The sequence below is a fragment of the Paraburkholderia sp. BL27I4N3 genome, from assembly GCF_003386115.1.
Taxonomy (GTDB): Bacteria; Pseudomonadota; Gammaproteobacteria; order Burkholderiales; family Burkholderiaceae; genus Paraburkholderia.
This window is the reverse complement of sequence record NZ_QREJ01000001.1, coordinates 6,148,300-6,263,642: the sequence shown is the minus strand read 5'-3', so window position 1 is coordinate 6,263,642 and position 115,343 is coordinate 6,148,300. Positions and strand designations below refer to the sequence as shown.

Below are 115,343 nucleotides of genomic sequence, written 5' to 3'. Positions count from 1 at the left end.
TTAGCTCAATAATCTCGTGCTTGGATAGTGCGACTCTTCGCCCCGACCGGCCGACGCCAACAACAAACCGCCATGTCACGCAGCGAGAACCTATGATTAAGGGGAATTCCCTGCCTTGACAACCTGCACGATGGACTACCATAATCGCCTCAGCGTTCGCTAAACGAATCCATGTTCATACAACGAACAAATTTGAAGCGAGCAAACCAACGGCGCCAGCTTCGCATCGCACTTGGCGAGCCGCCGCCAGCATTGGCCGGAGACCGTCCCGCTCACGCCCTGCCCGCATGGCAGCAAGTCTGACGGCACGCAGCGCCTTCAAAGGAAATTCGACATGATCAACAAGATTTTCGAGTCACTTCAGTCGGCGGTCGCCGATGTCAACGACGGCGCAACCGTCATGATCGGCGGCTTCGGCACGGCCGGCATGCCGTCGGAGCTGATCGACGCGCTGATCGAACAGGGCGCGCGCGAACTCACCATCGTCAACAACAATGCCGGTAACGGCGATATCGGCCTCGCCGCGCTGCTCAAAGCCAAACGCGTGCGCAAGATCATCTGCTCGTTCCCGCGCCAAAGCGATTCGTATGTGTTCGACGCGTTGTATCGCGCCGGCGAACTCGAACTCGAACTGGTGCCGCAGGGCAATCTGGCGGAGCGCATTCGTGCGGCGGGTGCGGGCATTGGCGGCTTTTTCACGCCGACCGGCTATGGCACCAAGCTCGCCGAAGGCAAGGAAACCCGTCTGATCGACGGCCGGCATTACGTGCTGGAGGCGCCGCTGCATGCGGACTTCGCGCTGATCAAGGCGTACAAGGCCGATCGCTGGGGCAATCTCACGTATCGAAAGACGGCTCGGAACTTTGGACCGATCATGGTCAGTGCGGCGAAAACCGCGATCGTGCAGGTGTCGCAAGTCGTGCCGCTCGGCGATCTCGATCCGGAAAACATCGTGACGCCAGGCATTTTCGTGCAGCGCGTGATCGAAGTGCCGCAAGCGGCCCACGCCCCGATGCCCAATCCTCACGACGCTGCCGCCTGATTCGGAGACCGACATGAAAAAACTGACCCGCGATGAAATGGCCAAGCGCGTTGCGCTGGATATCCCCGAAGGCGCCTACGTGAACCTCGGCATCGGCGTGCCGACGCTGGTGGCCAACCACCTCGCCGCCGACAAGGAAATCTTCCTGCACAGCGAAAACGGCCTGCTCGGCATGGGCCCGGCGCCCGCCAAAGGCGAGGAAGACGACGAACTGATCAACGCCGGGAAGCAGCACGTCACGCTGCTCAAGGGCGGCGCATACTTCCACCACGCGGATTCGTTCGCGATGATGCGCGGCGGCCATCTGGATTTCTGCGTGCTCGGCGCCTTCCAGGTGTCGGCCAAGGGCGATCTGGCAAACTGGCACACTGGCGCGCCCGATGCGATTCCGGCAGTCGGCGGCGCGATGGATCTGGCGATCGGCGCAAAGCAGGTGTATGTGATGATGGAGCACCTGACCAAGCAGGGCGAGAGCAAGATCGCCGCTGAATGCTCATACCCGGTGACGGGCGTGGGTTGCGTCAACCGTATCTATACGGATCTGGCGATGATCGATGTGACCGACAAGGGCCTCGTGGTGCGCGAGATTTTCTCGGACATCGATTTCGACGCATTGCACAAGCTGACCGGTGTGCCGCTGATCGACGGCACGCAAGCGGCTTAACGGGCCCGCAACGCGCCGCGCGACGCTGGCCCAGAAGCCGACATCGCCGCGGCGCGAACTTCACTTCCGACACCCTCGATCATCGACGTCATCATGCTCGACTCCAGCGCCCGTCTCACCGGACTTCTTTGCGGCACGCAGCCGATGGACGACATCTGGGCGCCGCGCGCCACGCTGCAACGGATGCTCGACGTGGAAGCGGCGCTCGCGCGCGCTTCGGCCGCGCACCAAGTGATTCCGCAAACGGCGGTAGCCGCGATCGAAGCCGCGTGCCAGGCCGACCAACTCGACGCCGACGCACTCGCACGCGACGCCGCGCTCGGTGGCAATCTCGCGATTCCGCTCGTCAAGCAACTCACCGCGTGCGTCAAGGCCGCCGACGCCGAAGCATCGAAATACGTGCATTGGGGCGCCACGAGCCAGGACATCATCGACACGGCGACGGTGCTGCAACTGCGCGACACCTTCGATCTGCTCGACAACAGTTTGCAAGCCACTTGCGACGCTATGGCGAAACTCGCGGCCACGCATCGCGCCACGCCGATGATCGGCCGCACCTGGTTGCAGCAGGCGCTGCCCATCACGCTCGGCCTGAAATTCGCGCAATGGCTCGACGCGCTGCTGCGTCATCGTGAGCGGCTGGATGCGTTGCGCGGCCGCGTGCTGGTGCTGCAATTCGGCGGCGCGGCGGGCACGCTGGCGAGCCTGCGCGATGCGGCGCCGCAAGTCACGCACTCGCTCGCTGAAGAACTCGGCCTTGCCGTGCCGACGCTGCCGTGGCATACGCAACGCGATCGGATTGCCGAAACGGCGTCAATGTTCGGCATGCTGATCGGCACACTCGGCAAGATCGCGCGCGACATCTCGCTGCAGATGCAAACCGAAATCGACGAACTCGCCGAACCGGCCGCGGCCGGCAAGGGCGGTTCGTCGACCATGCCGCACAAGCGCAATCCGGTCGGTTGCGCCGCCGTGCTGACGGCCGCCACGCGAGCGCCGGGGCTCGTCGCCACGGTATTCGCCGGTATGGTGCAGGAGCACGAACGCGCGCTCGGCGGCTGGCAAGCCGAGTGGGACGCGCTGCCGGATCTCGCGCGTCTCGCGGGCGGCGCGCTCGCCAACATCGAGCAGATCGCGGCGGGGTTGAACGTCAACGTGCCGCGCCTTGCCGCCAATCTCGACGTCACGCATGGCCTGATTCTCGGCGAAGCGGTGATGCTCGCGCTCGGCGACAGCATCGGCCGGCTCGACGCGCATCATCTGGTGGAGCGCGCGTCGAAAGCGGCGATCCGCGACGGCCAGACGCTGTTCGACGTGCTCGCCGCGGACCCGGCCGTCACCACGCATCTCCCGCTCGAGCGCCTGAAGCAACTGCTCGATCCGGCTCAATACGTCGGCCAGGCGCACGCTTATGTGGACGCCGCGCTGGCACTTCACACCACGCGCTCGCAGCGCGACCATTCCAGGGAGTAACCGGCATGCCTTACGCCGCAGTCAATGGCACCGAGCTTCACTATCGAATCGACGGCGACCGTCACGGCAACGCGCCGTGGATCGTGTTGTCGAATTCGCTCGGCACGGATCTGTCCATGTGGGCGCCGCAAGTCGCGGCGCTGTCGAAACATTTTCGCGTGCTGCGTTACGACACGCGCGGTCATGGCCATTCGGAAGCGCCGAAGGGCCCGTACACGATCGAACAACTGACCGGCGACGTGCTCGGCCTGATGGATACGCTGAAGATCGCCCGGGCGCATTTCTGCGGAATTTCGATGGGCGGCCTGACCGGCGTTGCGTTGGCGGCGCGTCACGGCAACCGGCTCGAACGCGTCGTGCTGTGCAATACGGCGGCGCGCATCGGTTCACCTGAGGTGTGGATCCCGCGCGCCGCGAGAGCGCGCACCGAAGGCATGCGCGCGCTCGCCGATGCCGTGTTGCCGCGCTGGTTCACGGCTGACTACGTGGAACGCGAGCCGGTGGTGCTCGCCCTGATTCGCGACGTGTTCGTGCATACCGACAAGGAAGGCTACGCGTCGAATTGCGACGCCATCGACGCAGCCGACCTGCGCCCTGAAGCGCCGGGCATCAAGGTGCCGGCGCTGGTGATCAGCGGCACGCACGATCTGGCCGCGACGCCGGCGCAAGGGCGCGAACTGGCGCAGTCGATTTCCGGCGCGCGCTACGTGGAGCTGGACGCCTCGCACATTTCCAACATCGAGAAAGCCGACGCTTTCACGAAGACTGTGATCGACTTCCTGACGGAGCAGAAATGAACGACGAAGATCGCTATGAAGCCGGACTCGGTGTGCGCCGCGCGGTGCTGGGCAGTGCGCACGTCGATCGGTCGCTTGCGAACCGCAATGAGTTGACGGAAGAGTTTCAGAATTTCATCACGCGTTACGCGTGGGGCGAAATCTGGACCCGTGACGGCTTGCCGCGCCACACGCGCAGCCTGCTGACCATCGCGATGATGGTCGCGCTCAATCGCAGCGAGGAACTCGCGCTGCATCTGCGCGCCGCGAAGAACAACGGCGTGACGCGCGAGCAGATCAAGGAAGTGCTAATGCAAACCGCGATCTATTGCGGCGTGCCGGCGGCGAATTCGGCGTTTCACCTGGCCGACAAATTGTTCCGCGAAGACGACGCAGCGGCAGCTCAGCCGTAAGCATGTAATCGCGATGGCGCGTCAAACAGCGTGCGGAATGCACGCTGCTTCTAACATCGACGATGTCTGATTTCATCTAGCCTGCAATGGGCTGTGATACGGATACCTGATATCCGGCGGCGTTCGACCTGGACGCCGCGCACTGCGGGAATCGGTCACATTCCCCGTCTCTCGGTTTTTGCAGAAAATTCGACAGGGAAGTTGGATTTTCCTGCAAACATTTCTGACGTTTCTTGTTTGCGCGCTGTCATTTTCTAAAATCTTAGCCGACCCAATTCGTTGAGAATACGAATGGTGGTGGTGCTTTGGGTTATTAGTCTTTTGCACATTTCAGATGTGAATTTGACGCCTTCAAGATAGCGACACTCGTTCGAGCGAGTTTGGCTGGTCCGTAGGATTCTCCAGGAGCAGTGGAGCGGGTTCCGACCGGCGCGATCCCGGCAGGTTCATTGACGCCGCATGGTTTGCCTCTTCGTTCACCGTTAAACCAGCCGGCGCTGTTCAAGGCGATCTGCCCATATGAGCTTTACCTATAAACACGACGGTCGCGAGGAATCTCATCCCCGCGCTCATTTTCGTGATCTCTTTTTACTTCCGTGGCAGCAACGTCAGCTTATCGTCGCGCTAACCAGGCGGGATATTTTGAGCCGATATCGCGGGTCGGTAATGGGACTGGCCTGGTCCATCGTTCAGCCGTTGATCATGCTCGCCATGTACACGGTTGTTTTCGGCACGCTGTTGAGATCGCGCTGGCCAGGAACCGACAATAGCTTTCAGTTCGCGGTGATCCTGTTCGTGGGCCTGATTCTTTTCAATTTCTTCGCCGAGTGCCTGAATAGAGCGCCGACCATCATCACGACCAACGCGAACTACGTGACGAAGGTCGTCTTCCCCCTCGAAATCCTGCCGTGGATAACAGTCGCCTCGGCGGCCTTTCACTTCCTGACCAGCTTTGCTGTCTGGGTTGTCTTCGCGCTGTGCGTGTACGGGAAGCTTCAATGGACGATCGTCTTTTTGCCGGCGCTTTTCATGCCGCTCGCTTTTGTCGGCGTGGGTGTGGGTTGGCTGTTCGCCGCCACTGGCGTCTACGTGCGTGACCTGACGTATGTCACCACGCTGCTTTCATCCCTGTTGATGTTCCTCTCGCCGGTTTTCTACGCGCTCGATACTTTGACGCCCGCTTTCAGGGCACTCATTCTGCTCAACCCGCTGACTTTCATCATCGAGCAGGCGCGAGCGGTCATGATCGCCGGCGCGTTGCCTGATTTCGGGGGGATAGCGATCTATCTGTCATGCAGCATCGGATTCGCGTGGATCTGTCTGGCCTGGTTTCAGAAGACCCGCGAAGGTTTCGCGGACGTCGTGTAAAGGCCGATGCTCATGGAAATGAATCTAGTCGGCAAGCCTGAAACCACGATTCAGGTGACAAACGCCTCGAAGCGCTTTGACATCTACGAAAAGCCGTTCGATCGTCTCAAGCATATCGTGTTTCCAAAACGCACCGGCTATTCACGCGAATTCTGGGCGCTTCGGAACGTGTCGCTCTCGGTCAACCGTGGCGAAACGGTCGGTATCATCGGGCGCAATGGCTCCGGCAAGTCCACGCTTTTGCAGATAATTTGCGGAACGCTGCGCCCCACCCACGGCGATATCGCGATCAACGGCCGCGTGGCGGCACTGCTCGAATTGGGAGCGGGTTTCAATCTGGAGTTTTCCGGTCGGGAAAACGTCTACCTGAACGCGGCCATGCTGGGAATGACGGCTGACCAGATTGAACGGAAATTCGCCAGCATCGAGCAGTTCGCGGAAATTGGCGACTTCATCGATCAGCCGGTCAAAACTTATTCGAGCGGCATGTACGTTCGGCTCGCGTTTGCCGTGGCCATTCACGTCGAGCCTGCGGTCCTGATCATCGACGAAGCGCTTGCCGTGGGCGACGCGCGCTTCCAGGCCAAATGCTTCAACAAGATCAAGGAACTCAAGGAATCCGGCGTCACGATTCTTTTCGTGTCGCATGACGTCGGCTCCGTGCGAACCTTGTGTGAGCGCGCCGTCTGGCTCGATGGCGGACGGGTTCGGCTGGAAGGCAACGCGTTCGCCGTTACCGCGCAATACACGCAGTTCATGTCCGAGGGACTCGGCGAAAGCGAAGCGATCGGGGCGTCCAGTCAATCGGTAGAGAGCGTGGCCGGTCTCGATGAAGAAGCGAAGCAGAACAATCAGACTGCGGAAAGCGCGATGCCGGCCGTCTCGACTGCTCGTGACGAACCGATCAACCATTGGGGCACGCATATCGGATCGATCGTGTCGGCCCGGGTTCTGGACTCGGCCGGCCGGCGCCAGAGCGTGTTCACGGCATTCGAGCCGATGATCGTCCGTTTGGCGATCCGGATTCCTGAAGGCATCGATCGCCGCGCGGTGAGCGTGGCTTTCTCCATCAAGGATACGAAAGGCACCGATCTGATCGTCCGAACGACCCACGACGAGAAAAGCATCGACTTCGATTTCGACTGTAGCGAGGTCGAAATCGAGTTTCGCCTGAGAAACCAGCTCAACACGGGCCGGTATCTGCTCGTCGCGGCCCTCGAAGACCGGTCTACGGCAGTGCCGCAGTACTACGAATACATTGAGGGCGCCTGCTATTTCTCTTCCTATGTTGAAAGCGATAGATACGGGCTCTTCCTGCCCGACATCACAGAACACATACGCGTGGAAGAAACGCCAGTAGACGCGCGCTGACGGCATCAGAAAGGGCAATCGGAATAACGGCGACTCAAGAGGTTGGCCATGGACGGACAAGAAGCAATGCAAAACGCAACGCGCAGACAAACCTTTACATCGGTCGCGAAACTAGGCACTTCGCTCCCCGACGCGGATGCTCTCATCACGCAACACCAGCAGATGGCGGAGGATCAGCGTCTCGCGCGCAGAGACCGGTACACGCTGGCGAAACGGTTGTCGGACGCGCTGTCGGAAATCCACAGTCTCAAGCGCTCGCTGAGCGACGTATCGAGCGAACTGCTGCTCGAGGTTCGCGCGCGCGAGCGTGCGCAGGGCGCCCTTAGCGAAGTTTTCGAAAGCACTTCCTGGAAGTTGACCGCGCCAATGCGACGCATTGCGAGCGCGGCTTACGCGTTGGCGGCGCGCGGCAAGACGCAGACGCCGGCTGTTGCCGGTGTTCCCATGCATGACGTCCTGCCCGTGGCCAGCGGAGACTACGAAGCGCATACGCGCGCCCAGGCGGCCTACTTTGGCAACTACGCCAAGGACCCCTCGAAACAAAGAAGGCACCAGATCGGCCGCCTGCTCGCGGCGCATCCAGACCGCCGGGGTGTGGTGCTGTGCCCGGTTGCCTACGATCTTTCGCTCAAGCAGCGTCCCGATCACATCATGGCCGAGTTCGCAAAGGCGGGCTATCTGTGCGTGATGCTGGAGTTCGGCGGCCTGTATCCCGTTATCCAGCCCAGGTCAAAAAACCTGTACGTCTCCAATATGGTCGAGGATTTTCTCGGCTACTTCCAGGACGAGCCGGTCACACTTTATCTTCACTGGCCGGGCTTCAAATACGTCGCCGAAATCTGCCGTGCCGCATTGACGATCTACGATGTTCTGGATGACCTGACCATCTTCGCAAACTATTCCGACGTCATGCGTTGCGACCATGAGGTCCTGCTGCAAATAGCGGACGTCTGCCTGTTCTCGTCGAATAGGCTGTACGAGGCAAACCGCGCGAAGGTCACCAATGCGCTGCTGCTGGAAAACGGCGTTTATCCCGAAGACTTCATTCACGGCGAGCGCGAGCGATGCGACGTGCCGGCGAAGCTGTACGAGATGGTGGCGAACCGGCGGGTGGTCGGCTACCACGGCGCAATTTCCGAACTGCTCGATTTCGATCTGCTCGACGAAATCGTGCGACTTAACGACATCGTGCTGCTGTTCGTCGGTCCTGTTGTCGCTTTCGAGCCGCAATATAGCGGCGAGGTTCAGGAGCGCATGGCGCGCTTGAAGACGTTCGACAATTTTATTCACCTCGGCCCCAAACCGTATGCCGAACTGAAGCACTATCTCGCCTGGATCGATATCGGTATCGTGCCGTTCATTGTCAGCGAGAAAACCGACCCTGTTTCGCCGCTGAAGCTGTTCGAGTATCTTGCTGCGGGAAAGCCGGTGATCGGCACGCCGACCCGGACCATCAGAGAATACGAACACGCCATTGTCGTCGCTTCGGGCATCGATTTCGTCGACGCACTGGCCAGCGGCCAATGGTCGACCGCGTACACCGAGGCGTCCGCGCAGGTTGCGCGCGCGCACGCCTGGCCGGTGCTTCACGCGCCGTTGCTGAGGCAGGTCAACGCCAGGAACGTGACGAGGCTGACGGCCGCTTCCGCGCGACATAAAGTGAAAGTTGACATCGTCAACGTCAACTTCTACGACTGGAACGGCGAAACCGTCTACAAGGGCGGCGCGGAACGCTACGTCTATGACCTCGCCGTCGTGCTCCATGGCATGGGGTGCGAGGTTCGTCTGCTGCAGAACGCGCGCGAGCCGTTCGAGCGCGACTTTCGAGGCGTCAAGGTGGTCGGGATCAAGGCCGCGGACAACTTCGATTTCGACGTGATGTCGAGCAAATACGCCGAATTCTGCGCGAATGTCGATCTCATTATCGCGTCGCCGACTGAACTTGCCGCGTCGCTCGGAAAAAACAGGCGCGTCATCTCGATCAACCACGGCATCCATTGGGACGGCGCATCCAATAACCTCGCAACATTCGACCGGGGACGTTATGAAACACTGTTCCGCGCGCTGCGCAACAGCGACCGATGTGTCTGTGTCGATACGAACTTTATCAACTGGGTGCGAACCTACGACTGGGCGCTCGCCAATACCCTGACGTACGTTCCGAACTACGTCGATCTGGAGTCTTTCAGGAGCCGTCCGAAGAACTTCCAGGCAGAGGAGTTATGCGTTCTCCTGCCGCGCCGGCTTTATGAAGCGCGGGGTCTCTATCTGACCATCAACGCGTTCGACCTGTTGTTTTCGCGGCGCTCGGACATTCGCCTCGTTCTGTGCGGTCAGGCGATCGACCGCGATGCAGAGGCGGTGAAAGCGTTCATGGCGCGTCACCCGCACCGAGTGACCTGGATCGAATACGACATGGAGGACATGTACAAAGCCTATGTCGACAGCCATATCGTGCTGGTGCCGACCATGTATTCGGAAGGAACGTCCTTGTCCTGCATCGAGGCTCTGGCGACCAATAACGCGGTCATCGCGACCAACGTCGGCGGACTGCCGAATCTGATCGTTGACGGTTACAACGGCAAGCTGATCCGTGCGGACTATATCGAGCTTGCGGCCGCTATCGAAGAACTGGCCGACGATCGAACCCGGCTCGCCAGACTCGCCGCGCACGGACGCCACTCTTCGGCGGCGTTTGCGAAGAAAGAATGGGAAAACCGCTGGCGCGAAGTTATCGAAAGCACGCTGACTGTCGACTAGGCATCGTTGACCGTATCGAGAACGCCCGCGCATTCGGTGGAATGAGCAGACCAACAGGCCGCGTAATGACAGACATCAACTCAAAGCAATACTGGGACCATCGTTTCTCGACGGACTGGGTCTCCGCCGGCGGACATGGGCAAACGCGCTTTTTCGCGACGCTTGCGGCCAAGCTGATGCCGGACTGGTTCAAGGACCTGGTGTTGCGCGAGCAATTGAAGATTTGCGACTGGGGTTGTGCGGAGGGCCAGGGCGTAGACGAGTTGAGCAAATGGCTTGGCGTGAACTCGATCACCGGAGTCGATATTTCGGAAGTGGCGATCGGGAAGGCGCAGGCCTCTTTTCCGCATAGGCGTTTCAAAGCACAGTCTTTCGACAACCTGGACGACTACGACGTTATTTTTTCGTCGAATACGCTTGAACATTTCGACCGTCCGTTTGATGTCGTCGCACGCCTCGCTGAGCATACGAAGCGCTTTCTGGTTCTGCTTCTGCCGTTTCAGGAATATGACCGGATTCCCGAACATTTCTTCACGTTCGACCTGGACAACATCCCCGTCTGTCCGGTGCCCGGTTTCGCCGCGGTGGCCTGCCGCGTGGTCGACGCGGCGAAAATCAATATCGAATACTGGAACGGAAAGCAGATATTGCTCGTCTACGCGCGGCTCTCCGCGCTCGGAGACATTCGCCCCGATCTGCGCAACTTCTTTGTCGGCGACGATACCTACGAGGCGTTCGCGCGAGAGCGCAGTCAAGTCATTGTCCAACAGCACGCCTCGGAGAGGGAGCAGTTCGCGGCGCAGCTCGCTCAAATCCATAGCGAACAAGCTGCGACGAACGCGCGTCTCGAATCGACACAACAGACGCTGCGGGATGTCTGTGCAGAACGCGATGCGGGCAAAGCAAAGTTGACGTGGTCGCAAGAGGCGCTCTCCGAGCGGGACCGGACACTCGGCGAATTGAAGTGCGCGATCACCGAACGCAACCGGAGAATCGACAAAGCGAACCAGGAATGCAGCGCTCTGTCCACGGAGATTGCTTCGCTTCAAGCGTGCATCGAAAGATTGAAGATCGAAGGCGAACATTGCGCGGCGCTGCTGGCCGAAGTCCGAGCCCATGCGGACGGGGTCGAAAGGCAACTGGACAGCATGCTGCGCTCGAAGACGTGGCGGCTCAGAAGCGCGATCCGCCGGTTAGCAGGTAGAGCCTGACCGTGCAAAGACCCGCCATCTCGCGCGGTCGCCCACCCTTTATCAAGTCCCATACCGGAAAACGCTGTGAAAAAACGTAAGATCATCGTCACTATTGGAACGCGTCCTGAAGCGGTGAAAATGGCACCGCTCGTCAAACGGTTGCAGCGCGAAGAATGGGCGGACTGCCGCGTGCTGGCAACGGCGCAGCATCGCGGCATGCTCGATCAGGTGTTGCATCTGTTCGAGATTCAAGCCGATATCGACCTCGATATCATGCAACCCAATCAGTCGCTACCCATGCTGACTTCGCGGCTCATGGTTCGGCTCGACGATGTGCTTGCCGCCGAACAGCCCGACGTGCTGCTCGCGCAGGGCGATACGACCACCGTACTGACGGCCGCGCTCGCATCGTTTTACCGGCGCGTGCCCGTCGGGCATGTCGAAGCTGGACTGAGAACAGGCGATCTGTCGAATCCGTTTCCGGAAGAAATGAATCGTGTGGTTGCTAGCCGATTGGCACGCTGGCATTTCGCACCGACGGAAACCGCGAAACAGAATCTCCTGACGGAAGGCATCGATGCAGCGAGCGTGTTCGTCACCGGCAACACGGTCATCGACGCATTGCTGGATGTGGCGGGACGGTGCGATGGTGCAACGCCTTTCAAGGGCGACAGCCGTCTGATTCTGGTGACGTCGCACCGTCGTGAGAATTTCGGCGAGGCGTTTCAGAACATTCTTCGAGCAATCAAAACGATCGCCGATAACAATCCCGACGTTCACGTCCTCTATCCTGTTCACCCCAATCCGAACGTGCGTGAGACGGCATACGCCCATCTCGACAACCATCCCCGAATCACGCTGTGCGAACCGCTGGACTATTTGCCGTTCGTTGCGGCGATGAAGCGGGCCTATCTGATCCTGACCGACTCCGGTGGCGTGCAGGAAGAGGCACCCGCGCTCGGCAAACCGGTGCTCGTGCTGCGGCGCGAGACAGAGCGCCCGGAGGCGGTGGCGCACGGGGTCGTCAAGCTCGTGGGCACCGAATACGCCGACATCGTCTCAAACACGCAACGGCTGCTCGACGACCCGGCTGAATACGAGCGTATGGCGCGAGGCGTGTCGCCTTACGGTGACGGCCACGCGTCCGAACGCATCGTAAGCGTATTGAGAGATCACTTTCAGGTGTAGCGCCATCTTGGGGCGGAACGGTCATGCCTCGCTATTGTGGCTGGCCTCGTTCAACGCAACGGCGAGCGCCGCCGCATCCGGCTGCACCGGGAGACCCGACCGCACCGCGCGCAACACCGTGTCCTTGATAACCTCGCGCCAATGGTCGAGCGATGCCTTGTCCATCAACGGCTCGCCGAGAAACGCGCCCAGCGTGTATTGATTGGCGTTATAAAAATAGCCGAGCGACGCGATCATCAGGTACACGTCGCGCGCTTTCACGTCGGCGCGAAAGACGTGTTGCGCCTGGCCCGCATCCAGTAACTTCTGCACCACCGAAATCGCGTAGCCGGAAATCTCCTTCAGCTTCAGCGATTTCTTCGCGTGTTTGCCTTGGTGCAGATTCTCGCTGGACAGCAGCGTGACGAACTCGGGATGATCGAGGTAATACTGCCAGACGAATTCGACCATCTGTTCGAGTCCGTGTACGGGATCGTCCAGATCGAGATCGAGTTTGCTTTCCGCCTCGTTGAATTGCGTATAGATCGTTTCGAGAACTTCGACGAACAACTGCTCCTTGCTGCCGAAGTAGTAATAGATCATGCGGTCGTGCGAGCGCGCGGCCTTCGAAATACTTTCCACGCGTCCGCTCGCATAGCCCTGCTTGGCGAAGACCTTGATGGCCGCTTTCAGAATCTTGGCGCGCGTGTCCTGCGCCTGTTTCGCACGGATGCCGGTAGCGCCCGGTTTGCGGGCGGCGGTGGGACTCATGGCGGTCTCGGACCTCTTGTTAGCGTCAGGTTGAACGGCATGCGCCGCGGCCGGCCAGGGCACGGACGCGCCTTCATCATACAGCCCGCGCGGGCCGCTGCGGCACGCGCTGCGCGATCATTCGCTTCGGCGTAAATTGAAGCGTGACCAACGTTTCTATGAGACCTCGCTAGGTGCCGATGTCGCATTGCACCAATCACGCGCACGTCCGTAAACACGTTGCGCAGACTAAATTGATCGAGTAGATTTCTAACGAGTTTGGTGTAGCGGATACTACACGAACGGTGAGTGACCGCAACATGGAAATCGGCGGATCACGCGAAAGTGCCTGAAAACAGGCACTATTCGTCAGCCGGAGCGGGACCGATTGTAATGTCGTCGTATGGGAACCCCACCATGACAGAACATACGAAGGTCGATTTCGGTGCGGACAGCGTCGACGGCGAAACCGCCTCGACGCCGGGTCCGACCGTGCTCGAGAAGGCCGCGCCGCGCAGCGAGCGCATGGCGTCGAACAAGATCGAATGCAATGCCTGCCCGGTACTGTGTCAGATTTCCGAAGGACGCACCGGCGCGTGCGATCGTTATGCGAACGCTGATGGGCGGTTGATTCGCGTCGATCCGGTGGTGTTTTTGTCGCGCGCGCCTTTATCTTCAACGTCAGAAGCGAATGCCGCGATCGAATTTGGTGCGTCTTCTGAAGTGCGCGATCCCGCCGCTGCGGAACAGGCGTTGTTCGTGACCGGGGTCGGCGCATCGTCCACTTATCCCGACTACAAGCCCGCGCCTTTCATCGTCGCCTCGAAGCTCGACGACGTCGACATGATCACGGTCGTCACCGAAGGCATTTTCAGCTATTGCAGTTTCAAGGTGAAGATCGACACCGACCGCTTCCTCGGGCCGGAGCAATCGAACGTGCGATGCCATGGCGAGATTGTCGGCCATGTGACGACGGCGGAATACGGTTCGCAGATGCTGAGCCTCGGCGGCGTGCATCATCTGACCGGCGGCAGCAAGAAGGAAGGCCGCGTGACGTGCGACATGATGCTCGCGCTCGGCAATAAGGAAGCAGTGGAGTTGAGCATCGACGGCGGCGCGAGTCTCGTGATTCGCGCGGGCGCGGCGCCGATCGTCGACGGCGTCGAGGAACAGCGCATGCGCGTGGGCTGCGGCTCGGCGACCATCGGTATCTTCGCAAAGCAATGGTTCGGTCACGCCGACGAAGTGGTGGTCGTCGACGATCACATCACCGGCGTGCTCACCGAACATCAGGCCGGGCGCTGCCTCGGCATGACGCGCTCAGGCGTGAAGATTCGCGGACGCAAGTCGACGCCGGGCCGCTACTTCCAGGTGGCGAATCCGGGCACCGGCTGGGGCGGCACCGACATTCAGGACCCGCTGGCGATTGTCGAGGGCTTCGATCCCGCCGTCGCCAAACCCGGCATGCGCTTATTGATGGTGTCGACGACCGGCGAACACGCGCAGTGGTACGAACTGGATCACGACCTCGTACCGCGCGTCGCGGCGATGCCGGATACGGTGCGCCGCACGGTCGAGCGGATCGGCGAGAACTGCGAGCCGTCGCTTGCCACCGTGCTGTTTCTCGGCGGCGCGGGCGGCAGTCTGCGAGCGGGCGCCACGGAGAACCCCGTGTTGCTTACGCGCGCGATCAAACAGAAGCTGGTCAACGTGACCTGCGGCGGCGCGCCGGCTTATGTGTGGCCGGGCGGCGGGATCACCGTGATGGTCGATGTCGCGCGCATGCCGGACCGTTCGTTCGGCACGGTGCCGACGCCGGCGATCGTCGCGCCGATCGAATTCACCATGACGTACGACGCGTATCGCGATCTCGGCGGCCATCTCGACGCGGTGCGTTCGCTGGAGAGCGTGCTCGCGAACGGGCCGGAACATACGGAAGGCGCGCCGCTCGCGCGCCGCACGCTGGCGCGCAATCCGGACAACCCGTGGCCGCCCGCCATGCCGCCGATGCTCGGCTGACCACGCGGACAGCACTAACGCAACTCACGCAAAAACCAACGCAAAAACCAACGCAACGGACACGATGAACCCCACCCGCACCCGACTCGATGCGACCCGCTGGCACTGGCAGCATGGGCCGATCGATCTGATCCTCAGCGCTGACGGCACGCCCCAGGCGGTGCAGGCCGCGTATGAGGCGTGCTGGGTGCGCTTTGTCGATGTGCTGCCGGAACTGGTGGGTGAACTGAAGCGGCTCAAGCAGCCTGTTCCCCCGCCGGCCGCGCTGCACGACACGGCATTGCAAGGCCCGGTTGCCCGCCGTATGTGGTCGGCCTGCCATCCTCACCGCGCGCGCTACATCACGCCGATGGCGGCCGTCGCGGGCAGTGTGGCCGATGAACTGATCACCGCATTCGCACGCGAAGGCGTCTCGCGCGCCTTCATCAACAATGGCGGCGACATCGCGTTGTATCTGACCGAAGGGCAGCAATACCGCGTCGGCGTGTTCGCGGACCTGGCGTCGTTTTCAGCCGTGCGGCTGTCGCGCGATCACGCGCTCGACGCCAATCTGACGCTCGACGCCGGCATGGCCGTTCGCGGCATCGCGACGAGCGGCTGGCGTGGCCGCAGCTTCAGCCTCGGTATCGCCGACAGCGTCACGGTGCTGGCGCGCAACGCCGCCGCCGCTGACGCCGCCGCAACCGTTATCGCCAACGCGGTCAATCTGGAACATGAGGGTATTCTGCGGCGTCCGGCTTCGTCGTTGAAAGACGACAGCGACCTGGGCGATATGCTCGTCACCGTCGACGTGCCGTCCCTGCCGCAGCCGCTGATCGATCTCGCGCTGGCACGTGGTGTCGAAGCTGCGCGGCGTCTGCTCGACCAAGGCTTGATCGAAGGCGCCGCGCTTTTCCTGCAAGGGCGGGTGCGCGTCGCCGGCATTCATGACACAAGCGGTCTGCTCTCGCAGAGCGCGCGAACCAAAACGGAGGCTCCGTGTTCGAAATACGTCGCGTGCTGACGCACGTCGAAGATATCTTCCACGAGTTCGGCCCCGCGCCCGCGCAACCGCTCAGGCGCGGCGCGATTGCCGCGGTGATGACGAACCCGTTCGCCGGCCGTTACGAAGCGAAAATCGAGCACGCGATGGAAGCGCTCAAGCCGATCGGCTTCGATATGGCGCAACGGTTGCTGGCGGCGATGGCGGTGCCGCATGCATCGATCGAGAGTTACGGCAAGGGCGCGATTGTCGGCGCACGCGGCGAACTCGAGCATGGCGCGTTGTGGCACGTTCCCGGCGGCTATGCGATGCGTGAGTTGCTGGAGAAAAGCGGCGTGCCCACTAACGCCATCGTGCCGTCGACGAAGAAAGTCGGCGCGCCGTCCACCGCGCTCGACGTGCCGCTCACGCACGTCAACGCGAGCTACGTGCGCAGCCATTTCGATGCGATCGAAGTGCGCGTGCCCGGCGCGCCCGCCGCGGACGAACTGGTGTATATCCTCGTGATGAGCACCGGGCAGCGCGTGCATGCGCGCGTCGGCGGGCTCGCGAAAGAGGCGATCGTGGGCAAGGACGGTTTGCGCTGAGCGGCGCCTGAATGACGCGCCGCGCTGAAGCATTGAAACGAAGCAGAGCAGACATCGAAACTCGGAGAGCGAAATGGCAATCAAGCTTCGCAAGCTGGTCGTGCAAGTGGATGAAACACGCATTGAGATGGGCCAGACCATCGAGCCGCCGGCACGCCGCGCGGTTGCGATTGCGGTGATCGATAATCCCTACGCTGGCCGTTATGAAGCCAAACTCGACGCGCTGATCGAAGCCGGCGAAGAGTTGGGCGCGTTGCTCGGCAACAAGTGCGTTCAAGCGCTGGGCATCGCGCCGGGCGAGGCGCAAAGCTATGGCAAGGCCGCCATAGTCGGCGAGGCGGGCGAACTGGAACACGCGGCGGCGATTCTGCATCCCAAGCTCGGCGCGCCACTGCGGGTCGCAGTCGAAAAGGGCGCGGCGCTGGTGCCGTCGGCGAAAAAGATGGGTACGCTCGGCACCGCGATCGACGTGCCGCTCGGCCATAAAGACGCCGCCTTCGTGCGCAGCCATTTCGATGCGATCGAAGCGCGCGTATCGGACGCGCCGCGTGCGAACGAAATCGTCGTGGCCGTCGCGGTGACGGCCTCGGGGCGGCCGCTGCCGCGCATCGGCGGCTTGCAGGTGAGCGAGATCAAGGGCGAAGACGGTTTGCGCTGAGGCGTTTGCATTCGGAGTTTTCGCCGGCGCCCGAGGGGATTTTCTTCGAGCGTATTGTATTGTCCTGCCGTTGACGCGTGCGCGCATGGTGCCGCACGCGCTGCAATGTCTGCCGGTCGTGTCGAATGCGCCTAAGCCGCGCCTTCGCTGTTCGGCAAGCTGCCAAGGGTCGCGATGCTTTCGAATTTGCTGGTACAGCTGGTCAACGGACTCGCCGACGCGTCGACGCTGTTTCTCGTCGCCGCCGGTTTGTCGCTGATCTTCGGTGTGACGCGCATTGTCAACTTTGCGCACGGCTCGTTCTATATGTTCGGCATCTATGTCGCGTACAGCATCGCGAGCCGCTTCGGACATACGGCGGGCGGCTTCTGGTTGTCGGTGCTGGCGGCGGCGCTGGTGGTCGCGGTGCTGGGCGCGCTGGTCGAGATGGTGGTTCTGCGGCGCATCTATCAGGCGCCCGAGCTGTTTCATCTGCTCGCCACGTTTGCGCTGGTACTGATCTTTCGCGATGCCGCGCTGTGGCTGTGGGGTCCGGAAGACCTGTTCGGACCGCGTGCGCCGCATCTGGCGGGCGCGGTCGATTTCCTCGGCCATCCGTTGCCGACCTACGATATCGCGTTGATCGTGATCGGGCCGGTGGTATTGCTGCTGCTCTGGTATGCGCTGACGCGCACGCGCTGGGGCACGCTGGTGCGCGCCGCGACGCAGGATCGCGAGATGCTCGGTGCGCTCGGTATCAATCAGGCGTGGCTGTTTACCGGCGTGTTTTTTGTCGGTGCGTTTCTCGCCGGCCTTGGCGGCGCGTTGCAAGGGCCGCGCATGTCGGCGAATCTGTCGCTGGATCTGGAGACGATCGGCAACGCGTTTGTCGTGGTGGTGGTCGGCGGCATGGGCTCGATTCCGGGGGCGTTCATCGCCGCGCTGATCATCGCGGAGATCAAGGCGCTGTGCATCGGCATCGGTCACGTGACGATCTTCGGTGTGGGGTTGTCGTTGAGCCGCTTTACCCTGGTGGCGGAGTTCGTCGTGATGGCCGTCGTACTGGTGGTGCGTCCGTGGGGTTTGCTGGGCCGCGCGAGCGCCGCGGTGCGTGGCATGGCGGCGCCGGAAACGCCTTTGCGTCCGGCGGGCAAGCGCCTCAAGTGGCTGGCCGCGATGGCGTTGCTGGTGCTCGTGCTTGCGCCGTTGGCGGCCAACTCGTTTCCGTATATGCCGGTGCTGCTGGTCGAGATCCTGATCGCCGTGCTGTTCGCCACGAGCCTGCACTTCATCATGGGACCGGGCGGCATGCACTCGTTCGGCCACGCGGCGTACTTCGGCCTGGGCGCATACGGCGCCGCGCTGTTCCTCAAGGTACTGAATCTGCCGATGGAAGCCGCCTTGCTGCTCGGCCCGCTTTTGGCGGTGGCCGGCGCGCTGGTGTTCGGCTGGTTCTGCGTGCGCCTGTCCGGCGTGTATCTCGCGATGCTGACGTTGGCGTTTGCGCAGATCGTCTGGTCGGTCGTGTTCCAGTGGGACGACGTGACGGGCGGCAGCAACGGCATTCTCGGCTTGTGGCCGTCGAACTGGTTGTCCTCGCCAGTGGCCTTTTACTACGTGACGCTCGTCTGCGCCGTGGTCGGCGTATGGCTGTTGCGCAAGATGCTGTTCTCACCGTTGGGTTACGCGATGCGCGCGTCGCGCGATTCGGTGCTGCGCGCCGAAGCGATCGGTATCGACGCGAAGCGCGTGCAGTGGGCCGCGTTCGTGATCGCGTCGCTGTTCTGCGGGCTTGCCGGATCGTTATATGCCTTCTCCAAGGGCACGATTTCGCCGGAAGTGATCAGCGTGAGCCGTTCCGTGGACGGTCTCGTGATGGTGCTGCTCGGCGGCTTGCAAACGCTCACCGGGCCCATCGTGGGCGCGGCCGTGTTCACGTGGCTGCAAGACACGGTCGCGCGCCAGACCGACTATTGGCAGGCGCTGCTAGGCTTCGCGATCCTGCTGCTGGTGATCGCGTTTCCGCAGGGGATCGTCGGCTTTATTCGCGAGCGCTTCGGCGACGACAGCGCCGATCAGGCGGAAAAGAGCGCCCTCTCGCCTTCCCAACGCGCCGCGATCAAGGAGGGGCTATGAGCTTGCTGCGTGTCGCCGGTCTCTCCAAATCGTTCGGCGGCCTTAAGGCGGTCGACGATGTCTCGTTCGATCTCGAAGCCGGCCAGTTGCTCGCCTTGCTCGGGCCGAACGGCGCGGGCAAGTCGACCTGTTTCAACATGGTCAATGGGCAGTTGCCGCCTTCATCGGGATCGATCCGTCTCGACGGTCAGGAACTGGTTGGCATGCGTCCACGCGACATCTGGCGTCTTGGCGTGGGCCGTACCTTTCAGATCGCCGCGACCTTCAATTCCATGACTGTGATCGAGAACGTGCAGATGGCGCTGGTCTCGCGCGAACGCAAAACCTTCGGGCTATGGAAACCCGCCGGCTCGCGCTACGCCGATGAAGCCCTCGCGCTGCTCGACCAGGTGGGCATGGCCGCGGACGCGAATCGCGCTTGCGGCGTGCTCGCTTATGGCGATGTGAAGCGCGTCGAACTCGCGATCGCGCTGGCCAATCGTCCGAAGCTGCTGCTGATGGACGAACCGACCGCCGGCATGGCGCCGAAGGAGCGCAATGAATTGATGGCGCTGACCAAACGCCTCGTCACCGAACACAAGATCGGCGTGCTGTTTACCGAGCACAGCATGGACGTCGTATTCGCCTACGCCGATCGACTGATCGTGCTCGCGCGCGGCAAGCTGATCGCCGAGGGCGACGCCGACACGATCCGCAACGACCCGCGCGTGCAGGAAGTCTACTTCGGCACCGGTAAGACCTTCCAGCCGCACGCACCGCTGCATGAAGCGGCGGGTGGCCATCAGGGACGAGGGGCGCTGCAATGAGCGAGCCGATGCTGAAAGTCTCCGGCCTCAACGCGTTTTATGGCCGCGCGCATATTCTGTTTGACGTCGGTCTCGAAGTCGGGCGCGGCGAAGTCGTGGCGCTGATGGGCCGCAACGGCGCCGGCAAATCCACCACGATGAAAGCGGTGATGGGATTGCTGCCACGACGTCAGGGCGAAGTGAGTTTTCGCGGGCAGAACATTACGGCGCTGCCGCCGTACAAGATCGCTCGCATGGGCATGGGCTTCGTGCCCGAGGACCGGCGCGTGTTCGCGGATCTGACCGTGATGGAAAACCTCGCCACCGGCCGCCAGCCGCCGCGCGACGGCGCACCGCAGTGGACGCCGGAAAAACTGTTCCGGCTCTTTCCCAATCTCGGCGAAATGCCGCAACGTCCGGGCGCGCAGATGAGCGGCGGCGAACAGCAGATGCTCACCGTGTCGCGCACGCTGATGGGCAATCCGTATCTGGTGCTGCTCGACGAACCGTCCGAAGGCGTGGCGCCCGTGATCGTCGAACAGATGGCCAACATGATTCTCGAACTCAAGCGCGAAGGGCTGTCGATTCTGTTGTCCGAACAGAACCTGCACTTCGCCGAGCTGGTCAGCGACCGCGCCTATGTGCTCGAAAAAGGGCAGATCCGTTTTAGCGGCACGATCGGCGAACTCGCACAGAACGAAACAGTGAGGCGCGCTTATCTGAGCGTGTGATTCTTCCAACGGCGCGCGCGAAGTGCACGCTGTGGCACTCCGTGGGCGCCGGGCAGTTGTTGCGAAAGGAGAGGCAGATGGCAGCAGAAACGTTGACAGGCTTGTCGGGCAAGGTCGCGGTAACGAACATCGGGCTGCTGTTATCCGGCGACATCGATCAGCCGATTCTCGACGCCGACACGCTCGTGATCGACGACGGCGTGATCGTCGAAGTCGGCCGGGAAAAGGACTGCAATCTCGAAGGCGCGCGCACGACGGTCGATTGCAAAGGCACGACGGTTGCGCCCGGACTGATCGACTCGCATGTGCATCCCGTGTTCGGCGACTGGACGCCGCGCCAGAATCAGATGGGCTGGATCGAATCGAATCTGAACGGCGGCGTCACCACGATGATTTCCGCCGGCGAAGTGCATTTGCCCGGCCGCCCGAAAGACGTGCTCGGTGTGAAAGCGCTCGCGATTACCGCGCAACGTTCGTTCGAAGGCATGCGCGGCGCGGGCGTCGGCGGCGGCGTGAAGGTCATGGCGGGCGCGCCGGTGATCGAGAAGGGCATGGTCGAAGAGGACTTCAAGGAGCTTTCGGAAGCGGGCGTGAAACTGCTCGGCGAAGTCGGCCTCGGCAGCGTGAAAGGCGGCGAGGAAGCCGCGCAAATGGTCGCATGGGCACGCAAGTACGGCATTCAGAGCACGATTCACACGGGCGGTCCGTCGATTCCCGGCTCGGGTCTGATCGATCGCGATGTAGTGCTCGCCGCCGATGCGGACGTGATCGGTCACATCAACGGCGGACATACGTCGCTCTCATACCGGCATGTTTGCGATCTGTGCGAGCAGTCGAGCCGCGCGCTGGAGATCGTCCACAACGGCAACGAACGGATCGCCTTGCTGACCGCGCGTCATGCGATTGAACTGAAGTGCCCGCACCGGATCATTCTCGGCACCGATAGTCCCGCGGGTTCCGGCGTGCAGCCGCTCGGCATCTTGCGCATGATCGCGCTGATTTCCAGTCTCGCCGATATCCCGGCCGAAATCGCCTTCTGCTTCGCGACGGGCAACACCGCGCGTCAACGTACCCTGCGCCAGGGGCTGATCGAAGTGGGCCGCCCCGCCGACCTCGTGTTCATGGACCGCGCGCAACACACGGCGGCCGACACGCTGCTCGAAAGCGTGCAGCTCGGCGATATTCCCGGCGTGGGCATGGTGATGATCGACGGCCTGATCCGCTGCCGGCGCAGCCGCAATACGCCGCCGGCTACCGAAGTGCCGGTGGTGCTGTGAGTACGTATCGCATACCCACTCCGGCACAATCGTGAACCGCCCCGCGCCTCTTCTGCTGCATGTGAACGGCGCGACGCATCTCGTCAGCGCCGACGCCGACACTCCGCTGCTCTATCTGCTGCGTAACGACCTCGCGCTGAACGGTCCAAAATTCGGCTGCGGACTCGGCGAATGCGGCGCATGCACGGTGTTGCTCGACGGCATGCCGACGCGCGCGTGCGTCACGACCGCGAAAGTCGCCTTGGGCCGCGAAATCACCACGCTAGAAGGACTGGGTACGCGCGCCGCGCTGCATCCGGTGCAGCAGGCGTTTATCGAAGAACAGGCCGCGCAATGCGGCTATTGCCTGAACGGCATGATCATGACGGCCAAGGCGCTGCTCGATCGCGACCCGCACCCGAGCGTCGAGACGATCCGGCGCGAGCTGTCGCGCAATCTGTGCCGCTGCGGCACGCATGTCGAGATCGTGCGCGCGGTGCAGCGCGCCGCTGAATTGCTTGCCGCGCAGCCGGCTGCGCAATCCGCAGTGCACGAAGGAGAGCGCGCATGACCGGGCCGGATTTCAGCGTCGATCGACGCGCCGCGCCACCGTCCCGGCAACAGCTTTACGATGCGCAGAGCGTGCTGATCGTCACGCGTGCGCCGCAGGCGCCGGTCAAGCCGGCGATCGGTCAGCCGGGCTCGCGTTCGTCGTTCGTGCCGACTGAGGCGGATATGTTCCTCGTGGTGCGTGACGACGGCAGCGTGGTCGCGTTCAACGGTCACGTCGATTTGGGCACGGGCATCGGCACGGCGCTCGCGCAGATCGTCGCGGAAGAGCTGGATGTGCCGTTGACGCGCGTGTCGATCGTGCTCGGCCATACGCGCGAAGCGCCGAATCAAGGGCCGACTATCGCCAGCGCGACGATTCAGATATCGGCGGTGCCCTTGCGGCACGCCGCGGCGCAGGCGCGGCAATATCTGCTGGCGCAAGCGGCGGCGCGCTTCAAGGTGGGCATCGAGCAACTCGACGTGCGTGATGGCACCGTTTATCAACGTGACGGCAGCGTGGCTGCGAAGGGCATGGGCTACGGCGACCTGATCAGCGGAAAACGCGTCGAATTGCAGCTCGCCACCGATGCGCCGTTGAAGTCGCCGGACACATACAAGATCGTCGGCAAGAGCGCGCCGCGCGTCGACATTCCCGCGAAGGCGACCGGCGAGTTGAGTTTCGTGCATGACGTGCGCGTGCCCGGCATGTTGCATGGACGTGTGGTGCGGCCGCCGTATGCCGGAGTCGCGCAAGGCGACTTCATGGGCAATAGTCTGCTGCGGGTGGATGAAGACTCCATTAGCGAATTGCCCGGCATCGTCAAGGTGGTGGTGATTCGCGATTTCGTCGGCATCGTGGCCGAGCGCGAGGAAGTCGCGCAGCAGGCCGTGAAGCGGCTTCGCGTGCAATGGAAAGCGGTCGAAGGTTTGCCTTCGCTCGAAACCAGCGAGGAAGTGGAAGCGGCTTTGCGCGCGAATCCCGCCACAAGGCGCGATCTGGTGATCGAAGGCGATGTGGATGCGGCGCTCGCACAAGACTCCGCTCACACGCTGGAACGCACCTACGTATGGCCGTTTCAGATGCATGCGTCGATCGGGCCGTCATGCGCGGTGGCCGACTATCGCGAGGGCGCGCTGAAGGTCTGGTCGGGTACGCAGAACCCGCATTCGCTGCGCGCCGATCTCGCTTTGCTGACGGGTATGAACGAAGCGCACATCGAAATCGTGCGAATGGAGGCCGCCGGCTGTTACGGCCGCAATTGCGCGGACGATGTCGCCGCCGACGCCGCATTGCTTTCGCGTGCCACCGGCAGTCCGGTGCGCGTGCAACTCTCGCGTGAAGACGAGCACGCGTGGGAACCGAAAGGCGCCGCGCAGTTGATGGACGTGCGCGGCGCGCTGAATGCCGAGGGCGAACTGGCCGCGTATGACTTTGCGACTCGCTATCCCTCCAACGATGCGCCGACGCTGGCATTGCTGTTGACCGGCACGATCTCCGCGCAGCCACAGGTGTTCGAAATGGGCGACCGCACGGCAGTGCCGCCGTACGATTACCGCAGCATGCGCATCGTTTGCGACGACACGCCGCCGATCGTTCGGGCGTCGTGGTTGCGCGGCGTGTCCGCGTTGCCGAACACGTTCGCGCACGAGTCCTTTATCGACGAACTCGCGGCGGAAGCGGGTGTCGATCCAGTCGAGTTTCGTCTGGAGCATCTGACCGATCCGCGCGCGATTGAGCTGGTCAAAGCCGTGGCGGAAAAGGCCGGCTGGGAGCCGCGTGATACGGAGCGCAAAGAAGAAGGCGACATCGCACGCGGACGCGGCATCGCTTATGCCCGCTACGTGCACAGCAAATTTCCCGGCTTCGGCGCGGCGTGGTCTGCCTGGGTGGCCGACGTCGAAGTCAATCGCAAGAGCGGCGAGCTCGCGGTGACGCGCGTGGTGGTCGGCCAGGACACCGGCACGATGGTGAATCCAGACGGCGTGCGTCATCAGATACACGGCAACGTGATCCAGGCGACCAGCCGTGCGGTGAAAGAGCGCGTGACGTTCGGCGAGAACGCGGTAACGAGCCAGGAGTGGGGCGCGTATCCGATCCTGACTTTCCGCGAAGTACCCGTGATCGACGTGGTGATGATGCCGCGCCACGGCGAGCCGCCAATGGGCGCCGGCGAATCCGCGTCGCTGCCCGGCGCGGCCGCGATTGCCAATGCGCTTTTCGATGCGACGGGCGTGCGTTTTCGGCGGCCGCCATTCACGCCGGAAACGATCCGCGCCGCGCTCGCCGATGCGCAAGCCGAGGACAAGGCGGCGCGTAAAAGGAAGCGCTGGCGGCTGGGTTTTCTAGGCACGTTCGCAGCAGGCGCGGTGGGTTGGCTCGGCGCGTTGTCGCTCGCGCCGCACGCTATTGCGCCGACCACGCCGCCGCTCGCGAGCACGTTCGCGCCGGATCTCGTGGCGCGCGGCAAGCTGCTCGCGTCGCTCGGCAATTGCGCGGTTTGCCATACCGCGCACAATGGCGTGCCGAACGCCGGCGGCAAACCGCTCGATACGCCGTTCGGCACCGTGTACAGCACCAACATCACGCCGGACGGTCAGACCGGCATCGGCAACTGGTCGCTCGAAGCCTTCGTGCGGGCGATGCGCCAAGGCATCAGCCGCGATGGCCATCGCCTCTATCCGGCCTTTCCATACACATCGTTTCAGAACACGTCCGACGACGATCTGAAAGCGCTCTACGCCTACCTGATGGCGCAAACGCCGGTGCGCTCGCGTCCGCCGGAAACGAAGCTGGCGTATCCGTTCAGCGTGCGTTCGCTGATGTCCGCCTGGAACGCTTTGTTTCTCGGACGCACGACGTTCACCGCCAGCGCGACGCAAAGCGCGCAATGGAATCGCGGCGCGTATCTGGTGAACGGGCTCGGCCATTGCAGCGCATGCCACACGCCGCGCAATGCATTCGGCGCCGAAAAAATCGGCGCCGCATTCATGGGCGGGGGCATGGCGGACGGCTGGGAAGCGCCCGCGTTGTCCGCGCTTTCCAATGCGCCCGTGCCATGGAGCGAAGACGAACTCTTCAGCTATCTGCGCAACGGCCACGCGCCGCTGCACGGCGTCGCGGCCGGGCCGATGGCGCCGGTCATCGGCGATCTGGCGGCGCTGCCCGACAGCGAGATTCGCGCCATGGCCGCGTATCTCGCGTCGCTCAATCCGTTGGAACCCAATGCCGATCCGGCCGCAGTGGCGCGTCAGTACGAACAGGCCAGCGCGATTTCCGGTGCGCCCGCTGGACTCGGCGCGCGGCTTTTCGACGGTGCGTGCGCCGCCTGTCATCACACGGGCAGCGGGCCGCAATTGTTCGGCGCGCATCCTTCGCTGGCGCTTAACACGAATCTGCACAGCGCGACGCCCGATAATCTGATTCGCGTGATTCTCGACGGCATCGGCTCGCCTGCACGGCCTGAACTCGGTACGATGCCGGCTTACCGCGACAGTTTCAACGACGCTCAGGTCGCCGAACTCGTGTCTTATCTGCGTCGGCAATTCGCCGGTGGCAAGCCGGCATGGCAGGATGTCACGGCGAGCGTCGCCCGGATTCGCGCGACGCCGCCGTGAGCCGACTGAAGCGCGAACTGCTTTCGAAACACCCGATAACAACGACCGCATTCCCGCAATCCTTTTGATAACGGAGAAACGCATGACCACGCGCGCAGGATGGATCTCTCGCCTCATGGTGCCCACGGTGCTTTCGCTTGCCGCGTTGAGCGCGAGCGCACAGCAGACTATCAAGATCGGCGAGATCAACAGCTACAAGGCGCAGCCCGCCTTTCTCGGGCCTTACAAGAACGGCTGGAATCTCGCGCTCGACCAGGTGAACGCCGCAGGCGGTGTGCTCGGCAAACAGCTCGAAGTGGTGTCGCGCGACGACAACGCGAATCCGGGTGACTCGATTCGCGTCGCGCAGGAGTTGATCGCGCGTGAACAGGTGCAGTTGCTGTTCGGCGGCTTTCTGTCTAACACCGGCCTTGCGTTGACCGATTTCGCGAAGCAGAAGAAGATTTTCTTCCTCGCCGCTGAACCCTTGACCGACAAGATCGTCTGGGCCGACGGCAACAAATATACGTACCGTCTGCGGCCCTCCACGTATATGCAGGTGGCGATGCTCGTGCCGGAAGCGGCCAAGCTGCATAAGAAGCGTTGGGCGCTCGTGTATCCGAACTACGAGTACGGGCAATCGGCGGTGGCGACCTTCAAGAAGCTGCTGACGGCGGCGCAGCCCGACGTGCAATTCGTCGCCGAGCAGGCCACGCCGCTCGGCAATGTCGACGCGGGCGCGGTGACGCAGGCAATCGCCGACGCCAAACCGGACGCGATCTTCAACGTGCTGTTCGGCGCCGACCTCGGCAAGTTCGTGCGTGAGGGCAATACGCGCGGGCTCTTCAAGGATCGCAGCGTGGTCTCGCTGCTGACGGGCGAGCCGGACTATCTCGACCCGCTAGGCGCTGAAGCGCCGACCGGCTGGATCGTCACGGGTTACCCGTGGTATTCGATCGATACGGCAGCCAACAAGAAGTTCGTCGATGCGTACCAGGCCAAGTATCACGACTATCCGCGTCTTGGCTCGGTGGTCGGTTATTCGGCGCTGATGTCGATTGCCGCGGGCATCAAGAAGGCAGGGTCGGTCGATCCGGACAAGCTGGCTGCCGCATTCAAGGGCTTAGGCGTGGACACCCCGTTCGGGCCGATCACCTATCGCGCTCAGGACAATCAGTCGACCATGGGCGCATACGTGGGCGTGACGGGTTTGAAGGACGGCAAGGGCGTGATGACCTCGTACCGGTATATCGATGGCGCGAGCGTGCAGCCGTCGGATGCCGAAGTCAAGAAGCTGCGGCCTGCCGAGTAAGGTGTCGATGCCTGCGGCGCACGGCGTCGCAGGCATGTAGGGCAATGAATACCGTGTCGCCGCGCGGCGATCCACGGTGACCCGCCGCAGCGCGCGGCGGTGAGCGGAGAACTACTCCTCCGCGTCGTGCTCGATTACGAATCGTTTCAGATAAGCCAGCACGGCGGCTTCGACCGCGCGATGATCCGCGGTGCTTTTGGAGCCCGCATTTTCCTCGTCGCCGAACAGGGTGGACGGCGCATTGTGCACATCCACTTCCTGGCCTTCGCGAAAGACGCGAATCTCATGAACGTCTTCGGCGTACTCGGCGATCCAGTGCACGCCCTCGATATGCGCGCCGGCGCGTACGGTAGGTATCTTCATGGACGTCTCCCGTCGGGCCGGACCACACGCCGACCCTTACCAGCACCATACGCCGTCCGGATGAACGGCGCGAGTCCTGTTGCACGGTTGTCCGAGGAAAGATTTTTCGCGCCCGCCACAATATTCGCGCGCCTGAAACGTCTTCAGGCGCATGGAACCGCCACTCACTTCGCAGACGATGACCGAACGAGACACCGACATCACCGCGACCGTGGTGCGTGAGCGCACGAGGCTCGTCAATTTTATCCGGCGTCGAATACGCGACCCGGACGATGCCGAGGACATCCTTCAGGATGTGTTCCACGAATTCGTGCAGGCGTACCGGCTTCCCGCTCCGATCGAACAGGCGAGCGCGTGGCTGTTCCGGGCGGCGCGCAATCGCATTGTCGATCGTTTTCGCAAGAAGAAAGAGCAGCCGCTGGCAGATCTGTCCGCGGCTGGGGACGACCCCGACGGTGAGTATCGCCTCGACCTCGACCTGCCGGCGCACGACGCGGGCCCCGAAGCCCTCTATGCGCGCGCTCTCTTGCTCAAGGCCTTGCAGGATGCGCTCGATGAGTTGCCGGCGAATCAACGCGAGGTATTTGTCGCGCACGAACTGGAGGGCCGGTCCTTCAAGGACATGGTGGCGGAAAGCGGCGTCACGCTCAATACGTTGCTCGCGCGCAAACGCTACGCGGTCTTGCATCTGCGCGCCCGGCTGCAGGCCATTTATGACGAACTGGGTATCTAAAGGAGTTGACGGATGAATTTTCGAATCAGATGTGCGGGTAAGGCACTGCTTGTGGTGGTCGCTGTCGGCGTGCTCGGCTGGGTGGTCATGACGCTATGGAATTGGGTGATTCCGGCGCTATTCGTCGGCGCCCGTGCGATCGACTTCGCCCATGCGTTGGGCTTGCTGGTGTTGAGCCGCATCCTCTTCGGCGGATTCCGCGGACACGGCGGCTGGCGCGAACGGCGTCGCTGGCGCAAATGGGAAGCGATGACGCCCGAAGAGCGCGAGCATTTCCGGACGGCATGGCGATCAGGTCGCGCCGGGCGCACGGGAGATTGAACATGCGCGAGCAATCAGCGGACGAGTGCAAACAGATGTCGGGCGTGATTGCGCCTGTTGTCGACCTGACGCGCTGCGAGGGAAAGGGCGATTGCATGGAGGTCTGTCCCGAGAATGTGTTCGAGATCCGGCGCATCGATGAGGCCGACTATCGCAGCCTCGATTTGATGCATCGGCTCAAGCTGCGCGTGCATGGAATGAAAGTCGCCTACACGCCCAACGCGCTCGCCTGCCGGTCATGCGGTCTTTGCGTGACGGCGTGCCCCGAACGCGCGATCAAGCTGGCCAGAACGGCGTAGCGCCACATGTTTTAGCTGATGACGGAAAGACGGTGTCTGCCTGGCGCGGCGGTCTGTCGTTGGTTGCGTCGTCAGCGTTTTCGGTCTCGTCAAGGAGCGCACATGCCTTCATCAACCACAGGTCTTTTGCAACGGCTTCATGAACAGAGCCAGACAGAAGTCATAGCCCGCGCACGGGCGCAGTTCCAGGGATCGAGCCAGGAGTTTCAGGACCTTGCGGAAGAATACGACATGCTCGCGCCGCGGCTGCGTGGACGGTTTCTCGAAACGCTCGGGCTCTCCAGCGAAGACTTCGAATCTTCGCAAGACACGCCGCTATCTCTCGCGGTGTCGGCGGAAACGGGAAGGTTTTTGCGCAACATGGTGCTTTCGCACAAACCGGCCCGAATCCTCGAACTCGGCAGCTCCTGCGGTGTGTCCACGCTGTATTTCGCCGAGGCGCTCCGCACGCTAGGCAGTGGCACGGTTGTGGCGACCGAACTCGACGCTGTTAAATGCGCATATCTTCGGGATCACGTCAGAACAGCGGGCGTGGATGCGTATGTCGAACTGCGGGAGGGTGATGTTTTCCAGACCATTTCTGAGCTGGACGGCACGTTCGACATGGTGTTTATCGACGTATGGGCCAGCACCTACCTCAAACTGTTCAAGCAGATCGAACGGCTGCTGCGTCCCGGATCTATCGTTTTCGCCGACAACATGTACACAGCCGAAGACGCCGTTCGGCCGTACAAGCATTACCTTGACAGCAATCCGCGCTTCTCGACCACGACGCTGGACTTTGAATCAGGGGTCGAGTTTACGGTTGTCGTCTCTTAGGCTCGGGAAGAGCCGGAGCACCGTACTAATGAAAAGCCGCCAGGACAGGCGCTTTCGTCACGTGAGGCACCGGGATTGCAGGCGGAAAACTTAATGAAATGTCGCGGGCCTTTGTTGAACTCGGCCTGTTCGAAAAGGCATTTTTTCAGCGCGATTCTCCTGCCAGACGCCACGCGGCACACGCGTTGCTGCACGACACAGGCCATAGCCAACTGGAGAACCGTCATGCCTGAAAAGAAAACGATCGAGCGTGCTAAGTCCGACAAACGCGCCGGCAAAGCATCGAGCACTCAAGCAGGTGAATTCGTCAAGGAACAGGTCGACAAGGTGCGGGCCGGCAAGCACGGCGTCAGTTCCGCCAAGCAGGCGATTGCGATTGGCCTCTCGGAAGCGCGCCGCGCCGGCGTCGCCGTGAAATCGCCGAAGAAGGGCACGGCTAGCGAGGCCACGCGGAAGAAGGCCGCGACCGATAACGCCGCGGGCCAGCACAAGAGCACGACGAAGAAGAGCACGGAGTCGACTGCGAAGCGCTCGCGCGCCGCTACCGATGCATTGAAGCGGGAAGGTACGGCCGGCGCATCTCGCACAGCGCTGTCGAAGCAGACCAAGACCGCGGCAGCCAAACGCCCGGCGGCCAGCCGTTCGGCCGCGGCAAAGAAGGCCGCCGCGACGAAGGGGGCTGCAGGACGGTCGGCGGCTGCGAAGAAGGCGGCTCATACGCGGGCTTCGCGTACGCCTCATTGAGTCGTGCCGCAGTCGCGCACCGCGCGGCGGCGTCAGCCGGGTTGAGCTACGGCGGCGGGTTGCCGCTTGCCAGCCGCCTCTCGCCGCGCCCGGCGGCCGCCGCTCTGCCGCGCGATGTTGCCACCGTCGGCATGCGTTGTTTAGGCGCATCGTAAGACATATGCCGCGCTCACAAAAAAGCGGCGCATTAACGCGCCGCCTTCTTCCTGCTACCTATCGCGAACCGCTTACTGCACCGTAGCCAGCACGTTGCCCACGGTCTTGAAGATGTGCGCGATCTGCTCTTCGTTGATGATCAGCGGCGGCGAGAACGCAAGGATATCGCCCGTAAAGCGCACCAGCACGCCCGCTTCGAAGCATTTGACGAACGCCTCGTAAGCGCGCGCGCCCGGTGCGCCGTCGCGCGATTCGAGTTCCACGCCGGCGATCATGCCGAGGTTGCGCACGTCCTTCACGTGTTTTGCGCCGCGCAGCGAATGGGCGGCGGCTTCGAACGTCGGCGCGAGCGTCGCGGCGCGTTCGAACAGACCTTCACGCTTATACAGGTCCAGCGTGGCGACCGCGGCAGCCGTCGCGGCCGGATGGGCCGAATACGTGTAGCCGTGGAACAGCTCAATCGCGCCTTGCGCGCCGCTGTTCACGATGCTGTCGTGCACCGTGCGGCTCGCGGCCACCGCGCCCATCGGGATCGCGGCATTGTTGATGGCCTTCGCCATCGTGATCAGGTCAGGCGTCACGCCGAAGTATTCGCTCGCCGTGGCTTTGCCGACGCGGCCGAACGCGGTGATCACTTCGTCGAAAATCAGCAGGATGCCGTGCTTCGTGCAAATCTCGCGCAGCTTTTGCAGATAACCCTGCGGCGGAATCAGCACGCCCGTCGAGCCGGCCACCGGTTCGACGATCACAGCGGCAATGGTCGACGCGTCGTGCAGCGTGACGATGCGCTCGAGTTCTTCGGCGAGATGCGCGCCCCAGGCCGGCTGACCCTTCGTGAACGCGTTGTGTTCGAGGTTATGCGTGTGCGGCAGATGATCGACCGCGGGTAGCAGCGCGCCCGAGAAGGTCTTGCGGTTCGGTGCGATGCCGCCGACCGAAATGCCGCCGAAGCCCACGCCGTGATACCCGCGCTCCCGGCCGATCAGGCGCGTACGCTGCCCTTCGCCGCGCGAACGGTGATACGCGAGCGCGATTTTCAACGCGGTATCGACCGATTCTGAACCCGAGTTCGTGAAGAAGATGCGGTCGAGGCCTTCCGGCATCAGTTCCGCGACTTTCGTGGCGGCTTCGAAGGCGAGCGGGTGGCCCATCTGGAAGGTCGGTGCGAAGTCGAGCGTGGAGAGTTGCTGGGTGATCGCCGCGACAATTTCCTCGCGGCCGTGGCCGGCATTCACGCACCACAGACCCGCGCAACCGTCGAGCACTTCACGCCCGTCCGTGCTGCGGTAGTACATGCCCTTGGCCGATTCCAGCAGGCGCGGCGCGGCCTTGAACTGACGGTTGGCGGTGAAGGGCATCCAGAAAGACGACAGATCGTCGATGACAGGGCGCGAAGTCATGGTATCTCCTCGAATCGAAGTAGTCCCCCAAAAGGACTTCCTTCGGGGCATGGCGAAACTGTAGCGTTCGCGGTTTAATGGCGGCATAAACAGTTGACGCGGTGTGGCGCTAACTGTGTTGGTGGATCTGCGTCAACTGTGTCGATGCGAGCCATGGCGGGTCGGCAGGCTCGCCGGCGCCGCATTTCGCACAGATTTACACGTTCAGCCGCCCCGCGCGGCCCGCTTTTTCGTCCAGACCATGATCGAACTACAACTCGAGCGCGACCGGCGCGCCGCTCCCACGCTCGTCGAGCAGGTGGTGCAAGGCTTCGCGCGCGCCATCGAGGGGCAATCGCTGCGCGCGGGCGCGCTCCTGCCGTCGGTGCGGCAACTGGCGCAGAGCCACGACCTGAGCACCTTCACCGTCACCGAGGCCTACAACCGGCTGGTGTCGATGGGCCTCGTGGTCGCGCGGCGCGGCTCTGGCTATCGCGTGGCGCCGCGCTCGCAGTCCGCACGGGTTGCCGCTACGGACTGGCAGCCGCCGAGCCTCACCGCGACCTGGCTTCTGTCCGACGTGTTCGCCGACCATTCGGTGCCGATCAAGGCGGGCGGCGGCTGGCTGCCGAACGAGTGGATCAACGAAACCGGTTTGCAGCACGCGCTGCGTGCCATGAGCCGGGTGCCGGCGGCGCGCTTGGGCGATTACGGGCATCCGTACGGATTCGCGCCGTTGCGCGAGCGGATCGCCGAGCAGCTCGACCGGCGCGGCCTGCCGGTGGAAGTGTCCAACATCCTGCTCACGCAAGGCGCGACGCAAGGGCTGGATCTGATCGTGCGCACCTTGCTGCGAGCGGGCGACGCCGTGATCGTCGAAGATCCCGGCTATTGCAATCTGCTGCAGATCCTCAAGCTGGCCGGCCTCGTGGTGCACGGCGTGCCGCGCACGCCGGCGGGCGTCGATACGGACGTGCTCGAAGCGCTGGTCGCCGAGCACAAACCGAAGGCGATCTTCGTCAACACGACGCTGCAGAATCCGACCGGCGCGACCTTCGGCATGTCGGCGGCGTTCCGCCTCCTGCAGATCGCCGAGCGTCAGCGCATGTGGGTGATCGAGGACGACGTGAGCCGCGAACTCGCGCCGTCCGGCGCACCCTTGTTCGCGGCGATGGAAGGCTTGCAGCGCGTGCTGTACGTCGGCGGTTTTTCGAAGACGGTGACGCCGGGGCTGCGCTGCGGCTACGTGGTTGCCGAGCGCGCGGTGCTGCGCGAACTCGCGCGCACGAAGATGGCGGTGGGATTGACGTCGTCGGAGGCGATCGAGCGGATTGTCGACAAGGTGCTGCTGGAAGGGCGCTACGCGCGTCACGTGGAAGCCGTCAACGAGCGCCTCAAGCTCGCGCACGCGACCGTTGAAGATCGGCTCGATTCGCTGGGTCTGGAACTGTTTCACCGGCCGCGCGCCGGGCTGTTTTTGTGGGCGCGCTTGCCGATCGAAGCGGAGCGGGCCGGCGAAGTGGCGACGGCCGCGCTTACCCACGGCATCTGGCTCGCGCCGGGCTCCTACTTCCGTCCCGACGATGCCCCGAGCGCCTGGTTCCGCTTCAATGCACCGTATTCGACCGATGATGCGTTGTGGCGGTTCATCGAGCGGGTGGGACAGGGCACGTTATAGCGACCGCATTCAGGCCGCCTGGCCGATCAGCTTCAGCGCGATCGGATACAGCGACAGCACCAGCAGCAGCGCCATCGCCACATTGAAGATGCGCAGCCGCTTCGGGTCCGACAGCACCTGCCGCATGGCGGTGCCGAAACCCGCCCATAAGCAGATACACGGAAAGCCGATCACGTAGAAGATCACCGCCATCGCGATAGCGTTCATGCTGTAGCTCTCGCTGAGGTGGATCGTCGTGGCGGCGGTCAGCACCATCATCCATGCCTTCGGATTCACCCATTGGAAGGCAATCGCTTCGTAGAACTTCATGGGCCGGCGCTCGCCTTTCTTCACCTTCAACTCGCCCGAGGTGCCGATTTTCCACGCAAGGTATAGCAGATAAGCAACGCTCGCGACCTCGAGCACCGTGTACAGCACTGGGAAATGCTCGAAGGCTTCGCCCAGACCGATCCCGACCGACAGCATCAACAGCACGACGCCGGCGCTGATACCGGACAGATGCGGCAACGTGCGACGGAACCCGAAATTGACCCCGGAGGCCAACAGCATCGTGTTGTTCGGACCGGGTGTGATGGTGGTGACGAGCGCGAACAGGATGCCGGCAGGCAGCGCGCTGAGACTGAGATAAGACATGGCAAGCTCCGGTGTCGGTCGAAAGGACGTTGGAGCATTCTAGCGAGAGTTGCCGGTACAGCACCGGTACGCTTTGTGGGATGGTGTCCGGTACGGGCGGGAGCGTGAAAAGCTGGGGGCGGGATGTCGTTTCCCATAAGACGATAACCGCCTTTCCGCATGCGCCGCCCGTCTGATCCGCTTACGCCGCGGGCGCAACCGACGCGCCGGCAATCTTGTGCCGGGCGAGAGATTGGGCGACGAGCCCGGATGCTTTCGCTTCCTCGACAAATGCATGCAATGCGTGTGCTGCCGCTGTGCCACGGCTTTTCGGCACGCCCATCGCCTGGCGGATCACCATGAAGCGCCCGTCGAGCAGACGCAGGCCGGGCGCTTGACGTGCGTCGGCTTCGAGCTGCTGCTTGACGCCTGCCGCGACTTCGAGGTTCTGTTCGAGGAATGTTCGGACCACCGTCGGCGACGTGGGTGCGCGCACGATCTGCGCGTGTTTCAGCTCGCGAGTCAGGAACAGGTCGTAGGCGCTACCCTCGCCAACGGCGACACGCACTGACTGCTGATCGACGTCCTCGTTACGGCGAATCGGCGATGCATCGCGCACGAGGTAACAGCCTTCGATCAACACGTAGGGCTCGGTGAACGCGATGGTTTCTCCTCGTCGCGGATCTACGGCGAAGAAGCCGAAGTCCGCTCGTTCATCGCTGACCGCCTGCACGGACTTGCCCGCCGCATCGAATACCACGAGTTCCAGTTCCACACCGAGCGAGGCCGCAAACGCGCGCGCCAGATCCACCGAAACACCGGTCGGCTCACCTGTTGCGTCCTTGCCCGCGAGAATCGGATTGCCGAGATTGATCGAGGCCCGCAGCTTGCCGGTAGGTGTGAATGCACGAATGATGGACGGGTCGGTTTTCATGGAGACGAGTAGAGTCAGGAATTGGGGTTTTGCATATCGACACGGACGTTCAGCCGCAGACACGCGCACTGCTCGCTTCGACGCGAGTCGATGATCGCGGCCGCAGCAGTATCGTCACGGCGAGCACGCTGGCGACCAACCAGCTTGAACTGACGACAGGCGTGCGCACCCGCTTCTGATCCTCGAAGGCGAGCCTCCCGGCTGATTCATCGACCAAATGTGCTGCTGTTTGCGGCGACGGAAATCCGTTCGCCGCTTTCCAGGGTCGCTATTCGCGCACGCTTCAACCAGCAGCAGCGGTCATACGGTCTGATTTGATGGCATGAGTCATGGTGCTCCAGTTCCGCCGACAGCGTCGCCAGAGCGCTTGGTCCGGGCTTTTTTTCATCTACCGGGCCTCGTTCGAGATGACGACTTTCAAGGCCCGTGAATTCCGCGCGAGGATCTCTCCGCGCTTTCTGCTCCTGGTTCAGGACATTCGCTACCTGGCAGCATTGCGTTGGACGATCCTCTTCCAAGCATCGAGCGCAGCTAGCGCGGCCTGAGCGACTGCCATGTCCTGCTCGATGGTTCCTGCGCTGGTTCCCACGGCACCGATAACGTGTCCGTCGAAGACGACGGGAAGTCCCTCGAGAAAGCGGCCCCGCAAACTCCCAGACTTCAGGGCCCCCGCCGGATTGAAACTAGGCCTGCAGAACCTTGAGCAGCTCCACGGCAGTCGGGCCGGACGACGCTGGGTTCTGGCCGGTAATCAGGCGTCCATCGACAATAGTCAGTACGCCCCAATTCGCCACTTTTTCAAAATGGCCGCCCAGGCGTTTGAGTTCATCCTCGACGAGGAAGGGCATGACTTTGGTCAGTCCTACGGCTTCTTCCTCGTCGTTGGTAAAGCAGGTGACGCGCTTGCCCTTGACGATAGGTTGCCCCTCATAAGTGGCTTTCAGCAGAACACAAGGGCCGTGACAGACTGCGGCGACCGGCTTGCCCGCGTTGTAGAAATCCTCGATCAAGGCGATCGAGTGTTTGTCATTGGTCAGGTCCCACATCGGGCCATGACCGCCGGCATAGAAGATCGTGTCGTAGTCGGCCGCCTTGACGTCAGCGAGCTTGACGCTGTTGGCCAACACTTTCTGCGTCGCAGGGTCTTTCTTGAACCGTAGCATCGAGTCGGTCTGATTGTCCGGATCGTCACTTCTGGGATCGATCGGTGGATGGCCCCCCTTGGGCGAAGTCACGGTGACTTCCGCACCGGCATCTGTGAACGCATAGTAGGGAGCGGTGAACTCTTCCAGCCAGAAGCCGGTCGGCTTGCCGGTGTCTCCAAGCACATTGTGCGAAGTCAAAACCAACAGGATTTTCATTGCCAATCTCCGTTCATTGGGGCAAATGCCTAAACGCGGCAGCGCCGGGGTAAACTCTCGAAGTCGTTGTTCAGGTCAGTTGTCCGGAGTCCCCACGTGCCGCGAAAATGGCCGTCTCAGCTCTTGAGACGGAGTCTGCCCCCACGTCAAGCGGACACTGTCGTAGGGCATTGTGTTGGAGACACGTTCAACGAACACCTCTATTCAAGACCGGCTTCCAGGTGCGCGCCATCCGGCGAAGGTATTGCTGGCGCATCCGATGGTATGAGGGACTTCGCCGTCCGCCACAGCAGGCCGAGACGAGTGCGTTCCGGGCGCGGATCTCGCTTTCGAAGTGGTTGGGGCGCGTCGCCTCGGCGTAAGGGTGGTCTATAGCGGAACGCTACTTCGAACACCGAAACGTGCCAGGCACTTTGGCGCAATGACGGCCAAGTCGCCGTGTTCCTGCTGGAATCAATACAAGAAACTGTGTCGCCACCTGCCGCGTTTTTGCGTTTCGTTTTCAGCTATCGTGTTTTCACCTACCCGAAGCGGTAGAGGGGAGCCCATAGGCAACGCCTCCAAGGAGCCAGACATGAGCAACAACCCAATGCAAAGCGGGCACGCGGTTGAGACCTCGCGCGCCGGCATGTACGACACGAAGCTCGAGATCGTCGTCATCCCCGTCTCGGACGTCGATCGCGCCAAGCGCTTTTACGGCGATCTAGGTTGGCGACTTGATATCGACTTCAAGGGCGACGACTACCGCGTGATCCAGTACACACCACCCGGATCCGGATGTTCGGTGATGTTCGGCAAGAACATCATCAGGGCCGCGCCCGGCTCGGTCCAGGGGCTGCACCTCATCGTGTCCGACATTGTGGCCGTCCGTAACGACCTGCTCCGTCGTGGCATCGAGATCAGTGAGCCATTCCACGATACGGGCGGCGTGTTCCATCATGCTGACGGGAATAGCGTGGTTAGCGGCTTGAATCCCACACGACAAAGTTACGCCTCTTACGCTTCGTTCACTGACCCTGACGGCAACGGTTGGCTGTTGCAGGAAATCACCGTGCGATTGTCCGCGGACGTCGAAGTGGGAGACCCACGGTTCACGAGCGAGGTTCTGAAGGCGATTCATTCGACGACACCCGATTGATAGTGGCGGCGCATCCGTCGATAACGGCGAAATCGGGCACCTGCCACTGGTGACGGTAGCACTGGAAGACGCCAGCGCGTTGGAAGATGCTGAGACACTTGCCAACTACAAATTTTGCCGGCTCGGCCAGCAAGACCATCTGCTGCACCGAGCCAGTAACCCACCCTTTATCAGCGCGGTTATATAGGTGGTATTCGCGTTGAACGACTTGCTGGTGGATCTCTTCCGCCCTAACCTGAATCCCACATTCAACCATCCTCCAGCAGTTTGCTGGACCGGCCATCTCATGCAATCCATACACCGGCGAACTTCCGATCAAGGAAGGCGAAGGTCATATTGGAGAAGACATGCACGACAAACTCCTCTCAGTCGTCGTTACCCAGAAATGGCAACTTGCCGAGAGTTACCATGCTGTCGAGCTTCAAACCAGATGCAGATCCGAGCTTCCGCCGTTTGACGATGGATCATGCGTCACGCTCGTTCGCGACGACGTCACCTGCAAAGAGAAAATATATCCGCTGTGCCGTTCTACGTCCCGGTCGCGTTCCTATGTCATCGCTGTGAGACAGGATGATGGCCGTGCAGATTCGAAAACCGCAGACATTACGCTGAGCCAAGGCGACGAGGCGTTTATCGTAACGACACGGAGTCCTTCAGTTATTTTGGACGGTCGTACACAATCGATACTTTTTTCCGGCGGCGTTGGCGCTGCGTCGATTGCGGGAATCGCAAAACGGCTAGCGTTGGCAGGGCAAAAATTCGAGCTGCACAACTTCGCTCGATCGCCCGAACGTGCAGTCTTTCGGGAAGAACTCGATGCGCTCAAACGCGAAAGCAGGGTTTATCACCATTTCGGTTTGGACGCAGACCGATTGGAACAGGCAACTTCTCACGCGATGAGTCCAGCGCATGCGAACACTCAGATCTACTGCAGTGGTCCGCCGGCATTTATGGATCTCATCGAGCGCCAGGCGCGTGACTGGGTGTATCCGGCCAATATCCACAGAATTTTTCTGGGCGACAGAGGCAAAACGTAGTCGACGGACATCCGTGAATGTCCGCTTCGAAAAACTTCGGCAAAGCCGGGGTGCCGGCTAATCTCCAGAACGAGTCTCCTCGACGTAGCTTCAGCGCGTCAAGACTCGGCCCGATTTTCGATTTGTTCCCGCTGCGCAAGACTGTTTGTACGGTGCGGGTATTCGAAACTCGAGTCAATGCGCCTACATTCGGCTCTATCGGACCATGACGCGGATAAAGACGAATGGTGCGGATATCAACGCGATGTAGCAAGGCGCCCGCGAGCCAAGAAGTTCGTCGAGCGCGAAAACAGGTCGTGGCGACGGTCTGTATGAACGTTATCTAGTGGAGAAATGAAAAGTGAAATTCTCGGTTAAGGATGAAATTCGCTCCGATGATATTCCGGCTCTCGAACATGCGATGAGGACTGTCGACGCCGACGCGAAGGTCAACGTGGACATTGATACGAAGACGGTCAGCGTTGATTCCTGGCTGATGCCTGAAGAGTTTCTCGTCGCTTTCGTCGATGAAGACTATGATGCGACGATTGTTGAAGCGTAGACAGGAGCTGCGTGATGTAAAGAAAGCCCGTCATATTTACGTTCACCACGGCGGCGTTGCCCGGTCACCAATATAGTCAGCGACGGTGAGGATGTTTGCGTCGTCCGACGGCTTGACCGACCGTGAGTTCGCGACAACGCAGTAGTCGAGCTTGCGAAACGCCCTAACGACTTCGGCACCGACGCCTTGCGACGCGCCGGTCACGACGACAACCTTCTGTGACATGCTCATCTTTTCCTTAGAAAAATCCTTATTCCGTTTCGACGCCGATCGGGCCGACGGCGCCTATCAGGACACGTGCGGACACGTTGATTCAGGTTTCGCTTAAACCTGCAATCAAGCCTTCCTGGAGCGCGCGAGCCACTGGTCGAGACTGATGCGGCCGATCCGCGCGTCGCCGAGCGGCACGAGCGATTGTTCCTCGACGCGGTCGCCGTAATACAGCGCATCGCGGTCCGTTACCACCGGGCGCGCGTCGTCTACCGATTTCAGATAACGCGAGACGATCTCCGCGAAAGGCGCGCGGTCCGGGCCGGCAATCTCGACCGTGCCGTTTTGCGGCGCAGCAGGCGCGATCTGCGCGAGGTTTGCTACGACATCGTCTACGGCGATCGGCTGAAACAGTCCGTCGCTGACACGTACCGTGCCGTCGACCGTGCTGAAATCCGCGATACCGCCGATGAACTCCATGAACTGCGTCGCGCGCACGATCGTATACGGCACGCCGGCCGCTTTGATCAGTTCCTCCTGCGCGACCTTGGCGGCGAAGTACGCGTTCTCCGGCGAGCGGTCGCAGCCGACGATGGATAGCGCTACGTGATGCCGTACTCCCGCAGCCGCTTCGGCCTTGCCAAGGTTGCGCGCCGAAGTACGGAAGAAATCGAGTACCGCCTGCGGCTCCCATGACGGCGCGTTTGTCACATCCACCACGACGTCCGCGCCTGCGAGCGCGTTGTCCAATCCCTCGCCCGTCACAGCGTTGACACCGGTACGCGGCGATGCAGCGAGCGCTTCATGGCCCGCTTCGCGAAGCAGCGTGACAAGACGCGATCCGATCAGGCCGGACCCACCGATTACGACGATTTTCATGGCACATTCTCCAGATGAGAGTAAATGAACGCGCGGGAGCCGGGCGAGGGTCGTATCGCGCGAAAGTGTTCGCCGCCGTCTCATCGCGTGAGGCCATTGTGGAAGAATCATGGCCAATCGGAAAGTGCCAGGAATCGACGATCCGACTAGTACAGATCGTCTGCCGCTTCCCTTGTCCGCGAGACCGTCATGACCGTTCCGACTTCCGCTTTGACCATTGAAATCGACCGGCAGCAGTTGCCGATCTATCTGCAGATCTGCGCAGGTGCGACGGCTTCAATGTCGCTGCGTAGCCTGTGCTCATACGGACTCGTAAGCGATGAGCCATCGTTGTCGCTTTCGACCTCGATGAGGAGAGGCGTGTTTGAGTGACACCCACGAAGAGGATCGCGTGATCGCTTATGACACGTAGATGAGCCGCACGCTGCGGCCCGCTGATCGTCGCGGCGCAGTCGCCAAACGAATCAATTTGCATGGTTTTCGAAGATTTACCAATTTTTCACCTTTTGGCTCATCCGCGCGATGGAATAGCGCTGATCTCCCGCCCAAAAAGCGACAGCGCTGCATCAACGTGAACCCCTTCTGACAGATTGGCAGGGGGAAAGTCGCCGCCTGGGCCGGCCCCCGCGAAAACCGGACACGAGGTAACGCTTAAACTTTGAGGTAGTCTTACGCCTATGTTTAAGCCCAGCTCTAACGTGGAACCCATTGAAGTTTTGACCCAGCCCGAACAGCGCCGCCGGCGCTCTGTCGAGGAGAAGCTCGCGATAGTGCGCGAGACCTTCGAGCCCGGCGCAACCGTTTCCGGAGTTGCCCGTCGTCATCAGGTGAATGCAAACCAGGTGTTCGCCTGGCGCAAGCTCTATCAGGACGGAAGTCTGTCAGCAGTCAGTGCCGGCGAGCAGGTGGTACCGGCATCCGACCTGGCCGAGGCGATGAAGCAGATTCGTGAACTCCAGCGACTGCTGGGCAAGAAGACGATGGAAGTGGAAATCCTCCGCGAAGCAGTGGAGTACGGCCGGGCAAAAAAATTGATTGCGCGCTCGCCATTGCTGCCGGGGGACGACCGATGAAGACGGTCTGTGAAGTCCTGGGTGTGTCGCGCTCTAATCTAGCGGTGAAATCAAAGCGCGAAGCTGAATGGGTCGACAAGCGCAAAACGCCCGCCCGTGACGACATGCCGCTCGTCGCGGAGCTTCAGGGGCTGGTTGCTGATTTGCCTACTTACGGCTATCGGCGTGCATGGGCCCTGCTGCGGCGAAACCGGGACGCGCAGGGACAGCCTCGCGTTAATGCAAAACGGGTTTATCGGGTTATGCATACCCACGGTCTGCTGCTCCAACGCCGGCCTCGCCATGCCCAGTCAACGCGCCGGCACGACGGCAAGGTCGCGGTGGACCGGAGCAATGCGCGCTGGTGCTCGGACGGCTTCGAATTCCGTTGTGATGACGGCTCGCCGTTGCGCGTCATCTTTGCACTGGACTGCTGCGACCGGGAGGCTATGAGCTGGGCTGCGACCACTGGAGGCTATACCGGTGACATGGTGCGTGATGTCATGCTTCAGGCTGTGGAAAACCGTTTCGATGGTGCGCTGAAGGCCGACAACGAAATCGAATGGCTCAGTGACAACGGTTCCTGCTACATTGCCGAGGAGACGCTGACGTTCTCGAAAAAAGTGGGCCTGAAACCCATCACGACGCCGGTCAGAAGTCCGCAGAGCAACGGGATGGCCGAGAGCTTCGTCAAAACTATGAAGAGAGACTACGTCTCGTGGATGCCCAAGCCGGACGCGAGAACGGCGTTGCAGAACCTGGCCATCGCGTTTGACCACTACAACGAGTCGCATCCGCACAGCGCCCTGAAATACTGCTCACCACGCGAGTTTCGCCAACGAGCAAATTCATCAACCTAAGCGTGACTGCATGTCCGGTCATGCAGGGGCAAGTCCACCGCCACTTAAACCGCGGTGCATAGGACCACCAAATCTCAAAAACACATTCTCCGGCTGATCTGTTATTTTGCATGCTCGCACGCCATCATCTAAATGCTACAGACTCTTCGTCACTATGCCGATTAAAGAAGAAAAGCTAAATCGAATTTCAAAAAACGCTATATTTTTTGCTGGCGGCGTATTTTTATTGGTTGCAGCGAATTTTTTATACTCACAGACTACGGATTTTATAAACAACTCCGTAGTTGTGAGTGGCAAAGTCACCCGGCTTAATCACGGCGGCCACCATGTTCAGGTGGAATTTGACACGCAAACAGGCGAGCATATTTCCTCTTCGCAATCGGCATTTATATCCGCAAATGTCGGCGACACACTACCCATCCGCTACAGGCCAGATGACCCCACTCACACTTCAGAGATTGATCGTTTTATGGATATCTGGGATTTACCGCTTGTGTGTTTTGCACTTGGAATGGTCTTCTTGTGCTCTACCTTGGTTGATTGTTTGTTCTGGAAACGCAATCTGTTCGAAAGGAGAAGTGGCAAATGATATCGTTGCGTAAAAGCGGATGGTCGTTCAATACGAGTGCAACGGGCGGGCTTGGCATTGAGTTACTATCCATCTCCGGCGGAAAAATTATTCTCGATGATCCGCAGAAACAATCTCACGATTTTTCTTATTTCGGATTTGGAATTGGCTACTCACGAGGACTGCCGAAAATCAAACTTCCGCCTATTCTAATATTGAACAGGGAAATGTCTGGCACGGGCTCTACGAAAGATTTTACGAGCGACGGCGTACTCTATATGACCAGTTATTTTCACAGGCAAGAACTATCGACATCCGATATTAAGGGTGCAACAATATATTTCGACGGTGGCGCGGGATTGCTAGCGGGATACGGTGAATCAATTATGTTGCTCGGCATTAATACGGAATTAATTGCTCCCTGGCTGGTAAATCCCGGCATTTTCGCAAATATGGCAAAGAAGGCCCTGGATTGCGCTCCTGCCGTTCTTCTATTGGCGGGCGAGGCAGAAGGATTAATCGCCGGTGGCGGACTCAGCGCAATGATCGGTCATCTCCAGTAAGCAATATCGAAACTTTTAATTATGGCACAAGATATTTTTATTAATATCAACGGCATTTCGGGAGAATCTCAAGACTTCGAGCATCTCGACGAAATTGATGTTCAGTCGTGGAGTTGGCAAGTCGCACAAAATTCGTCCATGCTTTCCGGATCAGGCGGCGGCGCGGGCAAGGCTTCAGTGTCAGACCTTGGATTTTTCCACGCATATGATCGAGCTAGTCCGAACCTGGCTAAATACTGCTTTACTGGAAAGCACATTGAAAAAGCTGTATTAACCATGCGTAAGGCAGGCACCGTACCTCATGAGTTCGCTCGCATCACCATGTATGACGTGGTAATTACCAACGTCTCACCGGTTGCTAATGGTTCGATATGTCATGAGCATGTGACGCTTTCTTTTGCAACCATGAAGCATGAATACATACTTCAAAATCCGCTTGGCGGTAGCGGTGGGGTGGTAACAGCTATGATGTATATCAAGGAGAACAGTACTGTCAAATAGTGTGGTGGCCGATGCTGCGTGCCGTTATCTCGGAAGATGCGTTGGAGAAAATGCCACACAGCACGTACACCCGCCAACAATCGTGATGAGAGTGAATATTGCGAATTTCGGCGCGAACGGCGGGCACCGGATACGAATCGAAGAATGTCATGATGCCCCGTTCACCGCGGGTTGGGACGCTGAAAAAAGCGCTGCAGCGGGCCGCTGTTGCTCGCGGCGTGCGGGCGGTAGCGCCACCCCCGCCGTGCCCCCTGTGTCTTCTATGTGGTCGGAGTTGCCCTTGATGTGCACGAAGGTGCAGGCACCCGGCGCAAGCGCCGCAAGCACCGTCAACACCAGGCACATGAGCCGAACCACATGCCCGCGAATAGCGGCTTCATGCCGGTAGCTCAGGCCACTCGATAGCGAGCGGAAAGCCTGCCTGCTGCGGCACGTCGCGAAGCGCCGCCGGTACGTTTCCCACACGTCCGCGCCGGTCTACAGCGTGACGGGCGCATCAGGTGGCACCATCACCTTGCTATCGCGCCACGCGTGGCATTCGTTACGGTAGGCGCGCACGAACATCGCACGGTGACGTTTCTCGTCGGCCCTGAAGCGCGCGAGAAAACGTGAGCAAGCCCCGCGCGAGTTGGCATCGCACGTCCGGAAACGGCCGTAGCACGGGCCTGCGTGGGCGATAGCCCGAGCCGGGTGATGCAAGTATGGAATGCGAGCTTTTACTCCGACATCTTCCGTACGGAACGCAGCGAGCGAGCCGATTCAACGGAGATCGAGATGACCGATATCACCACAGCCATGAAGCTCAATCACGTCAGCTTCCCTTCATCCGATGTGAGCGCCACCGCCGCCTTCTTCAAGGACCATCTAGGCTGGACGGTTGCCGCGCGAGGGACGAGCTGCTTTCTGGAAACGCTCGGGTTTCGACATCGTGATCAATAACGCCGCCGACCTTCCGGTCGAGTGGGCGCAGAACTTTCACATCGGTTTCGAGCTGGCGTCCCTCGACGAGGTTCGCGCGCTATACGAACAGATGGCCGGCGCCGGCGTCGTGATGAAAAGCGGCGTGTTAAAGCATGAACGCGGCTCGCGGTTTTTCTGCGAGGCGCCCGGTGGCCTTCTCGTCGAAATCAATACACGTTTGGATGCCGACGAGAAATATCGCGGCATCTTCGACCTCTGATGTTTTCATCTGCCGCACCGCCGCACCGCCGCACCGCCGCACCGCCGCACCGCCGCACCGCCGCACCGCCGCACCGCCGCACCGCCGCACCGCCGAGCCGACCCAAGCCGACCTACGCCGGAATCAGAAGCTGACGAACGCCTGCACGAGCCTGTTAAAAGCACCGGCGTTCGACGCATTCATGCCGTGCGATGCACCGGCGATGGTTTGCCGCTCCGCATAATCGATCCACTCCGCGAGCTTTTCGACGTTGTTGCGGAACATGCGCGGACTGCGCTGGCCGTCGATCAGCAGCGTCCTGCATTTCACGTCACGCGCGGTTTCACGGGAATAGGCGGGCAACGGATCGCGGAGTTGCTTGGGCAGCGTGCCCGCGTTGTCGATCGCCATGGTGCGGAACGCGACCGGGCTCTTGCGCCATGCTCCCGGCATGCTGACCGAATCGACGAAAAGCTCCAGGCCCGCGTCGATCTGCTCGCTCTCGATCAGTTCCGCGACGCGCGCGCGCAACACATTCGTCGTAGCCGGCAGCGCCGCCTCCGGCATGCCGTCGGTCTGCAGCGGACCGCCTGGGTCCGCGAGCGTGAGCGTCTTCACGAGCCGCGGGTAGTCGCGCGCAACATGGAACGCCACACAGCCGCCGCGCGAATGGCCGACCAGATGCACGGGCCCAAGATCGATCGCCTCGATGAACTCGGCCAGTTCGCCGACGTGCGTCTGCCAGCCGAACTCGCCCTGAATGCACGCCTCGCTCGCCGGCCAGTAGTGGCTCAGGCTCACCGAGATGCAGCGGAAATGCTGCGAGAGCGCGGCCGTCTGCGCATTCCAGTAGCGATAGTCGCACAGCGAGCCGTGCACGAACACGAGCGGCTCGCCTTCTCCGCACTCGACGTACGGCACGCAGATGCCCGATGCGATGGTCGCAAACGACAGTTCGGGTACGGCAAGCACTGAGAGGTCGGTACGGGCGTTCATGGACTGGCTCCTTTGCAGCCACTATGCCCCATGTCACAACTTTAGAAAATCGCGTAATATTGATCGAATCTATCTACTTTTCTGATACCAAACTCCTTGAAAGCTCTCGACCTGGACGTGATGACCATGATCGTCGCCGTCGCCGACACCGGCAACATCAGCCGGGCGGCGGAGGTCGTGCATCGGTCGCAATCGGCGGTGAGCATGCAGATCAAGACGCTCGAAACCGCGCTGGGCAAGCCGCTGTTCGTGCGCAAGCCGAGAAATGTGGTGCCGACTCAGGACGGCGAAGTCCTGCTGACCTACGCTCGCCGCATGCTCGCCTTACGCGACGAAGCGTGGGCGGCGGTGGTTCGGCCGGACGTGACGGGGCGCGTGAGCATCGGCGTGCCGGACGATTACGCGTCGTCGCTGCTGCCGCCGATCCTCAAGAAGTTTTCCGCGACCTATCCGAAGGTGGAGATTCAGGTTGTCGGTTTGCCGAGCGTCGCGCTTGCGCCGATGGTGAAAGACGGTTCGGTCGATCTGGTGTGCGCGACGCGAGTCAAGGGCTTGTCGGGTGAGTTCATTCGCCATGAGCCCATGGAGTGGGCGGCCGCGCCGAGCGCCGATGAAATATGGCGCGAACGGCCGTTGCCGATTGCCGTGTTCCTGCCGGGCAGCGTCGCGCGCGAGAACGCGATTCGCAGCCTGGAGCGCGCGAAGATTCCGTACCGCACCTCATATGAAAGTCCGAGTCTGCTGGGCCTGCTGTCGATGGCCGAAGCAGGTCTCGCGATCGTGCCGCTCGCGCGCTGCGCGGTGCCGGCACACTTCACGCTGCTGGGGCGCGCGCACGGCTTGCCCGAAATCACCGCGCTGGAAATGGTGCTGGCGCGCAGCACGGCTTCGAATCGTCCGCCGTGCGATTTTCTGGCGGAGAAGATTGTCTCCGAGTTGAGGCGCTAGTTTTTCGGCGCGCGTCCCCGGTTGGCCGGGATCATGGTCCGATTTCCGCGGCTTTGAGCGCCGCTCGAGCAGTCAACTCGTCGTCGCGATCGAACATGCCGATCAGCACGATCTGCGATTGGGCGGATGTACAGGCCGGCGACGCGCTAATTACCACGCGGTTGCCGACCACATGCAATTCATGCAGCGCGCCGTCGCTCTCCAGTCGGACAAAACCTTTCGCACGCAACAGCTTTGCCGAGAAACTCCGCAACGCGTCCTTGAGTTTCTTGCGGCTCAGGTACGCGTCGGTGACAAATGAAAAGCTGCACAGATCGCGCGGGGTGGGAGAGGCGGACAGCGACATCGCGCCGATAGGACGCGCGGGTAGTGCATGCCCCTCCTCGAAGATCAAACCGAGCGGCACGGCCGCGTGTGTGGCCTGAACGATGACACGGCTATTCGCAAGCGCTTCAATGCGCGCTTTGACAGCCTCGCGTGCAGGCTCGCCAAGCAGATCCATCTTGTTCAGCACGATGGCCGTGGCGCCCGCGATCTGCCGTTGCGCGATATCGCCGACATAAGGATCGGCCAGCGTCTCTTCGACGCGCTCCGCATCTACAAGTACGACAATGCCGTCCAGACGAAACGCGCGATCGAGCAAACCGATCTGCGCGATGCGCACCGGGTCGGACACGCCGCTCGCTTCGATGATCAGCAGATCGGGTGCGTCAGTGCGCGAGCTTATGGCCAGCAGCGCCTCGACCAGCCGGCCGCCGATTGAACAGCAGACGCAGCCGTTTTCCAGATTGATCACGTCGTCGGTGCGCTGGCGAATCAGCGAAGCGTCGATATTGATCGAGCCGAAGTCATTGACAAGTACGGTGATGTGCCGCGATCCCGCGTTGCTCAGAATATGGTTGAGCAGCGTCGTCTTTCCGGCGCCGAGATAGCCGCCAATCACGACGAGCGGAATCGCACTCATCCCGCCGGCGCCTGGAAAATGCGGCCGCCCAGCACCGTGCCCCACACTTCCAGATCCTTCAGACGTCGCGGCGCGACTTCGGCGGGGTCTTCGGCGAGCACCGCGAAGTCCGCAAATTTGCCGACTTCGATACTGCCCACCAGGTGATCCATCTTGAGTGTGTAAGCGGCGCCGAGCGTGATTGCGCGCAATGCATCGGCAATCGGCACGCGTTCGTTCGCACCGAGCACTCGACCCGATGCGGTCTCGCGCTGCGACGCGCACCATGCGGTGAAAAGCGGATTGAGCGGCGTAATGGGCGCATCGGAATGAAACGCAAACGGAATGCCCAGGCGGCGCGCCGATTCCGCGGCGTTCATCCGATTCGCGCGATCCGCGCCCATGGTCTGCGAATAGTGCGCATCGCCCCAGTAGTAGATGTGGTTCGAAAAGAAATTGATGCACAAGCCAAGGCTCGCCGCGCGCGCGAGCTGGCTCGCGTCCGCCATCTGACAGTGCTGCAGCGTATGCCGATGATCGCGCCGCGGATAAAGGGTGAGAAGCCGTTCGAACGCGTCGAGCACGAGTTCGGTCGCCTCGTCGCCGTTGGTGTGCACGTGCAGTTGCAGGCCGGCTTCGTGAAACGGCCTGAACACCTCGACGAACTGGCTCGGCGGAATCAGCCACAAACCGTTGGGCTTGCCGTTCAGATAGCCAGGCCATTTCAGGCGTGCCGTGAAGCCCTGGATCGACCCGTCGACGATAAATTTGACGGGCCCGAAGTGCAGCTTCGGCGTCGCGGTTTCCATCGCCGAGAGCACGCGTTGAGCGCCGCCTTCAGGACTACGTTGCGGAGCGAACGCGGGCACGATGCGCACGGGAAAATCGGCATTCCCTGTGATTTCACGCAGATTGCGATTGCCCTGTTCGGAGAAGTCGTTGACCAGATCGGTGGCGGTCGTCACACCGGCGAGTTGCGCGACGCGGCCGAAATTCCAGATGGCCTTCGTGCTTTCGCTCGCGGCGATCGAGAGGCCGGCGCCGATCACGCGGTAGACCGGGAACATTGCGGCGAACTCCTGCAACTCGCCGGTCGGCTGTCCGCTTTCGTCCTTGTCGATGCCGTCGATATCCGTTTCGTCGTCTATCCCGGCGCGCGCGAGCATCGGCGAATTGACGTTCATCAGGTGCACGCTCGCATGCAGGATCACGATGGGCCGCTCGGCCGACACCTTGTCCAGTTCGCGCACGCTCAGGCGCTGGGTGCCGAAGAAGATCGGATCGAAGCCCCACGCGAGCAATGGAGCGTCGACCGACGTCATCTCCGCCTGAGCCGCCTTCAGGCGCTCGATCACGGCGTCCAGCGATGTCAGGCCTGGCCAGCGCCGGCCGTCGGGGCCACGGCGGTCGTAGTAGCCGACGTAGACGGCGTCCCACATCGCGCCTTCCATCAAGTGGCAATGGCCTTCGACGAAGCCGGGCATCAACACTTTATCGCTGAACGTATCGACGATTTCGGCATCGCCCCATTGCTTGACGTCGTCAGCGTCGCCCACCGAGAGAATCTTGCCGTCGCGAATCGCAACATGCGTCGCATAGGGTTGCATGGGATTCATCGTCACGATCTTTTTCGCAACGAAGACTTGTGTCGCGTGCTTCTCTTCTCGTTGAGTCATAGGGCAGTGATTGAAGTTCGTTTCAGCTCAGCGCGTGCGCGCGGCTCGGTTTCGCGGTGAGATTCACGGCGGTCAGCACCAGCAGGTTCACGCCGAGGCACACGAGTCCCAGATTGAAGCCGCCCAGGTCGATCTGCAGCACGTACAGGATGATCGCCAGCACCTGTCCGGTCAACATGCCGGCCGCGATGGCGGACGACCGCACGCGCAATCCGAACAGCACCACCATCACGCCGGGGAAGAATTGCGTGACGCCGTAATACGTAGTGTTGATCAGCGTGAGCATCAGATTCGGCGTGAGCAGCGTCATCACGATCGACACCAGCAGATACAACACGATCACTACCTTTGCGCCGGTCTTCTGGCGAGCTTCCGGCATGCGCGGCAGAAGATTGCGTGTCACGATCGGGCCGATCGCGAGGCAAATGCCGGCCAGTACGAGCAGACCGGAGAGCGAAGCGCCGGCCGCCACGAGTCCAAGCAGCCAACCCGGCAACAAACGGATCGCGGCAGCGAAGAACGCTTCGTTAGGCGACGCGAGATGCAGGTTCTGACTGATCGCATAGTACGACGCGACCACGAGAAACGGATACATCAGCATGTACAGCGGCATCGCGACCTGCGTGCGGCGGATCGTGTTCGCGCTTTTCGCGGTAAAGAAGTTCTGCACCGCGAACGGCATGACGTAGAAGCCGAGCGACTGGAACAACATGGTGCTCATCGAGAAGGTCAACTGATGCGGATTCATCAGGTTGCTCACATGCTGGCTGGCGGCATGAAAGACCTCGGTCACACCGACTTCCATCGACACGGCAACGCCGGTAACGACGATCGCGACGACCATCAGGATATCTTTCAGCACGGCGATATAAGCCGATGCCCGCACGCCGGCAATCGCGATGTAGGTGAAGGCGAGCAACGCCGCGAACAGAATCAGATACAGCGGTTTGAAGTTCCAGCCGAGCCCGTTCAACGCGGCAACAAGTCCGGTGAACTGCAACTGTCCCCACGGCAGCAGAAAGATGATCGCGGAGCCCGCGACGATCAGTTCCAGTGAGCGGCTCTGAAAATGCCCTTTGAACAGATCGGGCAGGGTGATCGCGTTATAGCGCTTGCCGGCCTGCCAGATCTTCGGGCCGATGAAATAGCCGACGGGATAGGCGAGCAGAATATAGCCGAGAAACCAGACGCCGTACGTCGGGCCTTTGGCATAGATGCCGCCTGGAAAACCGACCATCGTGCCGATGCTGTAGATCTCGCCGGCCGCGAGAAAGAAGACCAGGTAGGCGCCGAACTGCCGCGACGCCACGAAGAAGTCGTGCACGCTTTGCGGACCACGTCCCTTGTTCGAACGGATCGCGAGGTAAAGCGAGAAAGCGAGGAAGCCGAGAAAGACTGCGGTGGCCATCCGGACACTCCTTTAGCTGTTTTGCGGGTGGGACTCGTCGTGGCGGCAGTCGAACACGCGCCAGCAGATCATCAGGCACCCGGAGGTGAGGAGGAACCACGCGAAGATCCAGGCGTAGATGAACGGCACGCCCAACACGAAGCGATCGACGGACGCCACCCACGGCAGCAGGCCGACCACGCCAAGATAGGGAATGCCGAGTCCGATAAACAGTTTGAGCACGTCAACTCCTCGCAGCATGTGGCCAATGCCCTCAGTGTTGCCGAACAAAAAAACAGAACCATAGAGCCAGTTGACGGGAGTCGATGAGTCCAATTCAGCAGATGCCGCAGACTCTGCGAGACCCGTGTCACGGCGCGCTGCACCAGGCGAAAGCACCGCACTGGACCTACCGGCTAAAAAACCCCCTGCCTACAATTTCCTCACGGATCGCCAGCCACCGGCGGCGTCTCATGCCTTATCGAAACGAACGCGAAAGCGAAAGTCATCCAGGAGGAGAAAGCAATGGCTCAAACACAGACCCCGCTGCAGCACGTCACGGCCGAGACACTGGCCGCGTTTTCCGATGCGTTCAATCGTCATGACGCAGACGCGCTGATGACCTTCATGACCGACGATTGCGTGTTCGATGCGGCAGGCGGTCCGGAAGTCTTCGGCGCACGCTTCGTGGGCCGCGACGCGACGCGCGCGGCTTTCGAAGCCGTCTTCAAGACCTTTCCCGACGCGCATTGGGGCAAGGGCCGCCATTATGTGATCGGTGAACGCGGCGTGTCCGAGTGGGTGTTCACGGGAACGCACGCGGAAGGCTGGCGCATCGAGGCGGAAGGTTGCGACCTGTTCGAGTTCCGCGATGGCCTCATCGCGGTCAAGCGGGCTTTCCGCAAGGAACGTCCGAAGCAGAACCTCGCACGCTGATCGGGAGCTTCACATGGAGCACAGTGAAATCGAACGGGTCGCGCACGGCATGCCGTCCGGCCGCGAAGGCGACACGCGCTACGATCCGGCGTACGACCCGTTGGTGTCGCCGGGACCGGGCTGGGGCAAGCAATACGCGCCGACCTACTGGGTCGCGACCGCGGGCACGCCGCCCGAAGACGACGGCCCGATTACGGCGGACGTCGACGTGGATGTGGCGATCATCGGCGGCGGCTATACCGGGCTCGCTGCGGCGCTTTGTCTGGCGCGGGAGCATGGCATCAAGGCCGTCGTGCTGGAAGCCAACAAGACGAGCTGGGGCTGCAGCAGCCGCAACGGCGGGCAAGGTCAGAACGCCTCGGGCCGCCTGTCGCGTTCGCAATGGATCGAGCGTTGGGGCAAAGACGTCGCATTGAAAATGCACGACGAGATTCAGGAAGGCTTCGACAACTTCAAATCGCTGGTCGCGGAGATCGATTGCGATCCGCAACCCGGTGGCCACTTTCTGATCGCGCACCGTCCGCGCATCATGCAGAAGCTCGCCGCCGAGGCCAAGGTCTGGAAGGACGTGTTCGGCTATCCGTCCGAGCTGATCGACAAGCAGACCTTCCAGCGCGAATACGTCAACGATCACGAAGCGGCCGGTGCGCTGCACGAGCCCGAGGGTATCGGCATTCATGCGTTGAAGCTCGCTTTCGGCTATCTGCGGCTGGCCCGCGAGGCGGGCGCCAAGGTGCATCCGGCGAGTCCGGTGCTCGGCTGGGAAACGATCAACGGCGTGCATCATTTGCGCACGCCTGGCGGCATCGTGCGCGCGCGCGCGGTCGGCATTGCAACAGGCGCGTATACGTCGCAAACGCTGCACAACTCGCTGCGCAGCCGCGTCATGCCGATCCTGTCGAATTCGATGGTCACGCGTCCGCTCACGAAGCAGGAAATCGACGCGTGCAACTTTCGCACGACCCAGGTGCTGACCGATACGCGCACGCTGCGTTTCTACTATCGCTTTCTGCCGGACAATCGCTTGCAGATCGGCAGCCGCTCCGCGATCACAGGCGCCGACGCACCCAATACTCGGCACTACGATCTGCTGGTCAACGGCATGCTGCGAAAATTTCCAGCCTTGCGCGGCGTTCCGATCGACTACTCGTGGTGGGGCTGGGTGGACGTCAGCCACGACATGATGCCGCGCGTGTATCAGCCGGATCCGATGCAGACGGTGTATTACGCGCTCGGCTACGGCGGCAACGGCGTGTCGTACTCGCAGCAGGCCGGGCGGCGGCTCGCTGAACGCATCGCGGGAAAGGGCGCGAAGCAGACGTTGCCGATCTTCACGTCGCCTTTGCCGGGGCACCCGTTTGCGCCGTTCCGGCGCATTGGCCAGCGCATGCTGTATCAACTGTATTTCCGGCGCGACGAAAAACCCTGATGCAGCGGGCGGAAAATCGCCCGCGCGCCGGGCGGCGCTGAACTTGCAACCCGCAACTCGCCGCGCGCGCTGTGCAACCGCGCACCCAACGGCGCACACTTGCACCATGCGCGAGAGTCGCGCGGTGCTTCATCAAAAATCATACGGCGAGACGCATGGGCGTCCTCGCCCCATCCAGTATTGACGACGATAGGACCCGGGCGGCCGCGAAAGCCGGCCGGCCCGGTCCGCGATCGGATAACGGAATTGGAGGTGACATGCAGCGATCTACAGACACAACGGAATTGAAGGCCGGCCTCAAACAGCGCCACATGACGATGATCGCGCTCGGTGGCGTGATTGGCGCGGGGCTTTTCGTCGGCAGCGGCGTGGTCGTGCAACAGGCCGGTCCCGCGGCGGTGCTGTCGTTTCTGATCACCGGCGCGCTGGTCGTGCTGGTCATGCGAATGCTCGGCGAAATGGCCTGCGCGATGCCGGCCGTCGGTTCGTTCTACGAATACGCGCGACTCGCGTTCGGCGGCAAGCGGGCGTCGGGCAACCTCGCGGGTTTTCTCACTGGCTGGATGTACTGGTATTTCTGGGTCATCGTCGTCGCGGTGGAGGCCGTGGCAGGGGCGAAACTCGTGCAGTTCTGGCTACCTGACGTTCCCGCGTGGGCGATCAGTCTCGTGCTGCTGGTCACGCTCACGGCGACCAACCTGGTCTCGGTCGGCAGCTATGGTGAATTCGAGTTCTGGTTCGCGTCGATCAAGGTTGCGGCGATCATGGTGTTCCTGTTTCTCGGCGGCATGTATGTGCTGGGTCTGTGGCCCGCCGCGAAGCATGTCACCGCCGTGCTGCCGACGCTGCTCTCGCACGGCGGCTTGATGCCGAAGGGAATCGGACCCGTACTGAGCGGCGCGGTCGCCGCCACGGGCTTTTACTTCGGCGCGGAGATCGTCACGATCGCGGCGGCCGAAGCGCAGGAGCCCGCCAAGGCGGTCGCCAAAGCAACCAACTCGGTGATTACGCGCGTGCTGGCTTTTTATGTTGGCTCGATTCTGCTCGTTGTCGCGCTGGTGCCGTGGAATTCCCCGAAGATGGCGACGCCGTATGTGAGCGCGCTCGATGCCATGGGTATTCCGGCGGCCGCCAGCGTGATGAATGCCATCGTGCTGACCGCAGTGCTGTCGGCGCTCAACTCAGGGTTGTACGCCGCGTCGCGGATGATCTTCGCGCTGACGCGCCACGGCGACGCGCCCGCCGCGCTCGCCAAGGTCAACCGTCGCGGCGTGCCGGTTCGCGCGATTCTGATCGGCACCGTGTTCGGCTACGCGTCGGTAGTGATGTCGTATGTGTCGCCGGATACGGTGTTCGCTTTCCTCGTGAATTCGTACGGCACGGTGGCGATTTTCGTGTACGTGCTGATCGCCATTTCGCAACTGAAACTGCGTGCTCGCATCGAGCGGGATGCGCCTGAGAAACTGCGCGTCAGGATGTGGTGCTACCCGTACCTCACGTGGGTCGCGATCGTCGGCATGGTCGGCATTCTGGTGGCCATGGCGTTCATTCCCGAGCAACGTCAGCCGTTGTGGTTTGGCGTAGCGAGCCTCGGCGTGCTGCTTCTCGCTTATCTGCTGCGCGTCCGCAAGTCAGGCTCCGGCTTTAGCGAACCGGACACGCTGGAATATCGGCATCACCATCGCTGACATCAGAGTTGCAGCGTGCTTTTAAAAAACGAGATGATTTGTATCGAAAAAAGAAAGTGCGTATGATGGACCGGCGAGGCCGCGCCGCCAACCTGTTGGCCGAGGGCCGCAGTCGTGACGAAGCACGAGGAGACCGTAGTGACCGATATCGTGACAGGCAAGCCGGACCGGATGGTCTCGGTGCGCACGTTGTTTGGCATCGACTCAAGCTTGATGGTGCCGGCCTTCAGCGAGCGCGACGACCACGTTCCGGAAATCGACGAGGTATATCGCTTCAATCCAGAAGTGACGCTGGCGATTCTCGCCGGCTTCATGCGCGAGCGCCGCGTGATGGTGCAGGGCCTGCACGGCACGGGCAAATCCACGCATATCGAACAGGTCGCGGCGCGCCTGAACTGGCCCTGCGCGCGGGTGAATCTCGACGGCCATATCAGCCGTCTCGATCTGGTGGGCAAAGACGCCATCATCGTGCGCGACGACGTGCAGGTCACCGAGTTTCAGGAAGGCATCGTGCCGTGGGCGCTGCAACGGCCCATGGCGTTGATCTTCGACGAATACGACGCAGGCCGTCCCGACGTGATGTTCGTGATCCAGCGCATTCTCGAGCGCGACGGCAAATTCACGCTGCTCGATCAGAACCGCGTGATTCATCCGCATCCGTATTTCCGCTTGTTCGCTACGACCAACACGGTCGGCCTCGGCAATCTGAACGGGTTGTACCACGGCACGCAGTTGTTGAACCACGCGCAACTGGACCGTTGGAATGTGGTCGCCACGCTCAACTATCTGCCGCGTGCCGAGGAAGCCGGCATCGTGCTGGCGCGTGTGCCCGAACTCGCCGACGACACCGGCCGCGCGCTGATCGAGTCGATGATCAGCGTCGCGGAACTGACGCGCAAAGGCTTCGCTACGGGCGATCTCTCCACGCTGATGTCGCCGCGCACCGTGATCGACTGGGCGGAAAACTGCCAGATCTTCCGCGATCCGGCCATGGCGTTTCGCCTGACCTTCGTCAACAAGTGCGACGAGGCCGAACGGTCCATCGTGGCCGAGTATTTCCAGCGCTGCTTCGATAGAGAACTGGAAAGCACGGCGGAGCGCGAGATGCGCTCGACGGTGCCGCAATGACGCCTGCCGAGCGGCAAGCCACACGCCGCGCTGAACAGCGTCAGAATCTGTGCGCGGCGGCGGTGCGCGCATTGACCGGCGACGCCGAGCTGCATTACCGAGCCGGCCGTTTGTACCGTGGCCTGCGTCCGGTGCCTCTGCATGCGCCGCATCTGCGCACTGACCCGCAACTGGATGATGTGCGTTCCTTGCGCGGTGCCGCGGACGGCGCAGCATTACGCCTCACGCATTCCGACGCGAATCTCCACGCGAGTCTATGTCCCACTGAACAGGCCGAGCCGGTCGAGCGACTCCTGTTCGAACTGTTCGAGCAGCTACGTTGCGAAGCGCTTGCGCCGGCCGGCATGCCCGGACTCGCGCAGAATCTGCGTCATCGTTTCGAAACATGGTCGCGGGCTTTCTATCGCACGGGACTGACCGATGGCCACCTCGGCATTCTGCTTTACACGGTGGCCCAGATAGTCTGGTCGCGTCTGTCGGGCTGGCCGGTGCTGGAAGAAACAGAAGGTCTGATTGAGGCCACGCGCGCCGCGATTACGCCGACCTTGGGCGTGCCGCTCGCGGCGCTGCGGCGGCATAGAATGGAGCAGGGCGTGTTTGCACTTCATGCGCTCGAATTGGCCCGTCTTGTCAGCCAGATGATGCGTGACGCGCGGGCGCAGTCCGTCGAAGATGCAGAAGCCCAAGCGCCGGAAGATGACGAAGCCGTGCGCGCCATGTTCGCACTCTGGTTCGATACCGACGACGGCGAGCAGGTCGACATGGGTCTCGCCGCCACCGGCGAAAGCCGCGTGCTCAGAGATGCCGAGCATCGCTACCTGGCGTACACCACGCGCTATGACCGTGAGTTCGTGCCGGGCTCGCGCATCCGCAGCGAATTGCTGGCGCAATACCGCGACCAGCTCGACAAGCGTATTGCCGCGCAGCGCATCAACGTGCCGCGGCTCGCGTATGCGCTCAAGGCCGCGCTTGCCGTGCCGCAGCGCGACGGCTGGTCGTTCGGTGAAGAGCACGGCCGTATCGACGGCCGGCGTCTGTCCCAACTGGTCAGCTCGCCGGCCGAGCGGCGCCTGTTTTTACTCGAACGGCACAAGCCGATTGCTGATTGCGTGGTGAGTTTTCTCATCGATTGTTCGGGGTCCATGCGAACCTATATCGAGCCGGTGGCGATGCTGGTTGACGTGCTCACGCGCGCGCTCGATCAGGCGGGGGTCGCGAGCGAGGTGCTGGGCTTCTCGACCGGCGCCTGGAACGGCGGCCGTGCGCGGCAAGACTGGCTGGCCGGCGGCCGGCCGTCGCATCCGGGGCGGCTCAACGAGGTCGCCCACCTCGTATTCAAGGACGCGGCGACTAGCTGGCGGCGAGCTCGCGCCGACATCGCGGCATTGTTCAAGGCCGATCTGTTCCGCGAAGGCGTGGACGGCGAAGCGGTCGACTGGGCCTGTACGCGGCTGCGCGCGCGTGCCGAGGCGCGGCGGATTCTCGTCGTGATTTCAGACGGCAGCCCGATGGACAGTGCGACCGCCCAGGTCAACGACGCCTACTACCTCGACAATCATCTGAAGCAGGTGGTGGCGCGCAACGAAGCCGCGCGCGATGTCGAGTTGCTGGGCCTTGGCGTCGGACTCGATCTCAGTCCGTATTACCGCCGTTGCCTCGCGGTCGATCTGTCCACGCCGCCTGACATGCCGCTGTTTGCCGAACTCGTCGGCTGGATCGGCGCGCGGCGCTAGGGCGCGTGTGTCCGCGGCATCTTAACGGAGCAACTGCTGCAACGCATGCAGGATCAGCGAGCCGCCGATCACTACCAGAATCGCGTACGCGATGCGGCGTGTCATCACACCCGACAGCGGCGGCGGATACTGCCGCGCGACGAGCGTCATTAGCGCGACGACCGGGACCGCGAACGCGGCCTGCATCCAGATATCGGCGTCGAGTTGGCCCTCATACGCGCTGAACAGCGTACGAGTGATCGAAGTCACTGTGAAGATCAGAATCAACGCGTAGCGGATCTGCATGAGCGAGAGCGGCTGGCGATAGAACTGAAAAATCAACGGTGGCCCGGATACGCCGAACATCCCGCTCAGCAGACCGCCGAACAGGCCGCTCACGAAGAAACTCCGGTCGCCCGAGCGGCAAGCGAGCGGCGCCGGCCGCAGCGCCGCGCTTAAGCCGCCATACAGCACCACGGCGCCCAGCAGCAGTTGCAATACGCTGGAAGCCGAATTGCTCAACAGATCCAGCACCAGCACGCCCGCCACCACCGACGGCAGAATGCCCAATGTGGCGGCGCCCACCGCGCGCCAGTCGATGTGATGCAGTTTGCCGGGCAAGGCGGCTGCGCTGTTGGCGAGCGTCACAAGACTGAGCAAAGCGGCGAGACTCGTCACCGGCGCCAGGTCCAGGCCGCTGGCCGCGCCGATCACGATCATGCTCAGACCGAAGCCGGTGATGGTTTGAAAATAGCTCGCGACGCCCATCAGCGCGAGCAGGGGCAGCAACTTCTGAACGATCATGAACGAGACGGCGTGAGGAGGGCGTCGGGATGCGTGAGCGCGGCTTGCGCCTGCACCGCGGTGACGGCGGTGACGTAGTAGATGTCGTCCGCGCTGCAACCGCGCGAGAGGTCGTTGGCGGGCTTGCGCAGGCCTTGCAGCAAGGGGCCGATCGCCTTCGCGCCGCCGATCCGCTCGGCCAGCTTGTAGCCGATATTGCCCGCCTCAAGACTCGGAAACACCAGCACGTTGGCGTGGCCTTCAACTTGCGAATGCTTGACCTTGCGCAGCGCGATTTCGGAGACGATGGCCGCGTCGAGTTGAACGTCGCCGTCGATTGCGAGATGCGGGCGGCGTTCCTGCACGATGTGGGTTGCGTTGACCACTTTGTCGACTGCCGCATGATGCGCGCTGCCGCTCGTCGAAAACGACAGCATGGCCACGCGCGGTTCGTCCATCAGCAGGCTTTTTGCGCTGTCCGCCGCGGCCATCGCGATCTCGGCGAGTTGGGCGGCATCGGGCTCCACCACGAGTGCGCAATCGGAAAAGATCAGGCCACCTTTGAGCGTGTGGAACGGCTCGCACAACATCATCAGAAAGAAGCTCGAGACGAGTTTGAATGAAGGCGCAATGCCGATGATCTGGATCGCGGTGCGCACCACGTCGGCGGTGGTGTTGACCGCGCCGGACACGGAACCGTCGGCGTGGCCGAGGCGCACCATCAGGTTCGCGAAGCACAAAGGGTTGAGGATTTCCTTCTGCGCCTGTTCGAGCGTCATGCCCTTCTTGCTGCGCAATGCGAACAATTCGTCGGCATATAACGTTGCGAGTGCCGAAGCGGCGGGGTCCACCAATTCCATACCGTTTAGATCGATGTCGAAGCGGGCGGCGGCATCGCGGATGCGCGCGGCGTCGCCCACCAGCAGAATGCGCGCAATGCCTTCGCGGCTCGCGCGTTGCGCGGCCTGCAACACGCGCGGGTCCTCGGCCTCGCTTAGCACGATACGCATCGGCGAACGGCGCGCGTGTTCAATGATGCGGTTGATGGCTTTCATAAGCGTGGCCGATTGCAGAGGTAGTGAGATCTGGAACGAAGAAGCCGGCGACAGCGCGCGTGAAAAGAATGCGCGCTGTTTCCGGCCGGTGAGCGCGGCGGCCTCGGTCCGCTTGAACACGGAGGCCGCCCGCGCCGCATGACACGCTCAGACGTAGTCCTTGTACTTGTCGAGCATGCGCACCGGCTTGGAGAGCGCGTCGCGGCGGAACGGGTCGCCCAGTTCACGCGTACACATGATCTCGATGATGGTGGTCTTGCCGTGATTCATCTGCGCGTCGATCGCGCGCTTGAGCGCCGGGCCCACATCTTCGAGACGATCCACCACGATGCCTTCGGCGCCCATCGCGCGCGCAATCGCCGCAAAGCTCTGGTTGTCGAGTTCACCGGCAACGAAGCGGCGGTTGTAGAAATCCACCTGGTTCTTCTTCTCCGCGCCCCACTGGCGATTGTGGAACACCACTGCCGTCACCGGAATGTTGTGGCGCACGCAGGTCATGGTTTCCATCAGGCTCATGCCCCATGCGCCATCGCCTGCATACGAGACGGCCGGACGATGCGGCGCGGCAACCTTCGCGCCGATGATGGTCGGAAACGCGTAGCCGCAATTGCCCCAGCTCATCGCCGCGAAGAAACTGCGCGGCTTGTTGAAGCGCAGATAGCTGTTGGCCACCGAGTTGATGTTGCCGATGTCGGTCGAGACCATCACGTCTTCAGGCATGGCCTTTTCCAGTTCGCGCAGCACCTGGCGCGGATGCAGATAAGCGCCGCCGCCGGGCGTGCGTTCGTGCTTCTGCTCCTCGATCATGTCGAGGCTGTAGGCGTCGCGTTCGTGCGTCCAGTCGTCGAGTTCTTTTTCCCAGGCGGCTTTCTCGGACGCGATCTGAGCGCCCCGTTCCTCGCGCGTGGCGTCGCTTGCGAGCTTGCGTCCCGCAAGGCGTTCGGTCAGCGCGACGGCGGCGGCCTTCGCGTCGCCGCAGATGCCCACCGAAATTTTCTTCACCAGGCCGAGCATCTTGTGGTCGGCATCGATCTGGATGATCTTTGCGTTGGTCGGCCAATAGTCCATGCCGTGCTGCGGCAACGTGCCGAACGGTCCGAGGCGCGAGCCGAGCGCGATCACCACGTCGGCGCGCGACAGCAGCTTCATCGCTGCCTTCGAGCCCTGATAGCCGAGCGGGCCGCACCACAGCGGATGGTTGGCGGGGAACGAATCGTTGTGCAGATAGCTGTTGACCACTGGCGCGTTCAACCGCTCAGCGAGCGCCTTGCATTCTTCGATCGCATCGGCCATCACCACGCCGCCGCCGGAAATGATCACCGGGAACTTGGCTTGCGCGAGCAGTTCAGCCGCTTCGTTCAGGCTTTGCTCACCGCCTGCGCCGCGATCGAGACGCTGCGGCTGGGGGATTTCAACCTTGACCTGACCGTAGAAGTAATCGCGTGGAATATTCAACTGGGTCGGTCCCATCTCCGCCATCGCGCGGTCGAAGCAGCGGCCCGTGAATTCGGCCATACGCGCCGGATGGGTGACGTGGCCTTGATACTTGGTGAACTCCTGGAACATGGGCAGTTGTTTGGCTTCCTGGAAGCCGCCCAGACCGATGCCCATGGTGCCGGCCTCCGGCGTGACGATCACGACCGGGCTGTGCGCCCAATAGGCCGCCGCGATGGCGGTGACGCAGTTGCTGATGCCGGGGCCGTTCTGGCCGATCACCACGCCGTGACGTCCCGAGACGCGCGAATAACCGTCGGCCATGTGACCGGCGCCTTGCTCGTGCACCACCGGAATCAGACGGATGCCGGCGGGCGCGAAGATGTCCATGGCGTCCATGAAGGCGGAGCCCATGATGCCGAACATATCGGTCACGCCGTTGGCCGCCAGGGTTTCGACAAACGCTTCCGACGGCGTCATGGCCTGCGGGCCGCTGGCACGGTTGTCGGCGGTAGCGTCACGCGGGGAAGGATTCTGCTCGCTCATGGGGTGTCTCCAGCTCTTTGAGATAAATGGAACAAAAAATACCGAAAAATGCTTGGTGTCTGAAATGTAGGCCAGTGGTTTCCGTCAGTCAACCAAAATTCAAATAAATGGAACGTTTTGTATCAAAAAAATGTGCTGTTTTGCGGGTTGCAGCTTGCGCCGTGGCAGCGGTGGCCGCTTACGGCCTTACTGCCACGGCAACGAGTACGTCTTGACGTTGGTGAAGCTCTTGATCGCTTCCTGGACACCTTCCTTGTAGCCGAGCCCCGAATCCTTGATGCCGCCGAACGGCGTCAGTTCGAGCCGGTATCCCGGCACCTCGCGCACGTTCACGCTGCCCACCTCCAGCTCCGCGACAAAGCGCGTGATGTAGTCGAGCCGGTTCGTGCAGACGGACGAGGACAGGCCGTAATCGGTGGAGTTGGAGAGTCGGATCGCTTCGTCGATATCGCGGAAGCGGATGACCGGCGAAACCGGCCCGAAGGTTTCGTAACGAACGAGCGGCATATCCGGCGTGACGTGATCGACCACGGTCGGCGAATAGAGCGCGCCGCGGCGCACGTTGCCGAGCAGCAGCTTCGCGCCGCGGCTCACGGCGTCGTTGACTTGCGCTTCGAAGAATTTCGCGGCGTCTTCGTCGATCACAGTGCCCATGTCGGTGGCGGGATCGGCCGGGTCGCCGTAGCGTATCGCGCGGGTCTTCTCCACCAGCAGTTCGACGAAGCGGTCCGCCACCGCTTCATGCACGAGCATCCGCTTGATCGCGGTGCAGCGCTGTCCCGAGTTCTTGTACGAGCCGGAAACGGCCAGCGTGCTCGCTTCGTCGAGATCCGCGTCTTCCATTACGATGATCGGATCGTTGCCGCCCAGCTCTAAAACCGCGCGCCGATACCCCATTGTGTTCGCGATGTATTTGCCAATGGCGACGCCGCCCGTGAACGTAATCAGGTCCATGTGCCGGTTCGTGATGAGTTCGTCGGCGATGTCTTTGGGGTCGCCCGTCACCACCTGGAGCATCTGTTGCGGCAGGCCGGCGCTGTAGAGAATATCGGCGAGCAGGCAGGTGGACAGCGGCACCTTTTCCGACGGCTTGACGACGATCCGATTATTGGTCGCGATGGACGGCACGATCTTGTGCGCCACCTGGTTCATCGGATGATTGAACGGCGTGATCGCGCAGATCACGCCGAGCAGCGGTTCGCGCTGCGTGTAGACGCGGCGCTGTTTGCCGTGCGGTGTCAGATCGCAGGAGAAAATCTGGCCGTCGTCTTTCAGCGCTTCATTGGCGCCGAAGACCAATACGTCGCTGACGCGGCCGGCTTCGTAGAGCGAATCTTTTTTGCAGAGCCCTGATTCCGCGGTAATCAGGTCGGCGATTTCGCCGGTCCGCTCGCGCACGATATCCGCCGCGCGTCGCAGGATCTGTGCGCGCTCATAGCGTGTGAGTTTGGCGCGATACGCGTGCGCGTATTCGAAAGCATGACGCACGTCGTCCACGGTGGCTTTCGGAACGGTGCCGACCAGTTCGCGCGTAAAAGGGTTGAATACTTCGATGACCTCGGCGCGCGTGACCCTTTCACCGCCGATGCGCATGGCTTCGTGCCGAATTGCAGTAGGTATCCGTGGTTTGAAGATGGCGTTCACGCGGCCCCCTGGCTGGATTGACGATGGTGGAAGGTAAATGTCGTACCGTTGAGGTCGATAGTGCCGCTGGGCACGCCCGTGGGGTAGAGCCAGCGTGGGGGAGTCGCTGAGTCCAGCGCCGTGTCACGACGTGACGCAAAAAAGAAAGGGCCCGAAGAAGGGCCCTTGTCAACGAACTGAACTGCGGTGCAGCCTCGTCAAACCTTCCCTTTCCAAGGCACCAGCACGCGCTCGATATAACGCATCAGCAAATCGAAGCACAGCGCAAAGAACCCGATCACGATGATCCCCATGATCACTACATCGCTCGCGAGAAATTCCGCGGCGTTGAGCACCATGAAGCCGAGGCCGCTGGTCGAGGCGACCATTTCGGCGGCCACCAGCGTGGTCCAGCCCACGCCGATGCCGATCCGCATGCCGGTAAAGATCTCCGGCATCGCCGACTTGAGGATCACGTACAGCACCACTTGCGTACGCGAGGCGCCCATCGAATACGCGGCGTGAATCTGCTCGATCGACACCGACCGCACGCCTGCGCGGGCCGCGATTGCGAGCGGCGCGAAGATCGCCAGGTAGATCAGCAGCACCTTCGAGAATTCGCCGATGCCGAACCAGATGATGATGAGCGGCAAGTACGCGAGCGGCGGCAACGGCCGGTAGAATTCGATCGGCGGATCGAACGCACCGCGCGCGAAGCGCGACACACCCATCATCACGCCGACGGGTATCGCCGTGAGACAGGCGAGTGCGAACGCGCCGAACACCCGCAGCAAGCTGATGCCAGTGTGCTGGGCGAGCGTCGAATTGGCGAAGCCTTCCGTCGCTACATAGATGAACTTTGCGTAGACGGCCTGTGGCGATGGCAGGAACAGCGGCTTGATCCAGTGCAGATTGGTCGCCGCAAACCAGAGCGCAAGGAACGCGGCCACGGTGATCAGGCTGGTGGCGACGCTGCTGCCTTGTCCCGGTACGCCGAACGTGTCGCCGGGCCGGGCCGGCTTCTTCGCGAGCATACGAGGTCCACGGCCCGGTCTGCGGGGCGGTCGGACCGGCGTGTTCGTTTCCATGGGCGCGACCTCGCCGTGCAACACGGCATGAGCGGATTTAGAACTAAGCATGAGCGACTCCCGCCTCGGCGCCGTGCATCTTCTCGTCGCCGTAAATGATGTTGAGAACCTGCTCGCGCATCGCGATGAAATCGGGACTCGATTTGATCGCCCGTGCGTCGCGCGTTTCGAGAAAACGGCGATTGAAGTCCAGTTCGTAGGTATGCGTGATGCGCCCGGGACGCGGCGACATCACGATCAGCCGGCTCGCGAGGAACAGCGCCTCCTCCACGCTGTGCGTGATGAAGAAAAACATCTTGTTGGTCTTCTTCCACACGTCGAGCAGAAGCTCCTGAATGGTCTCGCGAGTGAGCGCGTCGAGCGCGGCCATCGGCTCGTCCATCAGCAGCATCGCCGGATCGCAGGTGAGCGCGCGGGCAATGCCGACGCGCTGCTGCATGCCGCCGGAGAGCTGATAGATCATGTGCTTGTGGAAGTCCTGCAAGCCGACCAGCGCGAGATTGCGCACGGCGATTTCGCGCCGCTGCGCGCGCGGCACGCCTTGCAGCTTGAGGCCGAATTCCGCGTTGTCGATCACGTTGAGCCACGGCAATAGCGCATGCTTCTGGAACACCACGCCGCGGTCCGCCCCCGGCCCCGCGATGGGCTCGCCGCCGAGCAGCAACTCGCCGCGGCTCGGCGCGATGAAGCCGGCCATCAGCGATAACAACGTGGTCTTGCCGCAGCCGGATGCGCCCAGCGCGACCACGAAGTCACCCGAGCGGATCGTCAGGTTGATATCGTCGAGCGCCTGCACGGTCTGGCCGGGGCGCCGCCCCGGAAACACCACGCTCACGTTTCTGACTGTCATGTTTTCCATGTTGCCTCCTGATCTCGCGGATCACGGTTACGTCATTTGAGTTGCGCGGCGGCTTCGGCATAAGCCGGTGTCACGAATTTCGAGTAGTCCGGCAACACGGTGCCGATCTGTTTCTGGCTCTTCAGGAACTCCGACGTGTCCTTCAGTGCGAGCGCGGCGCGGCTCGTCGTACCGCCGCCCAGCCATTGCGCGGATGCCTGTTCGCTGACCGTGGGGAACGCGTACAGCGACAGCGACGCCGGCACTTCCGCCGGCGAGCCGCCGATCATCTTCGCGATGGCGGCCGCTTGCGGTGAGCTGGCATTCCATTGCGACGGATCGTTGCGGTACTGCTGGTCGGCGTCGGCGATCGCCTTGACGAGTTTCACCATGAAGTCCTTATGTTCCTCGCCCCATTTGCGATCGACCGCAATGCCGTCGAAGGTCGGCTTGCCGAGCTTCGAGAGGTCGCCGGAGGTAATCAGCACCTTGCCGCTTTTCTTCAATTCGGCGAGCGCGGGGTCCCACACATAGGCGGCGTCGATGTCGCCGCGCGACCAGGCCGCGACGATCTGATTAGGCTGCATGTTGAGAATCTTCAGGTCAGACGGATTGATGCCCCAGTGCTGCAGCGCGAACATGGTGTGATAGTGGGTCGTCGACACGAACGGCACGCCGATGGTCTTGCCCTTCAGGTCCGCCGGCTTCGTGATGCCGGAGCCATTGCGCACTACCATCGCTTCGGCCTGGTTGATGTTGTCGAGAATCCAGAAGAGTTGCAGATCGAGGCCCTGGCTCACGGCGGCGGCGAGCGGGCTGGAACCGATCACGCCGACCTTGACGTCGCCGGATGCCAACGCGGTCGCCACTTTTGCGCCGGACTCGAACTGCCGCCAGTTGATCTTGTAGCCGGTGGCCTTTGCGATCGACCCGTTCGCGATGCCGACCACCCACGGATCGACGATCTGCTGGTAGGCAATCGTGATTTCCTTGTCCTCGGCGTGGGCGGGCGTCACTGCGAAACACGCCGTGGCGGCGCAAACCAGCGACAGGATGCAACGTGCCGTCCGATGGAACCACGGCCGTAATGTCGAGTTTTTATGGCGTTTCATAATAGGTCTCACAATAGGTTTGATCAGCAGGTTTGATCAGCGGGTTTCAACAGCGGCTGTCGGTGGAGCATGGAACTCGTATGACCACGACGGGTGCTTGTCCCAATCGCGTTGGACGGGGTGAGTCGAGTATCGTCAGTAAAAAATAGAGCAAGTTAGTGCCAGACGGCGCCGATCGTTGAGTCCACATCGGCGCGTCAAGCCGTTCTGGCCGGCCCGCGCCGTCGCCGCTCACGCGGCAGAAGGCTCTCACGTGCAGCGCCGGCGTGACTGGCGCGGCTCGTTCACTTTCAGGAGGTAGCATGTCTAGCCGTACAGCGACGGCCCTTTGGACGCAGCGTTTCCAGCGTCCGAGCGACTCGAACATGAGCCTGCAAGGGCAGATTCGCCAGATGCTGGTGGCTGCGATTCTGGACGGCCAACTGCCGCCGCAGACCGCGTTGCCGTCCAGCCGGGAACTGGCCGATCAACTGAGCGTCGCGAGAAATACGGTCGTGCTGGCGTACCAGCAGCTCGTGGAGGAGGGCTATCTGATTTCCCGCGAGCGCAGCGGGCACTTCGTCAATCCGGCGATGCTGGAGGGACGGCACGGCTTCAAGGCGGCGCAGACGCTGCCCGGCAGCGAGCAGGAGCACGCGCCCGCGCGCCCCGATTGGGGCCAGCGCGTGCAACGTCGGCCGTCCGCGCAGCGCAATATCGTCAAGCCGGGCAACTGGCAGGATTACGAATATCCCTTTATCTACGGGCAATTCGACCAGTCGCTCTTTCCGACTAACGACTGGCGGGAATGCTGCATGAAGGCGCTGTCGGTGATGGAGATCCGCAACTGGGCGCCTGACCTGATCGGCCGCGACGACGACACGCTGATCCAGCAGATCCGCACGCGCGTGCTGCCACGGCGCGGTGTGTTTGCGATGCCGGACGAGATCGTCATCACAATCGGCTGTCAGCAGGCCTTATATCTGATCGCCGATCTGCTCGCGCGTGAGCGCACTGCGGTGGGATTCGAAAACCCGGGCTATCCGGACGCGCGCAATATCTTCGAGAACCGCAACGCGCAACTCATACCGCTGCCGGTCGACGAGGGTGGCGTGCGCCCCGTCGAAGACGCGCACCTGTTCGCCCAATGCGACTATGTCTACGTGACGCCGAGCCACCAATGCCCGACCACGGCCACCATGCCGATCGAACGCCGGCATGCATTACTGGAACTGGCGCAGAAGCACGACTTCGTGCTGATCGAAGACGACTACGAGAGCGAGAACAACTTCTCGGGCCTGCCGCATCCGGCGCTCAAGAGTCTGGATAAGGCTGACCGCGTGATCTACATCGGCAGTCTTTCGAAGACGTTCGCGCCGGGCTTGCGGCTCGGCTATATCGTCGGTCCGCGCGAACTGGTGCAGGAAATACGCGCGTTGCGCCGGCTCATGGTGCGGCATCCGGCGGCGTACATTCAGCGTGCGTTCGCAACGTTTCTCTCGCTCGGCCATCACGACGCGCTGCTGCGCCGATTGGCGCACGCTTATCGCGAGCGCGCGCTGGCGCTGATGGCGGCGCTCGATACGTACCTGCCCGAAGCGCGCCACATCCCGATCACGGGTGGGGCGTCGTGCTGGGTGGAAGGTCCGCCCTGGCTCGACGCCGTGCGTCTTGCCGACGACGCCGAACAGCACGGCATTCTGATCGAACTGGGCGGCGTGTTCTTCATGGACGGCCTGGAGCAGAAGAACTGCTTCCGGATGGGCTTCTCGGCGATCAAGCTCGACAAGATCGACGCCGGCGTGCGCCTGCTGGCCGAACTCGTGCGCAAGCAGAAGCCGGCGCTTTAACCGCGTCCGAAGTCAAAGACGCGCGTTAAGAGCGCCAACGCATCAGAAGGTTGCCGCGAGTTCCCTGGCGGCTTCCTGAAGGCGCGGCACGAATTCGAGCGCGCGCGAGAGCGGCGCGCGCGAAACCGGAGCATGCACGGCGATCGCCGCGATACAGGTGCCGTTCGCATCGACTACGGGCGCCGCCACGCACACGATGCCGGCCAGAAACTCTTCGTTATCGATTGCGATGCGCTTGTGCGCGGTGCGGTCGAGTTCCGCTTCCAGTAATTCCGGATCGGTAATGGTGTTTTGCGTGAAGCGTTCGAGCTTCAGCGCGCGCACGAGCGCCGAGCGCTGTTCACGCGGCAGCATGGAGAGCAGTAGTTTGCCGCTCGCGCTGCAATACGCGGGGACATGTGAACCGGGTTTGAGATCGAGGCGCAGCGGCCACGGCGCTTCCATGCGGTCGAGGTACAGCACCTCGGTTTCATGCAGCATGGTGAGATTGCAGGTCTCACCGAGATCGGCCACCAGACGCGCGAGGATCGCATGACGCAGGCGCCGCGCGCCGGAATGCATCACCACGCCCAATGCGAGCTGCGCGAGCCGCGGCCCGATCACGTACGCGTTCTTCTGGCCAGGCTCGCGGATCACCAGACCGCCCGCCTCCAGCGAAGCCAGCATGCGATGCAGCGACGCCTTGGGCAATGCGACATCTTGCGCGATGTCGGCAAGCGAAACCGGGCCGTCCGCGTTGACGAGGTGTTCGAGCAACGCAAACGCGCGCAGCGTCGGAGTGTCCGCTTTGGTCATGCCTGCCGTTCCGGAAAATGGATCGGCGTCATTGTACAACTCGGCTTCGGGTCGTCCGGCCTTGGCGCCGCGGGCCGGGGACTCTGCCGTGTCTAACGGATCGCTCATGGGAAAGGCCTCAGCGCTCATGGTACGGATGCTCAGTGGAAGGGCCGGCGGATAACAGCGGGGCGAGCTTCAGCGCCGCGTCCTTGAGCCTCGGCACGGCCTTCAGCAGGTCGTTCAGACTCGCGCGCGCGGTCGGCGCGTGAATCGCCAGCGCGGCGAGCACGTGCCCATTGCCGGCATCGCGCACCGGCACCGCGACCGCCACCATGCCGCGCACCAGCTCCTCGTTGTCGATGCCGACCCCGCGCACCGCGAGCCGGTCGAGTTCCGCTTCAAGCAGATTCAGTTCCGTCAGCGTGCTCTGCGTTCTGCGCTCCAGCGTCAGCCGCGCGAGAACGGGACGGCGCTCGGCCGGCGGCATCTGCGAGAGAAACAGCTTGCCGCTCGCGGTGCAATGCAGCGGCACGCGCGTGCCGGGCTGCAGATGCAGGCGCAGCGGCTCGGCGGTCTCCACGCGCTCCAGATAGAGGACAGTGTCGCGGTCGAGCGCGGTGAGGTTGCAAGTCTCGCCGAGCGCATCCACCAGTGAGCGCAGCACCGAACGGCAGGCTCGCCCGAACGTGTTATTCGACAGCGTGGTGAGCGCGAGCTGCGCCGCCTTCGGGCCCAGCGTGATGCCGCGATCCGTGCCGCGCGAATCGGGCAGATGCGTTACGTAGCCCTGCACTTCGAGCGATTCGATCAGCCGCATCAGCGTGGCCTTGGGAATGTGCAGGCGCAGCGAGAGTTGCGAAAGCGAAGACGGCTGTCCCGCGGCCGCGAGCTGCTCGAGCACGGCCAAGGCGCGCAGCGCCCGTGAATCCTCGGCGAGAGGTTCACCGCGTGGGGACGAGCAGGTTGCTTGCATACGCTTCCTTGCGATCGATCAGTGGCTGTCCAGCGTCCGCGTACGTTGCGCGGGCCGGCCGGTCATTTCCGAAAGTGAAACAAAAAGCGCTGTTTCTGTTTCAGATGAGCCGATAGTAGCGGGAATTTCTTGATCAGGAAACGGGCTGAACATAAATTTCAACGAAACATACCGTTTTTTATAAAACATGCAGGAGACAGGTCACATGGCAGACCGATTCGACTTCGTCGTCGTCGGCGCGGGATCCGCGGGGTGCGTGCTGGCGAACCGGCTTTCCGAAGGCGGCCGCTACTCGGTGTGTCTACTCGAAGCCGGTCCCGCCGACCGCTTCATGTGGATTCATATCCCCATCGGCTATGGCAAGACGATGTTTCACCCGGTCTACAACTGGGGCTTCTATACCGATCCCGATCCGAACATGCACAATCGCCGGCTCTATTGGCCGCGCGGCCGCACGCTGGGCGGCAGCAGTTCGATCAACGGTCTGATCTATGTGCGTGGACAGCGGGACGATTACGACAACTGGGCACGGCTCGGCAATCGCGGCTGGAGCTGGCAAGATTGCCTGCCGTATTTCAAGCGATTGGAACATAACGAACTGGGCGAAGGTCCGACGCGCGGTGTCAACGGACCGCTGTGGGCCTCGACGATCAAGCAGCGCCACGAACTGGTCGACGCGTTTGTCGCGGCCTCGAATTCGTTAGGCGTGGCAAGCACCGACGACTTCAATACGGGCGATCAGGAAGGCGTCGGCTACTATCAGCTCACCACCCGCCGCGGGTTTCGCTGCTCGACGGCCGTTGCTTATCTCAAACCCGCGCGGCAGCGGCAGAACCTGCACGTGGAAACCGATGCGATGGCTTCGAAGGTTCTCTTCGAAGGCACCCGCGCCTGTGGCGTGCAGTATCGGCAACATGGCGAGTTGCGCGAAGTGCGCGCCAATCGCGAAGTGATTCTGACGGCCGGCGCATTGCAGTCGCCGCAATTGCTGCAACTGTCCGGCGTGGGGCCGGCCGCGCTGCTGCGCGAGTTCGGCATTCCCGTGGTGGCCAATCGGGCGGGCGTCGGCGAGAACCTGCAGGACCATCTGCAAATCCGTCTGATCTATGAAGTGACGAAGCCGATCACGACCAACGATCAACTGCGTTCATGGACGGGGCGCGCGAAGATGGGCCTGCAATGGGCTCTGATGCGCAGCGGCCCGCTCGCGGTCGGCATCAACCAGGGCGGCATGTTCTGTCGCGCCCTGCCTGAAGAATCGGCGACGCCGGATATCCAGTTCCACTTCTCCACGTTGTCGGCGGACTCCGCTGGTGGGAACGTCCACGATTTTCCCGGCTGCACTTACTCGATCTGTCAGTTGCGCCCGGAATCGCGCGGCGCGGTGCGCATTCGCAGCGCCGATCCGCGTGAGGCGCCGTCTATTCAGCCCAACTATCTGGACACCGATCTGGACCGGCGCACGACCATCGCCGGCGTGCGTTTCGCGCGCCGCGTCGCGGCGGCGCAACCGATGGCCGGGCTGATGAAACGCGAGGTGCGGCCGGGCGCGGACGCACAGACGGACGACGAACTGCTCGATTTCTGCCGGGAGTACGGGCAGACAATTTTCCACCCATCTGGTACAGCGAAGATGGGAACGGCGGGCGATCCGCTCGCGGTGGTCGATGAACGTTTGCGCGTGTACGGCACGCAAGGGCTCCGCGTGGTCGATTGCTCGATCATGCCGACGCTCGTGTCGGGCAATACGAACGTGCCGATCGTGATGGTGGCTGAAAAAGCGTCGGACATGATTCTGCACGACGCAAGCGGCGTCGATCGAGGTGTGGCGACGACGCCCGCGGCGAAAGTGGCCGCTTGATCCAGCAAATGAAGTCGCAGGTGCAAAACGACGGCGGGCGATGTCTGCCGTAATACGCAGCCGCGCAACGTCCGGTGAATGGATGGCCCGTGGTCTGCACATAAACCGCCCCGGAGGAGACAACTGGGGTTATCGGTCGGGTACGCGTGTCGATACGCGCGGCATGGCCGTCCATTGAGGAGCTGCTGCTATGGCAATCGATCCCCGCGCTATCCGGCGCGTTGCGTTCGCCAGTGTGATCGGCGCAACCGTCGAATGGTATGACTTTTTTCTTTACGGCGTGGTCGCCGGCATCGTATTCAACAAGCTCTATTTTCCCGCCAGCGATCCGCTCGTATCGACGCTGCTCGCCTATTCGACCTTTGCAGTGGGCTTCGTGACGCGGCCTTTGGGCGGCGTGATATTCGGCCACTTCGGCGACCGGATCGGGCGTAAATCGGCGTTGATTCTGACGCTCATCATCATGGGGATTTCGACGGCGGGCGTCGCGTTCGTTCCTACTTATGCGCAGATCGGCATCTGGGCGCCAATTCTGTTGTTGTCGCTGCGCGTGCTGCAGGGCATCGGGCTCGGCGGCGAATGGGGCGGCGCGGTGCTGATGGCGTATGAATACGCGCCACCTGAAAAGCGCGGCCTGTACGCGAGCCTGCCGCAGATCGGTTTGTCGATCGGACTCTGTCTCGCATCGGGGATGGTCGCTGCGCTCTCACGCTTGCTGCCCGAAACGGCGTTCCTCTCGTGGGGTTGGCGGATCGCGTTCGGCGCGTCGCTCGGTCTGGTTTTGATTGGCCTGTACATTCGCGCCAAGGTGATGGAGACGCCCGAATTCATCGCGCTCAAACGCAATCGGCGCGAAGCGAAGATTCCGTTCGTCGACATGATCACGCGCTATCGCGGCGCCGTGGTGCTCGGCATGGGCGCGCGTTATATCGACGGCGTGTTCTTCAATATTTTCGCCGTGTTTTCGATCGGCTACCTCACGCAACATGTGTCGATGAGCCGCACCGATGCGTTGCTCGGCGTGATGATCGCGGCCGGCGTGATGTGCTTTTTCATCCCGCTGTTCGGCAGCATGTCCGATAAGCTCGGCCGCGCGCGCGTGTATTTCTGGGGCTCGCTGATTTGCGGCGTGTCGGTGTTTCCGGCTTTCTGGCTCATTGAAATGCAGCCGGCCAACACGCTGTTGATCTGGGCGGCCATCGTGGTGCCGTTCGGCATTTTCTACGCGATGGTGTACGGCCCGGAGGCGGCATTGTTTGCCGAACTGTTCGACGCCGAAGTGCGCTACACGGGTATCTCGTTCGTGTATCAGTTCTCGGGTATCTTCGCGAGCGGCCTCACGCCGATCATCGCGACGATCCTGATGCGGCTGAACGGCGGTAAGCCATGGACCGTGTGCGCGTATGTGCTGTTCGCAGCTTTGATATCGGCGCTGTCGGTGCGGGCTATAGAGAGGAAGCGGGCGGGTGGGTTCGATGCGGTGGTGCATGCGCGGTCGTGATTCTGTACCCGCTTGAATCGCAGAAGCGGCGCGTGACGCACAGCGCCGCGGCGAAGACCGCGCTGCCGCGCACGCTGCTAAACCACGGCGGCTGCGAGCGGCGTCATTCCCGAAACGTCTTCGCCGTCTCTTCCGCCGCATGGCGCAAATCAGGCACAAACGCGAGCAGATCGTCGAGCGTGACCCTGCCCACCGGCGCCTGCACGGCAATCGCCGCGCAGGCGCGATTGCGATCCAGCATTACCGGCACGGCAATCGCGATCAGCCCTTGCAGATGTTCCTGGTTGTTGATCGCGAGCAACCGCCGCCGCGTGGTGGTCAATTCCTTGCGCAATGCGTCGCGATCGGTGATCGTCCGTTCCGAATAGCCGCGCAGCGGCAGCGTCTCGATCACGCGTTCGCGCCGGTCTTTCGGCAGAAAGCTCAGCAGCAGCTTGCCGCTCGCCGAGCAATGCAGCGGCACATGCGAACCCGGCTGCAAATGCATGCGCAGCGGCCATTCGGTTTCGACTCGATCCACGTAGACGACATCGTTGCCTGACAGCATGGTCAGATTGCAGGTCTCGCCGATTTTCGCCACCAGTTGTTCGAGCAGCACGTGACGCGCGGCGGCCGGTCCCGCATGCATCAGCACATTGACCGCGAGCATGCGCACGCGTGGCGAACATTCGTAAAGACGATCACCCGCGCCGCGCGTGACGAGCCACGCATCCATCAATTGCACGAGGATGCGGTGAACGGTCTGCTTGGGCAGGCCGAGCGCATTGACAAGCTCGGTCATAGAGAGCGGGCTGCCCGCTTCGGCCAGCGTTTCGAGTACACGAAACGCGCGCACTGCAGCTGCATTCGACTGGTTCGATGTCGACATCCCGCTCCCTCGCCAGCGTATTCACAGCAATGATTTTGCATCGACTTCATTGCTTTTCGGGACTATGGAAAGTACCGAATTTTGCGTTTTCCGATGCTGGCGAACCCACTGCGATGGATAGCTCGAAAAACGGGACTTCGCCATCAGCGCGGCTGGCTAGATTGATAGCACTGCAATCAATCTATTCACGCGGAGCGAACCCATATGAACGTCAGGGCCACAGGAGCCGAAATCGCGGGCCACCATGCGGACGGCGAAGCCGAGCGCATCGTCGCCACGCTGGTTGCGAAGGCGCGCGCGGCGCAGCGCGCTTTCGAGCATGCAGGACAACGGGCGCTCGACACCGCCGCCGACGCCGCCGCGTGGGCCATCATGGAGCCCGAGCGCAACCGGCAACTGGCGGAACGCGCCGTGCATGACACGGGCCTCGGCAACGCCGACGACAAGTTCCGCAAGAACTATCGCAAGACGCTCGGCCTGCTGCGCGATTTGCACGGGCAAAAGACCACCGGCGTGATCGCCGAAGACAAGGCAAGCGGCCTCATCGAAATTGCGCGCGCGGTCGGCGTGGTGGCGGCGATCACGCCGTCGACCAATCCGGCGGCGACGCCGGCCAACAAGATCATCAACGCGCTCAAATGCGGCAATGCAGTAATCGTCGCGCCGTCTCCCAAAGGCTACTCGTCTTGCGCTTTGCTGATCGAGTTCATTCACACGCAATTCGCGAAGGCCGGTATCGATCCGGACCTCGTGCAGATGCTGCCCGCACCGATCAGCAAGGCGGCGACCGCTGCGTTGATGCGGCAGTGCGATCTGGTCGTCGCCACCGGTTCTCAGGCGAACGTGCGCATGGCGTACGCGAGCGGCACGCCCGCGTTCGGCGTGGGCGCGGGCAACGTGGCCTCGATCGTCACGGCATCCGCGGATTTGCATGATGCGGCGCGCAAGATCCTGCGCTCGAAGACGTTCGACAACGCAACGAGTTGCTCGTCCGAAAACAGCATCGTGATCGAAGACGCCATCTATCAGCCGATGCTGGCCGAACTCACCGCGTGCGGCGGCGTACTCCTCGACGCCGCGCAGAAGGCCCGCCTGCAGGCTGCGATGTGGGTCAACGGCAAGCTCTCCGAACAGTGCACCGCTAAATCCGCCGAGGTGATCGCGCGCGTGGCAGGTCTGGAGGAAGTCGCCGCGCGTCATCCCGCTTTCCTGATGGTGGAGGAGAGCGGCGCGGGCAGCGACTATCCGTTCTCCGGCGAGAAACTCGCGCCGGTCCTTGCCGTATATCGCGCCGCCGATTTCGATGCCGCGGCCGAAGTCGTGCGCAGCATCTATGCATACATGGGCGCGGGCCATTCGGTCGGACTGCATTCGAGCGATGCCGCGCAAGCGGTCCATCTCGGCGTGACGTTGCCCGTCGCGCGCGTGATCGTGAATCAGGCGCATTGCCTGGCCACCGGCGGCAACTTCGATAACGGTTTGCCGTTCTCGCTGTCGATGGGCTGTGGCACCTGGGGCCGCAATAACTTCTCGGGCAATCTGGGCTTTCGCCACTATCTGAACACCACGCGGGTCGCCTATCCGATCGAAGAGCGCGTGCCGGAAACGGACGAATTGCTCGGCGACTTCTTCGCGAGGTATGGCCGATGAACATGCCCGCCACCCTTCGCGCGCTGATCGACGAGCGTGCCGCGCAGCATCCGGACAAGCCCTTCCTGCTCTCCGCACGCGATGACGATGAAGTACCGGTCGCCGATCGGCGCGCGACCGTCCTGACGTTTCGCCAATTGCGCGACGACTGCCGCGTGCTGGAGGCACGCTTCAAAGAAGCTGGCCTGCAGCCGGGCGACGTCATTTCCGTGTTCATGGGCAACGGCATTCAGACGGCCCGTGTACTGCTTGCTGCCATGTACAGCGGGCTTGTCGCCAATCCGCTCAATCTACTGTGCCAGCCCTCGCAGGTGCGCTATATCGTCGATCACTCGGATACACGCATGATCTTTGCCGCACGCGACACGCAAGCTGCGATCGGCACGGCAGTCGCCGAATTGCACGCTGCCGGGCTGACGCGCGAGATCGCGTTGATCCAGACCGAACCGGAGGATGCCGAACCGCCTTCGCTGGCGAGGCACGAACCTGCATTAGTCGAAGCCACGGCACATGGCGCGGGCGCTGCCGCAGCGCCGGCGCTCGGGAAGCGCGGCGCCGCGCCGGGGCAAATGGCGGACCGCGCAACGGCCCACGAACCCACAGCCGACGACGTCGCATTGCTGATGTACACCTCGGGCACCACGGGCACACCCAAAGGCGTCCTCCTGACGCATCGCAACCTGCTGGCGAACGCGCGCAACATCAGCGCCGAGCACCGGCTGACGCCTGACGATCGCGTGCTTGCGTCATTGCCGCTTTATCACATCAACGGTCTGGTCGTGACGCTGCTTGCGCCGCTGTTTCATGGCGGCTCCGCGGTCATGGTATCGCGCTTCTCCGCCCGCACGTTCTGGCGCGACGTCGCGCTGCACGCCTGCACGTGGATCAACGTGGTGCCGACGATCGTCGCCTATCTGCTCAATGCCGACGAAGCATGCACCTACGATCTGTCCGCGCTGAAGTTTTGCCGCAGCGCGTCGGCCGCATTGCCCGCCGATCATCATCGCGCGTTCGAGGCGCGCTTCGGGATCGGCGTGATCGAAACCATGGGCATGACCGAAACCGCGGCACCAGTCTTCAGCAATCCATATGAAATGGATCGGCGGCGCGTCGGCAGCATCGGTCTGCCTTCGGGCAGCGAGGCGAGAGTGATCGACCGCGAAGGGCGCGAGTGCGCCGCCAACGAATGCGGCGAGCTGGTGTTGCGCGGCGAGCAGGTGATGAGCGGCTATTACAAGCAGCCCGAAGAGACAGCCGCTGCCTTTACGCCGGACGGCTGGCTGCGCACCGGCGACCTCGGTTATCGCGACGCGGACGGCTACTTCTACATCAACGGCCGCGCGAAAGAATTGATCATCAAAGGCGGCGAGAACATTGCGCCGCGCGAAATCGACGAAGCATTGTTGCGTCATCCCGATGTGCTGGATGCCGCGGCGGTCGGCGTGCCCGACCCGGCCTACGGCCAGGAGATCGTCGCCTTCGTGGTGCCGCGTACGAGCGACGGACGCGGCGCACCCGATCCGGCGGATCTGCGCGAGCACTGCTTGCGCGAACTCGGACGCTACAAGACACCGAAGGAGTTTCGCTTCGTCGATGAACTGCCGCGCGGACCTTCCGGCAAGGTGCAGCGGCTCAAGCTGGTGCCCACCTGACGCGGCTCGCGGCCGTCGTCGACGCGCAGTAGAGATCGATACATACAATAGAAAGGAGACAGCATGGAAACGCGTATCCGGCGTGTCAAGACACGCCATATCATCCTGGCGGTCATGTGCCTGATGTACTTCATCTCGTACATCGATCGAGTGAACATTGCGGTGGCCGGTCCGTTGATTCGTCACGAAATGGGCCTCACGACCGTTCAACTCGGGCTGGTGTTCTCGGCCTTCGCTTATCCGTATGCGGCGATGCAGATCATCGGCGGCTGGCTCGCCGACAAGTACGGGCCGAAACTGGTGCTCACCGTGCTGTCGCTGATCTGGGGCGTGGCCACGCTCGCCACCGGTTTCGCGGGCAGCGTCACCATGCTGGTCGTGATGCGCTTCGCGCTCGGCATCGGCGAAGGCGGCGCGTTTCCTACCGCGACGCGCGCCTTCACCTACTGGATGCCGGTCGCCGAGCGCGGTTTCGCGCAAGGCATCACGCATAGTTTCGCGCGTCTGGGCGGCGCGATCACGCCGCCGCTGGTGCTGGCCGTGGTGGCCACCGGCGGCTGGCGCGACGCGTTCATCCTGCTCGGCATCGCGAGCCTCGCGTGGACCGTGCTCTATCTCTTCGTGTTCACCAATTCGCCGGAACAGAACCGCCGCATCACGCCCGAGGAAACCGCGGAAATCGGCTACCGCGCCGGCGATTGCGACCGCGCCAAACGTGCGGCCACGCCGTGGCGCAAGCTGGTGCGCCGCATGTGGCTCGTCACGTTCGTCGACTTCTGCTATGGCTGGCTGTTGTGGGTCTATCTGACGTGGCTGCCGTCCTATCTGCGCGAGTCGCGTGGATTCGATCTCAAGCAATTGGCGCTCTTTACCGCGCTGCCGCTGCTGGCGGGCGTGGTCGGCGACACGCTCGGCGGTGTCGTGTCGGACAAGCTTTACAAGATCACGGGCCGCTTGCGCTTTGCGCGTTGCACGGTGCTGGTGGTGGGCATGGGCGGTTCGCTGGTGTTTCTGCTGCCGATGGTGTCCGCTACCAATCCGCTGACGGCCGTGTGGTTCCTGTCGGCTTCATTCTTCTTCCTCGAAATCACCAACCCGGTATTGTGGACGTTGCCGCTCGACATTGCCGGCAAGTATGCGGGCACGGCCGGCGGCATGATGAACACGGGCTTCGGCGTAGCGGGCATGGTGTCGCCGGTGGTGTTCGGCTATCTGATCGAGAAGACCGGCAGCTATAACGTGCCGTTCAATATCTCCGCGGGCCTGCTTGCGGTCGGCATCCTGGCGGCGCTTTTCATCGACACCAGCAAGACCGTTGAAGCGGATGAGGAGCGTGAGCGTGCCGCGGGCGTCGAGTTGGGCGGCATGCCGTCTTTCTCGCATGCGGGCGCGAGTGTGAGGCTCGAGCGCCATCACTTGCGCCGGCCGTTGCGGTGGCGCAAGTGATACGCGTGGCGTTGGTGACGTGAGCGGCGCGAGTCGCGCGGCTCACGTCATGCACGCTTCCCGCCATTCACGCAGGGCGGCGCACGGGTGGCGCCGCCGCTTTTCATTTGGCGACTGGCCTGAGTGCGCATAAGCACGAAACGCTAGCATGGCCATACGGCATCCTGACAAAAACATCATCTTGTAATCATGCTGTCGACCCCTCCGCGAGTCAGACTGGCGTCAAGTTAATACCGACACCAGGTGGAAAGGAGGTTCAGATGAAGTTTCAAAAATTACTTGCGCTTGGTTTGCTTAGCGCTTCTTTATCCCCGTTGGCATTCGCGGACGTGGAGCAGGCTTCTCCCAGACAGATCCCCATCGCGCAAGCGGAAACTTACGGCGCCGCACCGCCGGTCAAATCAGCGCATCAGGGAAAAACACGCGCTGAAGTCCGCAAGGAGCTCATTCAGGCCTATAGGGACGGGCTCATACCGACTACCGAAGCCGACTATCCGCCGAGCAAATCGACTATCGAGCGCAACAAGGCGCTGTTTGCCGAATCCGAACGCCATTTCAGGTAATCGGCAAGCGCGGATTTTCCTCTCATTGTTGTCTCTCGCACTGTCCCCGCGAGTAGGCGCGACACTATTCGACAGTCACGGAGTCGCATATGAAATTGATCGTCACACTCTGGCTGACCTCGGCCTTACTTATTAGCTCCGCTGTCCAGGCTCAGGGATTGACGCGTGCCGAGGTGAAGCAGCAACTCACCGAGGCACAGGCCAACGGATTGCAGTACGTGACGGAGTCATCTTATCCGTTTGTTCATCCGAGTTTCTCTCACATGGTGAAGGTAAAGGTCGTGGCACAACCGGCGCAAAGCGGCGAGGGTGCGGAAGGTGACGAAGGCGGCGTGCCGGCGGGATCGCAGGAATCTGGCCGCGCGCCGCACGGCAACCCGATGCCTGGCGGCAATCCGCACTGTGTTGGGCCAGTCAGTTTCTGCGACATCTATTCAGGTTCGTGATGCTCGCGCTTGAGCACCGCGCCGCCGCTGGCATGGCAGACGAACCTGCCATGCCCATCCGGGGCAAGGCAACGGAGTTTGTCACCGCGTTGCGTCAGCCGCGCGCGCAAGCCTGCTTCTGAGCGTCAACAAAAACGCGAGTGGCGGCCAGCGTCGCGCGTTGCACCGAAATCCCTTTCAGCAAGATCGCTAGCCAGCGCGCGTACCTGACTGAGTTCTCGTTTGTTGGTCATGTACACGCAGCTTGCGGCCATTAATCAGGTAACCGAAACATCAGTCCACGTCACGTCGCGTCACGGATGAATGGATCGGCTTTGCGCGCCCGAAGCGCCAGGCCAATCCAGTGACCGGCTGCGCGGGCCGCGGCACGACGTAGAGACGATGGCCGGCCGATCCGCGGTGTTTGCGAGTGTGCGTCCCCCGAAAACCCGGTCGATCTTCCTACCTTGTACAAAACGTCTGGATTACACAACCATCATGAATCTACGCGAACAGTTTGCATCGTTTCCCCGCGACATGTTTGCCGGCACTGTCGTCTTTCTCGTCGCACTTCCGCTGTGTCTCGGCATTGCCAATGCAAGCGGCGTCGATCCATTCGCCGGTCTGCTTTCCGGGATTATCGGCGGCCTTGTCGTTGGCTTGCTGAGCGGATCGCATCTGAGTGTCAGCGGTCCCGCGGCCGGACTTGTGGTGATCGTCGTCGACGGGATTACGAGGCTCGGCAGCTTTCCTTCGTTTCTGATGGCGGTTCTGCTCGCGGGCGCCATGCAGTTCGGATTCGGCCTGCTTAAAGCAGGCCGCTTCGCCGCTTATGTGCCGACTTCGGTTATCAAGGGCATGCTGGCGGCGATCGGGCTGTTGCTCATCATCAAACAGACGCCGCTGGCGGCAGGGTTGGGCAACGGCGGCACAGCCGGCACGGCCGGCACAATCACCACGCCGTTCGGCGCGATGTCCGTGGCCGCATGCGCGATTGCGATCGTGTCGCTCGCGATCCTCACCAGTTGGGAAACCCGTGCCGCGCGACGCTTTGCGCTCGTGCGCTATGTGCCCGCGCCGCTCGCGGTCGTGTTGTTCGGCATTGCACTCACGCTGTTGCTGGACTTCGTTGCTCCCGGCTTCGCACCGCCGCTCGAACATCGTGTGTCGTTGCCGTCGCTGGCCTCGCTTGCCGCATTGGACCAGGCGTTCAACTGGCCTCAATTGACGCACTTGCTGAACCCCGACGTTTGGCGCCTGGCAATGACCATCGCGATCGTTGCGAGTCTGGAGACGCTGCTCAGTCTCGAAGCCGTTGAGCAGATCGATCCGAAGAAGCGCCCCGCGCAACCGGACCGCGAACTCAGGGCACAGGGTATCGGCAACATGGTGGCCGGTGCGATTGGCGGATTGCCGATCACGTCCGTGATCGTCCGCAGTTCCGCCAACGTCAATGCGGGCGCGCAGAGCCGTTGGTCGGCTGTCGTGCACGGCGTATTGCTGCTCGTGAGCGTTTTCGCGCTGACGGCGGTAATCAATCTGATTCCGCTCGCGAGTCTCGCCGCCATCTTGATCTTCACGGGTCTGAAGCTTGCCAAACCGTCGATGTTTGCGGATGCCGCCAGGCAAGGTCTTACGCGCTTCGTACCGTTCGTCGTGACGATCGGCGCCGTGCTGCTCACCGATCTGCTGATGGGCATCGTGCTGGGGATCGTGTGCAGCGTCGCGTTCGCCATTCATGTGCATATGCAGCGGCCGATCACGATGGCTCGGCATGACGACCACATTCTGCTGTCATTGCGCAAGGACGTGTCGTTTCTCGCGAAGGTCAGTCTCAAGGAACATCTGAAGGCAATTCCTGATCGCGCCACGGTGATACTCGACGGCAGCCGCGCGGACTTCATCGATCCCGACGTGCGAGACATGATCGATGAATTTCTGGAGAACGCGCCGGCGCGGGGGATTCATGTGGAGTGCCGGCAGTTGGACCCTGTTACCAGGGACAGCGTGAAGTTTGCGGGCTTCCGGATGTTTCTTCGCCGGCAATGAGCAGTCGCGGCAGGTTCGTGATCGACGGGCGCATCAGGTCGTGGGTGGGCGACGGTGCTCGACCTCGAACGGCATCGCCAGCATTGCCGTGGGCGAGTCTTCCCAGGCCAACCGTGCGGCGGGCATCGCCGCCGCCGCGGCTAACCCAGTCGCGTTGGCCGCGAAAGATGACAGAAATCTCATTTTTCCACCATGTTGGCATGGCGGCGGGACCGTAGCATCGGTCGCACCTCGTCAACATGTCACATCACCATGCTCACCCGCAACCTGGCTGCCACACTCGCGATCGCTGTGGTGAACCCTGCCGTCGCGCAATCCGCTGCGCCGCTGGCGCAAGACAATCGACCTTCATCACCAATCGCACAAGCTGCGCTTCCCGACCGTGCCGCCCTGTCGCTCGACGAGGCGCTCGGTATCGCCGCCGAGAACAACCCGTTGCTGCGCGGCGCGCGCGCCGACGCCGACGCGTCGCGCGGCACGTTCATCCAGGCAGGCGCCCGCCCCAATCCACAAATCTCGCTGCTGCAGGAAGGATTCGGCGGCATGGAGCGCACGTCGACGGCGCTCGTCAATCAGACCGTCGAACTCGGCGGTAAGCGTCAGGCGCGCCTCGACGTCGCCTCTTATGGGCGTGAAGTGGCGCTCGCGTCGCTCGATGCGCGCGGCGCGGCCTTGCGCTCGGACGTCATCGCCGCGTTTTACGGATTGCTCGCGGCGCAGCGCCAGTTGGAGGTGGCGCGCGAGTCCGCGGACATCGCGACGAGATCGGCGGAGCTGGCGGACAAACGCGCGCGGGCCGGCAAGGTGTCACCGGTCGAGGCCACCAAAGCGCGGGTCGCCGCAACCGGCGTTCAAATCGAACAGGCCAACGCGGCCTCGCGGCTGACCATCGCGGCGGAAAGGCTCTCGAACGTGACCGGCAGTCCGCTCGCGCGTGGACGTCCTGTGGCGGGCGACATCGAAAACGTGCCGGCGCTCGAAACGCTCGCCGGACTGTTGCCCCAACTGTCAGACGCGCCGCTCGCGCGTGCCGCCCAGGCCGAGACGCTGCGCAGCAACGCCGCGATTGCCCTCGAGCGCGCGAAACGTATCCCCGATATCACGTTCAGCGCGGGCATGAAGCGGGTCGTGACCGGCGGGGTGCCGGGCAACCAGGCCGTGGTGGGCGTTTCGATTCCGCTTCCGCTGTTCGACACCAACCGGGGTGCGCTGCTCGAATCGGTGCACAAAGCCGAGAAGGCGAGCGCCGATTTCGACAGTGAAAAGGCGCGCCTGCAACTCGATCTGACTCAGGCGTACGCCAACTACGAGCGGTCGAGCCTGGAAGCGCGGCGTCTGAAAACGGATGTCCTGCCGGCCGCGCGCGAGGCGCTCGACGCGATGTCGCGCGGCTATGAACTCGGCAAGTTCAGCTTCCTCGACGTCCTGGATGCGCAGCGCACGCTGTTTCAGGGCCAGTCGCAATACGTGCAGGCATTGACCGATGCGCACCTCGCCTACGCAGAAATCGATCGTCTGGTCGGCGTCCCGCTGCCCGGCCGCGCGCCCCGTCTACCTTGAAGGACTTCTCATGCTGAGTACAAAAAAACTCATGGTCGCCGCTGCGGCGACGCTTAGCGGCGTGAGCCTCGCGCTCGCCGTGTTCGCGATGACGCGGGTGCCGTCGGAAACCGCGGGTGCTTCGGCCGCTGCCGGCACGTCGGCAAGCGCAATGGCTGCGCCCGGCCAGCATGGCGGCACCGTGTTCCGAAATGGCGCGCTAGCCGTTGAAGTCGTCCTGTCCGAGAAGCCGGGCGACGCGCGGCTCGTCGTCTATCCGTTTGTCGAAGGTAAACCCGCGGACAAGGACGTGGGCGTGTCGGGTTCGATCAAGCGTTACGACGGTTCGATCCAGCCATTGCGATTCGCGTGGGCGGGGCAGAAGCTGACGTCCGCGGAACCGATCGCGAAGCCTCACGTCTTCGACGCATCCATCGACCTCCAGTGGCGCGGGCAGTCCGCCTCGTTCGTGTTTTCGCGTGCCGATGGGGCGATCGCGCTCAGCGCGGCGCAAATCGAGGCGGCGCGGATTCGTCTCGACCGCGCCGGTCCCGCGCAGATTCTCGCGGCCTTCCAGTTTCCCGGTGAGATCAGATTCAATGAGGATCGGACAGCCCACGTCGTGCCGCGCGTGGCGGGCATCGTCGAGCGAGTGAATGTCTCGATCGGCGAGAAAGTCGTGCAGGGGCAAGTGCTGGCCGTCATCGCCAGCACCGATCTTGCGGATCGCCGAAGCGAGCTGTTGAGCGCGGAGCGCCGCCTCGCCGCCGCGCGGACTTCGTACCAACGCGAAAGGACGCTGTGGCAGGAGCGTATCTCGGCCGAGCAGGACTTTCTCCAGGCGCAGGTCGTGTTGCGCGAAGCGGAGATCGCCACGCAAAACGCCCGCGCGAAGCTGGCCGCGCTGAATGCGGCGCCATCGGGCGGCGCATTGAACCGTTACGAATTACGCGCGCCGTTTGCCGGAACGCTGGTCGAAAAACACGTGACGCCCGGCGAGGCAATCGCGGCGGATGCCAAGGTGTTCGTTCTCTCCGATCTCTCGTCCGTGTGGGCCGAAATGGCGGTGCCCGCGCAGCGTCTGAACGATGTGCGTGTCGGCCGCGAAGCGACGGTGAGCGCCACCGCGTTCGACTCGAAGTCGAGCGGTCCGATTGCCTACGTCGGCGCGTTGCTCGGCGAGCAGACCCGCACCGCGCCGGCGCGCGTCGTGCTGCCGAATCCGGACGGCGCGTGGCGGCCGGGCATGTTCGTCAATGTATCGGTGGATGCCGGCAAGCAAAGCGTGCCGCTCGCGGTCGCGAGCGACGCGCTGCAGGAGATCGACGGCGCGCCCGCGATCTTCGTGCAATCGCCGGGCGGTTTCGTTGCGCTTGCCGTCGAGACGGGACGGCGCGACGACAAGGTCATCGAAGTGCTGAAAGGACTTCGGCCGGGGCAAACGTACGCCGCTGCGAACAGCTTCGTCCTCAAGGCCGAACTCGGGAAAGGCAGTGCCGGGGAAGACTGACGCTTCGTCGCCATGAAGCTGCCGTGATCTGCCTTTGGCAGACCGCTTTTCCGAGTTCCGGTTTTCCAAGGACCCTTCGCATGTTCGAAAGACTGATTCGCTTTGCCATCGCGCACCGCTGGCTGGTCATGCTGGCCATGGCCGCCATCGCGGGTTGGGGCGTGTACAGCTATCAGAAGCTGCCCATCGACGCCGTGCCCGACATCACCAACGTTCAGGTGCAGATCAACACCGCGGCGCCGGGCTATTCGCCGCTCGAAGCCGAGCAACGCATCACGTATCCGGTGGAGACCGCGATGGCTGGTCTTCCGAATCTGGCGCAGACGCGCTCCATCTCCCGCTACGGCCTGTCTCAGGTTACGGTGATCTTCAAGGATGGTACCGACATCTATTTCGCGCGTCAGCTCGTCAACGAACGGATTCAGGAAGCCAGAGACAAGCTGCCGCCCGGCGCGACGCCGGCGATGGGACCGACCTCCACGGGTCTCGGCGAAATTTACCTTTGGACCGTGGAAGCCGACGCGTCGGCCGTCAAGCCCGACGGCACCCGCTATACGCCGGTGGATCTACGCGAGCTTCAGGACTGGGTCGTCAAGCCGCAGCTGCGCAATGTTGCCGGTGTCACCGAGGTAAATTCCATCGGCGGCTACGTGAAGGAGTTCCGGGTCGCGCCGAGTCCCGCCAAGCTCATGTCTCACGGCCTGACGCTCGCGGACGTGGTGCGCGCGATCGACCGCAACAACGCCAACGTCGGCGCAGGCTATATCGAAAAACGTGGCGAGCAGTATCTCGTGCGGGTGCCCGGTCAGGCTCGCTCGGTCGACGACATCGCCAATGTCGTGATCACCAACGTCGGCGGCGTGCCGGTTCGCATCAAGGATGTCGGACAGGTGGATATCGGCCGTGAATTGCGCACGGGTGCCGCTACCTCGAACGGCGAAGAGGTCGTGCTCGGTACCGTATTCATGCTGATCGGGGAGAACAGCCGCACCGTCGCCAAGGCGGTCTCCGTCAAGATGGAGGACGTCAACCGCAGCTTGCCGCGAGGCGTGCGCGCGATTCCCGTGTACGACCGCACCGTGCTGGTTGAAAAAGCCGTGCAGACAGTGAAGAAGAACCTGCTCGAAGGCGCGGTGCTCGTGATCGTCGTGCTGTTCCTCTTTCTCGGCAATTTGCGCGCGGCGCTGATCACGGCGCTCGTCATTCCGCTGTCGATGCTGATGACCTTCACCGGCATGGTCAATGCGAAGGTGAGCGCGAACCTCATGAGTCTGGGCGCACTCGACTTCGGGATCATTGTCGACGGCGCGGTTGTGATTGTTGAAAACTGCGTGAGGCGGCTGGCTCACGCGCAGGCGCTCGCCGGCCGGCCGCTGAGCCGCGAGGAGCGTTTCGCCGAAGTCTTCGGCGCGTCGCAGGAAGCGCGGCGCGCGCTGATATTCGGTCAACTGATCATCATGGTGGTCTATTTGCCGATTTTCGCGCTCACCGGCGTCGAGGCGAAGATGTTTCACCCGATGGCGGTGACGGTCGTGATGGCGTTGGCCGCCGCGATGCTGTTGACGGTCACCTTCATCCCCGCCGCGGTGGCGTTGTTTATCGGCAAGCGCGTCGAAGAAAAGGAAAACGGTTTGATGGGTTGGGCTAGGCGCGGTTATGAGCCGCTGCTCAGCGCTTGCCTGGCGCGCCCGAAACGCGTGCTGGCGGGCGCGTTCCTGATCGTCACGCTGAGTATCGGCCTCGCGGCGCGCCTGGGCAGCGAGTTCATCCCGAGTCTGAACGAGGGCGACCTGGCCGTCGCTGCATTGCGCATTCCGGGTACGAGTCTGTCCCAATCGGTCGACATGCAAAAATCTATTGAGAAAACGTTGAAGCAACGGTTTCCGGAAATCGAGCGCGTCTTTGCCCGTACAGGGACAGCGGAAATCGCGGCGGATCCGATGCCGCCCAACCTGTCCGACGGCTACATCATGCTCAAGCCGACTGACAAATGGCCGGACCCGAACAAGTCGCGCGACACACTCGTTGCGGAGATCGAAGCCGTTCTTGCCGAATTGCCGGGGAACAGTTATGAATTTTCCCAGCCGATTCAACTCCGTTTCAACGAATTGATCTCTGGCGTGCGCAGCGATGTCGCGGTAAAACTCTTCGGTGACGACATGGTGGTGCTCAGCGACGGGGGCGAGAAGATCGCGGCGGCCTTGCAGAAAGTGCCGGGCGCCGCGGAGGTCAAGATCGAACAAACCAGCGGCTTGCCGGTTCTCACCATTAACGTGGACCGAGACAAGCTGGCGCGCTATGGCGTCACGGTAGGCGACATTCAGGACACGGTCGCTGCCGCGGTGGGCGGCCAGAAAACCGGCACGCTGTTTCAGGGCGACCGGCGTTTCGATATCGTCGTGCGCTTGCCGGACGAACTTCGCTCGGATATCGAAGCGATCAAGCGCTTGCCGATCGCGTTGCCGTTTGCCGCGGCGGTGGGCGGCAGCGTGCCGCTCGCGCAGGCGCCGTATGTGCCGCTCGCCGAACTGGCCACGGTCGATGTCGCGCCTGGTCCCAACCAGATCAGCCGCGAAGACGGCAAGCGGCGTGTGGTGGTGAGCGCGAATGTCCGTGGGCGCGATGTCGGCTCGTTCGTGGCGGACGCGCGCGAGCAGATCCGTCAGGATGTCCAGGTGCCTTCCGGTTACTGGTTGTCGTGGGGCGGCCAGTTCGAGCAGTTGCAAAGCGCGAGCGAGCGCCTGAAGCTGGTGGTGCCGCTTTCGCTCTTCATGGTGTTTGTTCTGCTGTTCATTATGTTTAATAATGCTAAGGATGGCTTGCTAGTCTTCACGGGTATTCCATTCGCACTGAGCGGCGGCGTGCTGTCGCTCTGGCTGCGGGGCATTCCGCTGTCCATCACCGCTGCGGTGGGGTTTATCGCGCTGTCGGGTGTCGCAGTCCTTAACGGGCTCGTCATGATTTCCTTCATCCGGAACCTGCGCGATGAAGGCACGGCGCTGGACGCGGCCGTCCAGGAGGGCGCCTTGACACGGCTGCGGCCCGTGCTGATGACAGCGCTCGTCGCGTCGCTCGGCTTTTTGCCGATGGCGTTCGCAACCGGCACGGGCTCGGAGGTGCAGCGTCCGTTGGCAACGGTGGTCATCGGCGGCATCCTGTCGTCCACGGCCTTGACATTGCTGGTTTTGCCCGTGCTGTACCGGACCGCTCATTCGTCGTCATGGCGCGCCGCTGCATCGGGCTGGCTGGCGAAAACGTCGCCCGCTCAGCTGCTGCGGCGGTTGGGCATTTTTTCGAGGTAGTGGCAAATGCGGATTCTGCTGGTGGAAGACGAGCCGAAGACCGGCGCCTATTTGCGAAAGGGCTTGTCGGAGGCGGGCTACGTTGTCGATTGGGCGCAAGACGGTGTGACAGGACAGCATCAGGCGGAGACGGAAGACTACGACCTGTTGATCCTCGACGTGATGCTGCCGGGACAGGACGGTTGGACGCTGCTGCAAAACCTGCGCCGCACACGCTGCACGGCGGTGCTGTTTCTCACTGCGCGCGACGACGTGGGAGACCGCGTCAAGGGACTGGAACTCGGCGCCGACGACTACCTCGCGAAGCCATTCGACTTCGTCGAACTGGTCGCGCGCGTGAGGTCTATCCTGCGGCGCGGCAAGCCGCGCGAATCCGCGTTACTGAAGGTCGCGGATCTCGAACTGGATCTAACGCGGCGTAAGGCGACCCGGCAAAGCGACGTGATCCTGCTCACCGCCAAGGAATTCACGCTGCTGTGGCTGCTCATGCGCAAGGAAGGGGAAATCCTGCCACGCGCAACGATCGCGTCGCAAGTGTGGGACATGAACTTCAATAGCGATACGAACGTGGTCGATTCGGCAATCAGGCGGCTGCGCTCCAAGATCGACGACGCCTACGAACCCAAGCTCATTCACACCGTGAGAGGCATGGGCTATGTGCTGGAGAACCGGGGCGGCGGCAATTGATCAGGCGCGTGGTGCCGCGTACGCTGCGTGCAAGGCTCACGGTTCTCATCATCCTGTCCACGTCCGCGATCCTCGCGCTGAGCGGGCTTGCGCTCTATCAGGCGCTGCGCGGCCGCCTCGAGTCGAACTCGATCGAACAGATGTCCGGCACGATGGCGGCGTTACGCACGCATCTGGCGGGGCTTCCGACTGTGAAGGGCATCGCCGCCGATGCGCAGACGTTGACCGACCACCTGCATGGGCATCCGCACATGGCGCTTGCCATTTACGATGCAGCCGGCCAACGCCTGCTGAGCACGGCGGGGTTCAAGCCGTATGCGCCGCTTTCCGCAAGCGGGCTGAAGCGTGCGCGCGTGGCGCTCGCGCGCGCCGGTTCGAATCTTCGATATCTGCTGGAGAGCGCGGCGCTCAACGACGGCATCGGACCGCAAATGCGCGTCGTCGTTCAATACGATCGAACCAGTGATCAGGCTCTGTTGAACGCATACGCGTACACCGCGCTGGTCATTGAAGTGTTGGGTGTGCTTCTGGCCGCCGCGTTCGCCTACGGCATCGCCATGCTGGGTCTGCTCCCGCTGCGCAGGCTGGTGGCCAGGGCAGAGGCGATGTCGACGAGCGGCCTGGCGCAGCCGCTGCCGGAGTTGCATGTGTCGGGCGAGTTGAAGGAACTGGAGCAGGCCTTTAACGGCATGCTGGCGCGGCTCGACGAATCGTTCACCCGGCTGAGCCAGTTCTCCGCCAATCTGGCGCACGATATGCGCACGCCGCTCACCAATCTGCTCGCCGCGGCTCAGGTGGCATTGTCACAGCGTCGCAGCGCGGAAGATTACCGGGACGTGATCGAATCCAGCGTGGACGAGTATCAGCGGCTGTCGCGCATGATCGAAGACATGCTTTTCCTCGCGCGTGCCGATCAGGCCGACGCGCTGCTGTCCTTGCGTTCACTCGACGCGGTCGCGGAGGCCGAACGTGTCGCCGGCTACTACGAGACCGTGGCCGAAGACGTGCACGTCAAGATCAAGGTGACGGGCGAGGGCACGGTGCGTGCCGATCTGCTGCTCTTTCAACGCGCGCTCAGCAACCTGCTGTCGAACGCGCTCGTGCAGGCGCCGCAAGGGACCACCATTACCATCGACTGCAAGGAGGAGCCGGACGCGACCACGCTGAGCGTGTCGGACTCGGGAGCGGGAATCGAAGCTCGCCATCTCGAACGCATATTCGAGCGGTTCTATCGTGTGGACCCTTCGCGGCACGGTTCGGCATCGGGCACAGGGCTGGGTCTTGCCATCGTGAAGTCGATCATGAAGAGCCACGGAGGACAGTGCGGCTTCGAAAGCCGCCCGCATGTTCGCACCCGTTTCTGGCTGCGCTTTCCCAACCACGGTTGATCACCTCGCGGCGTGGCGGCGCGCCCGGCTCGCGACGCCGTGCGCGACGCGTGAGGGCGCGCCGTTCATCGGCAACCGGCATACGCATGCCGCCGGGCATCTTCTCCCGGCGGCACGTGTCGTTACTTCGCGGCGAGCTTGTCATGCTGGTCCAGAGCGGGCGACTTTTCACCGCCATGCAACGTAATGGCGTGTGTCTGCTTGTTGCGGGCAATCGTATTGGCGTCTGGCGGGTATTGCGTCTTGCTGGACGGAATCACGCCGGTGTGTTGCGCGTGAACCAGTTCCTGTTTCACCTCCGCGCGAGTCTTGCCTTGCGCCTGCGCAAGCTGCGAGGCCGTGCCGAATATCGTCAGGGCGGCGACTGACAGGGTGAAGAGTTTTGCAGCGTTCATGGTGAAATCTCCTGAGTGACGACCGCCGTTTGGCGATTCGTGAGCTCAGTGTGAAGCGCCGGTGGTGTGCAATCGTGACCGAAACATGAGAAAAATGTCAGAACCCACGGTAGCGACGAAACGGCGGTCGCGCGGCCGCGCGCATGAGATTTTTGTCATATTGGCGTGATGCTGGCAGCGAGCTTCGCGGAGCAGGATGACGCATCTTTCTCCGAGAATGACGAGGCGGCGACATGCGCGTGTTACTGCAAAAATCTGCCTTGACGGCGATCCTTGCCACAAGCCTCGCGGGATGTGCGAGCAGCGGTGGCGAGCCGGCGGTTGCCGCCAAGCCGCGACCGTCCGCGCATAAGGCGCCGACGGACCTGGCTCCAGGCGAGCAGATCGACTACGCCGGTCACCGCTGCGGAAATCCAAATCTCCACGTTAAGACGCATCTGTGTCTTTTCCCGCGCCGATAGCGCTGCTTGCGTGCCGACCTTCGCTTCGAGATAGGGCGGCCCAGCCACGCTTTATCCACATTCGGGAACAATCCTCTCCACGCACGGCCCTTATTCTCGAGCACCGACCTTTCTAGACTGTCATCACTGAATTACGAACAGGGCTGTTCGTAGCAGAGCAAAGCAAAGTGTGGAGGTCGTCGTCATGAAGTCCCTTATTCAAGCCGTTGTGGTTGCCGCTGTCCTTGCAGCGCCGGTTGCGGTGTTTGCTCAATCGAACTCGCCTGTGACCCGTGCGCAGGTGCGTGCCGAGTTGCTCGAACTCGAACAGGCCGGCTATAACCCGGGCCGCGGGGAGGATCCGAACTATCCGGCCGATATTCAGGCCGCCGAAGCACGAGTGGCGGCACGCCATGCGGCGACCGGTTTTGGTGGCGCCGCGGGTGGTTCGTCGGAGGCGGGGCGCGCGCCCGTTCCCAGCGCGGATTGGAATGCGATGTACAACCATCCGTGACGCGTGAGCGGTGTGAACGTGCGTGGCGACCGGCGTCGTTGGTCGCCACTTGACATGCGCTCAGGCGTCCGACGCGATTTCCTCGTCGACCAGTTCGGCGATGTCGTGTACATCGACCGTGCAACCCAGCCGGTTTTTCACACCACGGCCCCATGCCTGCACGTGAACGCCCGGCGTCAGATAGGCGACGAGTTCGGCGGCGGCATGCGGCGGCATACGCAGCGACGTGCCGTCTTCCAGTAGCGCGCCGCGCAGTTCTCCTTTCGGTCCGTAGAGCGGCATGACCACTTCGCCTTGCACGTCCATCGGCTCGCCGTGGCGTTCGGGGCCGTGTTCATGTTTCGGACCATGTTCGTGCGCGTGTGGACCGTCGTCGACGATCTCGATGCCTTGCCGGCTCGTCACCGAGACGGCGGCGATCAGTTCGGCGTCGCGCGGTTTCACGCCGCGCACGCGTACGGTGTCGCCGGGCGCGATGTGACGCGCGATCTGTTTGCCCAGATGAGGCGGGAAATGCACCTGCTGCTGCGTGCCGTCGGCGTGCTGAAGAATGAAACCGTCCGCGTCGCCGTGCGGATTGAGCAGGAACAGCACGACTTTGCCGCGCGTTTCGGGCAGGCAGGCGGGGTCGATCCAATGCATGGTGAAACTCCTTTATTCGAGTGATGAGTCGGGATTACCTGGGCGGGACGTCGTAAATCACCGTGAGATTGCCAGGCGTGCCGAAAGCGGTGGCCTGCAGCGATTCGCCATAGCGATTGCGCGTGCCGTAGCCTTGCGCCGCGATCGTCGCGCCCGGTTGCAGCAGGTTGGCGAAGCGCGCAGCCGCGGGCGGCGTCAGCTTGATCACCGTGCCGTCGGTGAGCAGCACGCCGTCGGGTTCGCCGCGCGGCGCGCTGGTGACGCGCAGCACGCGCCCGGTTGCATCGAGCTTGACGAGTCCTACGCCGGCGAGCAGCTTCGGCGGACGTTGGGTGTCGGCCGGCGGCGGTTGATCGACAACGCTGCGGCCGTTGTTCGCGTCGGCGATCTGACGGGCGCGCAGCGTTCCGCCGGGCTGCGCGAAGCCGTTCACGTTGACCGTCGCGCCCGGCGCGAAGGCTGCGGCCACTTGAGTGCCGACATGCGGAGGGAAGCGGACAAGCGTGTTGTCGGCGAGCAGCATGCCGTCGACGTCGCCTTCCGGGTTGATCACAAAACGCTGAAGCACGCCGCTCACAGTCGCGGGAGCGCCGTCGCGCGGAGCTTCGGCGAAGGGTGGCGGCAGCGGAGCGTTGGCGCTCGGCGCGGGCGGCGGCAGCGGCGCGCCTGGCTGTGGCGGGGGCACAGGTTGTGCCGCGCAAGCCGCCGTCGTGGCGATCACGGCGAGCACGGACGCCGCGCGGGCGATCGGGTTAAAGCGGTTCATGGTCAGACTCCTTCGACAGCAATGTCGTGCAGGAGTCTTTGCAACCACCATGCCATGCCGCTATGTGCTGTCGCGTAAGGCTTTGCGCCACGGCGTCCGGTTCAGGCTGTCGGCTGGCTGGACGCGGGGTGTCAGCCGGATGGACACCGGCAAGCGCATCAACCCAGCTTGTACGCGGCGATCTTCGTATAGAGCGACTGACGACTGATGCCGAGGCGGCGTGCGGCTTCCGCACGATTGCCGCCGGTCTGCTGCAGCGCGCGTTCGATCGCGGCGCGCTCCAGCCATTCGATCGACTGCTGTAGCGGCAGATCGAGCAGCGCGGCGGGAATCCCGTTCGCGGCGGCACGCGGCGCAGTGAGAAAAGCCAGATCGTCGGCGGTCACGAGCGGGCCGCGGCCGAGTGCCGCGACCCGTTCCATCGCGTTCTTCAACTCGCGTACGTTGCCCGGCCATGCGTGCGCGAGCAGGCGTCGTTCGGCATCGGCGCTCAGGGTCCGCACGGGACCGGCGAGGTTGGCGGCGGCGATGAGAAAGTGCGCGGCCAGCGGGAGAATGTCATCGGGGCGATCGCGCAACGGCGGCAGATGAATCGGAATCACGTTGAGCCGGTAGAACAGATCCTCGCGGAACGTGCGCGCTGCCACTTCCTCCGCAAGGTCGCGGTGCGTTGCGGCCACGATCCTCACGTCGATTGGCACACTCGTGTTGCTGCCGACCGGCGTCAGCGTGCGTTCCTGAATCACGCGTAGCAGCTTGGCTTGCATGGGCAACGGCAGGTCGCCGATCTCGTCGAGAAACAGCGTGCCGCCGTTCGCCTCGGCGATGCGCCCGGCGCGTTGCGTCACTGCGCCGGTGAAGGCGCCGCGCGCGTGGCCGAATAGTTCGCTCTCCAGAAGGTCAGCGGGAATCGCCGCGCAATTGATCGCGACGAAGGGCGCATGGCGGCGCCGCGACGCGTCGTGCAGGACGCGCGCCGCGACCTCCTTGCCGGTGCCGGTTTCGCCCGTGATCAGAACAGTCGAATCCGTGGCGGCGGCGCGGCCGATCTGCTTTTGCGCGTCGCGCAGCGCCTCGCTGTTGCCGAGCAGGCGTGGCGTGCCGTCGCTGACGTCTTCGTTCGACGCCGGCAGCGCCGGATTAGCCGCACCTCGATTGGACGCTTCGATCTTGCGCAGCAGGGACGCAATCGCGTCGCGCCCGACCGGCTTGGTGAGGTGCTCGAAAGCGCCGAGCCGCATGGCGTGAATGGTGTTGTCGCTGGTGGCGAAGGCGGTCAGCACGACCACGGGCAGCGCCGCGCGCGCCGGCATCGCGCGCAGACGCTCGAGCACGTCGATGCCGCTCAGGTCCGGCATCCTGATGTCGAGAAACATGCAATCGATGCGGGCGTCGCCGGCGAGCTGCGCAAGCGCTTGCTCGCCTGTGCCGGCCTGTTCGATCACATGGCCAAGGTCGCCGAGCGTTTCGGCGAGGCTCTCGCGAAAGGCGTCGTCGTCGTCGACGATCAGGATGTGCGCCATGGGATCTCGATCACAAAACAGGCACCGCGCTCGCGCGCTTCATGAAAGGCTCGGCCGCCATGCGCGGCGGCGATTTCCCGTACTACGGCGAGGCCAAGCCCCGAACCGGCAGCGTGGCCGGTCACGAACGGTTCGAAAATTCGCTCGCGCTCGGCTTGCGGCACGCCGGGTCCGTCGTCGGTCACTTCGATTCGCAGCGTTTCGGCGTGCCGCGCCGCGTGCAACGTGACGTTGCCGCCGGATGGCGTATGACGTAAAGCGTTGAGGAGCAGGTTATCGATGGCGCGCGCCAGTTGCTCCGCGTCGAAGCATGCCTGGGCGGGAAGCGCTTCGGCGCACTCCAACGCGAGCGCGACACCGGCCCGTGCGGCTGCGTCGTGATGCCATTCCACACGCTCGGCCAGCCAACCGCGCAAGTCGACGGCGTGGGCGTCGACACGCACGGGTTGCGTCAGCGCCAGCAGACCCGAAAGCTGCCGCTCCACCCGCTGAATCTGCTCGAGGATCGCGCCGAGCGCGCGCTGCTTGCGTTCGGCGTCGCCGTTCAGGGCATTTTCCGCCTTGAGCCGCATCGCGCCGATGGGGTTGCGGATTTCGTGCGCCATTTGCGCGGAGAACCGGCCGATCGCCGCGAACCGTTCCGCGGCCGCGAGCTGCGCATGCAGTTCGCCGGCCTGCTGCTGCAAGGAGGTGGCGCGCGTGCCGTAGGCGTTGAACGCGTGGACGATCTTGTCGAGGTCGGGCTCGCCGGTTGGTGCGATCGGGGTGAACAGGTCGGCGGGCCGGCTCAGGCCGGCCTCGATACGCGCGAGATTGGCGCGCCAGCGTCGCAGCAGAACGCCGAGTGCGATCGCGATACCGACGATCACCGCGAGCAGTACCGCGAGCGCGGTCACGAGCGCCTTGCCCGACGGTCCGAGTGGTGGATGCACGCGCGAAAGGGTCCATGCGAACAAACCATCCCGATGCGGCACCGGACAGGCGGTGACGATCACGGCGTCCTGCTGACCTTCGACGAATTCGGATGCCGCCGTATGCGTGGTGGATGCCGCGCGCAAGGTGCGCAGGATCAAGGGCGTCTCGGCATCGGGGATGTCGCGTTTGATGCCGCTGCCTTGATAGGTCGGAAACGCATACGCGTCGAAGCTGCCGCGCGGCGCGCCTTCCGGACGCCAGAAGCCGCCTTCCACGCCGTCCATTTGCGCGAGCACGATGTCGAGGATCGCGTGCATCAGGTCGGTGTTCGGCACGTTGGGCGGAGCCGGCGGCGTGGCGGCCGGCTCCGCCGCCCGGTCGACGGACAGGTCGTAGCGCGATCCGATCGTCTCGCAGCCGGCCAGCCCCTGTTGACGGGCGACGCCGATCTGGCGTCCGAGATTCGCTTGCGCCATGAACCACACGATCCCGATCAGGGCCGCACACATCACTGCAACCAGCAGCCAGAAAACGATCAGCTGACTGGCGAACGATAAACGTCGGGGAGCAGCGGCCATGAAGTGCGCGGAGAAGGACAGGAGCTAGACAGTAGCAAAATTCCGGCCCGTGGTGCTCGCGCCGACGGCGGGCGTCCGGCCGGATTGCAGGCTGGCCGGACGCCCGCTCGCGGTTGCGCCGTTGGACATTCGCTGTCCACGAATCGGACAGCGCTGTGCGGCGTCGTGGAGCGCCGGCACGCACGCGCGGCGTTCGCGCGCCGATGGCATACGAGTTGCATCGGGCTGGCCGCCATCCCGGCACGCTTTGCCAGTGAGGTCGTCCGCATGTTGAAGCCGATACGCCCGAACCATTCGCCGCGCGACGCGCGCCGGCGGTCAACCGTGCAGAGTGCCTCGTGAGCCCCCGGCGCGCGCTCGAGGCGCTGAACTTCTTCGTGGCTGATGTGCAAGCGGGCATCGGACCGTTTCTCGGCGTGTTCCTGCAGGCGCGCGGCTGGGGCGCCGATCAGATCGGCACGGTCATGACGATCGGCGGCATCGCGGGCATGCTGGCGACGTCGCCGGCCGGGGCGCTGGTCGACGCGACGCGGCATAAACGCACTCTGGTCGTGATCGCCGGCCTGATGACGATGCTGGCGTCCGGCCTGCTGTGGATCTCGCACGGTTACTGGATGGTGGCGGCGTCGCAGGTGGCGACCGCGATCACCGGCGCGGCGATCGGCCCCGCCTTGGCGGGCATGACGCTCGGCATGGTCAGGCAGCAAGGTTTCGACCGGCAGTTCGGCCGCAATCAGGTCGCCAATCATGGCGGCAATGTCGTGGCGGCGGCACTGTCCGGCTGGCTGGGCTGGCGCTACGGATTCGGCGCGGTGTTCGTCCTGAGCGCGTTGTTCGGCTTGTTGTCGATCGTCGCCGTGGCGTCGATTCCGGGCGACGCGATCGATCACGAGGCCGCGCGGGGCGCCGGTGCCGAACTGAACGCCGGCGCATCGGCCGCCACTGGCGAACCGCCGGCGAGCGGCTTGCGAGTGTTGTTGCAATCCCGCCCGTTGCTCCTGCTCGCCGCCGCGCTGGGCTTGTTCCACCTCGGCAACGCGGCGATGCTGCCGCTCTACGGGCTCGCGATCGTCGCCGCGCATCAAGGCGAGCCGAGCGCGTTCACCGCGCAGACCATCGTCATCGCGCAACTCGTGATGGTCGCGGCCGCCATGCTGGCGAACCGGCTGATTCGCTGGGGCGGCTACTGGTGGGTGATCCTGCTGACTTTCCTCGCGCTGCCGCTGCGCGGGCTGATCGCCGCGTCGGTGATTCACGCGTGGGGCGTGTGGCCGGTGCAAGCGCTCGACGGCATCGGCGCGGGTCTGCAGAGCGTCGCGGTGCCGGCGCTGGTGGTGCGTCTGCTGGAAGGCAGCGGGCGCGTGAACGTCGGCCAGGGCGTCGTGATGACGGTGCAGGGCGCCGGCGCGGCCTTGAGCCCGGCGTTGGGCGGAATTCTCGCGCACCGTTTCGGTTATCCCGCCGCGTTTATCGCGCTCGGTGCGGTGTCGACCGGTTCGCTGGTGTTGTGGCTGGGCTTCGGGGCGTCGCTCAGGCATGCGTGCGCAGCACGTGAAGAAGCGGCGCGCGATACGGTAGAGGCAACGTCCCCGATTTCGTGACGCTGCTTCCCCGGCCGTTGGTATGCCGTTTGCTGTCCGCTGATGTTTCTATCGCAAGCGGTCACGCCTATGTCCCGAACCCCCGCTACTTGCCAAAGATGGAGCGCCCGTGAGATCCGGGTATTGCACGAATTGCCGCGCGTACTGGTCGTCGACGACAACGTCGGCGCCGCCGAAGCGCTCGCCACCTATCTCTCCTATGAAGGCGTCGAAGCTCGCGCCGCCGATGGCTGCGAGCAGGCGCTGCGCTGCGTGCGGGACTGGGTGCCCGACGTGGTGGTGCTCGACATCATGATGCCGGAGCGCGACGGCTACGAAACCGCGAGCGCGCTACGCAGCTGTCTGCCGACGCAGAGTCTGGGCATTGTCGCGTTCACGTCGCTCGATGAGGATCACGTGAAGGAAACCGGCAAGGCACGTCACAATTTCGACGGGTATTGTCAAAAAGGCACGGCCCCGACGGCGTTGCTCGCGCTGATGCGAAAGCTTTGGCGGGAATAGAAGCGGCGGATCATCGCGCGCGCGACGCCGCGCCGTGACGTCAAGCCGGTTCGCTCTCCACCGGTTCCGCGACGATCTGCTTGAGAATCGCCTCCATCAAGCCCGGAAACCGGGCGTCCAGTTCCGCGCGCCGCAGCGAATTCTGATGCACGGTGCCGGCCACGCGCGTGCGCACGAGACCCGCTTCACGCAGGATCCGGAAGTGATGGGACACGCTCGACTTCGGGCGGCCGCCGTCGAGTTCGCCGCAGGTGGCCTCGTCGACCGACGCGAGGCGCCGCACGATCTCGAGGCGGACCGGGTCGCTGAGTGCATGAAAGAGCCGCCCGAGCGCGAAATCCTCGGCGGCGGGGTGGTTATAAGTGCGCATGCTGCAAATGATAAAGGTTTCTGCGATACTTCGTTATTCGATGTTTATCGAACTACCGTACAAGCAAGTCCAGAGGAGTTTAGCCTGATGTCCGCATTGTTCCAGCCCTACAAGCTCAAAGACGTTTCCCTGCGTAACCGGATTGCGATTCCGCCGATGTGCCAGTACACCGCCGAAGACGGCCTGATCAACGACTGGCACCGCATCCACCTGGCCGGTCTGGCGCGCGGCGGCGCGGGCCTGGTGATCGTCGAGGCAACGGCCGTGTCGCCTGAAGGCCGTATCACGCCGGGCTGCGCCGGCATCTGGACGGACGAGCAGGCGCAGGCTTTCGCGCCGGTGGTGGCCTCGATCAAGGCCGCGGGCTCGGTGCCCGGCATCCAGATCGGTCACGCGGGCCGCAAAGCGAGCGCCAACCGTCCGTGGGAAGGCGACGACCATATCGCCGCCGACGACAGCCGCGGCTGGCAAACCATCGCGCCGTCGGCAATCGCATTCGGCGGCGGTCTGCCGAAGGTGCCGAAAGCCATGACGCTCGACGACATCGCGCGCGTTCGCGAGGATTTCGTCGCGGCCGCGAAGCGTGCGCGTGACGCGGGCTTCGAATGGCTCGAACTGCATTTCGCGCACGGCTATCTCGGCCAGAGCTTCTTCTCGACGCATTCCAACCAGCGCGACGACGCCTACGGCGGCAGCCTGGAGAACCGCAGCCGCTTCCTGCTCGAAACGCTGGCGGCGGTGCGCAAGGTGTGGCCGGAGCATCTGCCGTTGACGGCGCGTTTCGGCGTGATCGAGTACGACGGCCGCGACGAGGAAACCCTTGTCGAATCGATCGAACTGGCGAGGAATTTCAAGCGTGAGGGACTGGATATGCTGAGCGTCAGCGTGGGCTTCTCCACGCCGAAGGCGGCGATTCCGTGGGCGCCGGCGTTTCTCGCGCCGATCGCCGAGCGCGTGCGCCGCGAGGCCGGGATTCCGGTTTCGTCGGCGTGGGGTATCGACACGCCGGAACTGGCGGACCGTTCGGTGAAGGACGGTCAACTGGATCTGGTGATGGTCGGCCGCGCGCATCTGGCCGATCCGCACTGGCCGTATCATGCGGCGAAAAAGCTCGGCATCGAGCGTCCGTCGTGGACGTTGCCGGCGCCTTATGCTCATTGGCTGGAGCGCTATAAGGTCGCTTAAGCGACCGAGTTGGCGCATCGTGTCTGTTGCGCAAATTGTGCCGCCTGCGCCGCCGCTTTATGCGGCGGGTCAGGCGGCACATTTCATTCCGCCTGCAGGTTAGCGCGTGGTGTAGCCGTTAAAAATCATGGTGCATCAAAAATATCGTTTCAGCGTTGGAAAATGAGTCGCTAAATCGTTTCATGTCGCGTGAAATGAACTATGCTTGAAACGAACATCGGCTCATTTAGGGTTTCATGATGACTTCATCTGACGAGCAGCAACCGGCTCAACAGGGCTACAGAAGCGGCGAAGCAGCGCGTCTGGCCAAGATGCCGGTTACGACCTTGCGGATCTGGGAGCGCCGTTACGGCGTGGTCGGGCCCGCCAAAACCGCGTCAGGCCAGCGTCTGTACACGGAAGACGACGTCCGGCGACTCAGTCTGATCAAACTGCTGGTGAGCCGCGGCCACGCGATCGGCGCGATCGCGCGGCTCGATCGCGAGCAATTGCAGTTTCTGGCGGCGCGCGGCGGACGCGAGAGCGGCGGCGCAACCGACCTGCCGCTGGTCGAGTCCGTCGATCTCAGGCTCGCCCTCGTGGGCGGCAGCCTTGCGCAGCGTTTTCGGGCGTCGGGCGTCGATTTGCGGCCCTATGGCGTGAACGAACTGCTCACGTTTGCAGATCTCTCCATCGCCGTGGCCAGTGGCGGCACGAGCGCCGAGCGCGGCGCGCCGATCGACGCCTTGCTGGTCAGCGTCGACTCCCTGCAAGAGGACGTCGCGTCGCAGGTCGTCGCGCTCGGCGACGCGGTTCGCGCAAAAGCGATCGCGGTCGTCTACAGCTTCGGCACGGACCCGGCGGCGGAGATTCTGCGCGTGGCGGGCGTGCGTCTTTATCGCGAGCCCGACAGCCGCACCGAATTCCGTCAGATGCTCGGCGACCTGTGCGAACGCGTCCGCATTCAGGAACGCATCGGCGACGACGCCGTGTGGTCGCGCGTGCGCCGTCGCTACGACGACCGCGAGCTGGAAGTGATTGCGAGCCGTTCTTCGACGATCGCGTGCGAATGTCCGCGTCACCTCGCGGAACTGGTCATGAAGCTGTCGGCGTTCGAGCGCTACAGCGACGCGTGCACGTCGCGCTCTGCGCAGGACGCCGCGCTGCACCGCTATCTGGGCGACGTCAGCAATCGGGCTTGCGCGATGGTCGAGGCGGCGCTTGAGCGTGTCGCGCGGGAAGAAGGCTGGTTTGCCGGATCGCAGTCGCCGCAGGCCGGTCAGGAATAACGCGCGCGCACCGTCCCGGAGGATGTGCAATGTCACATGATGCTTCGACCGACGCGACCATCAGCGCGTCCGCACTGGATCAGAAGAGCGCGTATCTCGCGGCGCTCCTCGAACGTGTTTCGAGGCACGAGGCCGGCGCGTTCGAGGCGCTGTACCGGGCGTCGGCGCCGTCGCTGTTCGGCCTTGCGGTGCGTGTCACCCGCACCAGCGAATCGGCCGAAGAAGTCGTGCAGGAAGGCTTCGTCAAGATCTGGCGCTTCGCCGGATCGTACGACCCGGGCAAGGCTTCGCCGTCCACGTGGATGTCGACCATCGTGAAGAATCAGGCGCTCGATTATTTGCGGCGCAATCCGTACTCCGGCGTATATGTTGACGAGCTGGACGAACGCATTGCCGCAAGCGACGCCGACGTGAACGTCTGGCAGGAGTTCGCGCTGGATGCCGAGCGTCTGTCCTCCTATCTAGGCCAGTTGGCGCCGGTTCAGCGCCAGGCGATCGCGCTTGCCTATTTCCGGGGTCAGTCGCAATCGGAGATCGCGCATACGCTCGATGCCCCGGTCGGCACGGTGAAAAGCTGGATCAAACGCGGACTGGAGTCGCTGCGTGCCATGGCCGATGCGCGACCGGCGCCGCATCACGGTGGCCTATACTGAGCCGCTAGCCGCTAGCCGCTAGCCGCTAGCCGCTAGCCGCTAGCCGCTAGCCGCTAGCCGCTTACCGCTCGCCGCACGGCATGACATCGCGTCGCGCATTCGCCGCGGCTTGCCTGGCAAGGTCACGGATGGATCGGCCGCTTGCCGCGCGACCGAGGTCACGCACCCTGCCCAAACGGAATCAACGCGGTTGCGGAACAGCCCTTGCTGCAAGGTTTCTTCATTGACCTGACACGGAGGCTTGACGCATGAACCCTTATATCGTCGCTCACATGATGTCCTCGCTCGACGGCCGCAGCCTGACGGACGGCTGGCATCTCGACTACGCCTCGGACCTGTACGAAAGCACCGCAGCCAATTTCGAAGCCGACGGCTGGATCTGCGGACGCGTCACCATGCAAGAAATTGCGCATGGCACGGATTATCCGAAAGGGCTCGCCAAGGGCGCCGTGCCGCGCACCGATCACTTCGTCGAACGCAAAGCGGATCAGTACGCGATCTCAATCGATCCGCAAGGCCGCGTGGCGTGGAAGAGCAACACCGCGCTCAAGTCGCACGTGGTCGAAGTGCTGACCGAACAGGTTGCCGACGACTACCTCGCTTACCTGCAATCGATCGACGTGTCGTACATATTCGGCGGCAAGACCGAACTCGATCTCGGCAAGGTCGTGCAAACGCTCGCGCGTGAACTCGGTGTGAAGAAGCTGATCGTAGAGGGCGGTTCGCATGTGAGCGGCGCGTTCGTGAACGCGGGCCTCGTCGACGAAGTGAGCGTGCTGATTTTGCCGCTGGTGGATGGCCGCAGCGAACACCCTTCCTCGTTCGAAGTGGCAATGGAGAAGTGGCAAGCGCCCGCGTATCTGAAGCTCACGTCCGTTGAACAGAAGGACCACGGTGCGGTGTGGCTGCGTTATACGAAGACCTGAAAGCAAACGGCAGAGTCGGATCGAATTCCGACTCTGCCGCGCGCCGTTCACGCCGTTCACGACCGCTGCGATTCAACCAACCGGCGACGGGTTATCAGCCTTTGACGTGCTCCGTCGAGAGCCAGCCACCGCTTACGCCGATCTCGCCAATCTGCTTGGCCACCGCGTCGGCGAGGCGCTTTGCATCCGCTGACACGCCGGCGCGTTTCTTTTCGGATACGGCATGCAGACCGCCACCGACTGCCGCCGAGGTCGCGATACTGCCGGCCGCCGCGCCCACGCCGGCAGTCTCGACCATACCCGGCGCCTTGCCGCTGTCGGCGTTCGCGGTGAAGGTCTGCACCAGACGCGGCGCGCCGCCGGCGGGCTTATACAGAATCTGCACGGAACTGCTCACCTGGCTCTTGCCCGCACCGAGGCCGATCAACAGGCGGCGACGGCGATTGCCCGAGTCGATCGTGTCGAAGTTGCCTTGCACGAGCAGCACATTCTGATCGGCGGGCGCGGGGATGTCCGAGCGGATCGCACGCAGACCCATCGACTGCAATTGATGCACGATTTCGTCGGCGACCTGCTCGCGGACTTCGGCGGCATCGGTGGCCTGTTTTTGCGCGGCGGACGAACCTTCGAGCTGCGTCTTCAGTTTCTGCATCATGCCGCCGTCCAGTTTGACCTGGTCCGGATTGGCGTCGAAGGTGTAGACATAGATGTTGTCCGGGCGCACCTGGACCGGCGTGCTCGCCGCGCTTGCATCCTTGATGCTGCCGCCGGCGCAACCGGTCAGCAGTGCGCTGCAGCAGACCATCGCCACGCAGGCCAGACGGGCGGCATTTTTTCTGAGAAATTTCATTGAAGTAGGCAACATTGTTGATCCTGTCGTCGGCACGCGGTGCCGGAATGTTCGAACGTTCTCTCGATGATCGGGCAACCGTAGGATCGTTGATCATCGGCGAACGTCTCGCACGTGAAGCACCCTTGATCTCATGCGTTTTGTTTCTTACGCACCGGCAGCGAAACGAAGTATGGGCGCGTGACTTCCCGAACTCCATTCAACAATTATTTCGTCCTATGTCATGGCGCGAAGCGGTGTCGCGTGAGGCTTTCGCGTGTCGTGAAAGTCAGCGAAGTCAGCGGACGTGACGGGAAAAGGGAGGATGTGCGGATGAGGATCGGCCGCGCCAGCAAGTGGCGTGGGGTCGCCCAACGGCGAGTGCGACGCCGTGCTTATTCGGCCATCAACTCAAGGCAAGCTTGATGATGCAGCCAAGGACAAAAACCAGTAGAACGGCGGCAACGGCCATGTTCAGCGGGTAGCGCATTCTTCACCAGAGCACGAGTGTTGCGGTGCTCATATCCTAATCACCTGACGGACGATGAGAAGTGGTCAGTGAAGCGGCAATGTGGGAAAGCTAACGCAGGATGCTGAATGGTTAGACCGGGTCCAGGCGGGAGCGCTTCCAATCGTCAGGCGAAAAAACGGCCGCGCCTGACACGCACTGGCTTGCCTGTCGAGCGATCACTCAGCTAGAGAGAGACGCAGCGGCGAAGCGCGCCTTAAACCGATCACATCGTTCATGCGCGGCGTCACAGCGAGACTTGCACCACGACGCCGTCGCGCGCATTACTGCGCCTGAGCCGGCGGTGGCATCCCGCCTGGCGCGCCGTGCGGCGCCTTGTTCGCAGCGGCGAGGTCTTCCGACAGACTGGTGCGCAGCGTAGCGATCGCCTGGTCCGGATTAGCGGGCTTCAACTGCTCGCGAGCCAGCGAGTCGTACACGTAATGACGCAGCATCGGATCTTGCGTTTTGTTCAACACGTCGTGATACACGGCGATGATTTCACCTTCATGTCCGCTCATGGCGTAAAGGCGGCGCAACTGTTCCAGATCGTTGATCACGGCGAAGCCGGGGCCCATCGGACCCATCCGGCCAAGCGGCGGCGGCCCGTCGCCGTGCTGCGGCTCGCCGTGCGACCGAGGGGCCGCGGGCGGTGGCGCTTCCTGGGCAAACGCGGCAGTCGCGGCCAGAGTCAGAACGGCGCTCAGCGCCGCGCTCAAGATTGATTTTTTCATGAACTCGCTCCCATCGAGACAAGGCCGGCGCTACAGTGCGCCGGCACATGAGCAACGATAATCGACATGCCAATTCGTAGGGTTACTGAAGCCGCCGTGTAACTTACCGCGCCTTCCATGTTGCGCGGACGGTGGCGGCCAGGTCTGTGGACGGCGCGGCGTGAGCCAGGGTGTGCCCGCTGGCGCATTGTTTCCGGATGGCGCATGATTGGACGATGTGCCGTCCGACCCCAGAACCCGTCCGTTCCCACGGACGCACGGCACACGCCGCGCCGCCAGTGCATGCGTCACGCAGACATAACGCGGCGATGCACCGCCGGCGAGTATTCAACCGTTAAGGAGGATTTCGCATGGACCGACCTGACGCCGCCAATCCGTTTGGCGATTTCACCAAAATGCTGGAGCAGTTCAAGCTCCCCGGCTTTGACGTACCCGCCATCATGGAAGCGCGACGCAAGGACGTGGAAGCACTGGTTCAGGCGAATCAGACTGCTTTCCAGGGGATGCAGTCGCTTGCGCAGAAACAGGCCGACATGTTGCGCTCGACCTTGCGCGAATTGCAGTCGCTGACGGGGCAGTTGTCAGCCGGCGGCGCCGCGCCTTCGGGCAAAGCTGCCGAGTTGATCCAGCAAAGTCTGCACAAGTCGCTTGCCGATATGCAGCAACTGGCGCAAGCCGCGTATCAGACACAAGCCGAGTCGTACGCGGTGATCGCAAAACGCGTAGAAGAAAACGTGCAGGAGCTTAAATCGCTTTTGCAGCAGCAGAAAAAGTAACGAACGCTGATGCGTTGAATCGCTGACGCGTCACGTTCGAGTCACCGATGCCGCAGATAACCTTCGAGTTATCCGCGGCATTTTTTTGTTCTGGAAATCACGGCCGACGCATCGATTATCTGGTCCTACAAAAACCCTTTTAAGGCCTTGTCTTGTCGGACAAAAAGCGGCATTTTGTTCGATCTTTTCAGTGTCCGCTTACATTCGCCGCACAACGCTGCGCGCATCAATTTTTTTCTGCGTCGACCTTCGGCCGCGCGTTTCATTGTTCGCTTTAAACGAGCCGCGACGCGAAAATGCGCGCTCAAGCGCCGCCCCTTCGTGATCTGGTCCTGAAATATCAAACCGGCCCAAACGACGCCGCGCGGAGCAAAGGTTTAAATCTCTGCGCAAACGATTGGCGCGCGTCGCCGCCACGCCTAAAGTTTCGCGCCGCCACTCCGTAGACGCATTCACGCAGCCCAACCAGTGTGAATGCAGCGCGGCACCACCGGCGAAGCGTGCGCCCCTAGTTTTCCGTTCGTGATCGGCTCGATGCCAGGTCACGAGCGTTTCACCTCGAAGGAACTCACTTGAAACCGATGCTCTATTCCCGCATTGCTCACGCAATGCTCGGGGCAGGCTGGGTGCTGTCGTTTGGCGCGCATGCGACGCTGGGCCAGAACGTCAGCACCGTCGACGGCGATCAATCCCGATTGCGCGCGGTGGCGCACACAGCCACTACGCAAAGCGCGTACTCGGTACACCTGATGACGCTGCCGTCCGGCACGCTGGTGCGCGAGTACGTCGCGCGCAACGGCATCGTGTTCGGCGTCGCGTGGGAAGGGCCGACGCTGCCCGATCTGAAATCCATGCTCGGGACTTTCTTCGACGCGTATGTCGTCGCCGCCACGACGCGCCACGGTACGCCGCTCGCGGTTTCCAGTAGCGACCTGGTCGTGTACTCCGGTGGGCATCTGCGCGCGTTCTCCGGCCATGCATACCTGCCGCAAGCGGTGCCGGCGGGCGTCGATGTCGGCGTCATTCAATAACGGAGCGGACCATGCGCCTTGCGTCTTCGTTCAAAACTTTGCTGTGCGCGGCATTGCTCGCGTTGCTCGTCAGTGCCTGCGGCGGCGGGGGCGGTGGCTCCAGCGGTTCAGGCAGCGCGGCCGGCACTAACGGTTCGACCAGCACCTCGTCAGGTCCGTCAGTGGCCAACACCTCGCCGCTGTCGCAAACGCTGGCTGCAAACGCAGTGCGCGTGACGGTCGATTCCGGCGTGAGCGATGTGCCGAACATGCCGTTCGTGAGCCTCACCATCTGCGCGCCGGGCACGACGCAATGTCAAACCATCGATCACGTGCTGGTCGATACCGGGTCGTGGGGCGTGCGCCTGTTCGCGTCCCAGTTGCCTGCTTCGATGACGCTGCCGCAACAGCAAGACGCGTCGGGCCATCTGGTCGCCGAATGCATGCAGTTTTTCGACGGCTACACGTGGGGCCCGGTCAAACTCGCCGACTTGCAGATTGCCGGCGAAAAAGCCGCGTCGCTGCCGATCCAGGTGATCGACCCGAATTACGCAACGCTGCCCGCCGATTGCGCGAACTTCGGCGCGCCGCGCAACACGCCGGCCACGTTGCAGGCCAACGGCATTCTCGGCATTGGCGTATTCAAGCACGATTGCGGCGCGAACTGCGTCCAGCAGGCGCTGGCCGGCACGTACTACGGCTGCAACGGCGCGACATGCACGTCGATTCCGCTCGCCGAAGGGTTGCAAGTGGCCAATCCGGTTCCGTACTTCGCCACCGACAACAACGGTTCGCTGCTGAGCCTGCCGGCGGTATCGGGCGGCGCGCAGTCGGTCAGCGGGCAACTGATATTCGGTATCGGCACGCAGACCAACAATACGCTGGGCGGCGCGCAGGTGATTGGCGTGAGTCCGTCGAATGGTACCTTCACGACCGTGCAGAACGGCATCACGTATTCGCGCAGTATTCTGGACAGCGGCTCGACTGGCCTGTTCTTTCAGACCAGTGCGTTGCCGGTCTGCGCGAGCCCGAACAATTCGTACTACTGCCCGGTGTCGACCGAGCAATTGAGCGCGATGATCCAGGGCGTGAACGGCACCACGAGCGCGGTGAATTTCAGCGTCGGCAATGCCACCACGATCGCCCAGACGTATAGCGGCGATTCAGCGCTGCCGCTTCTGGCGGGACCGGCGTTCGTCACGTCTTCGATCTTCGACTGGGGCTTGCCGTTCTTTTACGGCCGCAGTGTGTACGCCGCCATCGAGCAGCAGCCGACTCCCGGCGGCATGGGCCCTTACGTCGCGTATTGAGCAAGGCGACAGACGACGGATGTGAAAACGGGCCGCGACGGAGATCTTCCGTCGCGGCCCGTGCGTTTGACGCGGTCGAATGACTTACCGTTTGCCGAGACCGTTCAGCAACTTCAATACGCCCTCACCGAACGCCTCGGGGCGTCCCTCGAAGATCCGCTCGACCGCTTTTCCGTCGATCAGGCGTCGGCGCAGCGCTTCGCGCTCATCGTGCTGTTCGGCAAGCCGGGCGGCGGCGCGCACGTATTCGCCGATCGAGTGAGTCGTGAGCCACGACGGCAGACCAGCGCGCTCGAAGAGGCCGCTGTCGATATGCTCGAACACTTCACGTCCGCACAGGTTGACGCCGGGCAGGCCCATCGTGAACGAATCGACAATGCCGTTGGTATTGCCGAACGGGAACGGGCTCACGAACATGTCCATCGTGTTGAGGATCTTCAGATATTCGGGATAACTGAGCGAGCCGTAGACATCCACGCTCGATTCCGGCAGCGTCGCGTAGATCGATTTTCTGACGTACGCGAGATCGATGCTTTCGCTCCAGCATGTCATGAAATGGAATTTGACCGGCACGCGCGCGGTGTGAACGATCGCCTTGCACGTTTCGAGAAAGTGCGGATTGATTTTCATCGCGCTGGCCGTCACGCCGATGTTGACCACTTCGCCGCGCTCCGGCACGGACGGCACGACGTTGGTGAGCAGTTTCGACGGCACGTACGGTTGGCCATCTTTCGGCAAACGCAGCATTTTTTCGCTGAAGCAGGCCGGATCGCCGACGAAATCGTCCTCGACGCTCACGTAGTCCATATGCGCCGCGTGCATCGTCGCGGGATGGCCGAGTCCCGCGATCTGCAGCGGCGCGACGCGCAGGTTCGACAGAAAGATCGTGTGCGAGAACATGCCGACGCTCGGCATATAGAGCACGTCCGGCTTCTCGCGCGTGGCGAATTCCTGGATTTGACGGATGCAGTCGCCGATATATTCCGGATGCTCGAATTCGACGAAGCGGTCGAAAATCGCGCGCCCCGCTTCGTCCACGTGCTGCGCCTCGCCGAACGCGACGACTTCGAAATGCTGGCGCGCGGCGAGCATGGTGCGCGAATGGGTTCGATAGATCGAGTGACCGCCCGAGAACCATTCGAGCACGACGAGCATTACCGGCTTGCGTCCTTTGAGTCTGGTGCGGGAGACGCTGGCCTCGTGGCCGAGCAGGCCGAGCGTGTCCAGCTTCTTGCGCACCAGCCTGTTGATGCTGCGCTTGATCTCATGCCGGTCAGGCGAGGTCGAATAACTGCAGTGCATGTAGGCGCCGCAGACGGCGCCCGTCGGCAAGTCGTCGAGGTCTTCGATCGTGTCGAGCGCGCCGGGCAACCATTCGAGCAGACGTTCGCGCTTTTCGTGCGCGGCGGGGGAGATGTGCACCGCCCCGGCGACCATCGAAACGCCAAGGCTCGTCGCGAGCACGGGGTCGCGCTGGTGGAGGTCGGCAAAATCGATATCGTATTGCGAGCCCGAGGTGTAGAGCACGAGTTGCTTGCGGGTTAACGTGGCGCGCGCTTCATCGTCGTTCTGGACGGTTTCGAGGAGCTTGCGCACGATGTGATCCGTCGATCCATACGATGACACGGCGAAGATCATGTTGATCCACGGCCGGCCCCAGAACATGACGTTTATCTTCTCCGCCTCGAGCGGATACTCGGGGGCGGAAAACAGCGTTGTGAAACCGTCGGCGATGCGCTGCAAGGTATCCAGCGATTTTTCGTCATCAGGTGAGTTTGGCGTGGTGCGGGCGAAGGGTTCGGCGCCGAGTCTGCCGCGCTTGCCGGACAGCGTCTTGAGTAGCGTGCAGAACTCCTCGTGCGCGGCGTCGTAGTCGCGGGACTGGATCTGGGATTCGAAACGTTCGAGGGAAAATTCGGTGCTCATGGCTTGGGTCGATGGTGAACGGCTTGCGGCGTTCCGCATGCGCGTTATGTTCAATGACAGGGAGGCGGGCGGCAGGGCGTTTGCAACCGAAGGCGGGTTGCGACGCGTGATTCGAAGCACGGCGCGCCGACTGAGGCGATCTGCGTTTATTGCGTGTGTCGCCAACTGAACCTGATTGTCAAAGAATTCGACCGGGCTGCATGTAGGAAGAGTCTTATTTTGAGAGAGGGTTTTTGAGGGGGATCGTGCGATGACCGGTACTTGCCGGCGCTGAATGTGTCAGGGATGCGGCTTTTAGAGCCGATCCCCAATCAGAGCGGTTTGCTTCCGAAATACGGGTTACCGTCGTCTCGTAGCCCGTTTGACCGGGGCTGTCCGAGCGGCGACAGGCGCGGGCTGCGACGGCGGCTCTGCCTGCGCGGCCGGCGCGTCAATCGCGTCGCCCGGCGCCGCGCCCGCCGCCGTCTTCAGTGCACGCGCCACCCCAGCCTGCGCCTCCGGCTCCTGCACTGCCACCACCGCCGCCTGACCCGGCGGCGTCGCCGCTTCCCGCGGCTGCGATTTATCGCCGGCCGCTTCAATCACCCGATGCACGAAGCGCAGCTTCTCCACCACCGGCGCGGCCAGCGTGAACGGATACCCGTCCGGCATGCCGAGGCTGCGATTCAGGCTGTTCAGCGCATAAGTGAGCGGAAACCAGCGCTTCATCAGATTCTCGAAGCTCGCGTCTTCAACGGGCGTGCGATCGGTCAGAGTCGGCTCGCTCGGGTCGTCGGGCAAGAGCGCCACGCCATATGACGTCGACGTATCCAGCACGTCGACGATCAGCATGTAATGCGCCCATGTCTCGGCCCAATCTTCCCAGGGATGCATCGTGGCATACGCGCTGATAAACGACGCCTGCCACTCGGCCGGGGCGCCGTCGCGATAGTAGGCGTTCAGCGCCTCGCCGTAGTCGACGCTTTCGTCGCCGAACAGTTTGCGGAACGGCTCGAGCCAGCGCGGATTGTTCTCCACCAGTTGGCTGAAGTAGTAGTGCCCGGTCTCGTGCCGGAAATGGCCGAGCAAAGTCCGGTAGGGCTCGCCCATCGCGGTACGCACTTTCTCACGGTGGGCGTCGTCGGCTTCGGCGATGTTGAGCGTGATGAGCCCGTTATCATGGCCCGTCATGACGCGCGAACCGTCGCCGCCGTCCTCGAGGAACTCAAACGCGAGGCCGTGCTCGGGATCGGCCTGGCGCGACTTCACGTCGAGGCCGAGTTCGGCCAGCGTGTAGAGCAGACGGCGTTTGGCCATTTCGAGCCGATACCAGTAGAGGCGGTTGTCGGGCGCGCTCAGATTCGGAATGGTGAGGGTCAACTGGCAGGCGCGGCACAACTGGTCCGGCGAGTCGGCGGGGATCATCCAGTTGCAGACGTTTTCGACAGCGTAGTTGTGGCACTGGCGGAACAGCGCGCCTTCGGCGCCCGGGTGCAGGCTGCGCCAGCGGCCTTCGCCGGCATCTTCGAACGCGCTGATTTCCGCCAGTTCGGGCACATAGCCGAGCAACGACTCGCAACGTTCGCAGCGAACGTTTTCATAGAAGACAAGGTGCGAGCAATGGTTGCAGTGGAAGGTTTTCATCGGTGGAGCCTGGGAGGTGGGAGGGCAGTCGTAGAAGACGCTGTGTCGCAATCTTCATGCCGCATTTGCCAGACGTCACTGGTTTAACGCACATTACGTGCATGATCGTGCATCGGCGCTGCGCCGCTTTGGTGCGTAGCCCTGAAAACGGCAGTGGAACGGCGCTTGATCCGATCGACCGGACGGTCGGCGATGCGCCGCAAACTTCACAGCAGGCGATGATCCGGGGAGTCCAGGCAGTTCAAGCGGTTTTTCGCACTTGTTTGACAGGCGTTCCATAAACGGCATGAAGCTTGCTTTTTGGCGGGCTGCCATCCTTCGTCCAGGAGTCCGGTGTGTCCATACGCGTCGCGTTGCATCATGTCACACATTACCGTTACGACAGGCTGGTTTCACTGTCGCCCCAGGTCGTGCGTCTCAGGCCTGCGCCGCATTGCCGGACCCCGATCCTGTCGTATTCGATGCGGGTCGAGCCGGCCGAACACTTCATCAACTGGCAGCAGGACGCCTTCGCCAACTACCAGGCCCGGCTCGTGTTCCCCGAGAAGACGCGCGAATTCAAGGTGACCGTCGATCTGGTCGCCGAAATGGCCGTCTACAACCCGTTCGACTTCTTTCTCGAACCCTCGGCCGAGCAGTTTCCCTTCGAGTATTCGCCCGGCCTCGCGCTGGAACTCGCGCCCTACCGCGTCAAGCGGCCCATGACGCCGCGCTTCGCCGAGTTCGTCGCGAGTATCGACCGCACACCGGCCGCCACCGCCGATTTTCTCGTCGGCCTGAATCAGCGGCTGCAGCGCGAGATCCGCTACCTCATCCGGATGGAGCCGGGCGTGCAGACGCCCGAGGAAACGCTCGTGAGCGCGGCAGGGTCGTGCCGCGACTCCGGCTGGCTGCTGGTCGAGACCTTGCGGCAATTGGGGCTGGCGGCGCGCTTCGTGTCCGGCTATCTGCTGCAACTGGCGCCTGACGTGAAATCGATCGATGGCCCCAGCGGCACCGAAGTCGACTTCACCGACCTGCACGCGTGGTGCGAGGTCTACCTGCCGGGCGCGGGCTGGATCGGTCTCGATCCGACCTCCGGGCTGCTGGCGGGCGAAGGGCATATCCCCGTCGCCTGCACGCCCGAGCCGGGCAGCGCGGCGCCAATCTCCGGCGCCGTCGACGAATCCGAGGTCGAGTTCGAACACACGATGTCGATCGAGCGTGTTCTGGAGACGCCGCGCGTCACCAAGCCGTTCAGCGAGGCGGTCTGGGCCGACGTGCTGAACATGGGCGCGCAGGTCGACCAGCAATTGCAAGACATGGACGTGCGCCTGACCATGGGCGGCGAGCCGACTTTCGTCTCGGTGCGCGACCGCGACGCCGCGGAATGGAACACCGACGCGCTCGGCCCGACCAAACGCGGCTACGCGGTCGCTTTGATGGACAAGCTGCGCTCGCGCTACGGTGCGAACGGCTTCCTGCATATCGGCCAGGGCAAGTGGTATCCCGGCGAGCAATTGCCGCGCTGGGCGATGTCGCTGTACTGGCGTGCCGACGGCGAGCCCTGCTGGCACGATCCGTCGCTGTTCGCGGACGAACGCGAGCCCGGCACCTACACGGCGGCCGACGCGCAACGCTTCCTCGCGCATCTCGCGACCAAGCTCTCGCTCGACACCGACTGCATCCAGCCCGGTTTCGAGGACGTCTGGTACTACCTGTGGCGCGAGCGCCGTCTGCCGGTCAACGTCGATCCACTCGACGCGCGGCTGGACGACGAACTGGAGCGCGTGCGCCTGCGCCGCGTATTCGACGCGGGCCTGGGTGGCGCGACCGGCTTCGTGCTGCCGCTCGCGCGTGAACGCGATCTGCCCGGCGAGCCGCCGCAATGGGTCAGCGGCCGCTGGTTCTTCCGCGACGAGCGCATGTTCCTGATTCCCGGCGATTCGCCGATGGGTTACCGCCTGCCGCTCGATTCGCTGCCATGGGTCTCGAAGACCGACTATCCGTATCAGCATGCGCACGACCCGTTCGCGCCGCCCGTGCCGTTGAGGTCGGCCGCGCAGTTGCGCATGCAGTACGACGGCGAGCAGCGCAACATGAGCCCCGCCGATGCGCGGCGCGCGGCGGCGTTGTCGTCCTCGGCGGCGGAGTTGTTGAGCGGCATGCCGGGTGGCGGCGTGCTGGCCTACGCGCGTCAGCCTGGTGACGAAGCGCCGCCCGAACGCGGGCAGTCGTCGAAGGAAACGATCCGCACCGCGATTTGCGTCGAAGCGCGCGACCCGAAACGCGCGGCCGGTCCGAAGGCCGAAACCGAAGCGTTCGGCAGCGGCCGCACACTGCTGCATGTGTTCATGCCGCCGCTCACCGAACTCGACGACTATCTCGATCTGCTGGCCGCCGTCGAGGCGACCGCAGCCGAGTTGCGCATGCAGGTGGTGCTCGAAGGCTATCCGCCGCCGCGCGATGCGCGCCTGAAAATACTGCAGGTCACGCCGGACCCCGGCGTGATCGAGGTCAACATTCATCCCGCGGCGAACTGGGACCAACTGGTCGATCACACGGAGTATCTGTATCAGTCGGCGGCTGAAAGCTATCTGAGCAGCGAGAAGTTCATGACCGACGGACGGCACACCGGAACCGGCGGCGGCAATCACTTCGTGCTCGGCGGCGCGACACCCGCCGACAGTCCGTTCCTGCGCCGGCCCGATCTGCTGGCGAGCCTGATCGCGTACTGGCATAACCATCCGTCGCTGTCATATCTGTTTTCCGGGCTGTTCATCGGACCGACCAGCCAGGCGCCGCGTATCGACGAAGCGCGCAACGATCAGGTCTACGAGCTCGAAGTGGCGTTCCGCGAGTTGCAGCGGCAGATCGACATGCTCGGCGGCCGCGACAGCGCGAACCTGCCGGCGTGGATGATCGACCGGTCGCTGCGCAACATCCTGATCGACGTGACGGGCAATACGCACCGCGCCGAGTTCTGCATCGACAAACTCTATTCGCCCGACGGCCCGACCGGCCGTCTCGGCCTGCTCGAATTGCGCGGCTTCGAAATGCCGCCGCACGCGCGCATGAGTCTGGTGCAGCAACTGCTGCTGCGCGCGCTGGTGGCGCGTTTCTGGCACACACCGTACACGCAGCGGCTCACGCGCTGGGGCACGGAGCTGCACGACCGCTTCCTGCTCGGCACCTTCGTGAAGATGGATTTCGACGACGTGCTCGGCGAGCTGAACCGCGCGGGCTATGCGTTCGACAGCAGCTGGTTCGCGCCGCACTTCGAATTCCGCTTCCCGCTGGTCGGCGAGACCACGGTGAACGGCGTCTCGCTGACCATCCGCAACGCGCTCGAACCGTGGCACGTGATGGGCGAAGAGGGCTCGCCGGGCGGCACGGTGCGCTACGTGGATTCGTCGGTGGAGCGGCTCGAAGTGCGTGCGCTCGGTTTGAACGACAATCGCCACGTGCTGACCGTCAACGGCGTGCCGGTGCCCTTGCAACCGACCGGCCGCGTCAGCGAATATGTGGCCGGCGTGCGCTTTCGCGCGTGGTCG

The 115,343-nt window shown here is 62.8% G+C and carries 103 protein-coding genes and 1 pseudogene (1 of these 104 running past the window's edge); 70 read left to right on the top strand and 34 right to left on the bottom strand.

Translation table 11 applies throughout. The features are described 5' to 3' along the window. The first annotated feature begins 334 nt into the window (after positions 1 to 334). The 10 genes from B0G71_RS28450 to wecB all read left to right on the top strand — a co-directional run bounded on the left by B0G71_RS28450 (position 335) and on the right by wecB (position 12,248). A complete protein-coding gene (locus B0G71_RS28450; protein WP_116145959.1) occupies positions 335 to 1,042 on the top strand; it encodes a 3-oxoacid CoA-transferase subunit A in 708 nt (235 codons plus the stop codon). Positions 1,043 to 1,055: 13 nt separating this feature from the next. Beyond that, positions 1,056 to 1,706 (top strand): 3-oxoacid CoA-transferase subunit B, encoded by a 651-nt coding sequence (locus tag B0G71_RS28445; RefSeq protein WP_116145957.1) that lies wholly within the window; start codon positions 1,056 to 1,058, stop codon positions 1,704 to 1,706. Positions 1,707 to 1,799: 93 nt separating this feature from the next. Further along, positions 1,800 to 3,179 carry a 3-carboxy-cis,cis-muconate cycloisomerase gene (locus B0G71_RS28440; protein WP_116145955.1) on the top strand — a complete coding sequence of 460 codons (1,380 nt, stop codon included), beginning with the start codon at positions 1,800 to 1,802 and terminating at the stop codon, positions 3,177 to 3,179. Between the two features lie 5 nt (positions 3,180 to 3,184). Continuing rightward, complete coding sequence (pcaD, locus tag B0G71_RS28435; RefSeq protein WP_116123174.1) at positions 3,185 to 3,976, top strand: 3-oxoadipate enol-lactonase; 792 nt, start codon at positions 3,185 to 3,187, stop codon at positions 3,974 to 3,976. Next, on the top strand, positions 3,973 to 4,368 hold the full coding sequence (pcaC, locus tag B0G71_RS28430) for a 4-carboxymuconolactone decarboxylase (RefSeq protein WP_116145954.1): 396 nt from the start codon (positions 3,973 to 3,975) through the stop codon (positions 4,366 to 4,368). Before pcaD ends, pcaC begins: the two co-directional genes overlap by 4 nt. A gap of 519 nt (positions 4,369 to 4,887) precedes the next feature. Further along, positions 4,888 to 5,736 (top strand): ABC transporter permease, encoded by an 849-nt coding sequence (locus B0G71_RS28425; RefSeq protein ID WP_116145952.1) that lies wholly within the window; start codon positions 4,888 to 4,890, stop codon positions 5,734 to 5,736. A gap of 12 nt (positions 5,737 to 5,748) precedes the next feature. Then, complete coding sequence (locus B0G71_RS28420; RefSeq protein WP_258875676.1) at positions 5,749 to 7,107, top strand: ABC transporter ATP-binding protein; 1,359 nt, start codon at positions 5,749 to 5,751, stop codon at positions 7,105 to 7,107. A gap of 66 nt (positions 7,108 to 7,173) precedes the next feature. Then, a complete protein-coding gene (locus tag B0G71_RS28415) occupies positions 7,174 to 9,867 on the top strand; it encodes a glycosyltransferase (protein WP_258875675.1) in 2,694 nt (897 codons plus the stop codon). Between the two features lie 65 nt (positions 9,868 to 9,932). Then, positions 9,933 to 11,078, top strand: a complete 1,146-nt coding sequence (locus B0G71_RS28410) for a bifunctional 2-polyprenyl-6-hydroxyphenol methylase/3-demethylubiquinol 3-O-methyltransferase UbiG (protein ID WP_116145947.1) — start codon at positions 9,933 to 9,935, stop codon at positions 11,076 to 11,078. A 66-nt stretch (positions 11,079 to 11,144) separates the two neighbouring features. Further along, positions 11,145 to 12,248: a non-hydrolyzing UDP-N-acetylglucosamine 2-epimerase gene (gene wecB, locus B0G71_RS28405; protein WP_116145945.1), complete on the top strand. Its 1,104-nt coding sequence runs from the start codon at positions 11,145 to 11,147 to the stop codon at positions 12,246 to 12,248. A gap of 21 nt (positions 12,249 to 12,269) precedes the next feature. Here wecB and B0G71_RS28400 read toward each other — a convergent pair whose 3' ends face one another. Continuing rightward, positions 12,270 to 12,998 carry a TetR family transcriptional regulator gene (locus B0G71_RS28400; protein ID WP_116145944.1) on the bottom strand — a complete coding sequence of 243 codons (729 nt, stop codon included), beginning with the start codon at positions 12,996 to 12,998 and terminating at the stop codon, positions 12,270 to 12,272. Between the two features lie 396 nt (positions 12,999 to 13,394). Here B0G71_RS28400 and B0G71_RS28395 point away from each other — a divergent pair, with 396 nt between their 5' ends. The 11 genes from B0G71_RS28395 to B0G71_RS28345 all read left to right on the top strand — a co-directional run bounded on the left by B0G71_RS28395 (position 13,395) and on the right by B0G71_RS28345 (position 27,568). Then, positions 13,395 to 14,996 carry a 6-hydroxynicotinate reductase gene (locus B0G71_RS28395; protein ID WP_116145942.1) on the top strand — a complete coding sequence of 534 codons (1,602 nt, stop codon included), beginning with the start codon at positions 13,395 to 13,397 and terminating at the stop codon, positions 14,994 to 14,996. Between the two features lie 64 nt (positions 14,997 to 15,060). Beyond that, positions 15,061 to 15,999 (top strand): UPF0280 family protein, encoded by a 939-nt coding sequence (locus tag B0G71_RS28390; protein ID WP_116145941.1) that lies wholly within the window; start codon positions 15,061 to 15,063, stop codon positions 15,997 to 15,999. Next, entirely contained in the window at positions 15,975 to 16,565 is a 591-nt protein-coding gene (locus tag B0G71_RS28385) for an amino acid synthesis family protein (protein WP_116145939.1), read from the top strand. Before B0G71_RS28390 ends, B0G71_RS28385 begins: the two co-directional genes overlap by 25 nt. A gap of 73 nt (positions 16,566 to 16,638) precedes the next feature. Next, positions 16,639 to 17,223 (top strand): amino acid synthesis family protein, encoded by a 585-nt coding sequence (locus B0G71_RS28380; protein ID WP_116145938.1) that lies wholly within the window; start codon positions 16,639 to 16,641, stop codon positions 17,221 to 17,223. Positions 17,224 to 17,397: 174 nt separating this feature from the next. Then, entirely contained in the window at positions 17,398 to 19,338 is a 1,941-nt protein-coding gene (locus B0G71_RS28375) for an ABC transporter permease (protein ID WP_116145936.1), read from the top strand. Beyond that, on the top strand, positions 19,335 to 20,144 hold the full coding sequence (locus B0G71_RS28370) for an ABC transporter ATP-binding protein (RefSeq protein ID WP_116145935.1): 810 nt from the start codon (positions 19,335 to 19,337) through the stop codon (positions 20,142 to 20,144). The genes B0G71_RS28375 and B0G71_RS28370 overlap by 4 nt, the downstream gene beginning before the upstream one ends. Further along, positions 20,141 to 20,854: an ABC transporter ATP-binding protein gene (locus B0G71_RS28365; protein ID WP_116145933.1), complete on the top strand. Its 714-nt coding sequence runs from the start codon at positions 20,141 to 20,143 to the stop codon at positions 20,852 to 20,854. Before B0G71_RS28370 ends, B0G71_RS28365 begins: the two co-directional genes overlap by 4 nt. 77 nt (positions 20,855 to 20,931) lie before the next feature. Then, positions 20,932 to 22,131 (top strand): amidohydrolase family protein, encoded by a 1,200-nt coding sequence (locus B0G71_RS28360; protein WP_116145932.1) that lies wholly within the window; start codon positions 20,932 to 20,934, stop codon positions 22,129 to 22,131. A gap of 31 nt (positions 22,132 to 22,162) precedes the next feature. Continuing rightward, positions 22,163 to 22,681 carry a (2Fe-2S)-binding protein gene (locus B0G71_RS28355; RefSeq protein WP_116145930.1) on the top strand — a complete coding sequence of 173 codons (519 nt, stop codon included), beginning with the start codon at positions 22,163 to 22,165 and terminating at the stop codon, positions 22,679 to 22,681. After that, entirely contained in the window at positions 22,678 to 26,277 is a 3,600-nt protein-coding gene (locus tag B0G71_RS28350; RefSeq protein ID WP_116145929.1) for a molybdopterin cofactor-binding domain-containing protein, read from the top strand. Before B0G71_RS28355 ends, B0G71_RS28350 begins: the two co-directional genes overlap by 4 nt. An 82-nt stretch (positions 26,278 to 26,359) precedes the next feature. Next, the gene (locus B0G71_RS28345) at positions 26,360 to 27,568 is read left to right on the top strand and encodes an ABC transporter substrate-binding protein (protein ID WP_116145927.1); all 1,209 of its coding nucleotides are present in this window, start codon (positions 26,360 to 26,362) and stop codon (positions 27,566 to 27,568) included. 111 nt (positions 27,569 to 27,679) lie between these two features. Here B0G71_RS28345 and B0G71_RS28340 read toward each other — a convergent pair whose 3' ends face one another. Further along, the gene (locus B0G71_RS28340; RefSeq protein WP_007178046.1) at positions 27,680 to 27,931 is read right to left on the bottom strand and encodes a hypothetical protein; all 252 of its coding nucleotides are present in this window, start codon (positions 27,929 to 27,931) and stop codon (positions 27,680 to 27,682) included. A 151-nt stretch (positions 27,932 to 28,082) separates the two neighbouring features. Here B0G71_RS28340 and B0G71_RS28335 point away from each other — a divergent pair, with 151 nt between their 5' ends. From B0G71_RS28335 to B0G71_RS28315, 5 genes are all read left to right on the top strand, one after another. Then, a complete protein-coding gene (locus tag B0G71_RS28335) occupies positions 28,083 to 28,664 on the top strand; it encodes an RNA polymerase sigma factor (RefSeq protein ID WP_181196466.1) in 582 nt (193 codons plus the stop codon). A gap of 12 nt (positions 28,665 to 28,676) precedes the next feature. Continuing rightward, positions 28,677 to 28,985 carry a hypothetical protein gene (locus B0G71_RS28330; protein WP_116145926.1) on the top strand — a complete coding sequence of 103 codons (309 nt, stop codon included), beginning with the start codon at positions 28,677 to 28,679 and terminating at the stop codon, positions 28,983 to 28,985. 2 nt (positions 28,986 to 28,987) lie between these two features. Then, positions 28,988 to 29,284: a 4Fe-4S dicluster domain-containing protein gene (locus B0G71_RS28325; RefSeq protein WP_116145924.1), complete on the top strand. Its 297-nt coding sequence runs from the start codon at positions 28,988 to 28,990 to the stop codon at positions 29,282 to 29,284. Positions 29,285 to 29,386: 102 nt separating this feature from the next. After that, a complete protein-coding gene (locus B0G71_RS28320) occupies positions 29,387 to 30,103 on the top strand; it encodes an O-methyltransferase (RefSeq protein ID WP_116145923.1) in 717 nt (238 codons plus the stop codon). Between the two features lie 225 nt (positions 30,104 to 30,328). Beyond that, complete coding sequence (locus B0G71_RS28315) at positions 30,329 to 30,847, top strand: DUF6496 domain-containing protein (protein WP_116145921.1); 519 nt, start codon at positions 30,329 to 30,331, stop codon at positions 30,845 to 30,847. A gap of 227 nt (positions 30,848 to 31,074) precedes the next feature. On the opposite strand, the gene B0G71_RS28310 is transcribed toward B0G71_RS28315, so the two are convergent. Continuing rightward, positions 31,075 to 32,403 carry an aspartate aminotransferase family protein gene (locus tag B0G71_RS28310; RefSeq protein WP_116145919.1) on the bottom strand — a complete coding sequence of 443 codons (1,329 nt, stop codon included), beginning with the start codon at positions 32,401 to 32,403 and terminating at the stop codon, positions 31,075 to 31,077. Positions 32,404 to 32,644: 241 nt separating this feature from the next. Here B0G71_RS28310 and B0G71_RS28305 point away from each other — a divergent pair, with 241 nt between their 5' ends. Further along, the gene (locus B0G71_RS28305) at positions 32,645 to 34,060 is read left to right on the top strand and encodes a PLP-dependent aminotransferase family protein (protein ID WP_116145918.1); all 1,416 of its coding nucleotides are present in this window, start codon (positions 32,645 to 32,647) and stop codon (positions 34,058 to 34,060) included. Between the two features lie 9 nt (positions 34,061 to 34,069). Here the strand turns inward: B0G71_RS28305 and B0G71_RS28300 are convergent, their stop codons facing one another. Together B0G71_RS28300 and B0G71_RS28295 are read right to left on the bottom strand one after the other, a co-directional pair. Beyond that, positions 34,070 to 34,693 carry a LysE family translocator gene (locus tag B0G71_RS28300; RefSeq protein WP_116145916.1) on the bottom strand — a complete coding sequence of 208 codons (624 nt, stop codon included), beginning with the start codon at positions 34,691 to 34,693 and terminating at the stop codon, positions 34,070 to 34,072. A 181-nt stretch (positions 34,694 to 34,874) separates the two neighbouring features. Beyond that, complete coding sequence (locus tag B0G71_RS28295; protein WP_116145915.1) at positions 34,875 to 35,606, bottom strand: ABC transporter substrate-binding protein; 732 nt, start codon at positions 35,604 to 35,606, stop codon at positions 34,875 to 34,877. 29 nt (positions 35,607 to 35,635) lie between these two features. Between B0G71_RS28295 and B0G71_RS41500 the strand changes: the two genes are divergently transcribed. Continuing rightward, the gene (locus B0G71_RS41500) at positions 35,636 to 35,785 is read left to right on the top strand and encodes a hypothetical protein (RefSeq protein ID WP_181916837.1); all 150 of its coding nucleotides are present in this window, start codon (positions 35,636 to 35,638) and stop codon (positions 35,783 to 35,785) included. Between the two features lie 150 nt (positions 35,786 to 35,935). Further along, positions 35,936 to 36,151 carry a hypothetical protein gene (locus B0G71_RS41040; RefSeq protein WP_147308714.1) on the top strand — a complete coding sequence of 72 codons (216 nt, stop codon included), beginning with the start codon at positions 35,936 to 35,938 and terminating at the stop codon, positions 36,149 to 36,151. A 138-nt stretch (positions 36,152 to 36,289) separates the two neighbouring features. On the opposite strand, the gene B0G71_RS28285 is transcribed toward B0G71_RS41040, so the two are convergent. Beyond that, a complete protein-coding gene (locus B0G71_RS28285; RefSeq protein ID WP_106276935.1) occupies positions 36,290 to 36,967 on the bottom strand; it encodes a type 1 glutamine amidotransferase domain-containing protein in 678 nt (225 codons plus the stop codon). Positions 36,968 to 37,541: 574 nt separating this feature from the next. On the opposite strand from B0G71_RS28285, the gene B0G71_RS28280 reads away from it, so the two are divergent. From B0G71_RS28280 to B0G71_RS28270, 3 genes are all read left to right on the top strand, one after another. Then, on the top strand, positions 37,542 to 38,105 hold the full coding sequence (locus B0G71_RS28280; protein ID WP_241974799.1) for a VOC family protein: 564 nt from the start codon (positions 37,542 to 37,544) through the stop codon (positions 38,103 to 38,105). Positions 38,106 to 38,452: 347 nt separating this feature from the next. Beyond that, entirely contained in the window at positions 38,453 to 39,142 is a 690-nt protein-coding gene (locus tag B0G71_RS28275) for an oxidoreductase (RefSeq protein ID WP_116145912.1), read from the top strand. Between the two features lie 340 nt (positions 39,143 to 39,482). Beyond that, positions 39,483 to 39,683 (top strand): hypothetical protein, encoded by a 201-nt coding sequence (locus tag B0G71_RS28270; RefSeq protein ID WP_106276939.1) that lies wholly within the window; start codon positions 39,483 to 39,485, stop codon positions 39,681 to 39,683. A gap of 54 nt (positions 39,684 to 39,737) precedes the next feature. On the opposite strand, the pseudogene B0G71_RS28265 reads toward B0G71_RS28270, so the two are convergent. After that, positions 39,738 to 39,914: pseudogene (locus tag B0G71_RS28265) on the bottom strand (SDR family NAD(P)-dependent oxidoreductase); the annotation flags it as partial. Between the two features lie 105 nt (positions 39,915 to 40,019). Next, the gene (locus tag B0G71_RS28260; protein ID WP_116145910.1) at positions 40,020 to 40,772 is read right to left on the bottom strand and encodes an SDR family oxidoreductase; all 753 of its coding nucleotides are present in this window, start codon (positions 40,770 to 40,772) and stop codon (positions 40,020 to 40,022) included. 189 nt (positions 40,773 to 40,961) lie between these two features. Between B0G71_RS28260 and B0G71_RS28255 the strand changes: the two genes are divergently transcribed. The 5 genes from B0G71_RS28255 (at position 40,962) to B0G71_RS28235 (ending at position 44,316) form a co-directional block, all read left to right on the top strand. Continuing rightward, positions 40,962 to 41,144, top strand: a complete 183-nt coding sequence (locus B0G71_RS28255; RefSeq protein ID WP_116145909.1) for a hypothetical protein — start codon at positions 40,962 to 40,964, stop codon at positions 41,142 to 41,144. A gap of 305 nt (positions 41,145 to 41,449) precedes the next feature. Then, positions 41,450 to 42,684 (top strand): IS3 family transposase gene (locus tag B0G71_RS28250; protein WP_181916731.1). Its coding sequence is split into 2 segments (ribosomal slippage): positions 41,450 to 41,804 and positions 41,804 to 42,684, totalling 1,236 coding nucleotides; the frame shifts between segments, so codons are not numbered across the junction. 154 nt (positions 42,685 to 42,838) lie between these two features. Beyond that, positions 42,839 to 43,273: a DUF3592 domain-containing protein gene (locus tag B0G71_RS28245; RefSeq protein WP_116145907.1), complete on the top strand. Its 435-nt coding sequence runs from the start codon at positions 42,839 to 42,841 to the stop codon at positions 43,271 to 43,273. After that, a complete protein-coding gene (locus B0G71_RS28240; RefSeq protein ID WP_116145906.1) occupies positions 43,270 to 43,815 on the top strand; it encodes a hypothetical protein in 546 nt (181 codons plus the stop codon). Before B0G71_RS28245 ends, B0G71_RS28240 begins: the two co-directional genes overlap by 4 nt. A gap of 21 nt (positions 43,816 to 43,836) precedes the next feature. Then, positions 43,837 to 44,316 carry a type VI secretion system tube protein Hcp gene (locus B0G71_RS28235; protein WP_116145904.1) on the top strand — a complete coding sequence of 160 codons (480 nt, stop codon included), beginning with the start codon at positions 43,837 to 43,839 and terminating at the stop codon, positions 44,314 to 44,316. Between the two features lie 376 nt (positions 44,317 to 44,692). Here B0G71_RS28235 and B0G71_RS42725 read toward each other — a convergent pair whose 3' ends face one another. Then, positions 44,693 to 44,779, bottom strand: a complete 87-nt coding sequence (locus tag B0G71_RS42725) for a phage tail assembly chaperone (protein ID WP_106276950.1) — start codon at positions 44,777 to 44,779, stop codon at positions 44,693 to 44,695. Positions 44,780 to 45,090: 311 nt separating this feature from the next. Between B0G71_RS42725 and B0G71_RS42545 the strand changes: the two genes are divergently transcribed. After that, the gene (locus tag B0G71_RS42545) at positions 45,091 to 45,255 is read left to right on the top strand and encodes a VOC family protein (protein WP_309546271.1); all 165 of its coding nucleotides are present in this window, start codon (positions 45,091 to 45,093) and stop codon (positions 45,253 to 45,255) included. After that, positions 45,245 to 45,496, top strand: a complete 252-nt coding sequence (locus tag B0G71_RS42540; RefSeq protein ID WP_309546270.1) for a VOC family protein — start codon at positions 45,245 to 45,247, stop codon at positions 45,494 to 45,496. Before B0G71_RS42545 ends, B0G71_RS42540 begins: the two co-directional genes overlap by 11 nt. A gap of 123 nt (positions 45,497 to 45,619) precedes the next feature. On the opposite strand, the gene B0G71_RS28215 is transcribed toward B0G71_RS42540, so the two are convergent. Next, positions 45,620 to 46,471, bottom strand: coding sequence for an alpha/beta fold hydrolase (locus B0G71_RS28215; protein WP_116145903.1), 852 nt, complete (start codon positions 46,469 to 46,471; stop codon positions 45,620 to 45,622). Positions 46,472 to 46,597: 126 nt separating this feature from the next. On the opposite strand from B0G71_RS28215, the gene B0G71_RS28210 reads away from it, so the two are divergent. Further along, positions 46,598 to 47,419, top strand: a complete 822-nt coding sequence (locus B0G71_RS28210; protein WP_181196480.1) for a LysR substrate-binding domain-containing protein — start codon at positions 46,598 to 46,600, stop codon at positions 47,417 to 47,419. Between the two features lie 31 nt (positions 47,420 to 47,450). Here the strand turns inward: B0G71_RS28210 and B0G71_RS28205 are convergent, their stop codons facing one another. From B0G71_RS28205 to B0G71_RS28190, 4 genes are read right to left on the bottom strand one after another with little or no spacing between them, the layout of a single operon-like run. After that, positions 47,451 to 48,383 carry a GTP-binding protein gene (locus tag B0G71_RS28205; RefSeq protein WP_116145901.1) on the bottom strand — a complete coding sequence of 311 codons (933 nt, stop codon included), beginning with the start codon at positions 48,381 to 48,383 and terminating at the stop codon, positions 47,451 to 47,453. Continuing rightward, positions 48,380 to 50,038: an amidohydrolase gene (locus tag B0G71_RS28200; protein ID WP_116145899.1), complete on the bottom strand. Its 1,659-nt coding sequence runs from the start codon at positions 50,036 to 50,038 to the stop codon at positions 48,380 to 48,382. The genes B0G71_RS28205 and B0G71_RS28200 overlap by 4 nt, the downstream gene beginning before the upstream one ends. 22 nt (positions 50,039 to 50,060) lie before the next feature. After that, positions 50,061 to 51,446: a sodium:solute symporter gene (locus B0G71_RS28195; protein ID WP_116145898.1), complete on the bottom strand. Its 1,386-nt coding sequence runs from the start codon at positions 51,444 to 51,446 to the stop codon at positions 50,061 to 50,063. A 12-nt stretch (positions 51,447 to 51,458) separates the two neighbouring features. Continuing rightward, a complete protein-coding gene (locus tag B0G71_RS28190) occupies positions 51,459 to 51,668 on the bottom strand; it encodes a DUF3311 domain-containing protein (protein ID WP_116145896.1) in 210 nt (69 codons plus the stop codon). Positions 51,669 to 51,950: 282 nt separating this feature from the next. Here B0G71_RS28190 and B0G71_RS28185 point away from each other — a divergent pair, with 282 nt between their 5' ends. The 5 genes from B0G71_RS28185 (at position 51,951) to B0G71_RS28165 (ending at position 58,339) form a co-directional block, all read left to right on the top strand. Next, positions 51,951 to 52,361 (top strand): nuclear transport factor 2 family protein, encoded by a 411-nt coding sequence (locus tag B0G71_RS28185; RefSeq protein WP_116145895.1) that lies wholly within the window; start codon positions 51,951 to 51,953, stop codon positions 52,359 to 52,361. A gap of 13 nt (positions 52,362 to 52,374) precedes the next feature. Then, positions 52,375 to 53,790, top strand: coding sequence for an FAD-binding oxidoreductase (locus tag B0G71_RS28180; protein WP_116145893.1), 1,416 nt, complete (start codon positions 52,375 to 52,377; stop codon positions 53,788 to 53,790). Positions 53,791 to 54,047: 257 nt separating this feature from the next. After that, a complete protein-coding gene (locus B0G71_RS28175) occupies positions 54,048 to 55,478 on the top strand; it encodes an amino acid permease (protein WP_116145892.1) in 1,431 nt (476 codons plus the stop codon). A gap of 138 nt (positions 55,479 to 55,616) precedes the next feature. Next, a complete protein-coding gene (locus B0G71_RS28170) occupies positions 55,617 to 56,606 on the top strand; it encodes an AAA family ATPase (RefSeq protein WP_116145890.1) in 990 nt (329 codons plus the stop codon). After that, positions 56,603 to 58,339 (top strand): cobaltochelatase CobT-related protein, encoded by a 1,737-nt coding sequence (locus B0G71_RS28165; RefSeq protein WP_116145888.1) that lies wholly within the window; start codon positions 56,603 to 56,605, stop codon positions 58,337 to 58,339. The genes B0G71_RS28170 and B0G71_RS28165 overlap by 4 nt, the downstream gene beginning before the upstream one ends. 21 nt (positions 58,340 to 58,360) lie before the next feature. On the opposite strand, the gene B0G71_RS28160 is transcribed toward B0G71_RS28165, so the two are convergent. The 7 genes from B0G71_RS28160 to tauA all read right to left on the bottom strand — a co-directional run bounded on the left by B0G71_RS28160 (position 58,361) and on the right by tauA (position 66,797). Then, positions 58,361 to 59,122, bottom strand: coding sequence for a sulfite exporter TauE/SafE family protein (locus B0G71_RS28160; protein ID WP_116123224.1), 762 nt, complete (start codon positions 59,120 to 59,122; stop codon positions 58,361 to 58,363). Next, entirely contained in the window at positions 59,119 to 60,156 is a 1,038-nt protein-coding gene (gene pta / locus B0G71_RS28155) for a phosphate acetyltransferase (RefSeq protein ID WP_116148943.1), read from the bottom strand. The genes B0G71_RS28160 and pta overlap by 4 nt, the downstream gene beginning before the upstream one ends. Positions 60,157 to 60,303: 147 nt before the next feature. After that, a complete protein-coding gene (gene xsc, locus B0G71_RS28150) occupies positions 60,304 to 62,136 on the bottom strand; it encodes a sulfoacetaldehyde acetyltransferase (protein ID WP_181196469.1) in 1,833 nt (610 codons plus the stop codon). Between the two features lie 186 nt (positions 62,137 to 62,322). Continuing rightward, the gene (phnY, locus tag B0G71_RS28145; protein ID WP_258875674.1) at positions 62,323 to 63,780 is read right to left on the bottom strand and encodes a phosphonoacetaldehyde dehydrogenase; all 1,458 of its coding nucleotides are present in this window, start codon (positions 63,778 to 63,780) and stop codon (positions 62,323 to 62,325) included. Between the two features lie 197 nt (positions 63,781 to 63,977). Next, positions 63,978 to 64,793, bottom strand: coding sequence for an ABC transporter permease subunit (locus B0G71_RS28140; protein ID WP_241974999.1), 816 nt, complete (start codon positions 64,791 to 64,793; stop codon positions 63,978 to 63,980). A gap of 97 nt (positions 64,794 to 64,890) precedes the next feature. Continuing rightward, complete coding sequence (locus B0G71_RS28135) at positions 64,891 to 65,706, bottom strand: taurine ABC transporter ATP-binding protein (protein WP_116123225.1); 816 nt, start codon at positions 65,704 to 65,706, stop codon at positions 64,891 to 64,893. A gap of 32 nt (positions 65,707 to 65,738) precedes the next feature. Continuing rightward, positions 65,739 to 66,797, bottom strand: coding sequence for a taurine ABC transporter substrate-binding protein (gene tauA / locus B0G71_RS28130; protein WP_258875673.1), 1,059 nt, complete (start codon positions 66,795 to 66,797; stop codon positions 65,739 to 65,741). 302 nt (positions 66,798 to 67,099) lie between these two features. Here tauA and B0G71_RS28125 point away from each other — a divergent pair, with 302 nt between their 5' ends. Further along, a complete protein-coding gene (locus B0G71_RS28125; protein WP_116145883.1) occupies positions 67,100 to 68,626 on the top strand; it encodes a PLP-dependent aminotransferase family protein in 1,527 nt (508 codons plus the stop codon). 42 nt (positions 68,627 to 68,668) lie between these two features. Here the strand turns inward: B0G71_RS28125 and B0G71_RS28120 are convergent, their stop codons facing one another. Beyond that, positions 68,669 to 69,421 carry an IclR family transcriptional regulator gene (locus B0G71_RS28120; RefSeq protein WP_116148939.1) on the bottom strand — a complete coding sequence of 251 codons (753 nt, stop codon included), beginning with the start codon at positions 69,419 to 69,421 and terminating at the stop codon, positions 68,669 to 68,671. A 118-nt stretch (positions 69,422 to 69,539) separates the two neighbouring features. Beyond that, a complete protein-coding gene (locus tag B0G71_RS28115; protein WP_116145882.1) occupies positions 69,540 to 70,376 on the bottom strand; it encodes an IclR family transcriptional regulator in 837 nt (278 codons plus the stop codon). Between the two features lie 205 nt (positions 70,377 to 70,581). Between B0G71_RS28115 and B0G71_RS28110 the strand changes: the two genes are divergently transcribed. Together B0G71_RS28110 and B0G71_RS28105 are read left to right on the top strand one after the other, a co-directional pair. Beyond that, positions 70,582 to 72,237 (top strand): GMC family oxidoreductase, encoded by a 1,656-nt coding sequence (locus B0G71_RS28110; RefSeq protein ID WP_116145880.1) that lies wholly within the window; start codon positions 70,582 to 70,584, stop codon positions 72,235 to 72,237. A 190-nt stretch (positions 72,238 to 72,427) separates the two neighbouring features. Then, a complete protein-coding gene (locus B0G71_RS28105) occupies positions 72,428 to 73,738 on the top strand; it encodes an MFS transporter (RefSeq protein ID WP_116145879.1) in 1,311 nt (436 codons plus the stop codon). A gap of 103 nt (positions 73,739 to 73,841) precedes the next feature. On the opposite strand, the gene B0G71_RS28100 is transcribed toward B0G71_RS28105, so the two are convergent. Beyond that, positions 73,842 to 74,606, bottom strand: a complete 765-nt coding sequence (locus B0G71_RS28100) for an IclR family transcriptional regulator (RefSeq protein WP_106300702.1) — start codon at positions 74,604 to 74,606, stop codon at positions 73,842 to 73,844. Positions 74,607 to 74,810: 204 nt separating this feature from the next. On the opposite strand from B0G71_RS28100, the gene sauS reads away from it, so the two are divergent. From sauS to B0G71_RS28045, 11 genes are all read left to right on the top strand, one after another. Continuing rightward, the gene (gene sauS / locus B0G71_RS28095) at positions 74,811 to 76,256 is read left to right on the top strand and encodes an acylating sulfoacetaldehyde dehydrogenase (RefSeq protein WP_116145877.1); all 1,446 of its coding nucleotides are present in this window, start codon (positions 74,811 to 74,813) and stop codon (positions 76,254 to 76,256) included. Then, positions 76,253 to 77,908, top strand: coding sequence for an AMP-binding protein (locus tag B0G71_RS28090; protein WP_116145875.1), 1,656 nt, complete (start codon positions 76,253 to 76,255; stop codon positions 77,906 to 77,908). Before sauS ends, B0G71_RS28090 begins: the two co-directional genes overlap by 4 nt. A gap of 63 nt (positions 77,909 to 77,971) precedes the next feature. Next, positions 77,972 to 79,354 carry an MFS transporter gene (locus B0G71_RS28085; RefSeq protein ID WP_116145874.1) on the top strand — a complete coding sequence of 461 codons (1,383 nt, stop codon included), beginning with the start codon at positions 77,972 to 77,974 and terminating at the stop codon, positions 79,352 to 79,354. A gap of 260 nt (positions 79,355 to 79,614) precedes the next feature. Continuing rightward, positions 79,615 to 79,917, top strand: coding sequence for a DUF4148 domain-containing protein (locus B0G71_RS28080; protein ID WP_116145872.1), 303 nt, complete (start codon positions 79,615 to 79,617; stop codon positions 79,915 to 79,917). Positions 79,918 to 80,006: 89 nt separating this feature from the next. Then, entirely contained in the window at positions 80,007 to 80,363 is a 357-nt protein-coding gene (locus B0G71_RS28075) for a DUF4148 domain-containing protein (protein WP_106276991.1), read from the top strand. A gap of 474 nt (positions 80,364 to 80,837) precedes the next feature. Continuing rightward, positions 80,838 to 82,391 (top strand): SulP family inorganic anion transporter, encoded by a 1,554-nt coding sequence (locus tag B0G71_RS28070; protein WP_181916935.1) that lies wholly within the window; start codon positions 80,838 to 80,840, stop codon positions 82,389 to 82,391. 252 nt (positions 82,392 to 82,643) lie between these two features. After that, positions 82,644 to 83,951: a TolC family protein gene (locus B0G71_RS28065; protein ID WP_116145869.1), complete on the top strand. Its 1,308-nt coding sequence runs from the start codon at positions 82,644 to 82,646 to the stop codon at positions 83,949 to 83,951. A 13-nt stretch (positions 83,952 to 83,964) separates the two neighbouring features. Beyond that, entirely contained in the window at positions 83,965 to 85,440 is a 1,476-nt protein-coding gene (locus B0G71_RS28060) for an efflux RND transporter periplasmic adaptor subunit (RefSeq protein WP_116148937.1), read from the top strand. An 80-nt stretch (positions 85,441 to 85,520) separates the two neighbouring features. Beyond that, positions 85,521 to 88,742 (top strand): efflux RND transporter permease subunit, encoded by a 3,222-nt coding sequence (locus tag B0G71_RS28055; RefSeq protein ID WP_116145868.1) that lies wholly within the window; start codon positions 85,521 to 85,523, stop codon positions 88,740 to 88,742. Positions 88,743 to 88,748: 6 nt separating this feature from the next. Further along, complete coding sequence (irlR, locus tag B0G71_RS28050) at positions 88,749 to 89,429, top strand: heavy metal response regulator transcription factor IrlR (protein WP_116145866.1); 681 nt, start codon at positions 88,749 to 88,751, stop codon at positions 89,427 to 89,429. Further along, positions 89,426 to 90,817: a heavy metal sensor histidine kinase gene (locus B0G71_RS28045; protein WP_116145865.1), complete on the top strand. Its 1,392-nt coding sequence runs from the start codon at positions 89,426 to 89,428 to the stop codon at positions 90,815 to 90,817. Before irlR ends, B0G71_RS28045 begins: the two co-directional genes overlap by 4 nt. Positions 90,818 to 90,939: 122 nt before the next feature. Here B0G71_RS28045 and B0G71_RS28040 read toward each other — a convergent pair whose 3' ends face one another. Continuing rightward, positions 90,940 to 91,212 (bottom strand): DUF4148 domain-containing protein, encoded by a 273-nt coding sequence (locus B0G71_RS28040; protein ID WP_116145863.1) that lies wholly within the window; start codon positions 91,210 to 91,212, stop codon positions 90,940 to 90,942. A 645-nt stretch (positions 91,213 to 91,857) separates the two neighbouring features. On the opposite strand from B0G71_RS28040, the gene B0G71_RS28030 reads away from it, so the two are divergent. Further along, positions 91,858 to 92,166, top strand: coding sequence for a DUF4148 domain-containing protein (locus B0G71_RS28030; protein ID WP_116145862.1), 309 nt, complete (start codon positions 91,858 to 91,860; stop codon positions 92,164 to 92,166). Positions 92,167 to 92,226: 60 nt separating this feature from the next. Here the strand turns inward: B0G71_RS28030 and B0G71_RS28025 are convergent, their stop codons facing one another. The 4 genes from B0G71_RS28025 to B0G71_RS28010 form a co-directional block, all read right to left on the bottom strand. After that, positions 92,227 to 92,808: a hypothetical protein gene (locus tag B0G71_RS28025; RefSeq protein ID WP_116145860.1), complete on the bottom strand. Its 582-nt coding sequence runs from the start codon at positions 92,806 to 92,808 to the stop codon at positions 92,227 to 92,229. Between the two features lie 34 nt (positions 92,809 to 92,842). After that, entirely contained in the window at positions 92,843 to 93,574 is a 732-nt protein-coding gene (locus B0G71_RS28020; protein ID WP_116145859.1) for a hypothetical protein, read from the bottom strand. A gap of 158 nt (positions 93,575 to 93,732) precedes the next feature. Beyond that, positions 93,733 to 95,097, bottom strand: coding sequence for a sigma-54 dependent transcriptional regulator (locus B0G71_RS28015; protein ID WP_116145857.1), 1,365 nt, complete (start codon positions 95,095 to 95,097; stop codon positions 93,733 to 93,735). After that, positions 95,082 to 96,590: a HAMP domain-containing sensor histidine kinase gene (locus tag B0G71_RS28010; RefSeq protein WP_116145856.1), complete on the bottom strand. Its 1,509-nt coding sequence runs from the start codon at positions 96,588 to 96,590 to the stop codon at positions 95,082 to 95,084. The genes B0G71_RS28015 and B0G71_RS28010 overlap by 16 nt, the downstream gene beginning before the upstream one ends. Positions 96,591 to 96,928: 338 nt before the next feature. On the opposite strand from B0G71_RS28010, the gene B0G71_RS28000 reads away from it, so the two are divergent. Further along, positions 96,929 to 98,191 (top strand): MFS transporter, encoded by a 1,263-nt coding sequence (locus B0G71_RS28000; protein ID WP_116145852.1) that lies wholly within the window; start codon positions 96,929 to 96,931, stop codon positions 98,189 to 98,191. Positions 98,192 to 98,260: 69 nt separating this feature from the next. After that, complete coding sequence (locus B0G71_RS27995) at positions 98,261 to 98,692, top strand: response regulator (RefSeq protein ID WP_181916836.1); 432 nt, start codon at positions 98,261 to 98,263, stop codon at positions 98,690 to 98,692. A gap of 40 nt (positions 98,693 to 98,732) precedes the next feature. Here the strand turns inward: B0G71_RS27995 and B0G71_RS27990 are convergent, their stop codons facing one another. Continuing rightward, a complete protein-coding gene (locus B0G71_RS27990) occupies positions 98,733 to 99,062 on the bottom strand; it encodes a helix-turn-helix transcriptional regulator (protein ID WP_116123250.1) in 330 nt (109 codons plus the stop codon). 87 nt (positions 99,063 to 99,149) lie between these two features. Here B0G71_RS27990 and B0G71_RS27985 point away from each other — a divergent pair, with 87 nt between their 5' ends. The 4 genes from B0G71_RS27985 (at position 99,150) to B0G71_RS27970 (ending at position 103,094) form a co-directional block, all read left to right on the top strand. Continuing rightward, positions 99,150 to 100,247: an NADH:flavin oxidoreductase/NADH oxidase gene (locus B0G71_RS27985; protein WP_116145851.1), complete on the top strand. Its 1,098-nt coding sequence runs from the start codon at positions 99,150 to 99,152 to the stop codon at positions 100,245 to 100,247. Between the two features lie 236 nt (positions 100,248 to 100,483). After that, on the top strand, positions 100,484 to 101,515 hold the full coding sequence (locus B0G71_RS27980; RefSeq protein ID WP_116145849.1) for a MerR family transcriptional regulator: 1,032 nt from the start codon (positions 100,484 to 100,486) through the stop codon (positions 101,513 to 101,515). Between the two features lie 29 nt (positions 101,516 to 101,544). Beyond that, complete coding sequence (locus tag B0G71_RS27975; protein ID WP_116145847.1) at positions 101,545 to 102,168, top strand: RNA polymerase sigma factor; 624 nt, start codon at positions 101,545 to 101,547, stop codon at positions 102,166 to 102,168. 248 nt (positions 102,169 to 102,416) lie between these two features. Further along, positions 102,417 to 103,094, top strand: coding sequence for a dihydrofolate reductase family protein (locus B0G71_RS27970; RefSeq protein ID WP_116145846.1), 678 nt, complete (start codon positions 102,417 to 102,419; stop codon positions 103,092 to 103,094). A gap of 94 nt (positions 103,095 to 103,188) precedes the next feature. On the opposite strand, the gene B0G71_RS27965 is transcribed toward B0G71_RS27970, so the two are convergent. Further along, the gene (locus B0G71_RS27965) at positions 103,189 to 103,959 is read right to left on the bottom strand and encodes a DUF4410 domain-containing protein (protein ID WP_404935408.1); all 771 of its coding nucleotides are present in this window, start codon (positions 103,957 to 103,959) and stop codon (positions 103,189 to 103,191) included. 756 nt (positions 103,960 to 104,715) lie between these two features. After that, positions 104,716 to 105,165 carry a hypothetical protein gene (locus tag B0G71_RS27960; RefSeq protein WP_116145844.1) on the bottom strand — a complete coding sequence of 150 codons (450 nt, stop codon included), beginning with the start codon at positions 105,163 to 105,165 and terminating at the stop codon, positions 104,716 to 104,718. A gap of 350 nt (positions 105,166 to 105,515) precedes the next feature. Between B0G71_RS27960 and B0G71_RS27955 the strand changes: the two genes are divergently transcribed. The 3 genes from B0G71_RS27955 to B0G71_RS27945 all read left to right on the top strand — a co-directional run bounded on the left by B0G71_RS27955 (position 105,516) and on the right by B0G71_RS27945 (position 108,261). Further along, positions 105,516 to 105,941, top strand: coding sequence for a phasin family protein (locus B0G71_RS27955; protein ID WP_116145842.1), 426 nt, complete (start codon positions 105,516 to 105,518; stop codon positions 105,939 to 105,941). A gap of 581 nt (positions 105,942 to 106,522) precedes the next feature. After that, positions 106,523 to 106,972, top strand: coding sequence for a DUF2844 domain-containing protein (locus tag B0G71_RS27950; RefSeq protein WP_116145841.1), 450 nt, complete (start codon positions 106,523 to 106,525; stop codon positions 106,970 to 106,972). 11 nt (positions 106,973 to 106,983) lie between these two features. After that, entirely contained in the window at positions 106,984 to 108,261 is a 1,278-nt protein-coding gene (locus B0G71_RS27945) for a DUF3443 domain-containing protein (RefSeq protein ID WP_116145839.1), read from the top strand. A gap of 84 nt (positions 108,262 to 108,345) precedes the next feature. Here the strand turns inward: B0G71_RS27945 and B0G71_RS27940 are convergent, their stop codons facing one another. Together B0G71_RS27940 and B0G71_RS27935 are read right to left on the bottom strand one after the other, a co-directional pair. Continuing rightward, positions 108,346 to 110,187: an adhesin gene (locus B0G71_RS27940; protein ID WP_116145837.1), complete on the bottom strand. Its 1,842-nt coding sequence runs from the start codon at positions 110,185 to 110,187 to the stop codon at positions 108,346 to 108,348. Between the two features lie 339 nt (positions 110,188 to 110,526). Further along, positions 110,527 to 111,810 (bottom strand): putative zinc-binding metallopeptidase, encoded by a 1,284-nt coding sequence (locus tag B0G71_RS27935; protein ID WP_116145836.1) that lies wholly within the window; start codon positions 111,808 to 111,810, stop codon positions 110,527 to 110,529. 335 nt (positions 111,811 to 112,145) lie between these two features. Here B0G71_RS27935 and B0G71_RS27930 point away from each other — a divergent pair, with 335 nt between their 5' ends. Further along, a protein-coding gene (locus B0G71_RS27930; protein WP_116145834.1) for a DUF2126 domain-containing protein crosses the window boundary here: on the top strand, positions 112,146 to 115,343 show its 5' portion. The gene runs 276 nt beyond the window's last position; only the first 3,198 of its 3,474 coding nucleotides appear in the window; it begins with the start codon at positions 112,146 to 112,148; its stop codon lies off the right edge, out of view.

Coding starts and splice junctions, on each gene's coding strand:
- B0G71_RS28450 (WP_116145959.1), top strand. CDS start 335: ATGATCAACAAGATTTTCGAGTCACTTCAGTCGGCGGTCGCCGATGTC.
- B0G71_RS28445 (WP_116145957.1), top strand. CDS start 1,056: ATGAAAAAACTGACCCGCGATGAAATGGCCAAGCGCGTTGCGCTGGAT.
- B0G71_RS28440 (WP_116145955.1), top strand. CDS start 1,800: ATGCTCGACTCCAGCGCCCGTCTCACCGGACTTCTTTGCGGCACGCAG.
- pcaD (WP_116123174.1), top strand. CDS start 3,185: ATGCCTTACGCCGCAGTCAATGGCACCGAGCTTCACTATCGAATCGAC.
- pcaC (WP_116145954.1), top strand. CDS start 3,973: ATGAACGACGAAGATCGCTATGAAGCCGGACTCGGTGTGCGCCGCGCG.
- B0G71_RS28425 (WP_116145952.1), top strand. CDS start 4,888: ATGAGCTTTACCTATAAACACGACGGTCGCGAGGAATCTCATCCCCGC.
- B0G71_RS28420 (WP_258875676.1), top strand. CDS start 5,749: ATGGAAATGAATCTAGTCGGCAAGCCTGAAACCACGATTCAGGTGACA.
- B0G71_RS28415 (WP_258875675.1), top strand. CDS start 7,174: ATGCAAAACGCAACGCGCAGACAAACCTTTACATCGGTCGCGAAACTA.
- B0G71_RS28410 (WP_116145947.1), top strand. CDS start 9,933: ATGACAGACATCAACTCAAAGCAATACTGGGACCATCGTTTCTCGACG.
- B0G71_RS28400 (WP_116145944.1), bottom strand. CDS start 12,998: ATGAGTCCCACCGCCGCCCGCAAACCGGGCGCTACCGGCATCCGTGCG.
- B0G71_RS28395 (WP_116145942.1), top strand. CDS start 13,395: ATGACAGAACATACGAAGGTCGATTTCGGTGCGGACAGCGTCGACGGC.
- B0G71_RS28390 (WP_116145941.1), top strand. CDS start 15,061: ATGAACCCCACCCGCACCCGACTCGATGCGACCCGCTGGCACTGGCAG.
- B0G71_RS28380 (WP_116145938.1), top strand. CDS start 16,639: ATGGCAATCAAGCTTCGCAAGCTGGTCGTGCAAGTGGATGAAACACGC.
- B0G71_RS28375 (WP_116145936.1), top strand. CDS start 17,398: ATGCTTTCGAATTTGCTGGTACAGCTGGTCAACGGACTCGCCGACGCG.
- B0G71_RS28370 (WP_116145935.1), top strand. CDS start 19,335: ATGAGCTTGCTGCGTGTCGCCGGTCTCTCCAAATCGTTCGGCGGCCTT.
- B0G71_RS28365 (WP_116145933.1), top strand. CDS start 20,141: ATGAGCGAGCCGATGCTGAAAGTCTCCGGCCTCAACGCGTTTTATGGC.
- B0G71_RS28360 (WP_116145932.1), top strand. CDS start 20,932: ATGGCAGCAGAAACGTTGACAGGCTTGTCGGGCAAGGTCGCGGTAACG.
- B0G71_RS28350 (WP_116145929.1), top strand. CDS start 22,678: ATGACCGGGCCGGATTTCAGCGTCGATCGACGCGCCGCGCCACCGTCC.
- B0G71_RS28345 (WP_116145927.1), top strand. CDS start 26,360: ATGACCACGCGCGCAGGATGGATCTCTCGCCTCATGGTGCCCACGGTG.
- B0G71_RS28340 (WP_007178046.1), bottom strand. CDS start 27,931: ATGAAGATACCTACCGTACGCGCCGGCGCGCATATCGAGGGCGTGCAC.
- B0G71_RS28335 (WP_181196466.1), top strand. CDS start 28,083: ATGGAACCGCCACTCACTTCGCAGACGATGACCGAACGAGACACCGAC.
- B0G71_RS28330 (WP_116145926.1), top strand. CDS start 28,677: ATGAATTTTCGAATCAGATGTGCGGGTAAGGCACTGCTTGTGGTGGTC.
- B0G71_RS28325 (WP_116145924.1), top strand. CDS start 28,988: ATGCGCGAGCAATCAGCGGACGAGTGCAAACAGATGTCGGGCGTGATT.
- B0G71_RS28320 (WP_116145923.1), top strand. CDS start 29,387: ATGCCTTCATCAACCACAGGTCTTTTGCAACGGCTTCATGAACAGAGC.
- B0G71_RS28315 (WP_116145921.1), top strand. CDS start 30,329: ATGCCTGAAAAGAAAACGATCGAGCGTGCTAAGTCCGACAAACGCGCC.
- B0G71_RS28310 (WP_116145919.1), bottom strand. CDS start 32,403: ATGACTTCGCGCCCTGTCATCGACGATCTGTCGTCTTTCTGGATGCCC.
- B0G71_RS28305 (WP_116145918.1), top strand. CDS start 32,645: ATGATCGAACTACAACTCGAGCGCGACCGGCGCGCCGCTCCCACGCTC.
- B0G71_RS28300 (WP_116145916.1), bottom strand. CDS start 34,693: ATGTCTTATCTCAGTCTCAGCGCGCTGCCTGCCGGCATCCTGTTCGCG.
- B0G71_RS28295 (WP_116145915.1), bottom strand. CDS start 35,606: ATGAAAACCGACCCGTCCATCATTCGTGCATTCACACCTACCGGCAAG.
- B0G71_RS41040 (WP_147308714.1), top strand. CDS start 35,936: ATGGTGCTCCAGTTCCGCCGACAGCGTCGCCAGAGCGCTTGGTCCGGG.
- B0G71_RS28285 (WP_106276935.1), bottom strand. CDS start 36,967: ATGAAAATCCTGTTGGTTTTGACTTCGCACAATGTGCTTGGAGACACC.
- B0G71_RS28280 (WP_241974799.1), top strand. CDS start 37,542: ATGAGCAACAACCCAATGCAAAGCGGGCACGCGGTTGAGACCTCGCGC.
- B0G71_RS28275 (WP_116145912.1), top strand. CDS start 38,453: ATGCACGACAAACTCCTCTCAGTCGTCGTTACCCAGAAATGGCAACTT.
- B0G71_RS28260 (WP_116145910.1), bottom strand. CDS start 40,772: ATGAAAATCGTCGTAATCGGTGGGTCCGGCCTGATCGGATCGCGTCTT.
- B0G71_RS28255 (WP_116145909.1), top strand. CDS start 40,962: ATGACCGTTCCGACTTCCGCTTTGACCATTGAAATCGACCGGCAGCAG.
- B0G71_RS28245 (WP_116145907.1), top strand. CDS start 42,839: ATGCCGATTAAAGAAGAAAAGCTAAATCGAATTTCAAAAAACGCTATA.
- B0G71_RS28240 (WP_116145906.1), top strand. CDS start 43,270: ATGATATCGTTGCGTAAAAGCGGATGGTCGTTCAATACGAGTGCAACG.
- B0G71_RS28235 (WP_116145904.1), top strand. CDS start 43,837: ATGGCACAAGATATTTTTATTAATATCAACGGCATTTCGGGAGAATCT.
- B0G71_RS42545 (WP_309546271.1), top strand. CDS start 45,091: ATGACCGATATCACCACAGCCATGAAGCTCAATCACGTCAGCTTCCCT.
- B0G71_RS28215 (WP_116145903.1), bottom strand. CDS start 46,471: ATGAACGCCCGTACCGACCTCTCAGTGCTTGCCGTACCCGAACTGTCG.
- B0G71_RS28210 (WP_181196480.1), top strand. CDS start 46,598: ATGATCGTCGCCGTCGCCGACACCGGCAACATCAGCCGGGCGGCGGAG.
- B0G71_RS28205 (WP_116145901.1), bottom strand. CDS start 48,383: ATGAGTGCGATTCCGCTCGTCGTGATTGGCGGCTATCTCGGCGCCGGA.
- B0G71_RS28200 (WP_116145899.1), bottom strand. CDS start 50,038: ATGACTCAACGAGAAGAGAAGCACGCGACACAAGTCTTCGTTGCGAAA.
- B0G71_RS28195 (WP_116145898.1), bottom strand. CDS start 51,446: ATGGCCACCGCAGTCTTTCTCGGCTTCCTCGCTTTCTCGCTTTACCTC.
- B0G71_RS28185 (WP_116145895.1), top strand. CDS start 51,951: ATGGCTCAAACACAGACCCCGCTGCAGCACGTCACGGCCGAGACACTG.
- B0G71_RS28180 (WP_116145893.1), top strand. CDS start 52,375: ATGGAGCACAGTGAAATCGAACGGGTCGCGCACGGCATGCCGTCCGGC.
- B0G71_RS28175 (WP_116145892.1), top strand. CDS start 54,048: ATGCAGCGATCTACAGACACAACGGAATTGAAGGCCGGCCTCAAACAG.
- B0G71_RS28165 (WP_116145888.1), top strand. CDS start 56,603: ATGACGCCTGCCGAGCGGCAAGCCACACGCCGCGCTGAACAGCGTCAG.
- B0G71_RS28160 (WP_116123224.1), bottom strand. CDS start 59,122: ATGATCGTTCAGAAGTTGCTGCCCCTGCTCGCGCTGATGGGCGTCGCG.
- pta (WP_116148943.1), bottom strand. CDS start 60,156: ATGAAAGCCATCAACCGCATCATTGAACACGCGCGCCGTTCGCCGATG.
- xsc (WP_181196469.1), bottom strand. CDS start 62,136: ATGAGCGAGCAGAATCCTTCCCCGCGTGACGCTACCGCCGACAACCGT.
- B0G71_RS28140 (WP_241974999.1), bottom strand. CDS start 64,793: ATGCTCGCGAAGAAGCCGGCCCGGCCCGGCGACACGTTCGGCGTACCG.
- B0G71_RS28135 (WP_116123225.1), bottom strand. CDS start 65,706: ATGGAAAACATGACAGTCAGAAACGTGAGCGTGGTGTTTCCGGGGCGG.
- tauA (WP_258875673.1), bottom strand. CDS start 66,797: ATGAAACGCCATAAAAACTCGACATTACGGCCGTGGTTCCATCGGACG.
- B0G71_RS28125 (WP_116145883.1), top strand. CDS start 67,100: ATGTCTAGCCGTACAGCGACGGCCCTTTGGACGCAGCGTTTCCAGCGT.
- B0G71_RS28120 (WP_116148939.1), bottom strand. CDS start 69,421: ATGACCAAAGCGGACACTCCGACGCTGCGCGCGTTTGCGTTGCTCGAA.
- B0G71_RS28115 (WP_116145882.1), bottom strand. CDS start 70,376: ATGCAAGCAACCTGCTCGTCCCCACGCGGTGAACCTCTCGCCGAGGAT.
- B0G71_RS28110 (WP_116145880.1), top strand. CDS start 70,582: ATGGCAGACCGATTCGACTTCGTCGTCGTCGGCGCGGGATCCGCGGGG.
- B0G71_RS28105 (WP_116145879.1), top strand. CDS start 72,428: ATGGCAATCGATCCCCGCGCTATCCGGCGCGTTGCGTTCGCCAGTGTG.
- B0G71_RS28100 (WP_106300702.1), bottom strand. CDS start 74,606: ATGTCGACATCGAACCAGTCGAATGCAGCTGCAGTGCGCGCGTTTCGT.
- sauS (WP_116145877.1), top strand. CDS start 74,811: ATGAACGTCAGGGCCACAGGAGCCGAAATCGCGGGCCACCATGCGGAC.
- B0G71_RS28090 (WP_116145875.1), top strand. CDS start 76,253: ATGAACATGCCCGCCACCCTTCGCGCGCTGATCGACGAGCGTGCCGCG.
- B0G71_RS28085 (WP_116145874.1), top strand. CDS start 77,972: ATGGAAACGCGTATCCGGCGTGTCAAGACACGCCATATCATCCTGGCG.
- B0G71_RS28080 (WP_116145872.1), top strand. CDS start 79,615: ATGAAGTTTCAAAAATTACTTGCGCTTGGTTTGCTTAGCGCTTCTTTA.
- B0G71_RS28075 (WP_106276991.1), top strand. CDS start 80,007: ATGAAATTGATCGTCACACTCTGGCTGACCTCGGCCTTACTTATTAGC.
- B0G71_RS28065 (WP_116145869.1), top strand. CDS start 82,644: ATGCTCACCCGCAACCTGGCTGCCACACTCGCGATCGCTGTGGTGAAC.
- B0G71_RS28055 (WP_116145868.1), top strand. CDS start 85,521: ATGTTCGAAAGACTGATTCGCTTTGCCATCGCGCACCGCTGGCTGGTC.
- irlR (WP_116145866.1), top strand. CDS start 88,749: ATGCGGATTCTGCTGGTGGAAGACGAGCCGAAGACCGGCGCCTATTTG.
- B0G71_RS28040 (WP_116145863.1), bottom strand. CDS start 91,212: ATGAACGCTGCAAAACTCTTCACCCTGTCAGTCGCCGCCCTGACGATA.
- B0G71_RS28030 (WP_116145862.1), top strand. CDS start 91,858: ATGAAGTCCCTTATTCAAGCCGTTGTGGTTGCCGCTGTCCTTGCAGCG.
- B0G71_RS28025 (WP_116145860.1), bottom strand. CDS start 92,808: ATGCATTGGATCGACCCCGCCTGCCTGCCCGAAACGCGCGGCAAAGTC.
- B0G71_RS28020 (WP_116145859.1), bottom strand. CDS start 93,574: ATGAACCGCTTTAACCCGATCGCCCGCGCGGCGTCCGTGCTCGCCGTG.
- B0G71_RS28015 (WP_116145857.1), bottom strand. CDS start 95,097: ATGGCGCACATCCTGATCGTCGACGACGACGACGCCTTTCGCGAGAGC.
- B0G71_RS28010 (WP_116145856.1), bottom strand. CDS start 96,590: ATGGCCGCTGCTCCCCGACGTTTATCGTTCGCCAGTCAGCTGATCGTT.
- B0G71_RS27995 (WP_181916836.1), top strand. CDS start 98,261: ATGTCCCGAACCCCCGCTACTTGCCAAAGATGGAGCGCCCGTGAGATC.
- B0G71_RS27990 (WP_116123250.1), bottom strand. CDS start 99,062: ATGCGCACTTATAACCACCCCGCCGCCGAGGATTTCGCGCTCGGGCGG.
- B0G71_RS27985 (WP_116145851.1), top strand. CDS start 99,150: ATGTCCGCATTGTTCCAGCCCTACAAGCTCAAAGACGTTTCCCTGCGT.
- B0G71_RS27980 (WP_116145849.1), top strand. CDS start 100,484: ATGATGACTTCATCTGACGAGCAGCAACCGGCTCAACAGGGCTACAGA.
- B0G71_RS27975 (WP_116145847.1), top strand. CDS start 101,545: ATGTCACATGATGCTTCGACCGACGCGACCATCAGCGCGTCCGCACTG.
- B0G71_RS27970 (WP_116145846.1), top strand. CDS start 102,417: ATGAACCCTTATATCGTCGCTCACATGATGTCCTCGCTCGACGGCCGC.
- B0G71_RS27965 (WP_404935408.1), bottom strand. CDS start 103,959: ATGTTGCCTACTTCAATGAAATTTCTCAGAAAAAATGCCGCCCGTCTG.
- B0G71_RS27960 (WP_116145844.1), bottom strand. CDS start 105,165: ATGAAAAAATCAATCTTGAGCGCGGCGCTGAGCGCCGTTCTGACTCTG.
- B0G71_RS27955 (WP_116145842.1), top strand. CDS start 105,516: ATGGACCGACCTGACGCCGCCAATCCGTTTGGCGATTTCACCAAAATG.
- B0G71_RS27950 (WP_116145841.1), top strand. CDS start 106,523: ATGCTCTATTCCCGCATTGCTCACGCAATGCTCGGGGCAGGCTGGGTG.
- B0G71_RS27945 (WP_116145839.1), top strand. CDS start 106,984: ATGCGCCTTGCGTCTTCGTTCAAAACTTTGCTGTGCGCGGCATTGCTC.
- B0G71_RS27940 (WP_116145837.1), bottom strand. CDS start 110,187: ATGAGCACCGAATTTTCCCTCGAACGTTTCGAATCCCAGATCCAGTCC.
- B0G71_RS27935 (WP_116145836.1), bottom strand. CDS start 111,810: ATGAAAACCTTCCACTGCAACCATTGCTCGCACCTTGTCTTCTATGAA.